Genomic DNA, 112588 nt, shown 5'->3' with positions numbered 1-112588 from the left:
ATGGTGCCGGTGAAGGACCCGTCGGCGACGTCGGCTTCGAGCCGGTCCAGGCCGTCGGTCATGCGGTCGAGCTCGTCGGCCGTCAGCAGACCCGCCTTGGCGAGCACACGGGCGTGGGCCCGGGAGCCGGCGATGTCGTACGGCGCGAGGCGCCAGTCGAAGTGGACCGACGCGGACAGCTTCGCGAGGGCCTCGGCGGGGCCGTCGGCGAAGCGCCCGCCCCAGAGCCGGACGTCACCGTTGTTGCTGCTCACAGCTGCTGCTCCTCAAGACTGCATGACTTTGACTGCCCGTGGGGCCGTGTAGGTGCAACCGCCTGCCCGCCGCGAAGGTAACGGGGAGGGGCCACGGCCGGAAGCGTAGGCATAACTATGCAGTACTCCGTATGTTTCGTCAACGAAAACATCACCGGCCCGCTCTGCGGCCCGGCTATCCTCCGCGAATGCCTCTTCGCCAGTACGCCTGCTTCGCACTGTTCAGCCAGCACATCTCCGCGGCCGAGATGACCGAGCAGCTGGGCATGGCTCCTGACGAAGTGACCGTCCGGGGCAGCCGGTTCACCACACCGGGACCGATTCCGGTCGACCACTCCTGGACGGTCGTCTGCCGTGAACCGGGCCTGTGTGTCGACGAGCAGATCACGCGCGTCCTCGACAGGCTCCAGCCCCACACGGACCGCATCGCCGGCCTCGCGCATCGCCTGGCCGACGACGGCGGCGGAGCGGTGCTTCAGGTCGTGCGCTACTTCAGCGACACCGACCAGGGCCGGCCGGACCCCGCGGACGCCCCCGAGCTCTTCGGCTGGCACCTGGGCCGCAGGGTCCTGGACTTCCTGGCCGCCACCGGCGCCGAGCTCGACGTCGACGAGTACGACCTGACCGGCGACGACGAGGACGCCGGCTGAGCACCCGACACGGCCGCGTCGCGGGCGGCCGTGGGCCTGCTGACCGTCCTCGACCCTGCGCTGCGCGCGCTGGCGGCGGACACGCTCTGGGACTCGCGCGACCCGCACCGGCTGGCCCGGCACTTCGTCCGGCTGGGTCTGGCGGGGTGAACCCGTGCGCGCGCTGAGGCGGCCTGCGCGGTCGGCGGGCACGCGGGCCGTACCGTCTGACGCGTGCTGCGTACCGCTCTCGTCGCCGGGGTGACGATCGTCGTCACCGCCCTCCTGCCGCAGGGCGCCGCCCCCCTGCCCGCCCGGCTCGCCGACACCGGTGGGGGCAGTCAGCTGATCACCGCCGTCGCGCCCGCCCCCGGATCCACCACCGGCCGGCTGACCTGGTGGGACCGGCGGGCCGGGCGCTGGTTCGAGGCCGGGAGCGCGCCCGCCCGCTTCGGGGCGAACGGCCTCACCGAGGGCGCGACCCGCACCCAGGGCACCAACACGACGCCGGCGGGCCTGTACGCGCTTCCGTACGCCTTCGGGATCCGGCGGGCGCCGGCCGGGACCGAGTACGGCTACCGGCGGGTGACCCGCGACTCCTGGTGGTGCCAGGACAACGCGTCCGGGGCCTACAACCGCTGGGTGGAGCCGCTGCCCGCGGACTGCGCGCCCGGCGAGGCCGAGCACCTGGTGACGTACGAGAAGCAGTACGCGCACGCACTGCTCATCGCCTTCAACTACGACCGGCCCGTACGCGGCCGGGGCGCGGGCATCTTCCTGCACGTCAACGGCAAGGGGGCGACGGCCGGTTGCGTGTCCGTGCCCGAGCGGGCCATGCGGGCGGTCCTGCGCTGGGCGGACCCGCGCCGCCGCCCGCACATCGCGATCGGCACCGCGTCGGGGGACCTGGCCGTGACCCGCTACTGAGCGGGCTCAGCCCTCCTTCTGCGCCAGACGCAGGAGGTGGTCCGCGAGGGCCTGCCCGCCCGCCGGGTCGCGGCTGATCAGCATCAGGGTGTCGTCGCCCGCGATGGTGCCGAGGACCGCGTGGAGCTCGGCCTGGTCGATGGCGGAGGCCAGGAACTGGGCCGCGCCCGGCGGGGTGCGCAGGACCACGAGGTTCGCGGAGGCCTCCGCCGAGATCAGCAGTTCCCCGGAGAGGCGCCGCATGCGCTCCTCCTTCGCGGACTCGCCGAGCGGGGCCTGCGGGGTGCGGAAGCCGCCCTCGCTGGGCACCGCGTAGATCAGCTCGCCGCCGGTGTTGCGGATCTTCACCGCGCCCAGTTCGTCGAGGTCGCGCGAGAGCGTCGCCTGGGTGACGCTCAGCCCGTCGTCGGCGAGCAGCTTGGCCAGCTGGCTCTGGGAGCGGACCGGCTGCCGGTTGAGGATGTCCACGATCCGGCGGTGACGCGCGGTGCGGGTCTGCGGGACGGCTTGGCCGCCTTGCTCGTTGTCCTGCGCCTGGCTCATCGTCGTCTCATTCTCCGGATCGGTCCCCGTCGGCTGCGTCGAGGACGCCGGGCAGGGCCCGGAGGAACGCGTCCGCCTCGGCTTCGGTGAGCACGTACGGGGGCATGAGCCGTACGACGTCGGGGGCGGGCGCGTTGACCAGGAAGCCGGCGTCCTGAGCCGCCTTCTGCACCCGGGGTGCGAGGGGCTCGGTCAGCACGATACCCAGGAGCAGGCCGGCGCCCCTGACGTGGGAGACCAGCGGGTGGCCCAAGGCCTCGATTCCGGAGCGCAGCCGCTCCCCGCGCACCTTGACCCGGTCGAGCAGGCCGTCGGCGGCGATGGTGTCGATGACGGCGAGGCCGGCGGCGCAGGCGACCGGGTTCCCGCCGAAGGTGGTGCCGTGCTGGCCGGGCCGGAGCAGGTCGGCCGCGGCGCCGAAGGCGGCCACCGCGCCGATCGGCAGTCCGCCGCCGAGCCCCTTCGCGAGGGTGACCAGGTCGGGCTCGACGCCCTCGTGGGCCTGGTGCTCGAACCACTGGCCACACCGGCCGATGCCGGTCTGCACCTCGTCGAGGACGAGCAGGGTGCCGGTGGCCCGGGTGATCTCGCGGGCGGCCGTGAGGTACCCGGCGGGGGGCACGACGACGCCGTTCTCGCCCTGGATCGGCTCGATGACGACGAGGGCGGTCTCCTCGGTGACGGCGGCCCGCAGGGCTTCGGCGTCGCCGTAGGGGACGTGGGTGACGTCGCCGGGCAGCGGCCGGAAGGGGTCCTGCTTCTTGGGCTGGCCGGTGAGGGCGAGGGCGCCCATGGTCCGGCCGTGGAAGCCGCCGTCGGTGGCGACCATGTGGGTCCGCCCGGTCAGCCGGCCGATCTTGAAGGCGGCTTCGACGGCCTCGGCGCCCGAGTTGCAGAAGAAGACCTTGCCGGGGCGGCCGAACAGCTGGAGCAGCCGCTCGCCGAGGGCGACGACCGGCTCGGAGACGAAGAGGTTGGATACGTGGCCGAGCGTGGAGATCTGGCCGGTCACGGCCGCCACGATCGCCGGGTGGGCGTGGCCGAGGGCGTTGACCGCGATCCCGCCGACGAAGTCGGTGTACTGCTTGCCGTCCGCGTCCCACACCTGGGCGCCCTCGCCGCGCACGAGGGCGATCGCGGGGGTGCCGTAGTTGTCGGTCAGCGCGCCCTGCCAGCGCGCGGCGTACGCCTGGTTGCCGGTGGCCTGCGTCATGCTGCTCCCCCTGACGGTGCGGTGGTCTGCGGGTCGGGCACGACCATCGTGCCGATGCCGGAGTCCGTGAAGATCTCCAGCAGGATCGAGTGCTGGACGCGCCCGTCGAGCACGCGGGCGGTCTTCACGCCGTTGCGCACGGCGTGCAGGCACCCCTCCATCTTGGGCACCATGCCGCTGGACAGCTCCGGCAGCAGCTTCTCCAGCTGGCTGACGGTGAGCCGGCTGATGACCTCGTCGCTGTGCGGCCAGTCCGCGTACAGGCCCTCGACGTCGGTGAGGACCATCAGCGTCTCGGCGCCGAGCGAGGCGGCGAGCGCCGCGGCGGCCGTGTCGGCGTTGACGTTGTAGACGTGGTGGTCGTCGGCGCTGCCGGCGATGGAGGAGATGACCGGGATCCGGCCGTCCGCCAGGAGCGCCTCGATGGCGCCGGTGTCGATGGAGGTGATCTCGCCGACCCGGCCGATGTCGACGGACTCGCCGTCGATCTCCGGGAGGTGCTTGGTCGCGGTGATGGTGCGCGCGTCCTCACCGGTCATGCCGACGGCGAGCGGCCCGTGCTGGTTGAGCAGGCCGACCAGCTCGCGCTGGACGTGGCCCGCCAGGACCATCCGTACGACGTCCATGGCCTCGGGAGTCGTGACGCGCAGACCCGCCTTGAACTCGCTGACCAGGCCCTGCTTGTCGAGCTGGGCGTTGATCTGGGGGCCGCCGCCGTGGACCACGACCGGCTTGAGGCCGGCCTGGCGCAGGAAGACGACGTCCTGGGCGAAGGCCGCCTTCAGGTCCTCGTCGATCATGGCGTTGCCGCCGAACTTGATGACGACGACCTTGCCGTTGTGGCGGGTGAGCCACGGCAGGGCCTCGATGAGGATCTGCGCCTTGGGCAGGGCGGTGTGCTTGCGGGCGGTGCCGGAGGCGCCGGGCTGGCCGGCCTTTTCGTCGCTCATGAGGAGTAGGCGCTGTTCTCGTGGACGTACTCGGCGGTCAGGTCGTTGGCCCAGATCACGGCCGACGCGCTGCCGGTGGCCAGGTCGGCGGTGATGCGTACTTCGCGGTCCTTCATGCTGACCAGGTCGCGGTCCTCGCCCACCTGGCCGTTCTTGCAGACCCAGACGCCGTTGATGGCGACGCCCAGCCGGTCCGGGTCGAAGGCCGCCTTGGTGGTGCCGATCGCGGACAGGACGCGGCCCCAGTTGGGGTCCTCGCCGTGGATGGCGCACTTGAGCAGGTTGTTGCGGGCGATGGAGCGGCCGACCTCGACCGCGTCGTCCTCGTCGGCGGCGCCGACGACCTCGATGCGGATGTCCTTGCTGGCGCCCTCGGCGTCGCCGATCAGCTGGCGGGCGAGGTCGTCGCAGACCGTGCGTACGGCCTCCGCGAACGGCTCGTACGCCGGCACCTGGCCGCTGGCTCCGGAGGCGAGCAGCAGCACGGTGTCGTTGGTGGACATGCAGCCGTCGGAGTCGACCCGGTCGAAGGTGGTGCGGGTGGCGGCGCGCAGGGCCCGGTCGAGGGTGGCGCTGTCCACGTCGGCGTCGGTGGTGAGGACGACGAGCATGGTGGCCAGGCCCGGGGCGAGCATGCCCGCGCCCTTGGCCATGCCTCCGACGGTCCAGCCCTCCTGGGAGACGGCGGCCGTCTTGTGCACGGTGTCGGTGGTCTTGATGGCGATGGCGGCGGCCTCGCCGCCGTCCTCGGAGAGGGCCGCGGCGGCGGCCTCGACGCCCGGGAGCAGTTTGTCCATGGGGAGCAGGACGCCGATCAGGCCCGTGGAGGCGACCGCGATCTCCCCGGCGTTGAACTCCTCGCCCAGGACCTCGGCGGCCTTCTCGGCGGTGGCGTGGGTGTCCTGGAAGCCCTTGGGGCCCGTGCAGGCGTTGGCGCCGCCGGAGTTGAGGACGACCGCGCTGACGGTGGCGCCGCGCAGGACCTGCTCGGACCAGTGCACGGGCGCGGCCTTGACGCGGTTGGAGGTGAAGACGCCCGCGGCGGCCAGGCGCGGTCCGTGGTTGACCACGAGGGCCAGGTCCGGGTTGCCGTTGGCCTTGATCCCGGCGGCGATGCCGGCTGCCGTGAATCCCTGTGCTGCCGTGACGCTCACGGTGCGACTCCGATCGTGGAAAGACCCAGGCTCTCGGGGAGCCCCAGGGCGATGTTCATGCTCTGCACGGCGCCGCCGGCGGTGCCCTTGGTCAGGTTGTCGATGGCGCTGACGGCGATGATCCGCCGGGCGGACTCGTCGTAGGCGACCTGGACGTGGACGGCGTTGGAACCGTGGACGGACTTGGTGGACGGCATCTGGCCCTCGGGCAGCAGGTGCACGAAGGGCTCGTCGGCGTACGCCTTCTCGTAGGCGGCGCGCAGCGACGCCGCGGTGGTGCCGGGGACGGCCTTGGCCGAGCAGGTGGCGAGGATGCCGCGCGACATGGGGACGAGGGTGGGGGTGAAGGAGACGGACACCCGGCTCCCGGCCAGCGGGGAGAGGTTCTGCACCATCTCGGGGGTGTGCCGGTGCCCGCCGCCCACGCCGTACGGGGTCACCGAGCCCATGACCTCGGAGCCCAGCAGGTTCGTCTTGAGCGCCTTGCCGGCGCCGGAGGTCCCGGTGGCGGCGACGATCACGGCCTCCGGTTCGGCGAGCTGCTCCTGGTAGGCGGGGTACAGCGCGAGCGAGACGGCGGTGGGGAAGCAGCCGGGGACGGCGATGCGCTTGGTCCCCGCCAGTGCGGCGCGCCCGCCGGGCAGCTCGGGCAGCCCGTAGGGCCAGGTGCCGGCGTGCGGGGCGCCGTAGAAGGCGTCCCAGTCGGCGGAGTCCTTGAGCCGGTGGTCTGCGCCCATGTCGACGACGAGGACGTCCTCGCCGAGCTGGGCCGCGACGGCGGCGGACTGGCCGTGCGGGAGCGCGAGGAAGACGACGTCGTGACCGGCGAGGACCTCCGCCGTGGTCGCCTCCAGGGTCCGTCCCGCGAGCGGCACGAGGTGCGGCTGCAGGGAGCCGAGGAGCTGTCCGGCGTTGGAATGGCCGGTCAGCGCGCCGATCTCCACTTCGGGGTGTGCGAGCAGCAGGCGCAGGACTTCTCCGCCCGCGTACCCGCTCGCTCCGGCCACCGCTACACGTACCGCCATCGGACCCTCCTTATCGATGGCATGACTATACGTACCGCCGCACGTTTATGCAACGCTCTGGATCTCTGCCACCCGACTCCGGGGAGATGTCTAGCAGGAAAGGACCGGTCCCGCCGGTGTGGTGCGGTCCGGACAATCAATTCCGGGCGCCGGTCGGCGGCGGAGCGTCCTCCGGCCTTACGCCGGGGACTGCAAGGACAGGTGCCAGCGCCCGGACCAGCCCGTCAGGGTGATGGTGGACAACGGCCGGACGTCCACGTTCCAGTAGGTCAGCGGGGGCGCCTGGAGCGCGTAGACCAGGGCCGCCCGGACCACCGAGGGCTCCGCCACGGCGACGATCGCGCCGCCGTCGTCGGCGGGCCGGGTGTCGAGCCAGCCGCCGATCCGGGAGATGAAGGCGAGCAGGGACTCCCCGCCGTGCGGGGCGGCCCGCGGATCGCTGAGCCACAGGTCCACCGCCCCGGGCTCGTGCGCGGTCACCTCGGCCAGGGTCAGGCCGCGCCAGCGACCCATGTCGCACGCGCGCAGCGCGGGCTGCGCGAGGGGCGCGTACCCGAGGGCCTCGCCCGTGGCCCGGCTGCGCGGGGTCGGCGAGCAGTAGCGCAGCTCGGCGGCGCCCAGCGGTACGAGGTCCCGCGCGGCGGACTCCACCGCCCGCCAGCCGGCCCCGTCCAGCGGGCGGTCCTCGTCGAAGCGCTCGGCCAGCAGCGAGGAACTACGGGCTGCGGCGACCAGCGAGACCCGAACATGCATGCGGTGATGGTGAGCCGCGCGCAGCCGGCGGTCAAGCGTCCGGACGGAGACCGCCGCCGAGACCGCCGTCGAGGCCGGCACCGGGCTCGGCACCGTCCCCGCCGTCGAGACCGCCGCCGAGCCCGGCCCGCAGCCTGCGCACCGCCTCCACCAGCTCCTCGGCGCCCGAGACGCCGGCGAAGCTGAGCCGGACGTACGGACCCGGCGGTTCCGCGCAGAAGTAGGGGCGGCCCGGCGCCACCGCGACCCCGGCGCGCAGGGCCGCCTCCGCGAAGGCGGAGTCGTCGCCCCCGCCGGTCCGCAGCCACAACTGGTAGCCGCCGGACGGCAGATGAGGCAGCTCCAACCGCGGCAGCTCCCTGCGCAGCGCGCCCGCGAGCACGTCGCGCCGGTGGCGCAGCTCGGCCGCCACGGCCCGCAGGTGGCGCGGCCACGCGGGCGCGCCGACCAGTTCCAGCGCGGCTTCCTGGAGCGGGCGCGCCACGAAGAAGCTGTCGACGACCTGGATGGCGCGCAGCCGGTCCACGACCGGGCCGCGGGCGGCCAGCGCGCCCACGCGCAGGCTCGGCGAGGTGGCCTTGGTCAGGGACCGCACGTGCACGACCACGCCGTCGGGGTCCTGCGCCGCCAGGGGCGGGGGCAGCGGCCCGGAGTCGTCGTGCCCCAGGGACCGGGCGTAGTCGTCCTCCACCACGAAGGCGCCGGCCGCCCGGGCGATCCGCAGCACCTCGGCCCGCCGCCCGGGAGCCAGTACCGCCCCCGTCGGGTTCTGGAACAGCGGCTGGCATACGAAGACCCGCGCCCCGGTCGCCTCGAAGGCGGCGGCCAGCAGCTCCGGCCGGACCCCCTCGGCGTCCACCGGCACGGGCACGGGCCGGCACCCGGAGGCGCGGGCGATGGCCAGCAGCCCGGGGTAGGTCGGGGACTCCACCAGGATCGGCGCGCCGGGAGGGGCCAGGGCCCGCAGCGCGGTGGTCAGCGCGCTCTGCCCGCCCGCGGTGATCAGTACGTCGGCGGCGGCGACCGTGCCGCCGATCTCCCGGGCGAACCAGTCGCGCAGCTCGGGCAGCCCCTCCACGGGCGGCCGGCTCCACGCCCCCGGCCGCCGCCCGGCCCGGGCCAGCGCGGCGGCCATGGCCCGCTCCGGCTGGATCGAGGGGTGCAGGTAGCCGCTGTTGAGCCCGATCACCCCGGACGCCGGGGCGGCCAGGCAGGCCATCACCCCGGAGGCGTCCACCGAGCGGGGCACGATCTCGCCGCCGCCCTCCGCGCTGAGGGCGACCTCCTGCCAGGAGGTGTCCGCGGCCGCGGCCGGCGCCGTGCGCGGCCGGGCCCGGAAGACCCCGGCGCCGGGCCGGGTGACGACGAGTCCTTCGGCGGCGAGCTGCGCGAGGGCCCGGGAGACCGTGACCGGGCTGACCCGGTACTGCTCGACCAGGGCCCGGCTCGACGGCAGCTTTCCACCGACCGAGTAGCGGTCGAGTCCGGACCGCAGGGCTTCGGCCAGTTCCGCCACACTGCTACGCTCGTACATGACGACACACAATAGCGCTACTCTCCCGGCTCCGATAGCGGTCAAGGGCTTCCCGGGGCGGGGCACCGCCCTCGCCTCGCTCGGCGTCCTCACCTTCTCGCTGACCTTCCCCGCCACGGCCTGGGGACTGGAGAGCTTCGGTCCGTGGTCGCTGGCGGCCCTGCGCAGCGTCCTCGCCGCCGCCCTCGCCGGAGCCTTCCTCCTGGCCCGGCGGGTCCCGCTGCCCGGCCGGGAGCACTGGGCGGGCCTGGCCGTCGTCGCGGCCGGAGTGGTCGTCGGCTTCCCGCTGCTGACCACCCTGGCGCTCCAGACCTCCACCACCTCGCACGCCGCCGTCGTGGTCGGCCTGCTCCCTCTGACCACGGCCGCGCTGTCCGCGGCGCGCACCGGCGTCCGGCCCTCGCGCACGTTCTGGGTCGCCGCCGCGGCCGGGGCCGCGGTCGTGCTCGGCTTCACGCTCGCCCAGAGCGGCGGCTCCCTGTCCGCCGGCGACGCCTACCTGTTCGCGGCCCTGCTGGTGTGCGCCGCCGGGTACACCGAGGGCGGCCGGCTGGCCCGCACCCTGCCCGGCTGGCAGGTGATCGGCTGGGCCCTGGTGCTGTGCCTGCCGCTCAGCCTGACGGGTTCGGTGCTCGGGCTCGCGTACGAGCCCGTGCACCTCGGCGGTCACGGGCTGGCCGGCCTGATCTGGGCGGCGGCCGGCTCCACCTTCCTCGGCCTGTACGTCTGGTACCGCGGCATGGCGGAGATCGGCGCGCCGCGGGCCAGCCAGCTCCAGCTCGCGCAGCCGCTGCTGACCCTGGTCTGGTCGGTGGCGCTGCTGGGCGAGCACCTCACGCCCGCCGCACCCGTGGCCGCCTGCGCCGTACTCGCCTGCATCGTCGTGACCCAACGGGTCAAATAGCAGCGGAACGACCTAAACTGCTAGCACCGGATCGGACCGCCACCGAGGAGGTCAGTTATGCGCGCGACCGAGGGCGACCAGCTGGTGCAGCACGGCAGGATCGTCGGACAGCACGACAAGGTGGGCGAGATCACCCAGGTGCTGGGCGAGAACGGAACCCCCCCGTACCGGGTCCGCTTCCAGGACGGACACGAAGCCCTGATGGCTCCCGGACCCGACTGCGTGGTCCGCCACCCCTCGGAGCCCGAGTCCTGAGTCAGCGCGGGGCCGCCGCCGAACCGTAGTGGTCGGCGACCACCCGGGCCATCGCCCCGTTGGGGTCCGCGGCCACCTGCTTCGCCGAGAAGTAGGCGTGGCCGCGGACCTCCGGGTAATCGCGTGCGAGCCGCAGGTGCTTGGACAGCTCCGCCGGGTCGCGCCAGGCGGCGGTCGGGCTGTCGGCGTCGCAGCGGTACAGCGCCTCGCCGATGTACAGCTCGACGTCCGTGCCCGCGACGGTCCGCGCCCACCACGGGACGAGGGCGGCGTAGTCGGCCGTCGGGTGCCCGATGTGCCAGTAGGCCTGCGGCACGATGTAGTCGATCCAGCCCTCCTTGACCCACTTGCGGGTGTCCGCGTAGAGGTCGTCGTAGGTGGCCAGGCTCTGCGTCCGCGAGCCGAGCGGGTCCCGGTCGGCGTTGCGCCAGATCCCGAACGGGCTGATGCCGAACCGGGCCGCGGGCCGGACCGTCCGCAGCCGCTCGGACATCTCGCGCACCAGGGTGTCGGTGTTGTGGCGGCGCCAGTCGGCCCGGGACTCGAAGGAGCCGCCGTACTCCTCGTAGGCCTCGTCGTCGTCGAAGTACTCCCCGTCCACCGGGTACGGATAGAAGTAGTCGTCCCAGTGCACCGCGTCCACCGGATAGCGCGAGACGGCGTCGAGCATGGCGTCCTGGACGAAGCGCCGCACCTCGGGCAGGCCCGGGTTGTAGTAGAGCTTGCCGCCGTACTCCACCGTCCAGCCGGGATTGCGGCGGGCCGGGTGCGTGGACACCAGCCGGTCGAGGTCGGTGTGGTTCGCCACGCGGTACGGGTTGAACCAGGCGTGCAGCTCCAGCCCGCGCGCGTGCGCCTGCGCGACGGCCGTCCCCAGCGGGTCCCACCCCGGATCGACCCCCTGCTCCCCGGTCAGCCACTGCGACCACGGCTCCAGCTTCGAGGGCCACAGCGCGTCGGCGGCGGGCCGGACCTGGAGGATCACCGCGTTCAGCTTGCGCTCGACGGCGGTGTCGAGGAGGGCGAGGAGCTCGGCGCGCTGGCGGGAGGCGGACAGACCGCTCTCGGAGGGCCAGTCCACATTGACCACGGAGGCGATCCACATGCCCCGGAACTCGATGGCGGCGGCCCGCGCCGCCACCGGGAGCGCGGCGGTCGGCCCCGTCGTGACCGCGGCGGCCACCCCGGCGGCCGCGGCCAGCAGTGCCCGTCGACTCATGTACACCATGTGACAATCCCGTCTCGCTGAGTGACATTGCGTGATGTCCGATCAGCATGCCCGCCCCGGCCCCCCGCCCGGCGCAAGGTCGGGAGTAACGTCGGGGGGCGTGGCGGGCGCCGGAATCGTACGGGGGACCCGCCGAGGATGAGCTGCGAAAGGCACGAAGTGACTGACCTCCCTTCCGACATCACACGAGTCGGCGTAGTGGGCTGTGGCCAGATGGGCGCGGGTATCGCGGAGGTGTGCGCCCGCAGCGGCCTTGAGGTCAAGGTCGCCGAGACCACCGGCGAAGCCCTGGAGATCGGCCGTACCCGGCTGCACAACTCGCTGACCAAGGCCGCCGAACGCGGCAAGATCACCGAGGAGGAGCGGGACGCCACCCTGGCCCGCCTCAGCTTCACCACCGACCTCGGCGAGTTCGCCGACCGTGATCTCGTCATCGAGGCGGTCGTCGAGAACGAGCAGGTCAAGACCGAGATCTTCCAGGTCCTCGACCAGGTGATCACCCGCCCGGACGCCATCTTGGCCTCCAACACCTCCTCGATCCCGCTGGTCAAGCTGGCCGTGGCGACCTCGCGGCCCGACCAGGTCATCGGCATCCACTTCTTCAACCCGGCCCCCGTGCAGAAGCTCGTCGAGCTGATCCCGGCCCTGACGACGGGCGAGGAGACGGTGAAGCGGGCCGAGGCCCTGGTGCGCGACGTGCTGGGCAAGCACGCCGTCCGCGCCCAGGACCGCTCCGGCTTCGTCGTCAACGCGCTCCTCGTCCCGTACCTCCTCTCCGCGATCCGGATGTTCGAGTCGGGCATCGCGAGCCGCGAGGACATCGACAACGGCATGGAGCTGGGCTGCGCCCACCCGATGGGCCCCCTCAAGCTGTCCGACCTGATCGGCCTGGACACCATCGCCTCGATCGCCGACTCCATGTACGCCGAGTACAAGGAGCCGCTGTACGCCGCTCCCCCGCTGCTCCAGCGGATGGTCGACGCGGGCCGCCTGGGCCGCAAGACGGGCGCGGGCTTCTACCCGTACGGCTGACCCGTACGGACGCCTGTACGGCCCGCTCGCACGGCCGGGCTGGACGGCCTACGGGCGGCCGCCGAGCCGGAAATGGTGCAGGAGCAGCAGCCCGGCCGCCATGTTGGCGGCCGGGACCTCGCCGCGCGCGATCATGTCCGGCACCAGCTTGAGCGGGACCCACTCCCGGCGGGAGGACTCGAAGGCGTCCTCGGGAGGGCCGGTGTACGTGGCCCCGTCCGCCCAGTAGAGGTGGTGACGGGCGTCGGTCAGGCCGTTGGACGGCTCGACGGTCATCAGGTGGTGGAGCGGGCCGGGCCGCCAGCCCGACTCCTCCTCCATCTCCCGCGCGGCCGCGCTCTCGACGGACTCGCCGTCCTCGACCACCCCGGCGGGCAGCTCCCAGCCCCAGCTGCCGGTGATGAAGCGGTGGCGCCACAGCAGCAGCACCTCGTCCGCCTCGTTGACCGCCGTGGCCACGGCGACCGGGCGCAGCCGGATCACGAAGTGGTCCAGGTGCCGGCCGTCGGGGAGTTCCACATCGGCGAGGTTCACGTCGAACCAGCGGTTCTTGTACACGGTCTGCTCACTCAGGTTCATCCACTGCACGGTTGTGCCACCTTCCGTTCGAGTAGGTGGCACACATGGCAGCAGCCGGCCGGTCAGAGCGGAACGCGCAACGCCCCGTCGATGAGCTGCGCGGTCTCCTCCGCGTCCGAGAAACCGCTGGTCAGGAGCTGTTCGCGGATCGTCCGCAGCCGGTCGCGCAGTCTGAGCGACTCCATGCCCTTGGCCCGCTCGGCCATCTCCGCCGCGGACGCGGCGGCCCGGTCCGCCTCTCCCTGACGCAGCTGGATCTCGCACAGCATCGCCAGCCGGTGCACCCGGCCGCGGTCGTGTGCGGGGGTGTCCACGGCGGCCGCCGCTTGGACCCGCGCGGCCTCCAGATCACCCAGGCCGAGCAGCGCCTCGGCGACCTGGACGTTGACGAGCCCCGGCTGTACGTAGCCGGTCTCGTCCGGTTCGGCGCCCGGCGAGATCCGCTCGGCGGCCGCCTCGGCCTTGCGGATGCAGGACAACGCGGCCGCCGTGTCGCCGAGTTGGGCATAGGCCTTGGCCTGCATGGCGTACAGGTCGGCGGCCAGCGCCGGGGTGGTGTGCCGGCCGGCGGCGCGCAGCGCGGCCTCGGCGAAGGCCACGGCCTGGCGGTACTCGCGCAGGTGCAGGGACTGGTTGACGAGCAGCGCGATGACGTAGGCCCCGAGGCCGCGGTCCCCGCTCGCCTTGGCCAGGCGCAGCGCCTGGTGGAAGTAGCGCTGGGCGAGGCCGTGGGCGTCCGAGTCGTACGCGCAGATCCCCGCCACAGCCACGAGGGACCCGGTGGCGCGGTGCAGTTGGCGGCCGAGGCCGTCGGGATAGCTCCCGCGGAGCATGGGCGCCGTCTCACTGCCGAGGAAGCGGACGATCCGGTCCCGGGTGGCCACTCCCCCGGCCCGGCGATACATCAGCTCGTAGTGCGCGCGGGCGGCCCTGAGGATCTCGATGTGCTCGGGGCCTATCCGGTTCGGGCCCTCACGGGAGACGTCGGCGTCCTCGGGCGGGTTCTCCCACTCCCAGACCGGGATGACGGCGGGCGTCCCGGTGACCGCCTCGGCGGTCAGCAGCTGGGGCCGGGCCTGGCCGTCCGAGCGCCACAGGGCCGCGGCCCGGTCCACGAACCCGCTGAGCGGCGAGGCGTGCGGGGACAGCGGCAGGTCCGCCGCGCCGAGGCCGATGTCGTCCAGCGCGACGGGCCGCCCCAGGCGGCCGCCGAGCACCTCGCAGATCAGGTCGGGCACCCGGCCCCGCGGGCGCTGTCCCTTCAACCACCGCGACACGGCGGTGTGTTCGTAGCGCAGGGCCAGACCTCGGGTGCGGCCCGCCTGGTTCACGTACGCGGCGAGTCCGGCATGGGACATGCCCGCCTCGGCGAGGAGGGCGTCGAGCAGGACATTGGGCTGCATGGGCCGCTCCAAGGGCTCTTCGGACTCAGGCTAGTGGGTGGGCGGTTCACCCGGGGCGCACTGCCTCCAATTCACACGGGGTGTGAAATGAGTACGCGCATAAATGCGATGCGCACTCTGCCGCACGGGGCCCCCGGCGCGCTTCACTGAAGAGCCTCGCCAAGAGGTAGCCCGGGTCGTCGGCTCCCCCTCGAACAGTGCGACGACCCGTCACCGCGCCGCCCGCCTTGCCGTCTGCCCGACACTCCATGGCAGGCGGGCGGCGCCGGCCCGGCTCCGCCGGTGCCAGGTTGGTCGCCTGGCCCCGGCCGGAGCCGGGCCTTTCTCCGTGGCCGCCGCCCTGCACCACACTCATCCGAACGGGTGAGGGACGTACCCGGAATCCGGATACGCCCCTCACGGCACAGCGGTAACGGCTACGCGCCCCGGAGCACCGCCCCGGTCCGCTCGCCCGCCAGCGCCACGGCCGCGTCGCGCGCCGCCGTGGACTCCTCGGCGGTCAGCGTCCGGTCGGCCGCACGGAAGCGCAGCGCGTACGCCAGGGACTTCTTGCCCTCGCCGACCTGCTCACCGGTGAACACGTCGAACAGCCGCAGCGACTCCAGCAGTTCGCCCGCGCCCTTGCGCAGCGCGGCCTCCACCGACGACGCCGGGACCGACGCGTCCACGATCAGCGCGACGTCCTGGGTGGCCACCGGGAAGCTGGAGATCCGGGGCGCCTGGAGGGCCTCGCCGCCGGCCGCCGCGAGGCGGTCCAGGTCGAGCTCCATCGCGCTCGTACGGGCCGGCAGGCCCATCGCCTTGACCACGCGCGGGTGCAGCTCACCGGCGTGGCCGATGACCGTCTCCACCCCGTCCAGGGTGACGATCAGCTCGGCGCAGCGGCCCGGGTGCCAGGGACCGTACTGGCCCTGGCGGACCACCAGTTCGGCGCCCGCCTCGACGGCGAGGACGCGCGCGGCCTGGACCGCGTCGGCCCAGTCCGCCGGGCGACCCTTGCCCCACCAGCCGGCCTGCTCGCGCGCACCGGCCAGCACGACCGCGGCGTACCGCGGCTGCGCGGGCAGGGCCGCGTTCAGGGTGGCGATCTCCTCGTCCGTGGGACGCCGGTCGACGGGCAGCCGTACGGCGACACCCGGCTGCGCGGCGGCCCGGAAGACCGAACCGGTCTCGAAGAGCGCGAGATCGTGGCTGCCCCGGCTGTCGTTGCGGCGCAGCGCGCCGAGCAGACCCGGCAGCAGCGTGGTGCGCAGCGCCGGCTCCTCGTCGGAGAGCGGGTTGACGAGCTTGACGACCTGGCGGGCGGCGTCGTGCGCCGGCAGCTGGAGCTGGTCGAAGACGCCCTCGCCGATGAACGGGTAGCTCAGCGCCTCGACGTAGCCCGAACCGGCCAGCGCGCGGCCGACCCTGCGGTGCAGCCGCTGCCGGTCGGTCAGACCGCGGCCGGAGGGCACCTGCGGGAGGGTCGAGGGGAGGTTCCCGTAGCCCTCCAGCCGGATGACCTCTTCGGCGAGGTCGTTGGGCGCGGCGAGGTCGGGCCGCCACGACGGGACGGTGACGACGAGCTCGTCCTGGCCGTAGACGTCGCAGCCGACCTCCTGGAGGCGGCGTACGACGGTCTCGCGGCCGTACTCCATGCCCGCGACCCGGTCCGGGTGGTCCGCACGCATCGCGATGGTGCGCGGGGCGCCGGGGGCGGTGACCTCGGTGACACCGGCCTCCGCGGTGCCGCCCGCGAGGAGCACGAGCAGGTCGACGGTGCGCTGCGCGGCCGCGGCGGCGGCCTGCGGGTCGACGCCCCGCTCGAAGCGCTTGGAGGCCTCCGAGGAGAGCTTCAGGCGGCGGGCGGTGCGCGAGATCGACACGGAGTCGAAGTGCGCGGCCTCGATGACGACGTCCGTGGTGCCGGTGACGGCGCCCGTCTCGGGGTCGGTCACGGAGTCGGCGATCTCGGTGTTGGCACCGCCCATGACACCGGCGAGCCCGATCGGCCCGCTGTCGTCGGTGATCACCAGGTCCTCGGAGTCGAGCGTGCGCTTGACCCCGTCGAGGGTGGTGAACTTCTCGCCCTGCTCGGCGCGGCGGACGCCGATGGCACCTTCGATCCGCGTGCGGTCGTAGGCGTGCAGCGGCTGGCCGAGCTCCAGCATCACGTAGTTGGTGACGTCGACGGCGAGCGAGATCGGCCGCATGCCCGCCTTCTGCAGGCGGCGGGTCAGCCAGATCGGGGAGCGCGCGTCGGGGTCGAGGCCGGTCACCGTGCGGGCGGTGAAGCGGTCGCAGCCGGCCGGGTCGTCGATCGTCACGGGGTAGCCGTACGAGTTCGGCGCGGGGACGTCGAGCAGCGCCGGGTCGCGCAGCGGCAGACCGTAGGCGGTGGCCGCCTCGCGGGCGACACCGCGCATGGACATGCAGTAGCCGCGGTCCGGGGTGATGTCGATGTCGAGGACCTCGTCGACGAGCTGGAGCAGCTCGATCGCGTCGGTGCCGACCTCGTGCTCCGGCGGCAGCACGATGATGCCGTGCGTGCCGTCGTCGCCCATGCCCAGCTCGTCGCCGGAGCAGATCATGCCGTGCGAGGTGCGGCCGTACGTCTTGCGCGAGGCGATCGCGAAGTCGCCGGGCAGCACCGCGCCGGGCAGGACCACGACGACCTTGTCGCCCACGGAGAAGTTCCGGGCGCCGCAGACGATCTCCTGCGGTTCACCGGTGCCGTTGGCCTGGCCGACGTCGACCGTGCAGAAACGGATCGGCTTGCGGAAGCCCTCGAGCTCCTCGATGGTCAGCACCTGGCCGACGACGAGGGGGCCCTTGAGGCCTCCGCCGAGCTGCTCGACGGTCTCGACCTCAAGGCCGGCGTCGACGAGCTTGGCGGCCACGTCGCGACCGGTTTCACCCGCGGGGAGGTCGACGTACTCCCGCAGCCAGGAAAGCGGGACGCGCATCAGATCTCACTCCCGAACGGCCGGGTGAAGCGAACGTCACCCTCGACCATGTCTCGCATGTCTTCTACGTTGTGGCGGAACATCAGCATCCGCTCGATGCCGAACCCGAAGGCGAACCCGCTGTACTTCTCCGGGTCCACACCGCAGGCGACGAGCACCTTGGGGTTGACCATGCCGCAGCCGCCGAGCTCGATCCAGCCCTCGCTGGAGCAGGTACGGCACGGACGGTCGGGGTTGCCCACCGACGCGCCGCGGCACACGTAGCACTGCATGTCCATCTCGGCGGACGGCTCGGTGAAGGGGAAGAAGTGCGGGCGCAGGCGCGTGGTCGTGCCCTCGCCGAACAGCTCCTGGACCATGTGGTCCATGGTGCCCTTGAGGTCGGCCATGGTCAGGCCCTCGTCCACGGCGAGCAGCTCGACCTGGTGGAAGACCGGCGTGTGCGTCGCGTCGAGCTCGTCGGTGCGGTACACCCGGCCCGGGCAGACGATGTAGACGGGGGGCTTGCGCTCCAGCAGCGAGCGCGCCTGCACCGGGGAGGTGTGGGTGCGCAGCACGACGCCGGACTCGTCGCCCTCGGTGCCCTCGGGGCCCCGGACGAAGAAGGTGTCCTGCATCTGGCGCGCCGGGTGGTCGGGCGTGAAGTTGAGGGCGTCGAAGTTGAACCACTCCGCCTCGACCTCGGGCCCCTCGGCGACCTCGTACCCCATGGCCACGAAGATGTCCGCGATGCGGTCCATCAGCGTGGTCAGGGGGTGCCGGGCGCCGGCGGGCACGCGGTCGTAGGGCAGCGTGACGTCCACGGCCTCCTCGACCAGCACCCGCTCGTCGCGCTCGGCTTCGAGCTCGACCGTGCGGGCCCCGAAGGCCTTGTTCACGGCCCCACGGGCCTGGCCCACGCGCTTGCCCGCCTCGGCCTTGGCCTGGGGCGGCAGGGCGCCGATCTCGCGGTTGGCGAGCGCCAGGGGCGAGCGGTCGCCCATGTGCGCGGTCTTCGCCTCCCGGAGCGCGTCGAGGTCGCCGGCGGACGCGAAGGCGGCGAGCGCCTCGTCCCGCATGCGCTCGATCTCTTCCGGTTTCAGTGCCTCGACCTCGACAGGGTCGTACGACTTGTTCGGTGCCGACATCTCTTCCCGTACTTCCGATGGCTGGCTGGTGGTCCCCGACGACTCGATCGACCTGATCGGACAAGGACACAAAGGTGCCAAAGGACGAGTCTAAAGGTCGCTGGGGGTGAAGGAGCCCGTGGGCCGCCTGGCGAGACCCTCCGCAGGACTACTGCGTGAGGTACGCCGGGGCGCTCACGGGCAGGATAAATCGGAACTCGGCGCCGCCACCGGGGCCGCGGCCGACGGTGATGGTGCCGCCGTGGGCCTCCACGACACCCTTGACGATGTAGAGGCCCAGGCCGGTGCCGCCGCGCTTGCTCCCCCGCCAGAAGCGGGTGAAGACGCGGCCCATCGACTCCTCGGGGATCCCGGGGCCTTCGTCGGTCACGGTGACGGCGGTTCCCTTCTCATGCGGCGACACGTCGATGGTGACCGTTCCCTCCCCGTGGCGCACCGCATTTTCGAGGAGGTTGCCGAGGATCTGGTCGATCTTGTCGGGGTCGGCCCACAGGTCGGGGAGCGGGCGGCTGACGCGTACGAGGAACCGCTCGGGAGCCTGGCCGTTCGCGGTCAGGGCCTGGACGTGGCGGCCGACGGCGGTGGCGATGTCCACCGGCTGGCGCCGCACCTCCAGGCGCCCGGAGTCGATGCGCGAGATGTCCAGGAGCTCGGCGATGAGGCGGGTGACGCGGTTGGCGTCGGCGTCGACGGTCTCCAGCATCAGCCGCTTCTGGTCGTCGGTGAACCGCTCCCACTTGGCGAGCAGGGTCGCCGTGAACCCCTTGACGGAGGTCAGCGGGGAGCGCAGCTCGTGCGCGACGGTGGCGATCAGCTCGGCGTGGCTGCGCTCGGTGCGGCGGCGGGCCTCGGTGCCGCGCAGGGTGACGACGAGGCGGCGCAGGGGGCCGGTGGGGTGCGTGCGGACGTAGCTGGCGGAGACGAGCACCTCACGGCCGCCGGGCAGCAGGAGGTTGCGCTCGGGCTGCCCGCGGCGGGTGGCGAGGCCCCCGTACGGGTCGGTCAGGGCCCACCAGCGCCGGCCTTCGAGGTCCTCCAGCGGGAGCGCGGCGTCGATGCGGGCGCCGAGCGCCTGGTCCGGCGCCAGTGCGGTGATCCGGGCGGCGGCGGCGTTGAAGCAGATCACCCGGCCGGTGTCGTCGGCGACGACGAGCCCGTCGGGCAGGTCGTCCGGGTCGACGCCGAAGCCCTCGCCCGCCGCGCCGTCCGGCGCCCGCCCGTCCGGCCGCGCCGGTCCGGCGGGGTCCTGGGCCCGCGACGGGGGCACCGCTCGGGGCCGGGGCCCGGCGGCGCGGCCGCGCTGTCCCGAGGGCGCGGTGTCCGCGGCCCCCGGTGAGCTGTTCGTACCGACCGTCATGTCCCCGTACCCCACATCTCCGAGTCGCGCAGTGGGCCCCCGGGCCGCCACATTACTAGCTGGGGGTCACGGAGCGGCACCCTCCGGGCGCCCGCTGTGCACGCGCCGACGCGTAGAGGCACACGGCGGCGGCCGTCGCGAGGTTCAGGCTCTCGGCCTTGCCGTGGATCGGGACGCGCACCACGGCGTCCGCCAGGGCCCGGGTCTCCTCGGGCAGGCCCCAGGCCTCGTTACCGAAGACCCAGGCCGAGGGACCGCCCATGGTGCCCGCGTCCAGCTCGGCGTCGAGGTCGTCCTCGCCCGCCCCGTCGGCGGCCAGGATCCGTACGCCGGCGGCCCGCAGGCCCTCGACGGCCTGCTCCACCGGGACGCCGACCGCGACGGGGAGATGGAAGAGGGAGCCCACGGAGGCGCGCACGGACTTGGGGTTGTACAGGTCCACGGAGGCGTCGGTCAGCACCACCGCGTCGGCGCCGGCGGCGTCCGCGCAGCGCAGCACCGTACCCGCGTTGCCGGGGTCGCGGACGTGCGCGAGCACGGCGACGAGCTTGGGCTCGGCCTTGAGGATCTCCTCGAACGGGGAGTCCAGGAAGTGGCAGACGCCCACGAGGCCCTGGGGGGTGACGGTCTGGGAGACCTCGGCGAGCACCTCGTCGGAGGCGTAGTGCACGCGGGCGCCCGCCGCGAGGGCGGCGTCGACGATCTCGCGATAGCGCTCGGCGGCCTCGACGGTGGCGAACAGCTCGATCAGGGTCGACGCGCCCGAGGCCCCGCGGTGCTCCACGGCCTCGCGGACGGCCTGCGGACCCTCGGCGATGAACCGGCGCTCCTTGGTGCGGAAGTTGCGCCGCGCCAGTCGCCGGGCGGCGGCCACCCGGGGGGATCGGGGGGAGATCAGCTCGTCGGGGTGACCCAGGTCAGCCATGGTCTCTGCGGTTCTCTCTCGGGGTGCGGAGCGCGCGGGGCGCGGGCGGGGCGGGCGCGGGCGGGGCGCAGGCGGTGCGATGCGCGGGCGGGGAAAGCACTCGGACCCGCAGGCGCAGGGCCTGCGGGTCCGAGGGTGCCGACCGCTCATGCGGCCGGCGAAGCCTTACGCGGCAGCCTTGGGGGCGTTCACGTCGGCCGGAAGCGCCTTCTGCGCGACCTCGACGAGCGCGGCGAACGCGTTGGCGTCGTTGACGGCCAGCTCCGCGAGGATCTTGCGGTCCACCTCGATGTTGGCGGCCTTCAGACCCTGGATGAGGCGGTTGTACGTCATGCCGTTCTGGCGGGCAGCGGCGTTGATGCGCTGGATCCACAGCTGACGGAAGTCGCCCTTGCGCTTCTTGCGGTCGTTGAAGTTGTAGACCAGCGAGTGGGTGACCTGCTCCTTGGCCTTGCGGTACAGGCGCGAACGCTGACCGCGGTAGCCGGAGGCCGCCTCGAGGATCGCCCGGCGCTTCTTGTGGGCGTTTACTGCCCGCTTGACGCGTGCCACTTTTTAACTCCTTGTAGCGGGGCCGTGGGTGTCTTCACACGGCCCGAATTCGATGGGGTCCCGGTCTTGACGTCGCCGCTCCCGGCAGGGGGAGCGGAGGACGTCACTTGCCGAGAAGCTTCTTGATCTTCGCGGCGTCGCCGGGGGCCATCTCCGCGGTGCCGGTCAGGCGGCGGGTGACACGGGACGACTTGTGCTCGAGCAGGTGGCGCTTGCCGGCGCGCTCACGGAGCACCTTGCCGGAGCCGGTGATCTTGAAGCGCTTCTTGGAACCGCTGTGCGTCTTGTTCTTCGGCATAGCGCCGTTATCTCCTCGTCGGTGGCACTCCCACCGGTCCCGCTCGGGGACCGGCTTCCGGGAGCGTCATGTTGTATAGGTGACCCGAGGCGGGCTGCCCCGGAATCAGGCCCCGGCGTTGGTCTCGTCGGCCGGCGCCTCGTCGGCGGCGGCCTCGGTGACCTCGGCGGAGGCGACCTCGGTGTCCTCCCCGACCTCGACTGCCGCTTCCTCGGAAGCTGCCTCGTCGTCGGTGTGGGCGACACCCTGGCGCTCGGCCTTGCGGGCGGCCTGCGCCTCGCGGGCTTCGGCCATCGCCTCGGTCTTCTTCTTGTGCGGACCGAGAACCATGATCATGTTTCGGCCGTCCTGCTTCGGGTTCGACTCGATGAACCCGAGGTCCTCGACGTCCGAAGCCAGACGCTGCAGCAGTCGGTAGCCGAGTTCCGGCCGGGACTGCTCGCGACCACGGAACATGATCGTGATCTTGACCTTGTCGCCCTGCTTGAGGAACCGAACGACGTGACCCTTCTTGGTGTCATAGTCGTGCGGGTCGATCTTCGGCCGGAGCTTCATTTCCTTGATGACCGTGTGCGCCTGGTTCTTGCGCGCCTCACGGGCCTTCATGGCCGACTCGTACTTGAACTTGCCGTAGTCCATGAGCTTGCAGACCGGCGGGCGTGCGGACGCCGCGACCTCGACCAGGTCGAGGTCGTACTCCTGCGCGAGCTCGAGCGCCTTGGCAAGCGGCACGATGCCGACCTGCTCGCCGCTGGGACCGACAAGCCGTACCTCGGGAACGCGAATCCGGTCGTTGATGCGGGGCTCGGTGCTGATGGATCCTCCTCGGTAGCACCACACGGCTGCCTGGCAGACAGCCGCTGACGTGTAATTCCGTCAGACCTACCGCGGCGGGAGAATGAAAAAAGCCCCACCGGGCACAGGCAGGGGCTCCAAAACAACCGGAACACCGCCGCATGCACACCGCGGGGCGTAGACTCGGGCAGCTTTCCATCGTCCGTACGGAACGATGGATACCGCCTGACCGGGTGACCCGCCGCCCCGGAGGGCAGTCAGGTGGGAGAACGGAGCCTCCACTTGTGGGCCGGGCACGTGAGTGTCCGGCCGGTCGAAGTACATACTAGCACCCCCGTTGCAAGCCCGCCGCACGGCATATCGTGGGTCGCATGACTGACGCGACACCCTCCACCGACCCCGCTGCCGACGGCGCCCCCGACTACGACGCCATGACCCGCGACATCGCGGACGTCCCCGCCGTCGAGGTGATCACCACGGTGGCCGTGCACCTGCTGAGCGCCGCGGCGGTCAACCTGGGCCTGGACAAGCCGGACTCCGAGCACAAGGACCTCGACGAGGCCCGCAAGCTGATCACGGCCCTCGCGGGCCTGGTCACCGCGAGCGCCACCGAGATCAGCTCCTTCCACGCCGCCCCGCTGCGGGACGGCCTGAAGTCGCTCCAGCTGGCCTTCCGGGAGGCGTCGATCGTCCCGGACGAGCCGGGCCAGGGGCCGGGCGAGAAGTTCACGGGCCCCGTCTACGCCTGATCCGACGAGAAGGCCGCAGGGCCGGGAAAGCCGCAAGGGGCGGGCCCCTCCGTACGTTCACGGAGGGGCCCGCCCCTTTCTGCGGCCTATCGGGTCTTCTTCGGTCCGGCCGGGCGGTTCAGCGGCTGAACAGCGGCTCGCCGGGCGGAGCCGGCGCGTCCGGCGGCAGCAACGCCAGGTCCAGGCCGCGCACCAACCGGGCCCGCAGGGTGGTGTCCGCCGCCAGGGCCTCGGCGACGCGGCGGGCGGCGGCCGCGGGCGCCTGCGCGTCCGCGGCCAGCACGATCGCGAGGGTCCCGTCGGCGTCCGCCCCACCGGGGCCGAGGTGCGCGCGGAGCACGGCCGGCTCCGCGAGGACGGCCGCCCGTACGGCCTCGCGTACGGCGGGATCGGCCAGCGGGCCCGCGTCCGTACGGCCCTCGGCGAGGGCGAGCAGCGCGGAGCCGGTCAGCTGGTAGGTGACCGGGCCGGCGAGGTCCAGGACCACGGTGTCGGCCTTCTCGTGCGCGGCGGCCGCCAGGGCCTGGTGCAGCGGGACGGCCACGGGGCGGGCGGCCGGGTCCCACAGCGCGAGCGAGGCGGTCGAGGTGAAGGCGGGCAGGGCCCGCCGGTCGCCCGCCCGCAGGGTCGGGACGGCCATGTCGCTGGTCTTCTCGCGCCGCAGGCCCGTCTGCGGGTCGGTTTCCGCCTCACCGAGGACGGCGACGACGGGCACCAGGAGGCGGGCGCCCTTGAGGGCGGCCAGCACCTGCGGCTCCTGCGTCCTGTCCTCGGCCCAGGCGGCCAGGGCCGCCGTCAGCCGGGGGTCGGCGGAGCCGTCGTCGTCGGAGAAGCCCGGGTCGGGAATGTTCTTGTTCGCCATGTTCGCCACAGTTACCCGACCCTACTGTGCCGGGGGCGCGTCCCGGCGCGGGGTGCCCCGTCGCGGCCGCCGGGCCAGTACGGCGGCCAGGACGAGCAGCGCCGCCCCCGCGGCCGCGGCCGCCGCGGGACCCAGCCGGGCCCCGCGCTCGGACGGGCGGACCGGTTCGGGGCCGGGGCCGAAGTAGGTGCGCCCGGCCGCGGCCGGCGCGGGCACCGGCGCCTCCGGCCGCATCGCCTCGGCGACCTGGAGGGCGGCGACGGGGTCCACCGTGCCGTAGCCGCGGGCGTCGTCGCGGCCGCCGGCCGGGCTGTCGGCGGCGGTGTCCTCCAGGAGCTTCTTGATCTGGGCCGGGGACAGCTCCGGGTGGGCGGCCCTGACGAGGGCCGCGGCGCCGGAGACGAAGGCCGCGGCGGCGCTGGTGCCCCAGCCCTCGTAGTAGGCGCGGTCGGGGTCGGCGATGACCACGTCGACGCCGGGGGCGCTGACGGTGGCGTACCAGTTGCGGGTGGAGAAGGCGGCCTTCCTGCCGCGGCGGTCGACGGCGGTGACGGCGATGACCCCCGGGTAGGCGGCCGGGTAGGAGACGCGGTCCCCCGACTCGCCGCCGTTGCCGGCGGAGGCGACGACGACCACGCCCTTGGCGAGGGCGTACTGGACGGCCTCGTCCTCCCCGGCCTCGTGGTGGGCGGAGTCGCTGTCGTCGCCGAGCGACAGGTTGATCACGTCGGCGCCGTGGTCCGCGGCCCAGCGGATGCCGTCGGCGAGGGCGCCGCCCTTGCTCGCGCGGGCCTGTGCGCGGCCCGGGTCGCCCTCTTCGAGGATGACGCGCACCGGCAGGATCTTCGCCTGCGGGGCGATGCCGAGGACGCCCTGGCCGCGGCTGGGGCCGTGACCGTGTCCGGCGATGATGCCGGCCATGGCGGTCCCGTGGCGGGCCCAGGCCTTGTCGCCGCGGCCGGCGCCCATGCCGATGAGGTCGGTGCCGTCGAGCACCTGCCCGGCGAGGTCGGGGTGGGAGTCGTCGACGCCGGTGTCGAGGACGGCGACGGTGACCCCGTCGCCGCGGGTGGTGCCCCAGGCCTCCTCGGCGCGCAGTGCCAGCAGGCCCCACTGGCGGTCCCGGATGGTGTCGGCGGCGGCCGGGGACGTGGTGGCGCCCGCGAGGAGCGCGGCGGCGGTCAGGGCGGCGGCGCCCCGGCCGAGCGCGTGTCGGGGGGTCATCGCGCGGCCTCCCGGCGAGTGGGGGCGGAGGGCGCGGCGGGCGACGCGGAGGCGGTGGGCGGCAGGGTCAGGGCCGCCACGCCGTGCCCGATGCGGTCGGCCACCGCCCCGGCCTCGTGGCCGAGGCCCGCCTGGGCGACGGCTCCCGTGGCGTCCTTCTTCATCAGGTCGGCGGCGGGGCGGGGCGCTTCGACGGGCCGGCCGTCGGCGAAGGCGGAGACGGTGTAGACGACGACGGGGGCCTCGCCGACGACGGTCGCGGCCCAGGCGGCGCGCTGGGCGTCGGCGAATCCGTAGGCGGGCGGGGCGGTGAACCGGCCGGTGAGGGCGGTCATGGCGGAGGCGTCGGCGGGGGTGAAGACCATGCCGACGGTGATCAGGGAACTGCGGGTGGCGTCGGTGTAGGTGGCGCGCAGCACCCGGGTGCAGCCGGTGGCGGCCAGCAGGCTCCGCCAGTCGGCGGCGAGCGCGGCCGCGCAGTCGGCGTCGGGGGCGAGCGCGATGCGGGTCCAGGTGCGGTCGGCGCCGCCGGGGCCGGTGGCGGGGCCGTCGAGCACGGGCGGGAAGAGGCTGTCGACGGGCGCGTCCCGCCACAGCGAGCGGGCCTTGCGGTAGGCGGCGTCGGCGGGCAGCGGCCGGTGGGCGGCGCGGTGTTCGGCCCAGGCGGTGAGGCCGGCTCCGGCGACGAGGCCGCCCCCGAGGAGGGCGCAGAGCGCGGCGGCGAGGACCCGTCCGGGGCGGCGTCGCGCTCGTGCGTGCGCGGGCTGGGGGGACGGGAGGGGGCCGGGCTCGCCCAGGAGCGTGGTCCGCGGTGTCGTCGTGGTCATCCGGCGGCTCCGCCCCCCGTTCCGTACGGCTGCCTGTCCGTACTCTACGGGGTCGCCCGCGGGGTCCGGTGCGGTGCCCGGCGGGGCTGCGCCCCACCCGGGGGCGGGGTCGGGCCCGCGCACCCCTACCCACCGGTAGAGACCTCTGGCAAGCTGCCGCCCATGAACTCCCCCGCCGCCGACCGCGCCCGGTACGACCGGGCGACCGCGCACCTGGACGCGCCGCTGGCCGTCGTGGACCTCGACGCCTTCGACGCCAACGCCGACGACCTGGTGCGCCGGGCCGACGGGAAGCCGGTGCGGGTCGCCAGCAAGTCGGTCAGGTGCCGGGCGCTGCTCGAACGGGTGCTGGCCCGGCCCGGGTTCGCCGGGATCATGTCGTACACCCTCGCCGAGTCGCTCTGGCTGGCCCGGTCGGGGTTCGACGACGTCCTGCTGGCCTACCCGTCCGCGGACCGGGGTGGGTTCGGTGAGCTGGCGAGCGACGCCAAGCTGGCCGGCGCCGTCACGGTGATGGTGGACGATCCCGCGCAGCTGGACCTGATCGACGCGGCCCGGGACGGGGGCGCCGAGGTGGTCCGGGTGTGCCTGGAGCTGGACACCGCCCTGCACCTGCTCGGCGGCAGGGTACGGGTCGGGGCGCGGCGCTCCCCCCTGCGCGAGCCGGGGCAGTTGGCCGCGCTGGCCCGTACGGTCGCCGCCCGGCCGGGGTTCCGGGTCGTCGGACTGATGGCGTACGAGGGCCACGTGGCCGGGGTCGGCGACGCGCTGGCCGGCCGGCCGCTGCGCTCGCGGGCCATCCGGCTCATGCAGGGCGCGGCCCGCAGGGAGCTGGCGGCGCGGCGCGCCGAGGTGGTGCGGGCCGTCCGCGCGGTGGTGCCGGACCTGGAGTTCGTCAACGGCGGCGGGACCGGCAGCGTGCAGCACACCGCCGCCGAGGACGCGGTGACGGAGATCGCCGCCGGGTCGGGGCTCTACGTGCCCCGGCTCTTCGACAACTACACCTCGTTCAGCGGGCGTCCGGCGGCCCTGTTCGCGCAGCCGGTCGTGCGCCGGCCGGGGGTGGGCGTGGTGACGGTGCTCGGCGGCGGCTACCCGGCCTCCGGCGCGGCGGGCCCCGACCGGCTGCCGGTCCCCTATCTGCCGCAGGGGCTGCGCTACGACCCCCAGGAGGGCGCGGGCGAGGTGCAGACCCCGCTGCTGGGCGGCCCGGCCGACGATCTGCTGATCGGCGACCGGGTCTGGTTCCGGCACGCGAAGGCGGGCGAACTGTGCGAGCGGTTCGACACCTTGCACTTCATCGAGGGGGACCGGGTCACGGGCACCGCGGCCACGTACCGGGGCGAGGGCCGGACGTTCCTCTAGAAGACGGCGTCGGTCTGGTCGGGGATGACGCTGCCGTCGCCGCGCAGGACCGGGCCCTTGGTGCCGTCGGGGCCGACGTAGCCCGTCGTCGCGCACGGGTAGGGGCCGGTCTTCTGCTTCTTCGGCTCGATGAACATGGGGTTGACGATCCAGCGGCCGTCGCCGTTGTCGTACGCCCGGCACATCAGCTCGTTCTTGTTGCGGTTCACGACGAGCCGCAGCGCGGTCGCGTCGCGCAGGAACGAGACGTCGGTGTCGGAGTCCCCGGCGGCGAAGACCGGTCGGCGGGATGGCGGCTGGACCGTCTCGGCGGCCGCGCCGCGGATCCCGTAGACCTCCTGGTTGATCCAGCAGCGCTTACCGTCGATGTAGGTGGTCATCGTGTCGGCTCCGTCCGGGACGGATCCGCAGCCCTGCAGGTGGGAGGTGAACTTCCCGCCGCGCCCGGTCGTGTTGCGGATGCCGATGACGTGGTCTGCGTCGATGCCGACGCCCTTGGCCCACACCTCGACGACCGGCTGCGGGGAGGCCGAGCTGATCCAGACGTCGAAGCCCGACGTCCGCAGGGTGTTGATGAGGTCCTTCTGCTGGTCGTAGTAGCGGACCCAGCCGGTGGCGGTGCCGCTGCCGACCTGCTGGACGGCGCCGAGGGGCGCGGCGAGGTTCTCGGTGCGGGCGGCGGCGGCGAAGCCGCGGACCTCGCGGGCGCTCCAGCCCTGCATCAGCTGGGGCAGCCAGGCGTACGAGGGCTCCGTGGTGCGGCGGTCCCAGCCGGCGAAGGCGGGGGCGCCGGTGCGGGTGGCGGCGGTGCCGTACACCGCGTTGATCTCGTCGGCGCAGGCGGCGCCCTCGGGGGTCCCGGTGGGCAGCGGGGCGCCGGGGCGGGCGAGCGGGCCGCAGGCGTCGGCCAGGGCGGTCGCGGCGGCCGGGGTCAGGAAGCGGCTGGTGGTGGACCAGTCCCCGGCGGCGGGCTGGCGGATCCTGCCGTTGCGCAGCAGCCAGTACATGGTGGCGTCGCCGACGTCGTTCTTGACGACGGTGTTGTCCCAGTCGAAGACGGCCACGGGCTTGGCCTGCCCGCCGCAGCTGCGGTACCGGTCGACGAGCTGCTGCAGCCGGGCCTGGTTGTCCCCGTACCAGCCGGGTCCGACGGCCGCCCGCCGGCAGGAGGTGTGGTCCGCCTGGGCCGCCTGGGCGGGCGGTGCCAGGAGGAGGGCGGAGCCGGTGGCGGCTATGAGGGCGAGGGTGGCGGTTCGGCTTCTGCGCATGCTGCTCCTCGGGATGCGGGCTCGGGGTCCGGGACGCGGGCTCGGGGTCCCGGGTTCGGGGTCCGGGACGGGAACGGCCGGGCGCCTGGTGGGGCGCCCGGCCGGGCCGGGAGGGGGGCGGGTCTACAGCGGGGTGACGTACGCGCCGGAGATGCCGCCGTCGACGAGGAAGTCGGTGGCGTTGATGAAGGAGGAGTCGTCGCTGGCGAGGAAGGCGACGGCGGCGGCGATCTCGGTGGGCTCGGCGAACCGGCCCAGCGGGATGTGCACCAGGCGGCGGGCCGCGCGCTCGGGGTCCTTGGCGAACAGCTCCTGGAGCAGCGGGGTGTTGACGGGGCCCGGGCACAGGGCGTTGACGCGGATGCCCTCGCGGGCGAACTGCACGCCGAGCTCGCGGGACATGGCGAGGACGCCGCCCTTGGAGGCGGTGTAGGAGATCTGGGAGGTGGCGGCGCCCATGACGGCCACGAAGGAGGCGGTGTTGATGATGGAGCCGCGGCCCTGGCGCTGCATGTAGGGCAGGGCGGCCTTGCAGCAGAGGTAGACGGAGGTGAGGTTGACGTCCTGGACGCGCTTCCAGGCCTCCAGGCCGGTGGTGAGGATGGAGTCGTCGTCGGGGGGCGAGATGCCCGCGTTGTTGAAGGCGACGTCCACGGAACCGTAGGTGTCGAAGGCGGTCTTGAAGAGGGCCTCGACCTCCTCGGGGCTGGTGACGTCGACCTTGACGAAGGTGCCGCCGACCTCTTCGGCGGCGGCCTTGCCGGCGGTCTCGTCGATGTCCCCGCAGACGACGTTGGCGCCCTCGGAGGCCAGTCGGCGGGCGGTGGCGAGGCCGATGCCGCTGCCGGCTCCGGTGATGACGGCGGTGCGGCCGACCAGGCGGCGGCAGACGGTCTCTTCAGTGCTCTGGCTGGTCATGTTCTTCAGGCCTCCGTGCTGATGAAGACGTTCTTGGTCTCGGTGAAAGCGGTGAGGGCGTCGGGTCCGAGCTCGCGGCCGAGGCCGGACTGCTTGTAGCCGCCGAAGGGGGTCCAGTAGCGGACGCTGCTGTGGGAGTTGACGGACAGGTTGCCGGCGGCGACGGCGCGCGAGACGCGCAGGGCGCGGCCGATGTCCCGGGTCCACAGGGAGCCGGAGAGGCCGTACTCGGTCGCGTTGGCCAGGCGTACGGCGTCCTCCTCGTCCTCGAAGGGCAGGACGACGGCGACCGGGCCGAAGACCTCCTCGGCGGCGACGGGCGCGGTGGGGGCGACGTCCGTGACGAGGGTCGGCGGGTACCAGAAGCCGGGGCCCTCGGGGGCGGAGCCGCGGATCGCGGTGAGGTCGTCGGTGACGTAGGACCGCACGCGCTCCAGCTGGGTGCGCGAGATCAGCGGGCCCATCTGGGTCTTCTCGTCGAGCGGGTCGCCCACGCGCACGGATGCGATGCCGGGGGCGACGAGTTCGAGGAACCGGTCGTAGGCGGAGCGCTGTACGAGGATCCGGGTGCGGGCGCAGCAGTCCTGGCCGGTGTTGTCGAGGAAGGCCATGGGGGCGGCGGCCGCGGCGGCTTCGAGGTCGGCGTCGGCGAAGACGATGTTGGGGCTCTTGCCCCCGAGTTCGAGAGTGACGCGCTTCACCCGGTCGGCGCACTTGGCCATGATCTGCTTGCCGACGCGGGTGGAGCCGGTGAAGACGATCTTGGCCACGCCGGGGTGTTCGACGAGCGCGTCGCCCGTGACCGCCCCGTGGCCGGGGAGCACCTGGAAGAGGTGCTCGGGGATCCCGGCTTCGAGGGCGAGTTCGGCGAGGCGCAGCGCGGTCAGCGGGGTGGTCTCGGCGGGCTTGAGGAGGACGGCGTTGCCGGCGGCGAGCGCGGGGGCCAGGCCCCAGGCGGCGATCGGCATGGGGAAGTTCCAGGGCGCGATCACGCCGATGACGCCGAGGGGTTCGAGGAAGGTGACGTCGATGCCGCCCGCGACGGGGATCTGGCGGCCGGAGAGCCGTTCCACTCCCCCGGCGGCGAAGTCGAGGAGGTCGCGTACGTTGCCCGCCTCCCAGCGGGCGTTTCCGATGGTGTGGCCGGCTTCGCGGACCTCCAGCTGCGCGAGTTCCTCGATGTGGCCGTCGACGACCGCGGCGAAGCGGCGCAGCAGCCGGGCGCGGTCGGCGGGGGCGGCCGCCGCCCAGGCACGCTGGGCCGCGGCGGCCCGGGCGACGGCGGCGTCGACGTCGTCCCGTGTGGCGGCCGGGACGATGGCGACGGTTTCCTCGGTGGCCGGATTCAGGACCTCCACGTGGGGAGGGGCCAGCACAGCGGACACGTGGTGCCTCACAGACGTTCGGGGTTCGGGTCGGTCGTCGGTCGTCGGTCGTCGGTCGGGCGCGGTTACAGGCGTTCGAAGGAGCGGCGCAGCTCCCAGTCGGTCACCGCGGAGTCGTAGGCGTCGAGCTCTACGCGGGCCATGTTGCGGTAGTGGGCGACCACGTCGGGGCCGAACGCGGCCTTGGCGATCTCGCTGTTCTCCCAGAGCTCGGCGGCTTCGCGCAGGGTGGCGGGAACGTGCGCGTAGTCGGCGGTGTACGCGTTCCCGGCGCAGGCCTCGGGCAGCTCCAGGCGGTTCTCGACGCCGTAGAGCCCGGCCGCGATGAGGCCGGAGACGGCGAGGTAGGGGTTGACGTCGCCGCCGGGGAGGCGGTTCTCGAAGCGCATGGAGCGGCCGTGGCCGACGACGCGCAGCGCGCAGGTCCGGTTGTCAGCGCCCCAGGCGACGGCGGTCGGCGCGAAGGATCCCGGCCGGAAACGCTTGTACGAATTGATGTTGGGGGCGTAGAGAAGGGAGAAGTCGCGCAGTGCGGCCAGCTGACCGGCCAGGAAGTGCCGCATCACCGGTGACATTCCGCCCGGTCCGTCCCCGGCCATGGCGTTGCGTCCGTCGGCGTCAGCGAGCGAGAGGTGGATGTGACAGGAGTTGCCCTCGCGCTCGTCGTACTTGGCCATGAAGGTGAGCGAGACGCCTTCCTGGGCGGCGATCTCCTTCGCTCCGGTCTTGTAGAGGGAGTGCTGGTCGCAGGTGGTGAGCGCCTCGTCGTAGCGGAAGACGATCTCGTGCTGACCGAGGTTGCACTCCCCCTTCGCCGACTCGACCACCAGGCCCGCGGCCTGCATCTCGTTGCGGATGCGGCGCAGCAGGGGTTCGACGCGGCCGGTCCCGAGGACGGAGTAGTCGATGTTGTACTGGTTGGCGGGGGTCAGGCCGCGGTAGCCCGCGTTCCAGGCCTGTTCGTAGGTGTCCTGGAAGAGCATGAACTCCAGCTCGGTGCCGACCATCGCGGTGTACCCGTGCTCGGCGAGGCGCTCCAGCTGGCGGCGCAGGATCTGCCGGGGTGCGGCGACGACGGGCGAGCCGTCGTTCCAGGCGAGGTCGGCGAGGACGAAGGCGGAGCCGGGGTTCCAGGGGATGCGGCGCAGGGTGGCGAGGTCGGGGTGCATGGCGAAGTCGCCGTAGCCCCGGTCCCAGGAGGACATCTCGTAGCCGTCGACGGTGTTCATGTCGGTGTCGACGGCGAGCAGGTAGTTGCAGCCCTCGGTGCCGTGCGCCAGGACCTCGTCGAGGAAGAACGGTGCGGCGAACCGCTTGCCCTGGAGGCGCCCCTGCATGTCGGGGAAGGCCAGGACGACTGTGTCGATCTCACCGCTGGCGACGAGGGAGCGGAGCTCCTCGGGCGCGAGCGGCGGCTTGCGGTCTACCACTGGAATCTCTCCTTCGGTGAGCCGAGGAGGCCTAAGGTATTGAATAGAACCATTGCTTGGGAAGGGGAGGAGCCGATATGACCGACACGGCGAGCGAAGGTGACGCCGCCCGGCGGCTGAATCCCGTACTGCGGCAGGTGCGGGCGGGCAACGGGTTCGAGGAGGCCCTGGAGCAGATCCTCCAGGTGGTCCGGCTGGGTCTGGTGCCGGGCGGCGAACGCCTGCCGCCCGAGCGGGAGCTGGCGGAGCGCATGGGGATCAGCCGGGTCACCCTGCGCGAGGTGCTGAAGGTCCTGCAGGACCAGGGCCTGGTGGAGGCCCGGCGCGGACGGTACGGAGGAACGTTCGTCCGGCCCCGTCCCGACTTCCCGGCGGGCGGGGCCGAGGAGGAGCTGCGCCGGCGCGTCGCGGGCGTGGACATCGAGGACGTCCTGCGGTTCCGCGAGGTCCTGGAGGTGGGGGCGGCCGGGCTGTGCGCCTCGCAGGGACTGACCGAGGAGGGCACCGAGCGGCTGCTCGCGGCGCTGGGGGCCACCCACGACGCCCCGCTCGCCGAGTACCGCCGCCAGGACACCCTCTTCCACCTCACCCTGTGCGAACTGGCCGGCTCGGCCACCCTGACGGCCCAGTACGCGGCGGTCCGGGCCACGGTCAACGACCTGCTGGACTGCATCCCGCTCCTGGTGCGCAACCTGGAGCACTCCCAGCAGCAGCACACCGCCCTGGTGGAGTCGGTGCTGGAACGGGACGCGGCCGGGGCGCGCGAGACGATGCGCGAGCACTGCTGCGGCACGGCGGCGCTGCTGCGGGGGTTCCTGGCCTGAACCGGGGGGCCGGGCTGGGCGCGGTGGGGGGGGTGGGACCGGGCTGGGCCCGAGAGGCTTTCGTAACTTCTGTTTAACGCAGAGGTCTTGCGCACCCCGCTCCACTACGGCAAAGGTACGGCCCACAACCATTGCCCTGAGGCAGGAGCGCACGATGGCCAACGACATCGAGCCACGGCGGACAGCCGTAGCCGAATCCACCGGGTCCCCCGAGGGCGGCGATGCCTACCTCGAACGCCGCACCCTGCGCCGCGGCAGCGCCGGCTGGCTGCTGCTCACCGCCCTCGGAGTCGCCTACGTCGTCTCCGGGGACTTCGCGGGCTGGAACGTGGGCCTGGAGAAGGGCGGCTTCGGCGGCCTCGCCATCGCCACGGTCCTCATGGGCGCGATGTACGCCTGCCTGGTCTTCTCCCTGGCGGAGCTGTCCAGCATCCTGCCGACGGCGGGCGGCGGCTACGGCTTCGCCCGCCGCGCGCTGGGCCCCTGGGGCGGTTTCCTCACCGGCACCGCCATCCTCATCGAGTACATCCTGGCCCCGGCCGCGATCGTCATCTTCATCGGCGACTACGTCGAATCCCTCGGCCTCTTCGGCCTGACCTCCAGCTGGCCGGTCTACCTCGGCTGCTTCGTGATCTTCATCGGCGTGCACCTGTGGGGCGTGGGCGAAGCCCTGCGCTTCAGCCTGGTCGTGACCGCCGTCGCCGTCGCCGCACTGCTGATCTTCGCGGTGGGGGCCTTCACCGAGTTCGACACCGCCGGCCTGAACGACATCGCTGTGGACGAGACCGCCTTCGGCTCGAACTCCTGGCTGCCGCTGGGCGTGCTGGGCATCTGGGCGGCGTTCCCCTTCGGCATGTGGTTCTTCCTGGGCGTGGAAGGCGTACCGCTGGCGGCCGAGGAGGCCAAGGACCCGGTCCGCTCCATGCCGAAGGCGCTCGCCACCGCCATGGGCGTGCTCGCCCTGCTGGCGCTGATCACCTTCTTCGCCGCGACGGGCGCCCAGGGCGCGGACGCCGTCAAGGCGGGCAACCCGCTGATCATCGCGCTGGAGGGGGACGGCGGCCCCACCGCGCTCAGCCGGTTCGTGAACTACGCGGGCCTGGCCGGCCTGGTGGCGTCCTTCTTCTCCCTCATCTACGCGGGCTCGCGCCAGCTGTTCGCCCTGTCGCGGGCCGGCTACCTGCCCCGCTTCCTGTCCCTCACCTCGAAGCGCAAGGCCCCGTACCTGGGCCTCGTCATCCCCGGCGCGCTCGGTTTCGCCCTCGCCGCGGCCACCGGCAACGGCGAACGCATGCTCAACATCGCGGTGTTCGGCGCCACCATCTCCTACGCGCTGATGGCCCTGTCCCACATCGTGCTGCGGCGCCGGGAGCCGGGCCTGGAGCGCCCGTACCGCACCCCCGGCGGGATCCTGACCTCCTCGGCGGCCTTCGCGCTCGCCCTGTCGGCCCTGGTCGCCACCTTCCTGGTGGACAAGGACGCGGCGTTCATCGCACTGGCCGTGTACGCCGTCGCCCTCGCCTACTTCGCCCTCTACAGTCGCCACCACCTCGTGGCCTCGGCTCCCGAAGAGGAGTTCGCGGCGCTCGCCGAAGCCGAGGCGGAACTGTCCCGCGACTGACACCCTGACCCTGCTGTCCGCTCCCGCTGGAGGTATCGAACGTGCCCAGGCCGCTCATCGGCATCACCACCTACGTGGAGGAATCCACCCGCTACGGGGTGTGGGACGTCCCGACGTCCCTCGTGCCCTCCGGGTACTACGAACTCGTCCAGGCGGCGGGCGGCTCGGCCGTCCTGCTCCCGCCGGACGAGCCGGGGGCGGCGGCGGAGGTGCTGAGCCGGGTGGACGGCCTGGTGGTCGCGGGCGGCCCGGACGTGGACCCGGTCCACTACGGCGCCGCGCGCGACCCCCGTACGGGAGCCCCCGCGACCGTCCGCGACCGGTGGGAGCTGGCCCTGCTCACCGCGGCGCTCGACTCGGACACGCCGGTGCTGGGGATCTGCCGGGGCATGCAGGCCCTGAACGTGGCCCTCGGCGGCACGCTGATCCAGCACATCGACGGCCACGTCGACACCCCGGGCCTCATGTCCTGGCACCCGGTCCACCCGGTCCCGGGCACCCGGTACGCGGCGCTGGTCCCCGAGGCGGCGCAGGTCCCGACCTACCACCACCAGGCCGTCGACCGCCTGGGCCGCGGCCTGGTCGTCTCGGCCCACGCGGCCGACGGCACGGTGGAGGCGATCGAACTGCCCGACCCCGAGCGCTGGGTCCTGGGCGTCCAGTGGCACCCGGAACGCGACAAGGACACCCGCGTGATGTCCTCCCTCATCGCCGCGGCCACGACCCGCACCCCCATCCCAGTGGCCTGACGAATCCAGCCCCGCCGGCGTTTGAGGCGCGGGGTCCGGGGCGGAGCCCCGCTCTTCGACCCCGACGCCTCATCCAAAGGCGGGCCGGTGGTGCGGCGCCGTGGCCGGGGGCGCTGCCCCCGAACCCCCGCGCCTCAAACGCCGGCGGAGCCGGATGCGCGGCGACGCGTCAGCGACAGCAGGTCACGCGCCGGCCCACCCGGCCGCGCCCCCGTCGGCCAGACGGCCCGCAGCTCCCGCCCCAGCCCGGCGCCGCCGACCGGCACCTCCACCAGCCTCCGCGCCGCCAGCTCGTCGACCACCGCCAGCTCCGACAGCACGCACGGCCCCGCACCGCTCAGCGCCGCCGCCTTCACCGCGGTCGTCGACGCCAGCTCCAGCAGCGGCGGCGCCAGGCCCCCGCTCGCGGCCAGCGCCGCGTCCAGCACCTGCCGCGTCCCCGACCCCCGCTCCCGCAGGATCAGGGGGGTCGACGCCAGTTCCGCCGCCTGCACCCCCCGCGCGCGCCCCGCCCAGGGATGCCCCGGCGCCACCGCCACGACGAGCCGGTCCTGCGCGATCACCGCCGAGTCCAGGCCGTCCGGCACGGTCAGCCCCTCCACGAAGCCGAGGTCCGCCTCGTGGGCGAGGACCCGTTCGGCGACCACCGCCGAGTTCCCCGCGTGCAGCGACACCGCCGTGTCCGGCCGCTGCCCGCGCAGCGCGATCAGCCACCCGGGCAGCAGGTACTCCGCGATGGTCATGCTGGCGGCCACCCGCAGCCGCGAGTCCCGCTGCCCGCGCAGGGCCTGTGCGCCCGCGTCGAAGGCCTCCGCGGCCTCGACCACCCGCCGCGCCCAGTCGGTGACCAGCGCGCCCTGCGCCGTCAGCGTCGACCCCCGGGGCGAACGGTCCACCAGCGCCACGCCGAGCCGCGTCTCCATCGCCCGGATCCGGCTGCTCGCCGCGGGCTGGGTGATGCCCAGCCGCCGCGCCGCCCCGCTGAGGCTGCCGTCCCGCGCGACCGCGAGCAGCAGTTCCAGCGAGCCCAGGTCCGGTACCCGGTGGGCCAGCGGAATCCACGTCTCGTCAGTCATAACGTCAGTTTATGACCTCATAGCCAGATGGCCTCTGCCGCCCCGGCCGCCCCCGCGCGAGGCTGGGTCCATGGCCACCACCCTCGTGCGACCCCGCACCCTCACCACCTCCCGACTGCCCCGGGCCCACAAGGCCCTGCGGCACCTCGGCCCCAACTGGTACGCCTCCGTCATGGGCACGGCCATCGTCGCCAACGCCGGCGCGGCCCTCCCGTACCAGATGCCCGGCCAGCGCGTGGCCTGCCAGCTCCTCTGGGCCCTGTCCGCGGTCGCCCTCGCCGCCTTGCTCGCCGCCCGCGCCGGTCACTGGGTCCACCACCGCGACCAGGCCCGCGCGCACCTCCTCGATCCCGCCGTCGCTCCCTTCTACGGCTGTCTCGCGATGGCGCTGATAGCCGTCGGCAGCGGCACCCTCATCGTCGGCAAGGACCTCGTCGGGGCCGGCGCCGCCGTCGCCGCGGACGCCGTGCTCTTCACCGCGGGCACCGTGATCGGCCTGGTCACGGCCGTGGCCGTGCCCTATCTGATGGTGGTGCGGCACAAGGTCGAGGCCCGGCAGGCCACCCCGGTCTGGCTGCTCTCCCTGGTGCCCCCGATGGTCTCCGCCGCAGCCGGGCCCCTGCTGATCCCCCACCTGCCCGCCGGCCAGCCCCGCGAGTCCCTGCTGCTCGCCTGCTACGCGATGTTCGGCGTCAGCCTGCTCGCCGTCCTGCTGATGCTTCCCCTGGTCTTCGGGCGGCTGATCGTGGGCGGTCCCCTCCCCCTGGTCCTCACCCCCACGCTGTTCCTGGTCCTGGGCCCCCTCGGCCAGTCCACCACGGCCGTGAACCAGCTCGCCGACGTGGCTCCCCAGTCGATCGGCGCCCCCTACGCCGGGGCGCTCGGCGCGTTCGCCGTCGTCTACGGGGTCCCCGTGATGGGCTTCGCCCTGCTGTGGCTGGCCCTGTCCGCGGCCATGCTGGTCCGTGCGGTCCGCCACGGCATGGGGTTCGCCATGACCTGGTGGGCCCTGACCTTCCCCGTCGGCACCTGCGTGACCGGCGCCACGGGCCTGGCCCACCACACCGGCCTGACCGCCTTCGCCTGGCTCGCCGCCGTCCTGTTCCTCGGCCTGGTGACGGCCTGGCTGCTGGCCGCCGTCCACACCGTGCGCGGCCTGCTCTCCGGCCGCCTGCTCGCCGCTCCCCGCTAGGCCGTCTCTTCCGGATCTTGCCGGGCCCGCGCCGCCCGGCAAGATCCGGAAGAGACGGCCTAAGCCCTGGAGCTCCGAAGCGGCTCGCGCAGGGCCCGGTCCAGGACCTCCGGGGCCTGCGCGAGCGAGGGTCCGTACCAGGTCAGGTGGCGGCCGCTGACCAGCGCGGCGGGCAGGCCGGGGAAGGCCTCGGGGCCGTCCTCGGCCGTGAAGCGGTACGGCTCGTCCGGGAGGACCACCAGATCGCAGCCGCTCGCCGCCAGCTCCTGCGCCGGGACCCGGGGATAGCGCTCCGGGTGCCCGGCGTACGCGTTGCGCACCCCCAGCCGTGCCAGCAGGTCCCCCGCGAAGGTGTCCCGGCCCAGCACCATCCAGGGCCGGCGCCATACGGGCACGAAGGCGGTGAGCGTGCGGGCCGGCTCCACCCGGGCCCAGGCGGCCTCCGCGTCCGCCAGCCAGCCCGGCCGCGTCAGCCCCAGCGCCCCCACCAGCACCCGGTCCAGCTCGGCCACGGCCTGCGGCAGGTCCCGGATCTCGGTGACGAGCACCTCCACCCCGGCCGCGCGCAGCGCCGCCAGGTCCGGGGCCCGGTTCTCCTCCTCGTTGGCGATCACCAGGTCCGGCCGCAGCTCCGCGATCGCGCGGACGTCGGGGTTCTTCGTCCCGCCGATCCGGACCGCGTCGCCGAGGTCCGCCGGATGGGTGCACCAGTCCGTCACCCCGACGAGCAGGCCCGGGGCGCTCTCGGCCACCGCCTCGGTCAGGGAGGGCACCAGCGAGACGACGCGCCGCACCCCGCTCAGTGCCCCGGCGAGGGGGGCTCGGACGTGGCGTGGATGTGGTCGCCCACCGCGACCACCAGGATCCGGGTGTCCTCCGTGACGGCGCGCCAGCGGTGGCGTACGCCTCCCGACAGGAACAGCGCGTCCCCGTTCTCCAGCCGGTACGCCCGCCCCTCCGCCTCCACCTGGCAGGCGCCCGCGACCACGTACATCAGCTCGTCGTTGCGGTGCTGGTACTCGCGGCCGGCGTCCTGGTCCCCGGTGAACTCCAGGGCGTGCAGCTGGTGGTGCCCGCGCACCAGGGGCCGTACGCCGGGGATCGGGGTGAGCCCGGGTTCGTCACCGGCCCGTACGAGGTCCACCGTGCGCGCGGTGTCGGAGGCGGCCAGCAGTTCCACGGCCGTGGTCTCCAGCGCGTCCGCGACCCGCTCCAGGGACCGCATGCTGGGCCGGGCCCGCTCGTTCTCTATCTGGCTCAGGAAGGGCACCGACAAGCCGCTGCGCGCCGATACGGCGGCCAGCGTGAGGTGGAGCGCGCGGCGCCGCTTGCGTACGGCGACGCCCACGCGGAGCGGCTCCTTGCCGTCCTTGTCCTTGTCCTTGGGCTTGTCGTTCCTGTCGTCCAGCTTGTCGACCAGGCCGTCCGTGCCGTCCCTGCTGTTCATGTCGGGGCTGCCCTCCCCTTGTCCGGCGCACATGGGTGTGCTGTAAGCACCATACGCAGCAACCGGCTCCGGTTTCGCGTGCACGGCCCTTCCCGTACCCCTGTGCTGACCGTCCGCTCACCGTCCGTGGCGAGTGGGGCGGTGCGGCATCATCGACTCCGTGACGACACGACGCCTGATGCTCCTGGACACCGCATCCCTCTACTTCCGCGCCTACTTCGGGGTGCCGGACTCCGTGAAGGCTCCGGACGGCACCCCGGTCAACGCCGTGCGCGGGCTCCTGGACTTCATCGGACGGCTCGTCCAGGACCACCGGCCGGACGACCTGGTGGCCTGCATGGACGCCGACTGGCGCCCGCAGTGGCGGGTGGACCTGATCCCCTCGTACAAGGCCCACCGGGTCGCGAGCGAGACCGAGACGGGCCCCGACGTGGAGGAGGTCCCGGACACGCTCGCCCCGCAGGTGCCGATCATCGAGACGGCGCTGGACGCCTTCGGCATCGCCCGGGTGGGGGTGGCCGGATACGAGGCGGACGACGTGATCGGCACGCTGACCGCGCGCGCGACGGGCCCGGTGGACATCGTCACCGGCGACCGCGACCTGTACCAGCTGGTGGACGACGCCCGGCAGCGCCGCGTGCTGTACCCCCTCAAGGGGGTGGGGACCCTCCAGGTGACCGACGAGGCGTGGCTGCGCGAGAAGTACGGGGTGGACGGCCCCGGATACGCCGACCTTGCGCTGCTGCGCGGCGACCCGAGCGACGGGCTGCCGGGCGTGCCCGGGATCGGCGAGAAGACGGCGGCCAAGCTGCTCGACGCCTACGGCAGTCTGGCCGGGATCATCGCGGCGGTCGACGACCCGAAGTCGAAGCTGACCCCCGCGCAGCGCAAGCGGCTGGACGAGTCGCGGCCGTATCTGGCGGTGGCCCCGAAGGTGGTGCGGGTGGCCGCTGACGTCCCGCTCCCGCCGTTCGACCCGGCCCGGCCGACGGCGCCCGCGCAGCCCGAACTGGTCGACGCGCTAGCCCATCGGTGGGGCCTGGGCGGAGCGGTGACCCGTCTGAGCGCCGCTTTGCGCGCCTGAGGTGTTAACTTAGGTAAGGCTAAGTTTCAGGGGAGTCAGGGGAAGCACCGTGGCAGAAGGACGCGCCCGCAGCGTCGGTACCGCTGTCGTCGTACGCACCGAGCGGCTCTCGCCGCACATGGTGCGGATCGTGCTGGGCGGTGAGGGCCTGGCCGGATTCGGCGCGGGCGAGTTCACCGACCACTACGTCAAGATCCTCTTCCCCGCGGAAGGCGTCAGCTACCCCACGCCGTGGAACCTGGAGCAGATCCGCGCCGACTTCCCGCGCGCGCAGTGGCCGCGCCAGCGCGCGTACACCGTACGGAGCTGGGACGCGGTGCACCGGGAGCTGACGCTCGACTTCGTCGTCCACGGCGACGAGGGCCTGGCCGGCCCGTGGGCGGCCCGCGTCGAGCCGGGAGAGCTCGTGCGCTTCCTCGGCCCGGGCGGCGCCTATGCGCCCGACCCGGCGGCCGGCTGGCACCTCCTGGTGGGCGACGAGAGCGCCCTTCCGGCGATCGCCGCGTCGATGGAGCGGATGCCGGTGGGCGCGCGGGTCCACGCCCTGATCGAGGTCGAGGGGCCGCGGGACGAGCTGAAGTTCGCCACCCCGGACGGCGTCGTCCCGGTCTGGCTCCACCGGGGCGGGCGTCCGGTGGGCGAGGCGCTGGTCGAGGCGGTCACCGCTCTGGAGTTCCCCTCCACGGACGTCCACGCCTTCGTGCACGGCGAGGCGGGCTTCGTCAAGGAGCTGCGCCGCCACCTGCGCCTGGAACGCGGCATCCCCCGCGAACGCCTGTCGATCTCGGGCTACTGGCGCCTGGGCGAGACGGACGAGGGCTGGCGCGCGATCAAGCGCGACTGGAACGCCGCGGTGGAGGCCGAACAGGACCGGGCCACGGCCGCCTAGGCTCCCGCACGACGGCGCCGCCGGGCACCGTCACCCGGCGACCGGGCTGCCCGCATAGCCTGTCCCCGATGAGACGCAGAGCCCAGCCACCCCCCTCGCCCCTCCCGCAGCGGGCCGGAATCGACCCGGTCCGGCTGCGTCTGCCGCCCGACCCGGACGGGCAGTGGCCCGACCTCGGCAGCTACCTCACCGCGCGCTACGCCGGCACCCGCGGCGCGCGGTCCATCGCGCACCTGCTGGCCGCCGGCCGGGTCCTGGGCCCGGGCGGGCGGGTCCTGGACGCGCGGGACCCGTACGAGCCGGGCGGCTACCTGTGGTTCCACCGGGACATGGAACCCGAGCCGCCGGTCCCCTTCGCGGTCCGCGTCGTCCACCGGGACCCGCACCTGCTGGTCGTGGACAAGCCGCACTTCCTGGCGACCACCCCGCGCGGCAGCCACATCACCCAGACCGCCCTGGCCCGGCTCCGCGAGGAGCTGGACCTGCCCGAGCTCAGCCCGGCGCACCGCCTGGACCGGCTGACGGCGGGTCTGGTGATGTTCAGCGTCCGGCCCGAGGACCGCGGCGCGTACCAGCTCCTGTTCCAGCGGCGCGAGGTGCACAAGGAGTACGAGGCCCTCGCACCCCACGATCCGGCGCTCGCCCTGCCGCGCACGGTCCGCAGCCGGATCGAGAAGGCCCGCGGGGTCATCGCGGCGACCGAGGTCCCCGGGGGCGAGCCGAACGCCGAGAGCCTGATCGAACTCGTCGAGGCCCGCGCGGGCCTGGGCCGCTACCGGCTGACCCCGCACACCGGCCGCACCCACCAGCTGCGGGTGCACATGAACGCCCTCGGCGTGCCCATCCTCGGCGACCCGGTCTATCCGCTCGTCACCGATCCGGCCGCGGACGACTACCGCAGGCCCCTGCAACTCCTCGCCCGGGTCCTGGAGTTCACCGACCCGGTCACCGGAGCGGCGCACCGCTTCGAGAGCGGCCTCACCCTGCGGGCCTGGGACGACCGCGCGGGCTGGGAGGCCGGCAGCGCCGAGGAGGAGCAGTGAACCCCCGGGCCCGGCCGATCGCTGCGGGCCGTGAACGGCCCGGCCGCCGCGCGGGGCGGTCCCCGCGCGGCGGCCGGTCACTTCTACGGGGTCAGCCGACCGAGCTGTAGGCCACGACACCGCGCAGCAGCGCGTCCACGGCCTTGCGGGCGTTCTTCGCCACCGTGCTGCCGCCCTCCGAGGACGGGGGCGCGGCCGCCGCGATCTGCCCGAGCACGTCGATGACCTGCTTGCACCAGCGCACGAAGTCACCGGCGGGCATCTCCGCCTCGCGCAGCACCTCGTCCAGGCTCTTGTCGGAGGCCCACTGGTAGGCCGCCCACGCGAAGCCGAGATCCGGCTCGCGCTGGCCCACGCCCTCCGCCTGGTTGATGCGGTGCTCCTCCTCCAGCGCGTCGAGCCGGCCCCAGATGCGGACCATCTCGCCCAGCGCCGCCTTCGCCGCGCCACCGGGCACCTTCGGCGCGACCGCGTCGTCGGACTGCCGCGCCTCGAAGACCAACGCCGAGACGCAGGCCGCCAGTTCGGCCGGGCTCAGACCCTCCCACACCTTGGCGCGCAGGCACTCGGAGGCCAGCAGGTCCAGCTCCCCGTAGAGCCGGGCGAGCCGCTTGCCGTGCACGGTGACCTCGTCCTCGCGCAGGTAGTCCAGCTCGGTGAGCAGCGCGTGGATCCGGTCGAAGGTGCGCGCGATGGTGTTCGTGCGGCCCTCGATCCGCCGCTCCAGCTGGAGGGTGTCCCGCTTGAGCCGGTGGTAGCGCTCCGCCCAGCGGGCGTGGTCCTCCCGCTCGTCGCAGCCGTGGCAGGGGTGCGCCCGCAGCTCGGCGCGCAGCCGGGCGATCTCGCGGTCGTCGGCGGCCGCGGCCCGGCCGCGGGCGCGCCGCTCCGGCGTGATGTGCCCGGCCTTGGTCCGCAGCTGGGACGCCAGGTCGCGGCGGGAGTGCGGCGAGCGCGCGTTGAAGGTCTTGGGGATCCGCATCCGGTCCAGGGCCTCGACCGGCACCGGGAAGTCGATCGCGGCGAGCCGCTTGACCTGCCGCTCGGCGGTGAGGACCAGCGGGCGGGGACCCTCCGCGTACTCGTACCCGCGGTGCCCGTTGACCCGCCCGGCCGGCACGCCCGGGTCCAGGACCAGCGCGAGCCCGGCGAACTTGCCCGTCGGGACGTGGATGATGTCGCCCGGCTTGAGCTTCTCCAGCGAGCTGACCGCCTGCACCCGGCGCTGGGCCGCGCCCTGCTTGGCCAGCTCCGTCTCACGGTCCTTGAGGTCGCGGCGCAGCTGCGCGTACTCCTCGAAGTCGCCCAGGTGACAGGTCATGCCCTCCTGGTAGCCCTCCAGGCCCTCCTCGTTGCGCTGGACCTGCCGGGAGATCCCGACGACCGAGCGGTCGGCCTGGAACTGCGCGAAGGAGGTCTCCAGCAGCTCGCGCGAGCGGTGCCGTCCGAACTGGCTGACCAGGTTCACGGCCATGTTGTACGAGGGCTTGAAGCTGGAGCGCAGCGGATACGTACGGGTACCGGCGAGCCCGGCGAGACCCGCCGGGTCCATGCCCCGCTGCCAGAGCACCACCGCGTGGCCCTCGACGTCGATGCCGCGCCGCCCGGCCCGGCCGGTCAGCTGCGTGTACTCGCCGGGGGTGATGTCGGCGTGCTGCTCGCCGTTCCACTTGACGAGCTTCTCCAGGATCACCGTGCGCGCGGGCATGTTGATGCCCAGCGCCAGGGTCTCGGTGGCGAAGACGGCCTTGACCAGGCCGCGGACGAACAGTTCCTCCACGACCTCCTTGAAGGTGGGCAGCATGCCCGCGTGGTGCGCGGCGATGCCCCGCTCCAGGCCTTCGAGCCACTCGTAGTACCCCAGGACGTGCAGGTCCTCGGTGGGGATGGAGGCGGTCCGCGCCTCGACGAGCTCGCGGACCTTGAGCCGCGCCGGTTCGTCGTTCAGCCGCAGGCCCGCGAACAGGCACTGCTGGACCGCGGCCTCGCAGCCGGCCCGGCTGAAGATGAAGTTGATCGCGGGCAGCAGCCCGTCGCCGTCGAGGCGGGCGATGACCTCGGGCCGGGACGGGGTCCAGATCCGGCCGCGGGAGCGCCGCTCGCGCTCGCGGTCGGCCTCGCGGATCATCTTGCCGCGCCGCCGGTCCTTGGGGATGTAGGTGCGGCTGTTCTCCTCGCGCGCCATGCGCAGCAGGTCGGGATTGACCTCCCGGCGGGCGGAGCCGCGGCCGCCGTGGTCGGACTCCTCCTCGAAGAGGTCGTAGATCTTGCGGCCGGCCATGACGTGCTGCCACAGCGGTACGGGCCGCTCCTCGGAGACGATCACCTCGGTGTCCCCGCGGACGGTGTCCAGCCAGTCGCCGAACTCCTCGGCGTTGGACACGGTCGCCGACAGCGACACCAGGGTCACCGACTCGGGGAGGTGGATGATCACTTCCTCCCAGACGGCTCCGCGGAACCGGTCGGAGAGGTAGTGGACCTCGTCCATGACGACGTAGCCGAGGCCCCGCAGCGCCTGCGAGCCGGCGTACAGCATGTTGCGCAGGACCTCGGTGGTCATCACGATCACCGGCGCATCGCCGTTGACGCTGTTGTCACCGGTCAGCAGGCCGACCTTGGCGGCGCCGTAGCGCTTGACGAGGTCGGCGTACTTCTGGTTGGACAGGGCCTTGATCGGCGTCGTGTAGAAGCACTTGCGCCCCTGCTGGAGGGCCAGGTGCACGGCGAACTCGCCGACGATCGTCTTGCCCGAGCCGGTCGGGGCGGCGACGAGGACGCCCTTGCCCGCCTCCAGTGCCTTGCAGGCCTCGACCTGGTACGGGTCCAGATCGAATTCGTACATCTCGCGGAAGGGAGCCAGGGCGGAGGCTTCTTCGGCGGCGCGGATCCGGGCAGCGGCGTACCGCTCGGCGGGTGAGAGTTCTTCGGTCATCTTGAGATCGAGCCTACCCGTCACCTCTGACAACAGTCGCGGTCATTTAAGCGGGCAGGCGGCACCCTCCCCTAGGTCAGGACGCGGACCGCCCCGGGTACGCACCGCGCGGTCACCGGCAGCGGCCCCAGCGGCTCGCCGTCCGCGTAGGCGGTCAGCCCGGCCGCCTCCAGGGTCACCTTCCGCGCCCGGTGGACGCTCACCTTCGGGTGGCTCAGGTGCGTCCCCTTGTAGACCCGCGGGAAGACCTTGAGCAGCGTGGTCCGGCTGCAGTCACCGACCACCGTGACGTCGAAGAGCCCGTCGTCGGTGACGGCGTCCGCACAGATGCGCATGCCCCCGCCGTAGGTGGAGCCGTTGCCGACGGCCACCAGCGTGGCCTCGGTCTCGATCACCGGGCCGTCGTCCAGGGTGATGCGGTAGGCGACCGGCCGGAAGGCGGCCAGCTCCGCGATCATCGCCAAGTCGTACTTGAAGCGGCCGGCGGGCAGCCGCATCCGGTTGCCCCGGTCGTTGACCCGCGAGTCGAAGCCCGAGGCCAGCACGGTCCCGTACCAAGTGGCCCCGACCCGCCCCAGGTCGACGTCCCGGATGCGGCCCTCCTTCAGGGCGTCGGCGGCCATCCGCCCCGCCCGGGCCGGCTCCCGTACGGGCAGCCCCAGCGCCCGCGCGAAGTCGTTGCCGGTGCCCACCGCGACCACGCCGAGCGGCACCGAGGTCCCCGCCAGGGCCTGCAGGGCCAGCGAGACCACCCCGTCGCCGCCCACCGCGATCACCGCGCCGGTCCCCTCGCGCACCACGGCGCCGAGGCGGGCCAGCGCGTCGGCACCGTCGGTCCCGACGACGGTTCTCACCGAGAAGCCCGCCGCACGCAACGCGGAAGCGGCCGGCTGCGCGGCGTACGCGCCCCGGCCGCGTCCGGCGGTGGGATTGACGAAGAGGGTGATCTCAGAGCTCACCCACCGGAATGTACCTGTCAGGTCGCGTCGTCGTAACCGTTGATCCGCTGGCGCCCGCCGTCGGCCTGCCCGGGCAGCGCCGCCGGCGCCGGGACCGCTTCCATGGCACCGATCGGGGCCGGTGTCAGGTCCAGTACGGAGGCCTCGTCGTCGTCCAGGCCCGCGTCGGGGTCGTTGCGCTTGCGCCTGCGGTCGTTGACCAGGCAGATGCCGAGCGCGATGAAGTAGAGCGCCACGATCGGGACGGCCAGCGACAGCATCGTCAGCGGGTCACCGGTCGGCGTGGCGAACGCGGAGAAGACCGTGATGCCCAGCACCATGCCGCGCCACCAGCCCCCCAGCCGCTTCGCGGTCAGGACGCCGGTGAAGTTCAGCAGGATCAGCAGCAGGGGCAGCTCGAAGGCCAGACCGAAGACGACGACCATGCGCGTGACCAGGTCGAGGTAGTCGTCGACCGGCAGCAGGTTGCGCGCGTGCTCGGGCGTGAAGTCGAGCAGGACCATCGCGGTCTGGGGCAGGATCTTGTACGCGAGCACCGCGCCGGCGCCGAACAGGGGCGCGCCGACCGCGACGAAGCTCATCGCGTACTTCTTCTCGTGGCTGTGCAGGCCGGGGGCGGTGAACGCCCACAGCTGGAAGAGCCACACCGGCGCGGAGAGGACCACGCCGGCGGTGAGCGAGACCTTCAGGGCGATCGAGAACGGCGCGATGAGGCCGTTCACGGTCATGTCGGCGCAGGGCCGGCCGTTGCGCTGCGAGACCACCCCGTCGGTGCAGCCGACGGAGTCCAGCATCGGCTTCAGCATGAAGTCGATGAGGTCCTTGTAGAAGAAGGCGGACACCAGCGTGATCAGCAGGATCGCCAGGACCGACTTCAGCAGACGGTTTCTCAGCTCACGCAGGTGCTCGACAAGAGGCATCCGCCCTTCGGCGTCCTTGTCCGCTTTCCCCTGCTTGCGGGCAGACTTGAGCAACCCACGTCCCTTGTCTCGTTGCAGATGACTGGCGCGTACGGCTGTGTCAGCCCTGGGCGGTGCGGTTCGGCTCGCTCACCGGCCGGGAGCTCGTGACGTCACCGGGCGCCGCCTGGATGGTGCGCGGGGCGACGGGCTGCTGCGCGGAGGCGTCCGCGGCGGGAGCGGCCGCGGCGGCGTCGTCGGCCTCGCCGTCCTTCTTCATGGCCTTGGCCTCGCTCTTGAGGATGCGGGCCGACTTGCCGAGGGAGCGGGCCATGTCCGGCAGCTTCTTCGCGCCGAACAGCAGGATGACGACCCCGAGAATGACGAAGATTTCCCAACCCCTGAGGTTGCCGAACATAGGTATCTTCCTTTGCTGCGAGGTTCACTGCACACCCGACGGGCGCCTGGGACGGTCTCTACCGAGGATCGTAACCCCAGGTGGTGAACGCCCGGCAATCCCCCGGCGTCTTCCGGCTTGCCGCCGCCACCCTTTTCCCCGCCCCGGTCACACCGATTCGTCCCGGTCTAAGGACGCACGTCGCGGCCCGCCCGGGCCAGGTCGGCCGCCGCCCGCTCCAGATCCCCCGAGGCGTCGCCGATCCGGCGACTGGCCTGCCCGACCTGTACGGACAGGCGGCGCACCTCCACGTAGACCCGGCCGGCCAGGACGGCGAGCACGGCGAGGGAGAGGAACCCGAGGGCAATTGCGAACATCGGCCACAGCATGGGGCCGAGCCTAGCCCCTGTCCGAGCGGCTCCCGCGCCCCGCCCGCGCGGCCCCGCGGCCGGACCCGGTCAGACGCTGCGCAGGGTGCTCACCCCGCCGCCGGTCAGTAGCTCCACGATCCGCTCACCGGCCGGCTTGCGCACGACCGCGCCGCACTCGGGGCAGGTGAAGGAGTAGAAGGTGGTCCGCCGGCTGCCGCCTATGACCAGTCGCAGGGCGCCGGCCTCCAGCTCGAAGCGGGCCCGGCAGTCGGGACAGGCCGCCTTGAAGGCGACGGACCCGTAGGCAGACGACATCGACCGCTGCTCCCCTCAGACCTGTTCCCCGTACCCCGCCAAGGCTTCCCGCGCGGCGCTGCGGGCACTCTCCGCGAGCTCGGCGGGAGCCACGATCCGCCCTTCGCGGCCCAGCCGCAGCGCGAGCCGGCGCAGCGAGGCCGGGTCCGGGCTGCGCAGCGTGATCCGCAGTCCCCCCTCGGCCAGCTCCTCCGCACTGTCGTGCGGGTAGTACTCGGCGACCCAGCGGCCGCCCGGCCCCACCTCGACCACGACCTCCGGGTCCTCGGCGGCGGGCTGCACCAGCCCCTCGGACAGGTCGCGCGGCTCGATGGCGGGCGGCTCCGCCCGCTCGTCCAGCAGCCGGATCTCCGCGACCCGGTCCAGGCGGAAGGTGCGCCGGGCCTCGGAGAGGTGGCACCAGCCCTCCATGTACGTGTGCCCCACCGCGAACAGCCGGATCGGATCGACCTTGCGCTCGGTGAGCTCGTCGCGCGCCGGCGAGTAGTAGCGCAGCCACAGCCGTCGGCGCTCCGCGATGGCCCGGTCGACGTCCGCGAAGACCCCGCCCTCCGACTCGAAGGTCACCGACAGCCGCGAGCTGGCCCCGGCCGCCTCGCCCGCGGCCGCCTCCAGCTTGGCGGTGGCCCGCAGCAGGGCGTCCCGGTCGCTCTCGCGCAGACCGGGCAGGGTCGCCACCGCGCGCGCGGCGACCAGCAGCGCGGTCGCCTCGTCGGCGGCCAGCCGCAGCGGCTCGGCGGTGGACTCCCCCGACGCGTCGGGGTTGCGCCACCAGATCCGCTCCCCGTCCGTGTCGATGTCGAGCAGGTCCCCGCCGCGGAAGCTGGTCCCGCACATGGGCAGCACGTCGAGGTCCGAGATCAGCTCGTCCTCGGTGATCCCGAACGCGCGCGCGACGTCCGCGACGTGCGCACCGGGGCGCTCGCGCAGGTACGTCACCAGGGACAGCATCCGGCGGGTCTGGTCGATGGCGTTGGCAGCCATGCTGGTACGTCTCCCCCTCAGGGCACGTCGTGTGGATGTCGCGAATCTCAGGTGGGCGGCCCGCGCGGCCCCCGGACGGTGTGCCGGCCGGCCGCGGGCGCCCCGTCGGACCGTCAGGCCCCGGCGACGGCCCGCAGCCGGTCCACCACGTCGGCCCGCAGATCGGCCGGCCCGACCACCACGACGTCCGGCCCGAACTCCACCAGCCAGGCGTCCAGCCCGTGCCCGTAGGGGATCTCCAGCTCGTCCCAGCCGTCCGCGCCCTCGCTGACCGCCGTGGCCTTGGCCCGCAGCGGATATCCCGCCCCGGCCCGCAGCCGGATCAGCGCGGAACGCTCCGCGCTCTCCCCGGCCCACCGCGCCACGGTCTCCCGTACGGTCACCACGTCGGGCACCTGCGCGGTGTACTTCGCCGCCCGGGAGCGGACCTTGCCGGTGATCCGGGAGAGCCGGAACACCCGCTCCGCCCCGCGGTCGCGGTCGTAGCCCGCCAGGTACCAGTGGCCGCGCCAGCACTCCAGCGCCCACGGCTCCACCTGACGGGTCTCGGGCCGCGCCGCGGTGGACTTGCGGTAGTCGAAGACCACCGGCCTGCGGTCCCGGCAGGCCAGCATCAGCGGCTCGAACGCCGCCTCGTGGACCGGGATGCGCGGCTCGATGGCACTGTGCTGCCCCTGGTACGGGTCCCCCGCCTCCGGCATCCCGCCCGCGCGCAGCTTCTGCAGCGCGCCGCTGGCCGCCCCGGCGAGGCGGGCCTGCTGCCAGACCTTGGCCGCCAGCCCCAGGGCGGCGGCCTCCTCGGCGTCCAGGGAGACGGGCGGCAGCCGGTTGCTGTCCCGGCGGGCCAGATAACCGGTTTCGCCCTCCAGGTTCTCCACCGTCTCGATGACCAGGCCGAGTTCGCGCAGATCGTCCTTGTCCCGCTCGAACATGCGGTTGAAGGACTCGTCGTTGCCGGCCTCCATGTAGGCCTCGATGGAACCGCGCAACTCGCGCTTGCTGAGCGGGCGGCGCGTCCCGAGCAGACACAGCGCCAGATTCATCAGCCGCTCGGCCTTGGCAATCGCCATCGACGCCCTTCCGCCCTTCTCCGCGTACACATCCGTCGGACCGTCACACCACGCGCGGACCGGCGCCTGTGGCGCACGGACCCGTGACCGTGACCGTACCGCCCCGGCGCGCCCGGACAAAAGCGAGGGGCCCCCGCCGGACGGCGGGGGCCCCTCCACTGATCGCGGATGTCCGGATCAGCCGACCTTGACGAGGTCGCAGACGAAGATCAGCGTCTCGCCCGGGGCGATCGCGGCGCCCGCGCCACGGTCCCCGTAGGCGAGGTGGGCGGGGATCGTCAGCTTGCGACGGCCGCCGACCTTCATGCCCTGGACGCCCTGGTCCCAGCCGGCGATGACCTGGCCGACACCGAGCTGGAACTGCAGCGCGGAACCGCGGTTCCAGGAGGCGTCGAACTCCTCACCGGTGGAGAAGGCCACGCCCACGTAGTGGACGGAGACCCTGTCGCCGGCCTTGGCCTCGGCGCCGTCGCCCAGCCAGATGTCCTCCTTGACCAGGTCGGTCGGAACCGGACCCTCGGGGAAGTCGATCTCGGGCTTCTCGAGCTTGTCGCTCACGAAACTGCTCCTCATACGTACGAACCGGTCAACCGGAACAGTCTTACATCACCGCGAGGATGTCGAGGCTGAAGACCAGCGTCGACTTCGCCGGGATCGTCCCCTGCTCCTTGTCACCGAAGCCCTGGTCCGGCGGGATGACCAGCAGGATGCGGCTGCCGGCCTTCTTGCCGACCAGACCGTCCTTCAGGCCCGCCACCGACAGCTCCTTCAGCGGCCAGGTGACCGTCTGGTCGGTGGTGTAGGTGCTCTCGAAGGTCTTGTCGTCCTTCCAGGTCTTCCCGTTGAACTTCACCACGACGGTGTCGGTGTCCTTGACCACCGCCCCGTCACCCTCCAGGACGTAGTTCGAGACCAGCTTGGCCGGCTCGGCGGTGTCCTTCGGGACGCTCACGGAGACTTCCTTGCCGTCCGTGTTCGTACCGACCTTGGGCAGGTCCTTGTTCTCCTGGGCGACTTCCTTGCCCGTGGCCGAGGCCGGGACGGTCGCACCCTTGAGGATGTCCACGACGAAGACCAGCGTGGCGTTCGCCTTGATCTTCGGGGGCGAACCCTGCGCGCCGTAGCCGAGCTCCGGCGGGATCACCAGCTCGACACGGCTGCCGACCTTCTGGCCCTCCAGGCCCTGGTCCCAGCCCTTGATGACGGCGCCGGCGCCGATCGTCAGGTCGAACGGCGCGGGCTTGCCGAAGCTCTGGTCGAACGGCTCCTTGCCGTCCCACACCTGGCCGAGGTAGTTCACCTGCGCGATGTCGTTCTTCTTCAGCACCTGCCCGGTGCCCTCGCTGATGGTCACCACCTTCAGCTCCTTGGGCGGCTCGCCCTTCCCCTTCGACAGGGTGGGCGTCTCCCCGAACTTGGCGCCCTTGGTGATGGCGGGCACCCCGTTCTTCATCTGGGCGGAGTCGGAGCCGCTGTCGTCACCACACGCTGCTGTCGTCAGCAGCAGAAGGGGTACGACCAGCAGGCCGGCAAGTCGGCGCACGTGTTCCTCAGATCTCAGACGGCAAGGCGGTCGCCGCCACTCTAAGGCGTGCGCAGGGCCCCGTACGAGAGACGTACGGGGCCCTGCCGAGAGTGCGATGTCACACCACGGGTCCTACATGCCGGCGATCAGCTTCTCCACCCGGTCGTCCACCGACCGGAACGGGTCCTTGCACAGCACCGTCCGCTGCGCCTGATCATTGAGCTTCAGGTGCACCCAGTCCACCGTGAAGTCCCGCCGCTGCTCCTGCGCCCGGCGGATGAAGTCACCGCGCAACCGCGCCCGCGTCGTCTGCGGGGGCACCGACTTGCCCTCGAAGATCTTCAGGTCGTTGCAGATCCGCGCCGCCTGCCCCTTGCGCTCCAGCAGGTAGTACAGCCCGCGCCGCCGGTGGATGTCGTGATACGCGAGGTCTATCTGAGCCACCCGCGGATTCGACATGGTCATGTTGTGCTTGCCCCGGTACCGCTCGATCAGCTGGTACTTCATCACCCAGTCGATCTCGGTCCCGATCCGGTCCAGGTCCTCAGCGTCGATGGCGTCCAGCGTGCGGCCCCACAGCTCCAGCACCTGGTCCACCACACCGGTACGGATCCCCCGGCGCTCGGCGAAGTCCACCGCCTTGTCGTAGTACTCCCGCTGGATCTCCAGCGCCGAGGCCTCCCGGCCGCTCGCCAGCCGCACCTTGCGCTGACCCGTGATGTCGTGACTGACCTCGCGGATCGCCCGGATCGGGTTCTCCAGGGTCAGGTCCCGCATCACCGTGCCCGCCTCGATCATGCGCAGCACCAGATCGGTGGCCCCGACCTTGAGCAGCATGGTCGTCTCGGACATGTTCGAGTCCCCGACGATCACGTGCAGCCGCCGGTAGCGCTCGGCGTCCGCGTGCGGCTCGTCCCGGGTGTTGATGATCGGCCGCGAACGCGTCGTCGCCGAGCTCACGCCCTCCCAGATGTGCTCCGCCCGCTGGCTCACGCAGTAGACCGCACCCCGGGGGGTCTGCAGCACCTTGCCGGCGCCGCAGATCAACTGCCGCGTGACGAGGAACGGAATGAGAATGTCCGCCAGGCGGGAGAATTCCCCGTGCCGGGCCACCAGGTAGTTCTCGTGGCAGCCGTACGAGTTGCCCGCCGAGTCGGTGTTGTTCTTGAAGAGATAGACGTCGCCCGCGATTCCCTCCTCGTGCAGGCGCCGTTCGGCATCGACGAGCAGACCTTCGAGAATGCGCTCGCCGGCCTTGTCGTGCGTGACCAGTTCGGTCACGTTGTCGCATTCGGGTGTTGCATATTCCGGATGCGAACCCACGTCGAGGTACAGACGGGCACCGTTCCGCAGGAAGACATTGCTGCTGCGGCCCCATGACACAACACGGCGGAAGAGGTAGCGCGCCACTTCGTCAGGAGACAGTCGGCGCTGTCCCCTGAACGTGCACGTGACGCCGTACTCGTTCTCCAGCCCGAAAATGCGGCGGTCCATGACTGAACATTACGCCTTCTGCCCTCTTCTGAAACCGGGATCGGGAGCGCCGTTTCGATCAGTTCCGCGAAACGGCCGGAGAACCGGCCCCCCAGCCCCCGGTTCAGCCCCGGTTCGGCCCGCGGCTCAGCCCGCCGACGAGGCCCCCGACGGCGCCCCGCTCGCCCCGTCCGACACCCCGTCAGCCGAACCCGCCACCGTGCGGCTCCTGCCGCCAGTTGCCATCACCCGCTGAGTGACCATCAGCACCGCCAGCGCCGCACCGCCCGCCACACTCGCCACCCCGAAGCCCGCCGCCGTACCACCGAACTCCACCACCGGACCCGCCACCGCCGTACCGATCGCCGCCCCCACCCCGAAGAACGTCACCAGCCACGAGAACGCCTCCGTCACCGTGCCCGCCGGCGCGTGCCGGTCCACCACGATGAACGCACACGCCAGCGCAGGCGCCAGGAACACACCCGCGAGCGCCGCCAGCGCCGTCATCGCCACCGGACCCGGCGTCAGCGTCAACGGCAGATAACCAGCCGCCAGCAACGCCACCAGCAGCCGCAGCCGCCGCTCCGGCGCACCCGCCCACCGGCGCGCCCCGTAGGCCACACCGCCGACCAGCGCACCCAGACCCACGGCCGCCATCAGCCAGCCGTACACCGCCTGGTCCCCGTGATCGTCCGCATACGCCACACCCGCCACCGTGATCGAACCCAGCGCCGTCCCCACGAAGAAGAACGCACCCAGCAGCGCCAGCAGCCCGCGCGAACGCAGCGCCCCCAGCCAGTGCGCCTCCCGGGGCGCCGAACGCCACCGCCGCGACGGCTCACTGACCACCACCGACAGCGCCCCCAGCACCCCGATCACATTGAGTGCCACCAGCGCCCCCGCCGGCGACCACAGCGCCACGAACAGCGTCACCAGCAGCGGACCGACCGTGAACATGACCTCCTGGGCCACCGCGTCCATCGCGTACGCCGCGTGCACGTTCTCCTCGCGCCCGCCCAGCACGCTCGGCCACAGCGCCCGCAGCCCGCCCTCCAGCGGCGGCGTGAACAGCCCCGCCACCACCACCGCCGCATAGGCCGCCACCACCGACCCGGTACCCGACAGCGCCAGCCACACCATCCCCAGCGCCGACACCACCGCCGCCGGCAGCTGCACCCGCGGCTGCCCGAACAGGTCCACCGCCCGGCCGAGCAACGGCTGACCCACCGCATTGGCCACGCCGTACGCGGCGGCCAGCGCCCCCGCCAGCGTGTAGCTGCCGCCCTCCGCCCGCGTGAACAGCACGATCGCGATCGGCGCCACCGCGTTCGGCAGCCGGCCCACCAACGTGCCCACCAGCAGCCTCGCGGCGTGCCGGGTCCCCAGCAGCTCCGCATACCCCGCGGCCATGACCGCCCCCTTCCTGCCCGGAACCAGCCGGGGTAATACGTATAACGCGACTCGTTATACGTACCATGGCCCCAACCCACCGGTCCACCCGACCAACCCCCCGCACACCCCGCACCGCCGCCCGACCACGCACTCCAGGAGCCCCCTGTGACGAGACCCACCAGCCGCGACGTCGCCACCGCCGCCGGGGTCTCCCAGGCCACCGTCTCCCTCGTCCTCGGCGACAAATGGCCCGGCCGCGTCTCCGAACGCACCGCCACCCACGTCCGCGAAACCGCCGCCCGCCTCGGCTACCGCCCCAACCTCGCCGCCCGCAACCTCCGCCTCGGCTCCACCCGCACCGCCCTCCTCGTCGTCCCCGCCCTCACCAACGAATTCTTCGCCCGCGTCTACACCGGCGCCGCCCGCATCGCCGCCGAACACGGCTTCGGCGTCGTCCTCTACCCCTCCCCCGACGGCACCGGCCCCGCCCGCGACCCCTTCGCCTCCGCCAGCGCCGCCCTCGACGGAGTCATCGCCTCCTCCATGGCCGCCGACGCCCTCCACGCCATCGGCGGCAACACCCTCCCCCTCGTCATGCTCGACAGCGACCCCACCGCCGGCAACGCCGCCGCCCACGTCAACCTCGCCATGGCCGACGGCATGCGCCAGATCACCACCCACCTCCTCACCCTCGGCCACCGCCGCTTCCTCCACCTCGCCTCCGCCATCGACTCCTGGACCTTCGACACCCGCGCCGAAGCCCTCAGAGCCCTCCTGGGCCCCCACACCCAGCTGCGCACCGTACGGTCCCCCCTCACCGTCCACGACGCCCGCACGGCCATGGAAACCACCCTCAGCACCCCCCAGGACCGGCCCACCGCCATCGTCTGCGACGACGACATCCTCGCCGCCGGCGCCTGCAAGGCCGCCCGCCGCCTCGGCCTGCGCGTCCCCGAGGACCTCTCCGTCACCGGCTTCGACGACCTCGCCCTCGCCACCGCCGTCGAACCCGAACTCACCACCGTCCACCTCCCCGCCGAACGCGTCGGCGAACAAGGCATGAACGCCCTCCTCACCGTCCTCGACCAAACCCCCTGGACCGCCCCCGACATCCCCGTCCACCTCGTCGTCCGCGACTCCACCGGCCCCGCCCCCACCCCCTGACACGACGCAGCGCCCCGGCCCAGGCCCCGGACCCCGGACACGACGAAGCCCCGGCCCGCCGCGAACGGCGAACCGGGGCCCCACCACCTCAACCCACGCCCTACTCGGCGTCGTCCTCCGGCGCCTCGTCATTCGACACCGCATCCGCCTGCGCCGCCGCCGGAACATCAGCCTCCAGCAACCGCGCCAACTGCCGGCCCCGAATCCGCTTGAACTTCCGCTGCTGCGCCCGCGTCCGGTCCAGCACCGCGACCTCCAGCCGCTCCGCCGGAATCGCCTTGTCCGTCCCGTTCGCCTGACTCGACAGCGCCTGCACCGCCAGCTTCAACGCCTCGGACAGCGTCATCCCGTCCCGGTGCCGCTGGTCCAGGAACGTACTGATCTGCTCGGCGTTCCCACCGACCGCCACCGAACCGTGCTCGTCGACGATCGACCCGTCGTGCGGAAGCCGGTAGATCTGATCCCCGGCAGCCGTCGCACCCACCTCCGCGACGACCAACTCCACCTCGTACGGCTTCTCACCCGCACTGGAGAAGATCGTGCCGAGCGTCTGCGCGTACACGTTCGCCAGCCCACGGGCCGTCACATCGTCACGGTCATAGGTGTACCCGCGCAGATCCGCGTACCGCACACCACCGATCCGCAGGTTCTCGTACTCGTTGTACTTACCGGCCGCCGCGAAGCCGATCCGGTCATAGATCTCACTGAACTTGTGCAGCGCACGGGACGGGTTCTCACCGACGAACACGATGCCGTCGGCGTACTGCAGCACGACAAGGCTGCGACCGCGGGCGATGCCCTTCCGGGCGTATTCCGCCCGGTCGGCCATGGCCTGCTGGGGTGACACATAGAACGGAGTCGACACCGGTGGTCCGTCCCTTTCTTCTGGGCTCCTACGGAACGGCGGATGGTCAGAGCAGGGCGGCGCGCGGCCCGTCGGGCTGCTCCATGCGCCGCTCCGTGATGGCGCGGGCGAGCTCGGAGGACTCCTCCTCGCTGAGCCTGCGGAAGCCCTCGTCGGTGATGACGGTGACGATCGGGAAGATCCGGCGGTACAGGTCCGGTCCACCGGTCGCCGAGTCATCGTCGGCGGCGTCATAGAGGGCCTGCACGACGAGGGTGGTGGCCTGCTGCTCCGTCAGGTCGTCGCGGTACAACTTCTTCATGGAGCCACGGGCGAAGATCGAACCCGAACCGGTGGCGGCGAAGCCGTGCTCCTCGGAGCGGCCGCCGGTCACGTCGTAGGAGAAGATCCGGCCCTTCTCCTTGGCCTCGTCGTACCCCGCGAACAGCGGCACCACGGCCAGCCCCTGCATCGCCATGCCCAGATTGCTCCGGATCATGGTCGACAGCCGGTTCGCCTTGCCCTCGAGCGAGAGGGTCGTCCCCTCTACCTTCTCGAAGTGCTCCAGCTCCAGCTGGAACAGCTTCACCATCTCCACGGCCAGGCCGGCCGTACCGGCGATGCCCACCGCGGAGTACTCGTCGGCCGGGAACACCTTCTCGATGTCCCGCTGCGCGATCATGTTCCCCATGGTCGCCCGCCGGTCACCGGCGAGCACGACCCCGCCGGGGAAGGTGGCGGCGACGATGGTCGTCCCGTGCGGCGCCTCGACGACACCCTCCGGCAGCTTGCGGTTGCCGGGCAGCATCTCGGGCGAGTGCGCCCCCAGGAAGTCCATGAAGGACGAAGACCCCGGCGTCAGGAAGGCTGCCGGTAGACGCCCTGTGCTACGAGTGTTGGGTTCCACAGGTTTCCTTCCACGTAAGCGGCTGCACGCCGTATGACGTCCGGCCGATCCTTGAACTGCCCCAGGGCTGCGTTACAGCTGAAGCACAGTACGCCTCGGACCTTACCCGTCTGATGATCGTGATCAACGTGCTCCGCCGAAGCTGTTCGACAGAGCAGGCAGGTACCGCCCTGGGCCGCGATCATGGCGTCACGCTCGACTTCGGTGATGCCATAGTGGCGCTTGAAGTACGAAGCGCGGTTCCGCTGCGCCCGGCACTCTCTGCAGTAGCTGGCCCAGCCGTCAGAGCTCGTCTTGTTGCGCTCCCACTCCGAGTGAGGCTTGATCTCCCCGCACTGGGGACATCGCTTATGCCCGGACGGCACGGGAATCTTGACCCGGACCGTCCGCCCCTTCGCCTCTTGCCTCTGCTTGTAATGCTCGGCCTGGCATGCACGGCAATACGCCTGCATTCCGTCCCGCATGGCCCGATTACTCGCGAAGGCCTCGTACGGCTGGACGCGCTTGCATCGCGAGCAGCGTTTCGTGCCCTCAGGCGCCGCTTCGACCACCCCAACCCCCCGACCTTCGCTTCGAAGGTCAAATGGCCCCGGCGGCCTCTACTCGCCACCCTTTTGGACGAACGACCTCACGAAATCCTCGGCATTCTCTTCCAAGACGTCGTCAATCTCGTCGAGTACGGAGTCGACGTCGTCGGAGAGCTTCTCCTGGCGCTCCTTGAGGTCGGTCGATTCCTCGACCGCCGCCTCCTCGACCTCCTCGGTCGAGCGCGTCGCCTTCTGCTGTCCGCCGCCGGTGTCCTTGGTCGCCATGTCTACCTCACCCCGCTCGGTTCGCATGCTCATGTCGAAAGACCCCGGGATTCGGGATCTCTCAAGATCAGACCCTACGCCGGACCCTACAAGCAGGGTCCGACATTCGTCCCCGCACTTTCATAACGTCCGGCTGATTTCATGATTCCCTGACCGGGGCCCTTTCAGGCCCCTTCAGGCCCTCTCACTGACCCGAAAGCACCCGCACCAGGTCCTCCGCCGTACGGCAGCGGTCCAGGAGCTCCTTGACGTGGTTCCGCGTCCCCCGCAGGGGTTCCAGCGTCGGGACCCGCTGGAGCGAGTCGCGGCCGGGGAGGTCGAAGATCACCGAGTCCCAGGAGGCCGCGGCCACGTCGTCCGCGTACTGCTCCAGGCAGCGGCCGCGGAAGTAGGCCCGGGTGTCCTCCGGGGGCTTGCCCACCGCCCGCTCGACCGCCGGCTCGTCCACCAGCCGCTTCATCTTGCCTCGGGCCACCAGGCGGTTGTACAGGCCCTTCTCGGGCCGTACGTCCGCGTACTGGAGGTCCACCAGGTGCAGGCGCGCCGCGTCCCAGCCGAGGCCGTCGCGGCGCCGGTAGCCTTCGAGGATCTCCCGCTTGGCGACCCAGTCCAATTCTCCCGACAGGCTCATCGGGTCGGTCTCCAGCCGGCCGAGGACGTCTTCCCAGCGCGCCAGCACGTCCTTGGTCTGCTCGTCCGCGTCGGTCCCGAAACGTTCGTCGACGTACTTCCTGGCCAGCTCGAAGTACTCCATCTGGAGTTGCACGGCCGTGAGCGTGCGCCCACTGCGCAGCGTGATCAGGTGGTGCAGGTCCGGGTCGTGGGAGACCTGGTGGAGGGTGCGTACGGGCTGGTCGACGGCCAGGTCGACGTTGATGAAGCCGTCCTCGATCATGGACAGGACGAGGGCGGTGGTGCCCAGTTTGAGGTAGGTGGAGATCTCGGAGAGGTTGGCGTCTCCGATGATCACGTGGAGCCGGCGGTACTTCTCGGCGTCGGAGTGCGGTTCGTCGCGGGTGTTGATGATGGGCCGCTTGAGGGTGGTCTCCAGGCCGACCTCGACCTCGAAGTAGTCCGCGCGCTGGCTGATCTGGAAGCCGTGCTCGCGGCCGTCCTGGCCGATGCCCACGCGTCCCGCGCCGGTGAAGACGAGGCGTGAGACGAAGAAGGGGGTCAGGTGGCGCACGATGTCCGAGAAGGGGGTTTCCCGCTTCATCAGGTAGTTCTCGTGCGTGCCGTAGGAGGCGCCCTTGTTGTCGGTGTTGTTTTTGTAGAGGTGGATCGGCTGGGCGCCGGGCAGCTGGGCGGCGCGGACGGCGGCCTCGGCCATGATCCGTTCGCCGGCCTTGTCCCAGAGGACGGCGTCGAGCGGGTTGGTGATCTCGGGCGAGCTGTATTCGGGGTGTGCGTGGTCGACGTAGAGCCGTGCGCCGTTGGTGAGGATGACGTTGGCGAGGCCGATGTCCTCGTCGGTGAGCTGGCTGTTGTCCGCGGCCTCGCGGGCGAGGTCGAAGCCCCGGGCGTCCCGCAGCGGATTCTCCTCCTCGAAGTCCCAGCGGGCGCGGCGCGCCCGGTGCATCGCCGCCGCGTAGGCGTTGACGATCTGGGACGAGGTGAGCATGGCATTGGCGTTCGGGTGGCCCGGGACGGAGATCCCGTACTCCGTCTCGATCCCCATTACTCGCCGTACGGTCATGCGGCCCTCCTTGCCCGGCGGCGCTCCCTGCGGGAGCGGCGCTCAAGTACCGCTGGTGCTCCGGTGCGCGTGTCGTGCCTGTTTTCGGTGCGGTGCCCGTCCCCGCACTGCGCGTCCCGCTGCGGTATGGAAGAGCCTAGAACCACATCGCGCTCGTGGGGAGATCGTTTCTGTCATTGAATTCGTGTGGTGACCGGCTGGATTCTGCCGGTAAAGCAGTCGGCTGCGGATGCCCGGGGAGGGCATCCGCAGCCGCTCCGCAGGGTCAGAGGTACTGACCGGTATTCGCCACCGTGTCGATGGAGCGTCCGGTGTCGGCGCCTTGCTTTCCGGTGACGAGGGTGCGGATGAATACGATCCGTTCGCCCTTCTTGCCGGAGATTCGGGCCCAGTCGTCCGGGTTGGTGGTGTTGGGCAGGTCCTCGTTCTCCTTGAACTCGTCCACGCAAGCCTGGAGGAGGTGGGAGACGCGCAGGCCCTTCTGGTTGTGTTCGAGGAAGGCCTTGATGGCCATCTTCTTCGCGCGGTCCACGATGTTCTGGATCATGGCGCCCGAGTTGAAGTCCTTGAAGTAGAGGACTTCCTTGTCGCCGTTGGCGTACGTGACCTCAAGGAAGCGATTTTCCTCGGTTTCGGCGTACATCTGCTCGACGACGGTCTGGATCATGCTGTGGACGGTGCCGGCCGGGGAGCCCTGGTGTTCGGACAGGTCGTCCGTGTGCAGGGGCAGGGAGGCCTTGAGGTACTTGGCGAAGATGTCCTTGGCGGCCTCGGCGTCCGGGCGCTCGATCTTGATCTTCACGTCGAGGCGGCCGGGGCGCAGGATGGCCGGGTCGATCATGTCCTCGCGGTTGGAGGCGCCGATGACGATGACGTTCTCCAGGCCTTCCACGCCGTCGATCTCGGCGAGGAGCTGGGGGACGATGGTGTTCTCCACGTCCGAGCTGACGCCGGATCCGCGGGTGCGGAAGAGGGATTCCATCTCGTCGAAGAAGACGATGACGGGGGTGCCCTCGCTGGCCTTCTCGCGGGCACGCTGGAAGACGAGGCGGATGTGCCGCTCGGTCTCGCCGACGTACTTGTTGAGGAGCTCGGGTCCCTTGATGTTGAGGAAGTAGGACTTGCCCTGGGCCTGTCCGGTCACCTCGGCGACCTTCTTGGCAAGGGAGTTGGCGACGGCTTTGGCGATGAGCGTCTTGCCGCAGCCGGGGGGGCCGTAGAGCAGGATGCCCTTCGGCGGGCGCAGTTCGTGTTCCTTGAAGAGGTCGGGGTAGAGGTACGGGAGCTCGACCGCGTCGCGGATCAGCTCGATCTGGTCGCCCAGGCCGCCGATCTTGTCGTAGTCGATGTCGGGGACCTCTTCGAGGACGAGGTCCTCGACCTCGCTCTTGGGGACCACTTCGTAGACGTAGCCGGAGCGCGGTTCGAGCAGCAGGGCGTCGCCGGGGCGGATGGTGACGTCCAGGAGCGGCTCGGCGAGCCTCACCACCCTTTCCTCGTCGGTGTGCCCGACCACCAGGGCGCGCTCGCCGTCCTCGAGGATCTCCTTGAGGGTGACGATGTCCCCGGCGCGCTCGTAGGCCATGGCCTCGACCACGTTGAGTGCTTCGTTGAGCATGACCTCCTGGCCGCGCCGGAGGTCTTCCGGTTCGACGCTGGGGCTCACGTTCACGCGGAGCTTTCGGCCTCCGGTGAAGATGTCGACGGTGCCGTCCTCGTTGGCCTGCAGGAAGACACCGAAGCCGGCCGGCGGCTGTGCGAGCCGGTCGACTTCTTCCTTGAGGGCCACGATCTGGTCGCGGGCCTCACGGAGGGTATTCGCGAGTCGTTCGTTCTGTGCGGAGACGCCGGCCAGATTTGTCTGAAGCTCGACGATCCGCTCTTCGAGAATCCTCGTGTGTCGCGGAGAGTCGGCGAGCTTACGTCGCAGGACGGCGATTTCCTGCTCGAGATAGGCAACCTGGCCGGCGGGGTCCTCGGACCCTCGCCCGGGCCGGATGCCGCGGTTGATGTCGTCGTCGTGGGCTGCCACGGTCCTCACCTCCTCCAAGGGGAGCTGGACGCTTCCTGACCCTACCTGGGCTGGTGGTGATTGAAACCCCTAGATCACAAAGACGGTAGGGGTGTGTCCGATCTTCACCCTTGCGTACTCCCTCACCCCAAGGAAATACCCACCCATCAAACTCGGGAAGCGGCCGGTTGTAAGGTCGAAGTGTTCAACACCCGTCGAAGCTCGCGCGACTTGCAGCGGGCGGTGTCCGGGATGGATCACTCAGCGCAGGAAACGGCAGGAGATATGACCGTGCACCAGGAGGCTCCGGCGGGCGTCGTCGGTGAGGCCGGGGAGCCACTCGAGGTCTGGATCGACCAGGACCTCTGTACCGGCGACGGCATCTGCGCGCAGTACGCGCCCGAGGTGTTCGAGCTGGACATCGATGGTCTGGCGTATGTGAAGAGCGGGGACGACGAGCTGCTGACGGAGGCGGGGGCGACGACTCCGGTTCCCTTGACGCTGCTGCAGGACGTGGTCGACTCGGCGAAGGAGTGTCCGGGGGACTGTATTCACGTAAGGCGCGTTTCGGACAGGGTGGAAGTCTTCGGTCCGGACGCGGAGTGACGCTTCAAACACGTGTGGCGGGCGAGTCCGTCAGCTCCTGGCGGAATTTCGCGTCGCTCCAGCGCCACTTGGAGAGCTGTTTTTTGTCCGGGCAGCAACGTGGTATTTGGGGCGTGGAGTAGCCGAGGAGGCTCGCGGTGACGACGTGGTCGCGCACGGTGAGCTCGGTGACGCTCTGGCGTTGCGGGGTGTCGAGCAGGGTGGCGACGACGCGGGGGCGGGAGCCTTCGGCGCGGTCCTGGGTGAGGACGTAGATCGCGTGGGGCGGGGTGCCGGAGCCGGCTTCGCAGCGGACGGCGGCCACCGTCTCGGGGCGTCCGTCGCCGTCGAGGTCGCCGTCGGCGGTGGCGGTGACGGTCTGGGGGGCGCCCTTGCAGTCGAGGGGGTATGTGACCCCCGCGGGGTCGGGAGCGGTGGCCTGGGGGCCGTTCGCGGCGGGTTGCGCCGCGGTGGCGGTGGGGGTGCCGGCGGCGCCGTTGGCCGGCTGGAGGAAGCCCGCGGCGGCTACGACGGCGGCCATGGCGGTGGCCGTGGCGAGCCAGTGCAGGGGCCGGGCGTGGCGGTGCGCCAGGTCGTCCAGCGCCGGGTTCGGCTCGGCGGGGCTGTGCAGCACGCGGGGTGTCTCCTTGTGAAGGGTGACGGGGAGCCAGCATCGTGCCACACCTCACATGCGGGTGGAACGGCCGGGTCCGGCGCGGCTGGTTACGGCGGTGGCCGGGGCCGGACGCAACGAAAAGGCGCTGTGGCGCAGTTCCCGCCGGGTGGGGGGAACTGCGCCGCAGCGCCGTCGTGTTGGGGTGGTCGGGAGGGTTACGCGGAGCGGTCGCTGCCGGGGCCGTCGTAGTCCTCGCCGTAGGCGCCCTTGGCGGGGCGGCGGCGGCGCATGGGTGCTTCGACGCCGTCCGCGAGGCGGCGGGCGGTGACGAGGAAGCCGGTGTGGCCGATCATCCGGTGGTCCGGGCGGACGGCGAGGCCTTCGACGTGCCAGTTGCGGATCATCGACTCCCACGGCTGCGGTTCGGCGAAGCAGCCGATCTCGCGGATGGACTCGACGGTCTTGGACAGCTGGGTGGTGGTGGCCACGTAGCAGCACAGGATGCCGCCGGGGACCAGCGACTTGGAGACCGCGTCGAGGCATTCCCAGGGGGCGAGCATGTCGAGGATCACGCGGTCGACGTCGGTGTCGGACAGGTTGTCCTGGAGGTCGCCCACGGTCAGCTGCCACGCGGGGTGCGGGCCTCCGAAGTAGCGCTCGACGTTGGCGGTGGCGATCTCGGCGAAGTCCGCGCGGCGTTCGTAGCTGTGGAGCATGCCCTGGTCGCCGATGGCGCGCAGCAGGAAGCTGCTCAGGGAGCCGGAGCCCACGCCTGCCTCGACGACGCGGGCGCCGGGGAAGATGTCGGCGAAGGCCAGGATCTGGCCCGCGTCCTTGGGGTAGACCACGGCGGCACCGCGGGGCATGGACAGGACATAGTCGGGGAGCAGGGGGCGCAGCGCGAGGTAGGCGACGTTGCCCGTGGTGCGGACAACGCTGCCCTCGGGTGCACCGATCAGCTCGTCGTGCGGGAAGGAACCCTTGTGGGTGTGGAAATTCTTCCCGGCTTCGAGCGTGAACGTGTAGTGGCGGCCCTTGGGGTCGGTCAGCTGAACCTGGTCCCCGACCTTGAAGGGCCCGCGTCGGCGGGCGGCACCGGTCGGTTCGGACATGTGACCAGTGTATTGGCTTCAGGACTGGGGCCGTGCCATGGCCTTCACGAAGGCTTTTTCGACGTCGAGGGTGGACAGGACGCCGTAGATGGTTCCGCCGGGTGCGAGGGCGAGGTATTCGGTGGCGGGGTGGGTGCGCAGGTGGTCGAGGAGTTCTTCGCCGGTGAGCTCGGCTGAAACCTTCATGCCGTCGGTGAGGTCCTGGGCGAGGGTGCTGACGGCGACCCAGGGGCGGCGGTGTTCGGGGACGGAGGCGATGGCGCTTTCGCGGACGATGGCGGTGGGGTCGCCGTGGCCGTCGACGACGACGAGGGCGCGGGCGCCGGCTTCGTTGGCGCGGCGCAGGGCCTCGGAGAGGGGGGTGGCGTTCTCGACGGGGATGGCGCGCCGGGTGAGGTTGCGTGCCTGGAGCTCGGGGAGGTGTTCGCGCAGGCGGGCCATGCGCAGGCTGTTGCCGGCGCCGGTCCAGATGATGCCGGCGAGGATGGCGGCGAGGAGGGCGTCCATGACGGTGTCCATGCCGCCGATCTCTTCGGTGCGGTTGCCGAGGAGTCCGGTGTGGGTGAGCAGGGGCAGGCCGAGGAGGACGGCGAGGGCGAGGCCGCGTCCGACCCAGGCGGCGGCGACGGTGCCGGCCATGGGTTTGCCGGTGATGCCCCAGATGACTGCGCGGAGCATGCGGCCGCCGTCGAGGGGGAGGCCGGGGAGCAGGTTGAAGGCGGCGACGAGCAGGTTGGAGATCATCAGTCCGGCGAGGAGGACGCCGGGGACGGTGGCGGGGTCGACGGCCTTCATGCCGAGGTAGAAGGCTCCGGCGAGGAGGAGGGAGAGCAGGGGGCCGACGAAGGCGAGGACGAATTCGCGGCCGGGGGTCTCGGATTCCTTCTCGATCTCGGAGACTCCGCCGAAGAACTGGAGCTGGATGCGGCGCACGGGGAGTTTGAAGCGCAGGGCGGCGACGGTGTGGGCGAGCTCGTGGACGAGGACGGAGGCGTAGAAGGCGACGGCGAAGAAGAGGGAGACGAGGTAGCGGACGGCGCCGAGGTCGGGCAGGACGCGGTCGAGCTGGTCGCCGAAGACCCAGGTGATGAGGGCGGCGACGAGGAACCAGCTGGGCGAGACGTAGACGGGTACGCCGAAGGGGCGGCCCATGAGGAGTCCGCCGCCCGGTGCGGAGCGCCGGCCCGGGCGCTCGCCGGTTTCGTCGGTGTCTGCCACGGCTGTCCTTCGTTCGGTGGTGCGGTGCGTGTCGGTGCGGTGTCGTTCGGTGGTGATGTCGGTGTGTGGTCCTCCGATCATGCAGTGCGAGGGGGCTCGTCGTCGATGGTATGCGCGTGCTGTCGGTGGCGGGTCGTAGGGTTTTGTCCATGACGACGAGCCCCGGGGCTGTGCCAGGTGCAGCCGATGCCGACGCGAGCCCGAGCGCTGTGGCGCCGACCTCGCTCTCCCCTTCGCGGGCGAGCGATTTCATGCAGTGCCCGTTGCTGTACCGGTTCCGGGTGATCGACCGGCTGCCGGAGAAGCCGAGTGCGGCGGCGACGCGGGGGACGCTGGTGCACGCGGTGCTGGAGCGGCTCTTCGACCATCCCGCGCAGGAGCGGACGGCGCCGCGGGCGAAGGCGTTGATTCCGGGGCAGTGGGACCGGTTGCTGGAGGCGAGGCCGGAGCTGACGGAGTTGTTTCCGGCGGGTGATGAGGGGGCGGGGCTGGCGCGGTGGCTGACGGAGGCCGAGGCGCTGGTGGAGCGCTGGTTCACGTTGGAGGACCCGACGCGGCTGGAGCCGGTGGAGCGGGAGTTCTTCGTGGAGACGGAGCTGGAGTCGGGGCTGCGGTTGCGGGGGATCATCGACCGGGTGGACGTGGCGCCGACGGGTGAGGTGCGGATCGTCGACTACAAGACGGGCAAGGCGCCGCGGGCGGAGTACGCCGAGGGTGCGCTGTTCCAGATGAAGTTCTACGCGTTGGTGGTGTGGCGGCTGAAGCAGGTGGTGCCGCGGCGTCTTCAGCTGGTGTATCTGGGCAGTGGTGACGTGCTGACGTATGACCCGGTGGTGGCGGATCTGGAGCGGGTGGAGCGCAAGCTGCTGGCGTTGTGGGAGGCGATCCGTGAGGCGACGGAGTCGGGTGAGTGGCGTCCGCGGCCGACGAAGCTGTGCGGCTGGTGTGATCATCAGTCGGTGTGTCCGGAGTTCGGGGGGACTCCCCCGGCCTATCCTCTGATGATCATCCCGAGGCCCGCGGCGGAGTCCGCGGGGCCCGGGGCGGTCGGCCCGGACGGTTCCTGACCGGCCGGTCAGGGCACAATGGGCGCCGTCCGCCGGAGCCGTCCGACGAATTCGAGGGAGACCCCCGTGGCCATCCGTGTCCTTCTGGTCGACGACCAGCCACTGCTGCGCACCGGTTTCCGGATGATCCTGGAGGCGGAGGGCGACCTGGCGGTGGTCGGGGAGGCCGGGGACGGTCTGCAGGCGCTGGACCAGGTGCGGGCGCTGCAGCCCGACGTGGTGCTGATGGACATCCGGATGCCGCGGATGGACGGCGTGGAGGCGACCCGGCAGATCACGGGTCCGGGCCGGGACGGGCCGGCGAAGGTGCTGGTGCTGACCACCTTCGACCTGGACGAGTACGTGGTGGAGGCGCTGCGGGCGGGGGCGAGCGGGTTCCTGCTGAAGGATGCGCCGGCCAATGAGCTGGTGCAGGCGATCCGGGTGGTCGCGGCGGGTGAGGCGATGCTCGCGCCCAGCATCACGCGGCGGCTGCTGGACAAGTACGCGGGGCATCTTCCGTCGGGTGACGAGAGCGTGCCGAACACGCTGGGGACGCTGACGGAGCGGGAGGTCGAGGTGCTGAAGCTGGTGGCCCGGGGCCTGTCGAACGCGGAGATCGCGGCGGATCTGTTCGTGAGCGAGACGACGGTGAAGACGCACGTGGGGCACGTGCTGACGAAGCTGGGGCTGCGCGACCGGGTGCAGGCGGCGGTCTACGCGTACGAGAGCGGCCTGGTGCGTCCCGGCGCCCAGTAGCGGCGGGCGCGTACGCGAGCGGGCCGGCGGTCGCCTGTGCGACGGCCGGCCCGCTCGTGCGTGGGGCCCGGTGGGGGTCAGCCCTTGCTGATCTCCCAGAAGCGGAAGACGGTGGAGGCGTCGAGGGACCACTGGAGGCCGTTGACGTTCTGGCGGGTGACGGCGTACTGCTTGCCCTGCCAGAGCGGGAGGATCGGGACTTCCTCGGCGACGATGTCCTGGAGCCGGTTGTAGTCCGTGTTGGCCGCGGTGCGGTCGGACTTGGCGGAGGTCGACGGGATGATCGTCCCGGTGATCTCCTTGTTGTCGTAGTTGTTCTTCAGGACGTTGCCCGGGCCGAAGAACGGCTGCGTGAAGTTGTCGGCGTCGGGGTAGTCGGGGACCCAGCCCTTGACGTAGACGCCGTACTTGCCGGCCTCGATGTCCTTCTCGTACTGCTCGTACTCGACGGACTTCATGTCGGCCTCGAAGAGGCCGCTGTCGTTGAGCTGCTTGGCGATGACCTCGAACTGCTGGTCGGTGGAGGGGCCGTAGCGGGACGGGGTGGACCACAGGGTCAGCTTGATCTTGCCGTTGATGCCGGCGGCCTTCAGGACGGCCTTGGCCTTGTCCACCTGCGGGCTGCCGCCGTAGCGGTCGAAGAACGGGGTGGTGTGTCCGGCGATGCCGGTGGGGACGATGGAGTAGAGCGGGGTGGCGGTGCCCGCGTACACGTCCTTGACGAGCGCGTCGCGGTCGACGAGGTAGGCGATGGCCTTGCGGACGGGCAGCTTGCCGACGACGGGGTCGTTGACGTTGAAGACCATGTGCTCGACCTCGGCGCCGGTGCCCTGGACGACGTCGACCTTGTTGTCGCCGGTCTTGGTCGAGGCGAGGGCGGCGATGTCCTTGGCGGCGAGGCCGCGGAACGCGAAGTCCACGTCCCCGCGCTCCAGGACCGCCTTGAGGCCGGCCTGGTCGCCGTTGAAGAACTTCAGCGTGACGCCGGTGTTCTTGGCCTTGGCCTTGCCGCTGTAGGACCCGTTGACGGAGAAGGTGGCGCTCTTCTCGCTGATCGCGTCCAGCTTGTAGACGCCGGAGCCGACCGCCTTGTTGTCCGTACGCAGCTTGTCCGCCGGGTACTCGCTGTGGTCGACGATGGAGCCCGCACCCGAGGCGATCTTGCTCGGGAAGGTCGCGTCGGAGGTCTTGAGGCGGAAGACGACGGTCTTGTCGTCGGGGGCGTCGATGCCCGCGATCGACGAGAGCATGACGGCCGGGCCGTTCTCGTCGTTGATCTTCAGGGTGCGCTCGAAGGAGAACTTGACGTCCTTCGAGGTGAGGCTGTGGCCGTTGCTGAACTTCAGGCCCTCCCGCAGGGTGCACTTGTAGACCTTGCTGTCGCCTCCCTCGAAGGCGCAGCTCTGCGCGGCGTCGGGCTCGGGGGTGGTGCCGCCCTTGGGGAAGCTCAGCAGCGACTGGAAGACGTTGTTGAAGAGCAGCCAGGAGCCCGGGTCGTAGCCCGAGGCGGGGTCGGTGGACTTCACCTTGTCGGATATGCCCATGACCACGCCCTTGCCGCTGCCGGCGTTGGAGCCATCGGTCGATCCGCAACCGCTGAGCAGCGCGGCGGCGGTGGCTGCGCCGAGCGGGGCCGCCAGCCACTGGTTACGTCGATTCACGCGAACGTCCTTCACAGTCGAACTGTTTCGTTGCTCCGGCCCGCGACACCCGCTGCCGGTCGTTGCCGCTGTCAGCCGCTTACGCCGCGGCCGAGCTCCCACAGCTGGAGGTCGGAGATGGCGTTGACCGACCACTCCACTCCGGTGATCCCGTCGCGTGCGGCGACGTACTGCTTGCCCTGCCACAGGGGCAGGACGGGTACGTCCTCGGCGACGATGTCCTGTATCTCCGTCAGCGCGGGGACGGCGACGTTGCGGTCGGCCGCCCGCCGGGATTCGGGGATGAGCCTGGTGCGCACCGCGCCGTTGGCGTAGGGCGTGCCCAGGAAGTTGTCCTGCTCCAGGAACGGGGCGAGGAAGTTGTCGGCGTCCGCGTAGTCGGGGAACCAGCCGAGGCCGTAGGCGGCGTGGTCGCCCTTCTTCTGCGCGGGACGGAAGTCGGCCCACTCGCTGCCCTGGACGGTGATGTCGAAGAGCTGGGTGGAGTTGAGCTGGGCCTTGAGGGCCTCGAACTCGGCGGCCGTGCCGTCGCCGTAGTGGTCGCTGGTGTAGTGCAGGGTCAGCTTGACCGGGGTCTTGACGCCGGCTTCCTTCAGCAGGGCGGCGGCCTTGGGCGTGTTGGCCTCGCCGTACTTGTTGTAGAAGGAGTTGACGTGGCCGTTCACGGTGGTGGGGACCAGCGAGTAGAGCGGCTGCGCGGACTTGCCGTAGACCTTGGAGATGAGTGCGCCGCGGTCGACGGCGGCGGCCAGCGCCTGGCGCACGGCCTTCTCCTTGACGACCGGGGCCTCGGTGTTGAATCCGAGGTAGCGGATCTCCAGGCCGGGCATCGGGACCAGCTTGACGCCCTTGGGGGGCTGCGCGGAGAACTCGGTGATCTGGGCGGGCGACAGGGTGCGGGAGACCATGTGGATCCTCCCGGAGGTGAGCGCCTTGCCCATGGCCGCGGAGTCGGCGAAGGTGCGCAGTTCGACCTTGTCGTTCTGCAGCTTGATGTCGCCCTTGTAGTGGGGGTTCTTGCTGAAGACGGCGCGGACGAGCTGGTTGTCCTGGACCTCCGCCTTCATCGTGTAGGGGCCGGAGCCGTCCACGGCGAAGCCCTCGCGGAGCTTGCCGGCGTCGTAGTTCTTGGCGCTGACGATGCCGGCGGCGGGGGTGGAGAGCTTGTACGGGAAGGTCGCGTCCGGGGTCTTCAGCTGGAAGACGACGGTGTCGGCGCCCTTGACCTCGACCTTGTCGAGGGTGGACAGCAGCGAGGACGGGCCGTTCTCGTCCTTGATGGTGCGGACGCGGTCGATGGAGAACTTGACGTCCTGTGCGGTGAGCGGGTCGCCGCTGGCGAACTTCAGCCCGGGGCGCAGGGTGCAGCGGTAGCTCTGGTTGCCGGTGTCGGTGAAGCGGCAGGCGGAGGCCGCTTCGGGGACGGGCTGGCCGCCGCCGCGGGGGGTGTGCATGAGCGTCTGGACGGTCTGGCGCAGGACGTTCCAGGCGCCGGCGTCGTAGGCGTAGGCCGGGTCGAAGGGGGCGGGAGCGAACTCTGCGGCCTCGAACCGGTCGGTGGTTCCGACGACGATCGCTCCGGATCCCGCTCCGCCGCCGCTCGCGGTGCCGCATGCGGCCAGCGTGGGGGTGAGCAGTCCGGCCGCGGCCGTCAGCACCATGGTCTTGCGGTTCATGCTGGAAGTACTCCCTGTAACCGGCACTTGTTCAAAGCGGCGTAGAGGGCACTTCGCGGCGGTCGCCCGTTCAGGGCGGAACGATCGGGCCGGTGGTGTGACGATCGGTCCACGCGCTCCCGGCACAGGGGTGTGTGTCCGGGAGGCTGAGGTGCGGCGCAGTGCCCGCGCTGACACTAGTGGTCCGGGGCGGGATGGCTGGAACTGGCCGGACATGGGAGGTAATCGCACCGTGACGGGAGTGAACCGGCTGTTCACACGACGCTCCGTCCGGATTCGGTCAGGAGCTGATCAATCCGGACACAAGGGAAGGTGTGGGGGCGTCCTGACAGGTCTCCGGGGGCTGTGACGGGTGACCAAGGTCACCTGAGGCAACTCCCACGGGAGGGATGGAATTTCGGCCTCCGGAGGCTGCGGCGGAAGATTCTTCCGCCCAGCCTCCGCCCTGCGGTTGTTCTGTTCGGCACAGAGCGTGTGCCGGTGTGTGCGTTCAGTTCATCGGGGCGATGAGGGAGCGCAGGAACGCGAGGTCCACGTCCTCCAGCGAGCGCACGACCGTACGTCCCGGGGCGGCCTCGATGCGGCCGACGGAGGGGATGGCCACGACCCGGCACCCGGCGGCCTCGGCGGCGGCCACGCCGGTGGCGGTGTCCTCGATGACGGCGCAGCGCGAGGGGTGCGCGCCCAGCGCGGTCGCGGCGAGGAGGTACGGGTCGGGGTGCGGCTTGGTGCGGGCGACCTCGTCCCCGGCGACGGTCATGGTGAAGCGGTCGTGACCCAGCGTGAGCAGGACCCGGTCGATGACGCGGCGGTGGGAGGCGGAGACGAGGGCGGTGGGTACGTTGTGCCGGGCCAGCTCGCTCAGCAGCCGCTCGGCGCCGGGCATGAGCGGGACCCGGTCGGCGATGCGGGCCTCGAAGCGCTCGTTGAGCAGGACGCTGAGCTCGGCGAGGCCGATGGCGGCGCCGGTGGCCTCGATGAGGAAGGTCGCGCTGCGGCTCATGGGGCCGCCGACGACCACGTCCCTCCATGCCTCGTCCAGCCGGTGGCCGAGCTCGTGGAAGATCTCCGCTTCGATCTCCCACCAGAAGCCCTCGGTGTCGACCAGGGTGCCGTCCATGTCGAGCAGCACCGCCTGGAGGGCCGAGCCGTGGGCCGGACGGGCGACGGCGGCGGGAACGGTGCTCGTCATGCGCTTTCCTCTCAGAGGGACGAGAAGGCCGGTCACCTCTTCCCGCGGGGGCGTTCCCCGGGGAACAGGCGACCGGCCTGTTTGGGACCGACAAGTGTACGTCGGCGGAGCTCAGCGCGCGTTGAAATACTTCGCTTCGGGGTGGTGAATCACGATGGCGTCGGTGGACTGCTCCGGGTGGAGCTGGAACTCCTCGGAGAGGTGGACGCCGATCCGCTCCGGCTGGAGGAGGTCGGCGATCTTCGCGCGGTCCTCCAGGTCGGGGCAGGCGCCGTAGCCGAGGGAGAAGCGGGCGCCGCGGTACTTGAGGTCGAACATGTCCTCGACCTTGTCCGGGTCCTCGCCGCCGAATCCGAGCTCGGCGCGGACGCGGGCGTGCCAGTACTCGGCCATGGCCTCGGCGAGCTGGACGGACAGGCCGTGCAGCTCCAGGTACTCGCGGTAGGAGTCGGACTCGAACAGCTTGGCCGTGGCCTCGCCGATCCTGGAGCCGACGGTGACGACCTGGAGGCCGACCACGTCGGTCTCGCCGGACTCCTCGGGGCGGAAGAAGTCGGCGAGGCACAGGCGGCGGCCGCGGCGCTGGCGCGGGAAGGTGAAGCGGGTCCGCTCGTTGCCCTGCTCGTCGAGGATGATCAGGTCCTCGCCCTTGGAGACGCAGGGGAAGTACCCGTAGACGACCGCGGCTTCGAGGAGGTTCTCGGTGTGCAGCTTCTCCAGGAGGCCGCGCAGGCGCGGGCGGCCCTCGCTCTCGACGAGCTCCTCGTACGTGGCTCCGCCGGCGCGGGCCTGCTTGAGGCCCCACTGGCCCTTGAAGAGGGCGCCCTCGTCCAGCCAGGAGGCGTAGTCCTTGAGCGGGATGCCCTTGACCACGCGGGTGCCCCAGAACGGCGGGGTGGGGACCGGGTTGTCGACGGAGACGTCCGAGCGGCCGCCGGGCTCCTGCGGCTCCTCGACGTCCAGGAGCGGAGTGTCCTTCCTGGCGACGCGGCGCTGCTTGAGCTCGGGGAGGGCGGCTCCCGGCACGCCGCGCTTGACGGCGATCAGGGCGTCCATCAGGCGCAGGCCCTCGAAGGCGTCGCGGGCGTAGCGGACCTCGCCCTCGTAGATCTCGTGGAGGTCCTGCTCGACGTAGGCGCGGGTCAGGGCCGCGCCGCCGAGGATCACCGGGTAGTCGGCGGCCAGCTTGCGCTGGTTCAGCTCCTCCAGGTTCTCCTTCATGATCACGGTGGACTTCACGAGGAGACCGGACATGCCGATGACGTCGGCCTTGTGCTCCTGCGCGGCTTCGAGGATCGCGGAGACGGGCTGCTTGATGCCGATGTTGACGACGTTGTAGCCGTTGTTGGTGAGGATGATGTCGACGAGGTTCTTGCCGATGTCGTGGACGTCGCCGCGGACGGTGGCGAGCACGATCGTGCCCTTGCCCTCGTCGTCGGTCTTCTCCATGTGCGGTTCGAGGTAGGCGACGGCCGTCTTCATGACCTCGGCGGACTGCAGGACGAACGGCAGCTGCATCTGGCCGGAGCCGAAGAGCTCGCCGACGACCTTCATGCCCTCCAGGAGGGTGTCGTTGACGATGTCGAGGGCCGGGCGGGTCTGCAGGGCCTCGTCGAGGTCGGCCTCCAGGCCGTTCTTCTCGCCGTCGATGATGCGGCGCTGCAGTCGCTCGTCCAGGGGCAGGGCGAGGAGCTCTTCGGCGCGGCCGGCCTTGAGGGACTTGGTGTTGACGCCCTCGAAGAGGGCCATCAGCTTCTGCAGCGGGTCGTAGCCCTCGGTGCGCCGGTCGTAGATCAGGTCGAGGGCGGTGGTGACCTGCTCCTCGTCGAACCGGGCGATCGGCAGGATCTTGGAGGCGTGGACGATGGCGGAGTCCAGGCCGGCCTTGACGCACTCGTCGAGGAAGACGGAGTTCAGCAGGACCCGGGCGGCCGGGTTCAGGCCGAAGGAGATGTTCGACAGGCCGAGGGTGGTCTGGACGTCCGGGTGGCGGCGCTTGAGCTCGCGGATGGCCTCGATCGTGGCGATGCCGTCCTTGCGGGACTCCTCCTGGCCGGTGCAGATGGTGAAGGTGAGGGTGTCGATGAGGATGTCCGACTCGCGGATCCCCCAGTTGCCCGTCAGGTCCTCGATGAGACGTTCGGCGATGGCGACCTTGTGTTCGACGGTCCGGGCCTGGCCCTGTTCGTCGATGGTCAGCGCGATCAGCGCGGCGCCGTGCTCCTGGGCCAGTCGGGTGACCTTCGCGAAGCGGGACTCCGGGCCGTCGCCGTCCTCGTAGTTCACGGAGTTGATGACGGCGCGGCCGCCGAGCTTCTCCAGGCCCGCCTGGATGACGGGGACCTCGGTGGAGTCCAGGACGATCGGCAGGGTGGAGGCGGTGGCGAAGCGGCCGGCGAGCTCCTGCATGTCGGCGACGCCGTCGCGGCCCACGTAGTCCACGCACAGGTCGAGCATGTGCGCGCCCTCGCGGATCTGGTCGCGGGCCATCTCCACGCAGTCGTCCCAGCGAGCCTCCAGCATGGCCTCGCGGAACTTCTTGGAGCCGTTGGCGTTGGTGCGCTCGCCGATCGCCATGTACGAGGTGTCCTGACGGAACGGGACCGTCTGGTAGAGCGAGGCGGCACCCGGCTCCGGCTGGGGGCTGCGCGCGGTGACGGCCGTGCCCCGGACGCGCTCCACGACCTGGCGCAGGTGCTCGGGGGTCGTACCGCAGCAGCCGCCGACCAGCGAGAGGCCGTACTCGCGGACGAAGGTCTCCTGGGCGTCGGCGAGCTCGGGGGCGCTCAGCGGGTAGTGCGCGCCGTCCTTGGTCAGGACGGGCAGGCCGGCGTTGGGCATGCAGGAGAGCGGGATGCGGGCGTTGCGCGCGAGGTAGCGCAGGTGCTCGCTCATCTCGGCGGGGCCGGTGGCGCAGTTCAGGCCGATCATGTCGATGCCCAGCGGCTCCAGCGCGGTCAGGGCCGCGCCGATCTCCGAGCCGAGCAGCATGGTGCCGGTGGTCTCGACGGTGACCGAGCAGATCAGCGGGACGCTGACGCCCAGGGCCTCCATGGCGCGGCGGGCGCCGATGATGGAGGACTTGGTCTGCAGGAGGTCCTGGGTGGTCTCGACGAGCAGCGCGTCGGCGCCGCCGGAGAGCAGGCCCTCGGCGTTGATCTGGTAGGCGTCGCGGATCTTGGCGTAGGTGATGTGGCCGAGCGTGGGAAGCTTGGTGCCGGGGCCGATGGAGCCCAGGACCCAGCGCTGCTGCCCCGTGGAGGCGGTGAACTCGTCGGCGACCTCGCGGGCGATGCGCGCGCCGGCCTGCGACAGCTCGTAGTTGCGGTCGGCGATGTCGTACTCGGCCAGTGCGGCGAAGTTCGCGCCGAAGGTGTTGGTCTCGACGCAGTCCACGCCTACCGAGAAGTACGCCTCGTGCACGGTGCGCACGATGTCGGGGCGGGTGATGTTGAGCACCTCGTTGCAGCCTTCCAGCTGCTGGAAGTCCTCCATGGTGGGGTCCTGTGCCTGGAGCATCGTTCCCATGGCCCCGTCGGCGACGACCACGCGGGTGGCCAGTGCCTCTCGGAGGGCATCGGCCCGGGTCTGGGGGTCGGCGGACGGGGTGGGCGACGAGGCCATGGTGGAGCTCCCTGGGATGCGACGGCTGTCGGCTTTGCACCCCCGCTGTGTCAAGGGTGCACGCGGCCAGCGTAACCGCGAGGCCCCGGACCCGGTGCGGGTGTCCCACGTGGCGGACTGCATTCTGTGCGGGGGCCCGTCAGGGGTGCTCCGGGCGACGTCGGGGCGAAGAGTTCCCCAACGATGCGCAAGGTCGGCATCGACCGATAGTGTTCAGCATTGTCGAACCGCGTCAAGACGGTCACCATGGACAGCAAGGTCAGCAGGAGGCTGCACGATGGCACGGAACATCCAGTCGCTCGAACGAGCCGCTGCGATGCTGCGACTCCTGGCCGGCGGCGAACGCCGGCTGGGGCTCTCCGACGTGGCCTCCTCCCTGGGCCTGGCCAAGGGCACCGCGCACGGCATCCTGCGCACCCTGCAGGCCGAGGGCTTCGTGGAGCAGGACCCCGCCTCCGGCCGCTACCAGCTGGGCGCGGAGTTGCTGCGCCTGGGCAACAGCTACCTCGACGTGCACGAGCTGCGCGCCCGCGCCCTGGTGTGGACGGACGACCTGGCCCGCGCGAGCGGTGAGAGCACGTACGTGGGCGTGCTGCACAAGAGCGGGGTGCTGATCATGCACCACGTGTTCCGGCCCGACGACAGCCGTCAGGTGCTGGAGGTCGGCGCCATGCAGCCGCTGCACTCGACCGCGCTGGGCAAGGTGCTGTCGGCGTACGACCCGGTCGCGCACACCCAGGCGCTGGAGGTGGAGCGCGAGGCGTTCACCCCCCGTACGGTCACGGACGGCGCCGGCTTCGAGGAGATCCTGAGCCTGACCCGGGCCCGGGGCTGGGCCGCCGACGTCGAGGAGACCTGGGAGGGCATCGCCTCGGTGGCGGCGCCCATCCACGACCGGCGGCGCATGCCGGTCGGCGCGGTCGCGGTGGCGGGCGCCGTGGAACGGGTCTGCGGGGAGTCCGGAGAGCCCCACGCGGCCCTGGTGGCCTCGGTGCGGGACTGTGCGCGCGCGGTTTCACGCGACCTCGGCGCGGGCCGGTTCTGACCTTCCTTTACCACCCCCCAGCCGCCATCTGGCTGCTTTCTGCCCACTTTTCGCCATATCCCGCCCACAGGTTGGCCGGATTTGGGCGATCGTACCTAGTGGTAACGATCCGACACCTTGGCCTGGCGAGCCCTTGACGCATTCTTCACTTGGGCGGAAAACTGCCGTTCACCGGTCGGCATTGTCGAACACCTGACGGCAATACGCGCTAGGATGCGACAAGGCCAAGGACCGGTGCAGCACTCACCGAGTGCGCGGACCCACCGGAGGGACCCGGTGTCCGCCCACCCCTGGACGTACGTAAGGAGTCGCGGGTGTCCAGCTCCGACATCTTCATCGGCGAGACCATCGGTACCGCCCTGCTCACACTGCTCGGCGGTGGCGTCTGCGCCGCAGTGACACTCAAGAGCTCCAAGGCCCGCAACGCAGGCTGGCTCTCCATCACCTTCGGCTGGGGATTCGCCGTACTGATCGCCGCCTACGTGTCCGCGCCGCTCTCCGGTGCGCACCTCAACCCGGCGGTCACGGTCGGCATCGCCGTCAAGACCGGTGAGTGGGGCGACGTGCCCCTCTACTTCGCCGGCCAGCTGCTGGGCGCCATGCTCGGCGCGGTCCTCATGTGGATCACCTACTACGGCCAGTTCCGCGTGCACCTGGCGGACCCGGAGCACATCCGCGACGCCAAGCTCGGTCCCGAGGACCCGCACCCGCACGACATGGCCGGTCCCGTGCTCGGCATCTTCTCCACGGGCCCCGAGATCCGTAACGTCGTCCAGAACCTCGCGACGGAGATCATCGGCACCGCCGTCCTGGTCCTGGCGATCCTGACCCAGGGCCTCCAGGCCGACGGTCAGGGCCTCGGTGTCATCGGTGTCCTGATCACCTCCTTCGTGGTCGTCGGCATCGGCCTCTCCCTGGGCGGCCCGACCGGCTACGCCATCAACCCGGTGCGCGACCTCGGTCCGCGCATCGTGCACGCCCTGCTGCCGCTGCCCAACAAGGGCGGCTCCGACTGGGGATACTCCTGGATCCCGGTGGCCGGCCCGCTCGTCGGTGCGGCCCTCGCCGGTGGTCTGTACAACATCGCGTTCGCCTGATCAGCACCGGCAAGATCGCAAGATCCGTACCGCCCTCCTGATTCCGCCTACTCACCAGACCTGCCAGGAGCAGCCACATGACCAGCAGCACCGGCCCCTTCATCGCCGCGATCGACCAGGGCACCACCTCCTCCCGCTGCATCGTCTTCGACCGCGACGGCCGCATCGTGGCCGTCGACCAGAAGGAGCACGAGCAGATCTTCCCGAAGCCGGGCTGGGTCGAGCACGACGCCACCGAGATCTGGACCAACGTCCAGGAGGTCGTCGCCGGCGCCATCGCCAAGGCCGAGATCACCGCGGCCGACGTCAAGGCCGTCGGCATCACCAACCAGCGCGAGACCACGCTGATGTGGGACAAGAACACCGGCGAGCCGGTCCACAACGCGCTGGTCTGGCAGGACACCCGCACCGACGCCCTGTGCAAGGAGCTCGGACGCAACGTCGGCCAGGACCGCTTCCGCCGCGAGACCGGCCTGCCGCTGGCGAGCTACTTCGCCGGCCCGAAGGTCCGCTGGATGCTCGACAACGTCGAGGGCCTGCGCGAGCGCGCCGAGGCCGGCGACATCCTCTTCGGCACCATGGACTCCTGGGTCATCTGGAACCTCACCGGCGGCGCCCAGGGCGGTGTGCACGTCACCGACGTCACCAACGCCTCGCGCACCATGCTGATGAACCTCCACACCCTGGCCTGGGACGAGAAGATCGCCGAGTCCATGGGCGTCCCGCTCAACGTCCTGCCGGAGATCAGGTCCTCCGCCGAGGTCTACGGCCACGTCAAGGACGGCGTCCTCGCCGGTGTCCCCGTCGCCTCGGCGCTCGGTGACCAGCAGGCCGCCCTGTTCGGCCAGACCTGCTTCGCCGAGGGCGAGGCGAAGTCCACGTACGGCACCGGAACGTTCATGCTGATGAACACCGGCGACAAGATCATCAACTCCTACAGCGGCCTGCTGACCACGGTCGGCTACCAGATCGGCGACCAGAAGCCGGTCTACGCGCTGGAGGGCTCCATCGCCGTCACCGGCTCGCTCGTCCAGTGGATGCGCGACCAGATGGGCCTGATCAAGTCCGCGGCCGAGATCGAGACCCTGGCCTCCTCGGTCGAGGACAACGGCGGCGCCTACTTCGTGCCCGCCTTCTCCGGTCTCTTCGCCCCGTACTGGCGCTCCGACGCCCGCGGTGTGATCGCCGGCCTCACCCGGTACGTCACCAAGGCGCACATCGCCCGTGCCGTCCTGGAGGCCACCGCCTGGCAGACCCGCGAGATCACCGACGCCATGACCAAGGACTCGGGCGTCGAGCTCGCGGCCCTGAAGGTCGACGGCGGCATGACCTCCAACAACCTGCTGATGCAGACGCTCTCGGACTTCCTGGACGCCCCCGTGGTGCGCCCGATGGTCGCCGAGACCACCTGCCTCGGCGCCGCCTACGCCGCCGGCCTGGCCGTCGGCTTCTGGCCCGACACCGACGCCCTGCGCGCCAACTGGCGCCGCGCGGCGGAGTGGACCCCGCGGATGCCCGCCGAGCAGCGGGACCGCGAGTACAAGAGCTGGCTCAAGGCCGTGGAGCGTTCCATGGGCTGGGTCGACGACGAAGACGCCAGCTGACCGCACTCAGCTGAGTCAATCGACGAGGAGCTAAGAGAGATATGAGCAGCCTGCAGAGCGTTCCCGCCCTGGGTACGCACCCGACCGCCGGTTCGAACGCGAGCCGCGCCGAGACCCGTGAGCAGCTGGCGAAGGCCACGTACGACCTGCTGGTCATCGGCGGTGGAATCCTGGGCACCTCGGTGGCCTGGCACGCCGCGCAGTCGGGTCTGCGGGTCGCCATGGTGGACGCCGGCGACTTCGCCGGCGCCACCTCCTCGGCCTCCTCCAAGCTCGTCCACGGTGGCCTGCGCTACCTGCAGACCGGCGCGGTCAAGCTGGTCGCGGAGAACCACCACGAGCGCCGGGTGCTGGCCAAGGACGTGGCCCCGCACCTGGTCAACCCGCTCACCTTCTACCTGCCGGTCTACAAGGGCGGTCCGGTCGGTGCGGCCAAGCTGGGCGCGGGCGTCTTCGCCTACTCCGCCCTCTCGGCCTTCGGCGACGGCATGGGCAAGGTCATATCCCCGGCCCGTGCCGCCGCCGACAACCCCGGTCTGAAGACGGACAACCTCAAGGCCGTCGCCGTCTACTACGACCACCAGATGAACGACTCCCGCGTCGCCGTCATGACGGTCCGCGCGGCCGTCGAGTCCGGCGCGGTCGTCCTCAACCACGCCGAGGTCACCGGGCTGCGCAAGACGCGCGGCCGGGTCAGCGGCGCCGAGCTCAAGGACCGCCTGGACGGCACCGAGTTCGGGATCGACGCCCGCGTCGTGCTCAACGCCACCGGCCCGTGGGTGGACCACCTGCGGCGCATGGAGGACAAGCACTCGATGCCGTCGATCCGCCTGTCCAAGGGCGCGCACATCGTCATGAAGCGCAAGTCGCCGTGGAAGGCCGCCATGGCCACCCCGATCGACAAGTACCGCATCACCTTCGCCCTCCCGTGGGAGGACCAGCTGCTGCTCGGCACCACCGACGAGGTGTACGAGGGCGACCCGGCGGACGTGCGCGCCACCGAGGCCGACATCCAGCAGATCCTGGACGAGGCGGCCTTCTCGGTGAAGGACGCGGACCTCGACCGCTCGCTGATGACCTACGCCTTCGCGGGCCTGCGGGTGCTGCCCGGCGGCCCCGGCGGCGTGGAGAAGGCCAAGCGCGAGACGGTCGTCTCCGAGGGCGCCGGCGGCATGCTGTCGGTGGCCGGCGGCAAGTGGACGACGTACCGCCACATCGGTCGCGTGGTCATGGACAAGCTGGCCAAGCTCCCGGGCAGCCCGCTCACCGAGGACATGGAGCCGGTGAAGTCCCTCGTACGCCGGATCGCGCTGCCCGGTGTCGCCAACCCGAACGCGGTCGCGCACCGGCTGCTGGTGGACCGCGAGCCGGGCAGCCGGATGGACCCGCTGACCGCGCGCCACCTGGCCTCGCACTACGGTTCGCTGGCCTTCGACATCGCGCGCCTGGCGAACGAGGACCCGGCGCTGGCCGAGCGCATCCACCCGGACGGTCCGGAGATCTGGGCGCAGGTCGCCTACGCCCGTGACAACGAGTGGGCCGAGACGGTCGACGACGTGCTGCGCCGGCGCACGACCGTGACGATCCGCGGTCTGGACGACGCGGGCGTGCGCGCCCGGGTCGAGGAGATGCTGGCCCACAAGGCATAGCCGCGACGCAGGCGGGGAAGAGGGGCGGTTCCGGGGGGAACCGCCCCTCTGTCGTGGGCTGTGGCCGGTGTCCCCTCAAGGCTTAGGCTGACCCACGTACGCAAGGAACTTCGGAAGGAGACCTGGGTGATCGAGCTTGAGGGCGTGCCCGAGCTGATCGACCCGGTCATGGTGGCCGCGTTCGAGGGCTGGAACGACGCGGGTGACGCGGCCTCCGGTGCGGTCGCACACCTGGACCGGGAGTGGAAGGGCGAGGTGTTCGCGGCGCTCGACGCCGAGGACTACTACGACTTCCAGGTCAACCGGCCGACGGTGTGGCTGGACAACGGGGTACGGAAGATCACCTGGCCGACGACACGGCTCTCGGTGGTCCGGATCGGCGGCGCCAAGCCGCGGGACCTGGTGCTGGTCCGCGGGATCGAACCGTCCATGCGGTGGCGGTCGTTCTGCAACGAGATCCTCGGCTTCGCGCACGAGCTGGGCGTGGAGATGGTGGTCATCCTGGGGGCGCTGCTCGGTGACACCCCGCACACACGGCCGGTGCCGGTGAGCGGGGTCACCTCGGACGCGGACCTGGCGCGGACGATGGACCTGGAGGAGACCAAGTACGAGGGCCCGACCGGCATCGTCGGCATCCTCCAGGAGGCGTGTACGCACGCGGGCGTCCCGGCGGTGTCCCTGTGGGCGGCGGTGCCGCACTACGTGTCGCAGCCGCCGAACCCCAAGGCCACGCTGGCGCTGCTGAACCGGCTGGAGGACCTGATCGACATCCGGATCCCGCTGGGCGAACTCCCCGAGGACGCGCGGGCGTGGCAGCTGGGGGTGGACCAACTGGCCGCCGAGGACAGCGAGGTGGCGGAGTACGTCCAGACGCTGGAGGAGGCGCGGGACACGGCGGACCTGCCGGAGGCCTCGGGCGACGCGATCGCCCGGGAGTTCGAGCGGTACCTGCGGCGGCGCGACCCTTCCGCGACCGCGGGGGGCGAGCCGGGTGACGGGTCGTACCTGCGGGACACCTCCAGCGGCCTGACCCGCCCGCCGAAGCGCAAGCCGGACCCCTCCGGGGAGGATCCGCAGCCCCCGGCCGAGTCTCCGTCGGAGGAGGACACCCCGCCGGAGGTGTAGCCGGTCCGGGCGCTGCCCCGGACCCCGCGCCTCACACGCCGGCGGGGCTGGAGAATCCAGCCCCGCCGGCGTTTGAGGCGGTCTTTCAGGGGCGCCGCACGTTACAGGGCCACGCCCAGCAGGGCGTCGACCGTGCGGGAGATCAGGCCGGGGGCCGACTCGTCGTCGCCGTCCGAGGCGTTCTGCGCCTCGACCCAGCGGTCGACCGCCGCCAGTGCGGCGGGGGCGTCCAGGTCGTTCGACAGGGCCGCGCGGACCTCCTCGACGACCGCGTCGGCCGGCAGGCCGTCCGGGCGGGACACGGCCGCGCGCCAGCGCTCCAGGCGGGCCACCGCCTCGGCGAGGACCTCGTCCGTCCACTCCCAGTCGGCCCGGTAGTGGTGCGACAGGAGGGCCAGGCGGATCGCCGCCGGGTCCACGCCCGCGCGCCGCAGCGCGGACACGAAGACGAGGTTCCCCTTCGACTTCGACATCTTCTCGCCGTGCAGCGCCACCATGCCGGCGTGCACGTACGCCTTGGCCATCGGGAACTCGCCCGTCAGGACCTGCGCGTGCGAGGCGCCCATCTCGTGGTGCGGGAACGCCAGGTCCGACCCGCCGCCCTGGACGTCGAAGCCCATGCCCAGGTGGTCCAGGGCGATGGCCACGCACTCGATGTGCCAGCCCGGCCGGCCGCGGCCCAGCGAGCCGCCGTCCCAGCTCGGCTCGCCCGGGCGCGCGGCCATCCACAGCATCGGGTCCAGCGGGTTCTTCTTGCCCGGCCGGTCGGGGTCGCCGCCCCGCTCCGCCGAGAGCAGCCGCATCGCCTGCGCGTCGAGGTTCGAGACCCCGCCGAAGTGCGGGTCGGATTCGACCGAGAAGTAGACGTCGCCTTCGAGCTCGTACGCGGCGCCCGCGTCCCGCAGCCGCTCGACGAGCGGCACGATCCCGGGTATGGCCTCGACGGCTCCGATGTAGTGCTGCGGCGGCAGCATCCGCAGGGCCGTCATGTCCTCGCGGAAGAGCGCGGTCTCGCGCTCCGCCAGCTCGGTCCAGTCGTGGCCGTCCCGCAGCGCCCGCTCCAGCAGCGGGTCGTCCACGTCCGTGACGTTCTGGACGTAGTGGACCTGCCGCTTGGTGTCGAGCCACACGCGTTGCACGAGGTCGAACGCGTTGTAGGTCGCCGCGTGACCGATGTGGGTCGCGTCGTACGGGGTGATGCCGCAGACGTAGATACGGGCGACGGGACCGGGGTCGAGGGTGATCGTCCCCTGGGTCGCGGTGTCGTGGATCTTGAGGTCGCGGCCCTTGCCAGGAAGGGCGGGGACCTCAGAAGCGGGCCAGGCATGCATGCCACGAGCCTAACCGGACGGATGTTCCGGAAACGAACCGGACCTGCGGTGTTGTCTTGATCGGCACTCTTGCGGTCTGGCCGGATCTGTGCGTGTGGCCGGTGGCCGGTTCAGACCGGTGGCCAGGGGATCGACGGCCACTGCCCGGACGGCTCGGGGTGGGTGCCGGTGCGCAGCAGGTGCGCCACCCGGTCCCGTACGGCGGCCAGCTCGGCCGGTGTGATCAGTTCGGCCAGCCGGGTGGCGAGGGGGGCTCCCTCGGCCAGCTCGGCGGCCAGCCGGGCCAGTACCTCGCGCGCCTCGTCCGTCAGCGGCTCGCCGGCCCAGCCCCACAGCAGGGTGCGCAGCTTGTCCTCGGCGTGGAAGCTGACGCCGTGGTCGATGCCGTAGAGCCGCCCGTCGGGCGCGGTCAGCAGGTGGCCGCCCTTGCGGTCGCCGTTGTTGATCACGGCGTCGAGCACGGCGAGCCGGCGCAGGTCCGGGTGGTCGGCGTGCACGAGCAGGGCCGTGCGGCCCTCGGCGACCTCGGCGAGCGCGACGGGCTTCCAGCCCTCCCCCGCCTCCTCGCCGTCGACCAGGGCGAGCAGCGGGGGCGGCGCGGACGCCCCGCCGTCCTCCTGCGCCGCCTCGACCCACCACTGGACCATGCCTTCGCCGTAGGGGCCGTCACGCAGCACGGTGGGGGGTACCAGGCCCCATCCGGTGGCCTCGGAGACCAGGTAGGCGGCGACCTCGCGCCGGGCGAGGTTCCCGTCGGGGAAGTCCCACAGCGGCCGCTCCCCCTTGACCGGCTTGTACACGCAGTCGGCGCCGGCGCCCTCGTGCTCGACCCTGCACAGCAGGACGGCGTTGGACGCCTCGCGGATCCGGCCGACGACCGTCAGCTCGCCCTCGGCGAGCAGGTGCTCACGCTCCCCCGTGTCGGTCACGCCTGGCGCCGGTAGCCGTTCTGGCGCGGGCACACGTGTCCCTCCGGGTCCAGCGGCAGGCTGCACAGCGGGCACGGCGGGCGGCCGGCGTTGACCACGTCCAGGGCCCGCTTGGCGAAGGCCCGGGCCTGGGCGCCGGTGAGGCGGACCCGCAGCATCGGCGGGCCGTTCTCCTCGTCCTGGAGCATGCGCTCCTCCGCCTCGGCGAGGTCCTCGTCGGAGTCGGCGTCGAGTTCCACCAGGGCCTGGGCCTCGACGATCATCCGCTGTTCCTCGCCGTCCCAGGCGAGGGCCATGGTGCCGACGCGGAACTCCTCGTCGACGGGGACGTCGAGGGGCGCGGTGTCGGCTGCCTCGGCCGGGGCGACGGCCGGGACCGGGGCGTTGCCGCCCGTCCGCCGTACGACCTCGTCCAGCAGCTCGTCCATCCGCTCGGCCAGCGCCGCTACCTGGGTCTTCTCCAGGGAGACGCTGGTGACCCGGGGGCCCGCGGAGGCCTGCAGGAAGAACGTACGGCGTCCCGGAAGGCCGACCGTGCCGGCCACGAAGCGGTCCGGGGGGTCGTAGAGGAACACCTGACGGGGCACGTCCAGTCTCCAAGTCTCGGTGGCGGGGCAGCTCTGCGCCCGTGTGTGGGCCCGTCCACCCTACTGCGCCGTCCGATCATGCCGCGCCCGAGCCGCCGCCCACGACGGCGTTCCCGGCGGCTTCGGCGTCTTTGTCCGATGCGACGGCCTCCGGCGCGGCCGGGCGCACCACGAGCGAGCCGAAGTCCCCGGTGTCGCCCAGGCGGAACACGAACGGCCGCGTGGGCGTGTAGCGGACGGCGGTCACCGAGCAGGGGTCGACATGGATCCGCTGGAAGAGGTCCAGGTGCATGCCCAGGGCGTCCGCGACGAGGGACTTGATGATGTCGCCGTGCGAGCACATCAGGAAGACCGCCTCGCTCCCGTGCGTCTCCTCGACGCGCGCGTTCCACTCCCGTACGGCTTCGACGGCGCGCGCCTGCATGGCGCGCATCGACTCCCCGCCGGGGAAGGCGGCCGCCGACGGGTGCTGCTGGACGATCTTCATCAGCGGCTCGTCGGAGAGTTCGGCGAGTTTGCGGCCCGACCAGTCGCCGTAGTGGCACTCGCCGATCCGCTCGTCGGTGTGCAGCTCCAGCTCCGGCCTGGCGGCCAGCAGGGGCGCGAGGGTCTCCCGGCAGCGTTGCAGCGGGCTGGTGACGGCGGCGGCGAGCGGCACCCCGGCCAGCCGTCCGGGCAGCGCGGCGGCCTGTTCGGCGCCGCGCTCGTCGAGGGCCACTCCCGGGGTCCATCCGGCGAGCAGCCCAGCGGTGTTGGCGGTGGACCGCCCGTGTCGTACGAGGATCAGCGTGGCCATGGACCAGAGCCTAGTGCGGTGGCCGTGAAGAGCGTCGCGCGGTGTCACGTGCGTGCGGGGGCCGTGGCAGGGAAGAATGCGCCGCGTGATTGTCGACTGCGCGATTTACCGGGACGGCCGCCGTACCGAGGGACCGGAGGACTTCTCCGACGCCCTCGACGAGGCGAGGGCGACCGGTGACGCCTTCATCTGGGTCGGCATGCACGAGCCCTCGTCCGAGGAGTTCGACCACGTCCGCCGGGAGTTCGGTCTGCACCCGCTGGCGGTGGAGGACGCGCTGACCGCCCACCAGCGCCCGAAGCTGGAGGTGTACGACGATTCGCTGTTCGTCGTGCTCAAGCCGGTGCTCTACGACGAGGCTGCCGACCGGGTGAGCGCGGGCGAGCTGATGGTCTTCATAGGCGACTCGTTCGTCGTCACCGTCCGGCACGGCGAGGGGGCCCCGCTGGCCGCCGTGCGCCACCGGCTGGAGCAGGAGCCACAGGTGCTGCGGCACGGCCCGACGGCGGTGCTGTACGCGGTCTGCGACGCGGTGGTGGACCACTACATCGAGGTGGCGGCCGAGCTCCAGGCCGATCTGGAGGAGCTGGAGGCCGAGGTCTTCGCCCCGAACGCCTCGGACACCAAGAACACCGCCGCCCGGATCTACGCGTTCAAGCGCCAGGTGCTGGAGTTCCGCAGGGCGACGAGCCCGCTGCTCCAGCCGATGGACCGGCTCGCCTTCGGGCAGGTGCCCTTCGTCCACGGACACGCCCAGCCGTTCTTCCGCGACGTCGCCGATCACCTGACCAAGGCGAACGAGTACATCGAGGGGCTGGACCGGCTGCTGTCGGACGCCCTGTCCGCGCACCTCGCGCAGATGGGCGTCCGGCAGAACGACGACATGCGCAAGATCTCGGCCTGGGCGGCGATGGCGGCCGTCCCCACCATGGTGGCGGGGATCTACGGGATGAACTTCGACCACATGCCGGAGCTCCGGCACCCCTGGGGCTATCCCGCGGTGCTGGTGGTCATGGTGGCGGCCTGTCTGGGCCTGCACCGGCTGTTCAAGCGCCGGGGCTGGCTCTAGGGGTGCCCGGTGGGGGCTACGCGAATTCGGGCGAGGTGACCGGTGCGCCGCCCAGGGCGTCACGGCGCTCCGGCATCCGCAGGTTCACCATCCGGTGCCAGCCGCTGAAGCGCTCGTAGGCGTACATCGCGCGGATGCCCGCGGCGAGCAGGGCCGCCTTCGGTGCGGGCCAGTGCAGCAGCCGCCCCATGTGGTCCATGACGGCGAGGCTGACGTCGCGGTAGACGGCGATCTCGGTGAGCGCGCTCTCGCGGAGGACCCGCTGGATGGTCCGGCCGTGGCCCGCGCGGGCCAGCCGCAGCAGCTCCTCGTGGCAGTAGGAGAGGTGGTTGTCCTCGTCGTTGCTGATCATGTGGATGGCCTTGCCCACCTCGGGATGGTCGCCGAAGTAGGTGACCAGCATGTCCATCTGGTCGGCGGCGCGCTGCTCGGTGACCCGGCTGTGCGCGAGGTAGACGACGATGTCCTCCTCGGTCAGCGCTTCCTGACGGCGCAGTTTGTCGTGCGCGAGCCCGATGCCGCGGCGTTCCAGCAGCATCGTGTAGTCGGTCTCGGGCGGTACCGGGACGGGCGGCAGGCCGCGCTTGCGCAGGAGGGCGTTGAAGATCCGGCCGTGCTTGTCCTCGTCGGCGCCGTGCCGGATGATCTTGGGGGCGAGGTAGCGCATGCCGTCGGGCACGAGGGCCGCGATACGGGCGTTCTCCCAGCCGCCCTGGGTCTCGCCGCTGGCGGCGATGGAGCAGAACAGCTGGAAGGAGTCGTCGTTGTCGACGATCTCCTGGAACAGGCTGCGGGCAGAGAGCATGCAACGAGTCAAACGCCGCTCACCGGGGCGGGCAACCGATAGGTCGCACTACTCGTCCGAATGAACGAAACGAGGCGATGGCCCACGGCGCGTAACCCCGCGGGCGCCCCGCGCGTTGTTGGCTGTGTCGGCCGTGGCGGGGAAGACCCCCCGAGCCCCCACCACGGCCGCAGACCTCTTCTCCCCACCGCGTGCGCTCAGGCGAGACCGGCCAGCTCCATGGCCTCGGTGCCGGCACGCAGGGCGGCGATCCGCTCGTCCAGGGTGAATCCGGCGGGGGCCAGTGTCAGGGTGGTGACCCCGGCTTCCGCGTAGGCCCGCATGCCGTCCGCGATCCGCGCGACCGGGCCGAGCAGCGTGGTCGAGTCGATCAGCGAGTGGGGGACGGCCTCGGCGGCGCCCGCCTTGTCCCCGGCCAGGTACTTGTCCTGGATCTCGGCCGCTTCCTTCTCGTAGCCCATGCGCTGGGCCAGCTGGTTGTAGAAGTTCTGCTTCCGGCTGCCCATGCCGCCCACGTACAGGGCGGTGTACGGGCGGAACATGTCCGCGAGCGCGTTCACGTCCTCGCCGAGGGCCAGCGGCACGGTCGGGCAGACGTCGAAGCCGTCCATGCTCAGCCCGGCCTTCTCGCGGCCCGCCCGGATGTGGGTGAGCGCGGTGGCCTCCAGGTGCTCGGCGGCCGGGAAGATCAGCAGCGCGCCGTCGGCGATCTCGCCGGTCTGCTCCAGGTTCTTGGGCCCCATGGCGGCGATGTAGAGGGGGATGTGCTCGCGCTCGGGGTGGACGGTCAGCTTGAGCGGCTTGCCCGGGCCGCCCGGCAGCGGCAGGGTCCAGTGCTCGCCCTCGTAGGAGAGGCGCTCGCGGCTCATCGCCTTGCGGACGATCTCCACGTACTCCCGGGTCCGGGCGAGCGGCTTGTCGAACTTGACGCCGTACCAGCCTTCCGACACCTGGGGGCCGGAGACGCCGAGGCCGAGCCGGAAGCGGCCCTTGGTCAGGGAGTCGAGGGTGGCCGCGGTCATGGCGGTCATCGCGGGCTGACGGGCCGGGATCTGGAGGATCGCCGAGCCGACGTCGATGCGCTCGGTCTGGGCGGCGACCCAGGCCAGCACGGTCGGGGCGTCGGAGCCGTAGGCCTCGGCGGCCCAGCAGACGTCGTAGCCGAGACGGTCGGCCTCCTGGGCGACGGCGAGGTTGTCGGCGTCCATGCCCGCACCCCAGTAACCGAGATTGATGCCGAGCCGCATGTGTCGTCCCCTTACCGGTTTACCGATCAGTAACGTGAGTCTGCGGGGACTGTAGCGCGCCAGGGACCTCCGCGTCAGCGCCCCAGTAGTCTCAGCCCTCATGGAGCAGAGGCATCTCGGCCGCACCGGACTGCGCGTCTCCCGGATCGGCCTCGGCACCCTCACCTGGGGCCGTGACACCGGCGAGGAAGCCGCCGCCGAACAGGTGAAGACCTTCTGGGAGGCGGGCGGCACGCTCGTCGACACCGCCGACGTCTACGGGGGCGGTGAGGCGGAGTACCTCCTCGGGCGGCTGATGGACGGGCTCGTCCCGCGCCGGGACCTGGTGATCGCGACCAAGGCGGGCAGCGTCCCGGACCCGGACCGGCGGTTCGACGGCTCGCGCGGACATCTGCTCGCCGCCCTCGACGCCTCGCTGGACCGGCTGGGCACCGACCACGTCGACCTCTGGCAGGTGCACGCCTTCGACCCGTCGACCCCGCTGGAGGAGACCCTGCAGGCGCTGGACCTGGCCGTCAGCAGCGGCCGGGCCCGGTACGCCGGGGTGGCGGGCTTCTGTGGCTGGCAGCTGGCGAAGGCGGCGACCTGGCAGCTCGCGGCGCCCGGCGTACGGACCCGGCTGGCCTCGACGCAGATGGAGTACTCGCTGCTCCAGCGGGGCGTGGAACGGGAGGTGCTGCCGGCCGCGCTGGACCTCGGGATCGGGCTGCTGCCCTCCTCCCCGCTGGGCCGCGGGGTGCTGACGGGCAAGTACCGGGACGGCACCCCGGCGGACTCCCGGGGCGCCTCGGAGTCCCTGGCCGCCCTCGTGGACCCCTACCTCGACGAGGCGGCGGGCCGGATCGTCGACGCGGTGGCGACCGCCGCCCAGGGCTTGGCCGTGACCCCGCTCCAGGTGGCCCTGGCGTGGATCCGGGACCGGCCCGGCGTGGTCGCCCCGATCGTCGGCGCGCGGACGTCCGACCAGCTCGCGGCGGCGTTGTCGGTGGAGGCGCTTAGTCTTCCCGAGGAGATCTGCCGGGCGCTGGACGATGTTTCGGCCCCGGTGCACCGCTATCCCGATCAGGACTGGAGCACGCTGTGAGTACGGACCGCCACGCCGTCGCCGCGGACGATGCGGAGGCAGGGGCCGCCGAGCCCGCCGCCGCGCAGGCCCCGGCGGCCGGGCCCGGCGAGGCCGAAGCCCCCGCTCCCGCCCCCGCTGCCGGGGAGGCAGGGGAAACGGACGGAGCCGGGGACGGGGAGTCGGGGGCCGAAGGCTCCGCCGAGCCCGACGCGGCCGGCGAACCCGACGCGGCGGCCGGGCCGGATGCGGCCGCCGAGGCCGCCGAGCCCGGCGCGGCGGCTCCCGCGCTCAGCGAGGCCCAGGCCGAACTGGCCGCGCAGAAGGTCGAGCGGGAGCGGATCGCCCGGCGCAAGGCCGAGCGCGAGGCGCCCGTCGAGGCCGGGGCCAAGCTCAGCGGGAAGGCCGCCGACCTGCTGGCCGCCGTACGGGCCGTGGAGAGCGGGGCGAAGCCGCCCGCCGTGTACTTCGACGAGGCCCCGGCCTCCCCGCGCCGGGCGGCGCCCGCTCCCGCGCAGCCCCAGCGGCCCGCCCCCGCGCCGCCGGCGCCGGCGCCCGCCGTCGCGGACGTCGGCGCCGTCCGCGAGGTGCTGGCCCGGGGCGGCGCCCCGGAGGCCCTGGCCGGGGCCGCCGCGGCGGCCCTCGGCGAGGGCGCGGCCGAACAGCTCTCCGAGAACCCCTGGCGGCTGCTGGCGCTCCCCGCCGTGCGCCCTGCCCAGGCGGACGGTTTCGCCCGGGCCCTGCTGGGTCCGGGGGCCGGTCCCGGTGACGAACGGCGCACGACGGCCCTGGTGGGCTGGCTGCTGGCCCAGGCCGGGCTCAAGGGGCACACGGCCCTGGAGGCCCCGGTCCTGCAGAAGGCGCTGGCCCAGTACGGCGTACCGGATCCGGTCGAGGCGCTGGAGCAGGCCATCGCCGAGGGCTCGGTGCTGGTCTTCCACGAACCGCTCGGACCGCCCGTCGCGCAGGACGAGGAACAGCCCGTGAGGATCCTCGTGGGCCTGGAGGGCGCCGCGATGGCCGAGGAGAGCCTGGCCGACGGCCTGGCCCGGCTCGCCACCACCTTCGAGGGCCCGGCGGACTGGGACGAGGCCGCCACGGGCGCGGGCGCCGAGCTGATCCGCGCCGCCGCGGGCCACGGCCTGGTCACCCACACCGGCGGCGAGGCGGCCCGCGCCGAGCCGCTCGCGCTGGCCGCGGCCGCCCGGGAGCTGGGCCTGCGCGTCTGCGTGGCCGGCCACGCGCCGCGCGAGGGCGCGGTGACCGTGGCGGGGCTGCTGGCCGGGGCCGAGGGGCCCGGGCGGGACGCGGACGGGCAGTTCGAGCTGGACCTGCTCGTGGTGCTGGACGCCCCGCAGCTGGACGTGGAGAGCGCGGCGGCCCTCGTCGAGTCCGTCCCGGACGGGGCCCGGCTGGTGCTCTCCGGGGACCCGGCCGTGCTCGGGTCCGCGGGGGCCGGCCGGGTGTTCGCCGATGTGCTGGCGGCCCGCACCTGCCCCCAGGTGGTGTCCCGCACCCCCGATCCGGGTCCCCTCGGGGAGCTCGTCTCCGGAGTGGGGATCGGGGAGTTGAACCAGGTCGACGCCCCGGGCAAGGAGGTCGTCATCGTCCCGGTGCAGGACGCCGGGGAGGCCGTGCACCGGGCCGTGCAGCTGGTGGCCGAGTCCGTTCCGCGGGCTTTCCAGATCCCGGCGGACGGCGTGCAGGTGATCACCCCGGGCCACGGCGGCTCCGCGGGGACCCGCGCGCTGAACGCCGCCCTGAAGGAGCGGCTGAACCCCGGTCCCGGCCGGTTCGGCGGCTTCGACCCCGGCGACCGGGTCGTCCACGTGCCGTCCCCCGGGCGGGCGCTGGCGGCCCGGGTGGTGTCGGCCGACGCGCAGGGGCTGCACCTGGACCGCGCGGGCGCGCGGATCGTCGTACCGAAGGACCTGGTCGAGTCGCAGGTGCGCCACGGCTGGGCGGTGACGGCGCATCAGGCCGTGGGCCTGCGCTGGCCGGCGGTGGTCGTCGTCCTGCCGGGTGACGCCGCGCAGTCGCTGTCGCGGGACTGGGTCTACACCGCGTTCGGGCGGGCCGAGCGGCACCTGTCGGTGGTGCACGGCGTCGACCAGGCGCTGGCGCACGCGGTGGCGCAGGTGCCGGCGAAGCCGCGCACGACGCGGCTGACGGGCCTGCTGACGGCCCTGGCGGCGGCGGGCGGGCAGCCGGAGTAGGAGCGGGGGCGGCGCCGTGGCCCCGGCCCTGCGGGGCGGGGGCCACGGCGGCCGGCGCGTGATCAGGCCGTGGTTAGCCCCTGCTCCGCGGCGGTCTCGTCGTCGTCCTCCTCTTCGTCGTCGCCCTCGTCGAAGACGGAGCTGACGTCGAACCGGTGCAGGACGTCCTGCGGATCGACGTGCCCGAAGGGCGTGCTCAGCCACTCCCCCGGTTCCGCCACCTCCTCCGTGGCCGCGATCCAGAGGGTGGAATCGTGCTCCTCCAGCCCGAAGTCCTTGGAGCGGGCGGCGATCTCGTCGGGCTCGTACTCCCCGAACAGGACGCCCAGCGCGTCGGCGGTGCCGCCGTCGTGGACGAATTCGGCGTCCCGGTCGTGCGCGGCGACGCGCTCGGCCTGGGCGATCAGCCGCGGCGGTTCGACCACGGCGTAGTCGCGGCGGATGAGCACGCTGAAGGCGGCGGGCTCGGCGGGGCCGGTGTACGGGACACCGTCCTCCGGCGTGGGGATCTCGAAGGGGGTGACCTCGTCGTAGCGGTCGTAGAGGAGTTCGTCGTACTCCTCGGCCGCGGCGGCGAGTTCGTTGAAGGCGGCGTAGACGTCCGGGTCCTCGTCCCCGGTCCTGCGCTCGACCGCGGCGAGGTGACGGTCGAGCGCGGCCTTGACCGCCTCGGCGGCGGCGCGTACCTCGGCAACAGTGGGCAGAGCGGCATCAGACATAGGGGAGACGCTATCCGTAGCAGGGCTCTGCCCGCACAATAGATGCGATGCCGGAATACGAATTTGTCGACGTGTACGTGCCCCGCGGCGTTCCACGCAAGGAGGCGACCCGCCTGCTGACCGATCATGCCGAGTACGGGAACTGGGAGATCGACCGCCTGAGCCTGCACCGCGACGGCAGCCGCCGCGTGCGACTGCGCCGCCGGATCATCCGGCAGGTCCGCGCGACCTGGTGACGCGGGTCCCGGTGGGGGGCACCTCCCGGCGCCAGCCGGGGAAGGGACCCGCGTCGTGAGCGGCCGTCAGGCGGCGTTGCGGGCGCGCCGGTAGAGCACGGTGCCCGCCAGCAGCAGACCGCCGGCGAGCGGGAGACCGGCGGTCAGCACGTCACCGCTGCCGGTGGCGGCCAGGACCGGTGCACCGGTGGTGCCGGTGGCCGGTGCGGGGTGGGTGACCGGGGTGACGGAACCCGCCCCGGGGCCGATGGGCGTCCCGGGCGTGCCCGGAGTGCCCGTGCCCGGCGTGCCGGGGTGGTGCCCGCCGGGAGTGCCCGGGTGACCGGGAGTGGTCGGGTGCTGCGTGCCCGGCGTTCCGGGGTGACCGGGGTTGCCGGGGTGGTGCCCGCCGGGAGTGCCCGGGTGACCCGGAGTGGTCGGGTTCTCCGTGCCCGGGTGACCGGGGTTGCCGGGGTTGCCGGGGTTGCCGGGGTTGCCGGGGTTGCCGGGGTGGTCCGGACGCCCGGGCCGGGCCGGGCCGTTGGAACACTGGTTCCCGAAGGCCGGGTTGAGCAGCGCGATCACGTTGACCGTGTTCCCGCATACGTTCACCGGCGCTTCCACGGGCGCCTGCACGTTGTTCCCGGACAGCACGCCCGGAGAGTTCACGGCGTGTCCCGTGGCGGCGGAGTCCGCGTGTGCGTATCCCCCGCCCAGGGCCAGAACACCCCCCGCGGCGGCCATGGTGATCAGGGTCTTCCTCGTGGCCTGTGCCTGTCGTCGCATCTGTACTCGTCCCCTGGTGTGTACGTTTCGGCCAGGCTCCCCCGCCTGCTGCGCCGAAGATGAGATTCCGTGCCGGAAAGCCCGGCGGCCCCGGAACGCTGGAATGCGTTCCGGGGCCAGGTCTTCAGACGCGTCAGGCGTTGACGCAGGTGTTGCCGAAGGCCGGGTTCAGCAGCGCGATGACGTTCACCGTGTTGCCGCAGACGTTCACGGGGATGTGAACCGGAACCTGGACGACGTTGCCGGACAGGACACCGGGGGAGCCGATGGCCGCACCCTGGGCACCCGCGTCGGCGACAGCCAGGCCCGCACCCGCGAGAACCAGACCACCGGTGGCAGCCGCAGCAGCAGCAACCTTCTTGAGCATTGTTCCTCCTAGTAGGCAAGTGCGGTCCCAGCCGCGGACCGCACCACCTGTAACGAGGAGGGATCACCGGGGCTACGAGCGTATGAGTGCATTCACTCTTCTCAGTGGAATGCGCACACCTTCGCGATTCTCAGGCGTTGTCGATGAAGCGGTCGAGCACCCGCGCGCCGAACTTCAGCCCTTCCACGGGCACGCGCTCGTCCACGCCGTGGAACATCCCGGCGAAGTCCAGCTCCGGCGGCAGCTGGAGCGGCGCGAAGCCGAAGCAGCGGATGCCGAGGTCGTCGAAGGACTTGGCGTCCGTGCCGCCGGAGAGCATGTACGGGACCGCGCGCGCGATCGGGTCCTCGGCCCTCAGGGCGCTCTGCATGGCGTCCACGAGCCGGCCGTCGAAGTCCGTCTCCAGCGCCTTGTCGGCGTGCACGTCCTCGCGCTTCACGCGCGGGCCCAGGATGCGGTCCAGGTCGGCGAAGAACTCGTCCTCGTAGCCCGGCAGGAAGCGGCCGTCGACGTGGGCGGTCGCCTGGCCGGGGATGACGTTGACCTTGTAGCCGGCGCCGAGCATCGTCGGGGCGGCGGAGTTGCGCAGCGTCGCACCGACCATCTTGGCGATGCCGCCGAGCTTGGCGAGCGTGGCGTCCATGTCGTCGGGATCCAGCGGGGTCCCGAGCGCGTCCGAGAGCTCGTCCAGGAAGTGGCGCACGGTCTTGGTGACCCGCACCGGCCACTGGTGGCGGCCGAGCCGCCCGACGGCCTCGCACAGCTCCGTGATGGCGTTGTCGTTGTTGGTCATGGAGCCGTGGCCCGCGGTGCCCTCCACCGTGAGCCGCATCCAGTGCATGCCCTTCTGGGCGGTCTCCACGAGGTAGAGCCGCAGGTTCTCGTTCACGGTGAAGGAGAAGCCGCCGACCTCGCCGATCGCCTCGGTGACGCCCTCGAACAGGCCCGGGTGCTTGTCGACGAGGTGCCGCGCCCCGTAGACGCCGCCCGCCTCCTCGTCCGCGAGGAAGGCCAGCACGATGTCGCGCGGGGGCTTGCGCCCGCTGCGCATCCGGTCGCGCACGACGGCGAGCGTCATCGCGTCCATGTCCTTCATGTCGACCGCGCCGCGGCCCCACACGCAGCCGTCGGCGATCTCGCCCGCGAAGGGGTCGTAGGTCCAGTCGGCGGCGTTGGCCGGGACCACGTCGGTGTGCCCGTGGATCAGCAGGGCGGGCCGCGAGGGGTCCTCCCCCTCGATCCGCGCCACGGTCGAGGCGCGCCCCTTGTGCGATTCGAAGATCTGCGGCTCCAGCCCGACCTCGGCGAGCTTCTCGGCGACCCACTCCGCCGCCTTGCGCTCTCCGGGGCCCGAGTGGTCTCCGTAATTGCTGGTGTCGATCCGGATGAGGTCCCGGCAGAGGTCGACGACCTCGTCCTCACCGGAGACGGTCCTGCCCGCGCTCGACTCGCTCACGCTGCTTCCTCCCACTGATCGGTACCGAACGCCTCCATCCTCCCGCTCCCGGCCGCTGCGCCCAAGGGCGATCCCCGGCCGACGGGGGGTGTGATCGAGGACCCCGGAATGTTTGGTAATGTTTTCCACGTCGGAACGGCCCGCGAGGGACGCGAGACAGACACCTTGTCCGGGTGGCGGAATGGCAGACGCGCTAGCTTGAGGTGCTAGTGCCCTTTATCGGGCGTGGGGGTTCAAGTCCCCCCTCGGACACAAGAGAAGGACCCCGCTTCGGCGGGGTCCTTTTGCGTGGGCCGGGGGTCGAGGGGCAGGGGTACGTCGCGGGGCCGGGGTACGGAGAAGCCCGTACGGGGCCCCGCGCGCGGGGCTCCGTACGGGCTCGGGGGCGTCAGTCGCGCGCGGCGGCGAGCTCGGCGACCCGGCCGCGCACCAGGTACCAGCCGCCGACGAGGGCGGCGCCGATGACCGGGACGAACATGACCGTGGTGCGGCCCACACCGCCGTCGCACCACATCAGGACCAGCACCGCCACGAGGAAGACCAGCGTGACGACCTGGGTGTACGGGGCCCAGGGCAGCCGGTAGGCGGGGCGCTGGAGGCGGCCCTGCCGGGCGCGGCGCCAGAAGTGGAGCGAGCAGATCATGACCATCGCCCAGGTGCCGAGGATGCCGAGCGAGGCGAAGTTGAGGACGAGCTCGAAGGCCTCGTCCTCCATGAAGTAGTTCAGGCCGACGCCGGCGACGCCGAAGGCGGCGGTGAACAGGACGCCGCCGTAGGGGACCCGGCCCTTGTTCATGCGGGCGGTGAACTTCGGGGCGGAGCCGGAGATGGCCATGGAGCGCAGGATCCGGCCGGTGGAGTAGAGGCCGGAGTTCAGGCTGGAGAGGGCCGCGGTCAGGACGACCAGGTTCATGACGCCCGCGGCGCCGGGGACGCCGAGCTTGTCGAAGACGGTGACGAAGGGGCTCTGGTCGGAGCTGTACTCGGTGTACGGGAGCAGCAGCGCGAGCAGGACCACGGAGCCGACGTAGAAGAGGCCCACGCGCCACATGATCGAGTTGATCGCCTTGGGCATGATCTTCTCGGGGTTCTCGGTCTCGCCGGCGGCGACTCCGCAGAGCTCGACGGAGGCGTACGCGAAGACCACGCCCTGGATCACCAGGAGCATCGGCAGGACGCCGGAGGGGAAGAGTCCGCCGTTGTTGGTGACGGAGGCGAGGCCGGGGGTGTGGCCGCCGATCTCGTGGCTGGTGGCGACGAGCCAGATGCCGACGATCAGGAAGACCACCAGGGCGGCGACCTTGACCAGGGAGAACCAGAACTCCATCTCGCCGAAGTACTTCACCGAGATCAGGTTGGCGGTGAGGACGACGGCGAGGGCGATGAAGGCGAGGACCCACTGGGGGACGTCGGTGAACAGCGACCAGAAGTGGGCGTAGGTCGCGGCGGCGGTGATGTCGGCGACGGTGGTCGTGGACCAGTTCAGGAAGTACAGCCAGCCGGCCGTGTAGGCGCCCTTCTCCCCCATGAACTCACGGGCGTAGGAGACGAAGGCACCGGAGGAGGGGCGGTAGAGGACGAGCTCGCCGAGCGCACGGACGACGAAGAAGGCGAAGACTCCGCACACCGCGTAGGCGATCGCGAGGGAGGGGCCGGCGCCGGCGAGGCGTCCGCCGGCGCCGAGGAACAGGCCGGTGCCTATCGCTCCGCCGATCGCGATCATGTTGATGTGGCGGGACTTGAGGTCCTTGCTGTAGCCCTCGTCACCGGCGTCGACGTGGCGGGTCGGCGCCGGGGCGGGTGCCTCGGTCAAGGTGCGGTCACTCAGGTCACTCAGGTCACTCATGTATGACTTCGCCTTCGTGGGTCGGGCGGGCAGGCCGGACCGGGCGCAGGGGAGCTGGGTGGTGTCCCCTGTGTCATGGTCCGGTGATTTTGTCGCCCCAGGAGACCATGAGGGTCCGCCGCCTGCCAAAATCGCCCCTCGCATGACGAAGCCCCCGATGACCTTGGAAACGGTTGTCGGGGGCTTGGTCTGAGGAGGAATGCGGGGTCAGTCGCCGGGCGTGGTCTCGGCCGCCTGATCGAGGCGGAAGGCCTCGTTCCCCAGGCCGATGCGGGCGTGCACCTCGGGGCGCTCGCGGCGCAGCACCACTCCGTACAGGAGCCCGATCACGACGGCGGCGCCGATGACGCCGGGCAGGAGCCAGCTGAGGGCGGAGCCCTTCTCGGCGCCGACCAGGACGTCGAAGTCCTTGACGGTGTAGGCGGCGATGCCGAGCAGGGCGAGGCCCGCGGCGCCGGCGGCGACGAGCCGCCAGACCTGGGCCGCGGCGGTGCCCCGGCGGACGAAGAAGGCGATGACCGCGAAGGAGGCGGCGGCCATGAGGAGGGTCACACCGAGCGCCCCGACGTTGCCCATCCAGGTGAACAGGTGCAGGACGGGGGTGGTCGGGTCGGGCAGCTGCACCGGCAGGCTGGGGTCGGCGGGCGCCTCGTCGCCGGTGACGGCGAAGGCGATCACGACGAGGGCGGCGATGACGGTCTGGAGCAGGGAGCCCGTGGCGGGGGCGCCGGTGCCGGGGTTGGTGCGGCCGAAGGCGGCCGGGAGCAGGCCCTCGCGGCCCATGGCGAAGGCGTACCGGGCGACCACGTTGTGGAAGCTGAGCATGGCCGCGAACATGCCGGTCACGAAGAGGACGTGCAGGACGTCGGTGAAGGTGGCGCCGAGGCGGGTCTCGGTGAGCTGGAAGAGGAGGCCGGGGCCGGCCTCCCCGGCGGTCTTGACGACCTCGGCGGGGCCGGTGGCGACGGTGAGGGCCCAGGCGCTGAAGGCGAAGAAGAGGGCGACGAAGCCGACGCCGAGGAACATCACGCGGGAGACGACGATGTGCGGCTTGCTGGTCTCCTCGGCGTACACCGGGGACTGCTCGAAGCCGACGAAGGCGGCGATGCAGAAGCACAGGGCGGTGCCGAGGCCCGCTCCGCTGAGCGTCTCGGGGTTGAAGGCGTGGAGCGAGAGGCCTTCGGGGCCGGGCTCGGTGAGGGCGGCGACGTCGAAGACCACGACGAGGGCGCACTCGATGAGGAGGAGGACGCCGAGCACCTTGGCGTTGAGGTCGATCTTGAGCCAGCCGAGCGCTCCGGTGACGGCGACCGCGAGCAGGGCCGGTATCCACCAGGCGAGTTCGATCTCCAGATAGGTGGCGAAGAGGCTGGAGATCTCGAAGCCGAGGATGCCGTAGACGCCGACCTGCATGGCGCTGTACGCGATGAGGGCGACGAGGGAGGCGGCCGCGCCGGCGGTGGGGCCGAGGCCGCGCGCGATGTACGCGTAGAAGGCGCCGGCGTTGTGGACGTGCCGGCTCATCTCGGCGTAGCCGATGCTGAACAGCGCGAGGACGACGCCGAGGATGACGAAGAGCAGCGGCTGGCCGACGATGCCCATGACCCCGAAGGTCGTGGGCATGACACCGGCGACCACCATCAGCGGCGCGCTGGCGGCGAGCACGGAGAGCAGCAGGCCCGCGGTGCCGAGCCGGTCGGCGCGCAGGGCCCGGTCCTGGCCCTTGTAGGTACGGATCTCGGCCGGGTCTTGGAGCGTGGTGGATCTGCCCGTCGGCATGGCGCCGTCCTTTCGGGGGTGGGGTCCTTCGGGGGCTCCGCGGAGCCAGGGGGTCGTCCGGCGCCGCGGAGGAGGGGGTCAGGCGGTGCCGAGCGCGACCCTCCGCGCGGCGAGGAAGGCCTTGTGCGGGTCCCGGTCCGGATAGGACCAGGGGGCCCGGGTGGCGTGGCTGCCGATGCGGTGGAAGAGGGCGGCGGCCTCGGCGGGGCGGCCCTCGCAGAGTTTGGCGTGGGCCAGGAAGTTGAGGTCGACCCGGTTGCGGGGGTGGTCCTCGCGCTCCCACTCCAGCCACCAGTCGAAGGCGGAGCGCAGGACCTGGCGGGCGCGGCGGCCGGCCCAGTGGGCTGCGGCCGCCTCGGGGCCGTGGCCGTACGTGGCGGCGAGCACCCGGTAGCGCTCGGCGTGGGCGACGACGGGGAGCACGGCGAGCGGGGAGTCGGCCGGGGACTCCTCGGCGGCCCAGGACGCGAAGTCGTAGACCTCGTGGAGCGGGTCGTGGCCGGAGGTGAGGGCCCGCTCGGCGAGCCGGGCGACCATCAGGTGGTGGGCGTGGTGGTGCTCGCGGTGGCGGGCCCGGACCTGGTCGAAGTGACGGCTGAACTCCTCCTCGGTCCCGAAGGTGCGGGAGAGGAGCAGCAGTCCGAGCCAGGGCGTGGGGTCGGCGGGCAGCAGGGCGGCGGCCCGGCGGCAGGCCTCCTCGGCGTCGGCCGGCGCGCCCTGCTGGCGCAGGGCGTCGAAGACGGCGGCGCAGGCGAGCAGGGTGGCGGCGTCGGCGCTCTCCGGTTCGGCGAGCAGCCATTCCCGCGCCCAGGCGGTGGCCGCCCGGGTCTGGGCGAGCACGACGACGCGGTGGCCCCGGCGGTCCCAGTCGTCGCCGGTGCCGACGAGGAGGGAGCGGGCACTGGCCCAGCGTCCCTGGTTGAACTGGCTGCGGACGTCGACGAGTTCGGCGTCGCACAGGGCAGGGTCGAACAGCTGGGCGTCCCGCTTGCGGGCGCGGCCGAGGGGCGGAGGCGGGGACATCCGCGGGTATCCCTCCAGGACGCGGGCGGCCGGTGATCACGCACAGCAAAGCGGTACGCACAGCTCCACGTCAAGGTCCAGTCCACTGCGTGGCGGGTTTCAACTGGTCTGGAGGTCGTGTGAGTTGTGTCGGATGCGGCGCTTCGGGGCCTTCGATCGCCCACCGTAGAGTGGGCCGCATGACGGCATCCGACGCTCTGCCCCCGTACCTGCTGGGGTTCCCCGGCCCGTTGCGCGACCGGTTGGTCGCGGCCGCGCTGAGCGGGGCGAAGACCAGTACCACCGGCCTCCTCGCGGAGTACGAGGCCGAGGGCGAGGCCCTGCCGGAGCCGGGAGCCCGCAGCCTGCTGGTGGACTCCGAGGAGCGCGGGGTGGCGGTGGTGGAGGTGACGGGCGTGGAGGTGCTGCGGCTCGGGGACGTCGGGCTGCGGCACGCGCTCGACGAGGGCGAGGGGTACGCGTCGGTGGCCGAATGGCGTCGGGCGCACGAGGAGTTCTGGCACAGCGGGCCGCTGCGCGCGGCGCTCGGTGACCCGGGGTTCACGGTCGACGACGACACGCGGGTCGTCGCGGAGCGGTTCCGGGTCACCGAGCGGCTGTCCGCCTGACGGTCAGGCGGTCGCGCGGGCGGTCAGGCGGTGGCGCGGGCGGTCAGGCGACCGCGTCGGCGGCGGCGCGGCCCGCCGCCCGGCCCGAGAAGATGCACCCGCCGAGGAAGGTGCCCTCCAGGGCCCGGTAGCCGTGGACCCCGCCGCCGCCGAATCCCGCCGCCTCGCCCGCCGCGTAGACGCCGGGCAGCGGTTCGCCCTCGGGGGTCAGGACGCGCGAGGAGAGGTCGGTCTCCAGGCCGCCCAGGGACTTGCGGGTCAGGATCGAGAGCCGTACCGCGATCAGCGGGCCGGCCGCGGGGTCCAGGATGCGGTGCGGGGCGGCCGTGCGGATCAGTTTGTCGCCGAGGTACCTGCGGGCGCCGTGGATGGCCGTCACCTGGAGGTCCTTGGTGAAGGGGTTGGCGATCTCCCGGTCGCGGGCGACGATCTCGCGCCGGACGGCGGCCTCGTCGAGGAGGTCCTCCTTGGTCACCGCGTTCATGCCGCGCACCAGGGCGGACAGGTCCCGTTCGACGACGAAGTCGGCGCCGTTGTCCATGAAGGCCTTGACGGGGCCGGGTACGGCCTGACGGGCGCGGGAGATGACGTCGCGGATCGACCTGCCGGTCAGGTCGGGGTTCTGCTCGGAGCCGGAGAGCGCGAACTCCTTGCCGATGATGCGCTGGTTGAGCACGAACCAGGTGTGGTCGTGGCCGGTCTTCATGATGTGGTCGAGCGTGCCGAGGGTGTCGAAGCCCGGGAAGAGCGGCACGGGCAGCCGCTTGCCGGTCGCGTCCAGCCACAGCGGGGACGGCCCGGGCAGGATGCGGATGCCGTGTCTGGACCAGATCGGGTTCCAGTTCTCGATGCCCTCCGTGTAGTGCCACATCCGGTCCTTGTTGATGTGGCTGGCGCCCGCGGCCTCCGCGACGCCGAGCATCAGGCCGTCCACGTGGGCCGGGACCCCGGAGAGCATCCGCTGGGGCGGGGTGCCGAGCCGGGCGGGCCACTGCGCGCGCACCAGGTCGTGGTTGCCGCCGATGCCGCCGCTGGTCACGATGACGGCCTGGGCCCGCAGGGAGAAGGCCCCGGTGGTCTCGCGGCTGCTCGCGGTGCCCCGTACGGCGCCGGAGGGTTCCAGTATCTCGCCCGTCACCGTGTCGACCGCGCCGGCCGTCGCGCCGAGGCCGGTGACCCGGTGGCGGAACCTCAGCTGGACCAGGCCGCGGGCGACCCCGGCCCGGACGCGCCGCTCGAAGGGTTCCACCAGGCCGGGGCCGGTGCCCCAGGTGATGTGGAAGCGGGGGACGGAGTTCCCGTGGCCGTTGGCGTCGTAGCCCCCGCGCTCCGCCCAGCCGACGACGGGGAAGAAGCGGACGCCCTGCGCGTGCAGCCAGGGGCGCTTCTCCCCGGCCGCGAAGTCGACGTAGGCCTCGGCCCAGCGACGCGGCCAGGCGTCCTCGGCGCGGTCGAATCCGGCCGTGCCCAGCCAGTCCTGGAGGGCGAGGTCGTGACTGTCCTTGATCCGCATCCGGCGCTGCTCGGGCGAGTTCACGAAGAACAGACCGCCGAAGGACCAGTGCGCCTGGCCGCCGATCGACTGCTCCGGCTCCTGGTCGAGCAGGATGACCTTGCGGCCCGCGTCGACGAGCTCGGCGGTGGCCACGAGGCCCGCGAGCCCGGCCCCGATCACGATCACGTCTGCGTCGTACGTCATGCGGTTACCCGTCCTCCGTCGGTGGTGGGGCAGATCCTTGGCTACGGAGCGGTAACCAGTCAACAGCGGTGGTTGGATGACCTGTGTGAGTGCCGCTGATGAAGTACTGGACGTGGTGGACCGGGACGACCGGGTGGTCGGGCAGGCCCCGCGCGGCGAGGTGTACGCGCGCGGGCTGATCCACCGCTGTGTGTTCGTGCAGGCCACGGATGCGCGGGGGCGGGTCTTCGTGCACCGGCGGACCGCCTCGAAGCTCGTCTTCCCCTCGCACTACGACATGTTCGTGGGCGGGGTGGTGGGCGCCGGCGAGAGTTACGCCCGGGCCGCGCTGCGGGAGGCCGAGGAGGAGCTGGGCGTCTCGGGGCTGCCGCAGCCCGTCCCGCTGTTCAAGTTCCTGTACGAGGGCCCGGGCGGGGCCTGGTGGTCCTCCGTGCACGAGGTGCGGTGCGAGCAGGCGGTGGCTCCGCAGGCCTCGGAGGTCGCCTGGCACGCGTACCTCTCGCCGCAGGAGCTGGAGCGGCGGGTCGGGGACGGGCAGTGGCCTTGGGTACCGGACGGGCTGGAGGCGTACCGGCGGCTGCGGGAGTTCCGGGGACTCCGGCAGTAGATTGGGCGGGTGATCGACTTCGTCAAGGACGCGCGCCTCTGGTTCGCACCGTCGCGGCTGAAGGACGAGGGCGAGACCCCCGACTACCGCTTCTCGCTGGCCAACGAGCGGACCTTCCTGGCCTGGATCCGGACCGCGCTGGCGCTGGTGGGCGGCGGTTTCGCCGTCGACCAGTTCCTGCCCGACCTGCGGTGGGGGGTGCGGGTCGGGATGGCCTTCGCGCTGCTCGGGGTGGGCGCGGCCTGTGCGCTGCGCGCCGTGAACCACTGGGTGCGGTGCGAGCGGGCGATGCGGCGGGGCGAGGACCTGCCGGTGTCGCGGTTCCCCGTGGTGCTGAGTCTGGGCGTGGGGCTGGTCGCGGTGACGATGGTGGTGGTCGTGCTGCTGGGCTGGACGAGGGGCCGGTGAGGCCTCCCGGCGGGGGCGGCGTGGGCGCGGCCGGTGAGTTGCGTGATGCCGGGTTGCAGCCGGAGCGGACCCGGCTCGCCTGGCGGCGGACGACCCTGGCCTCCGCGGTGGTGCTGGTGCTGGCGCTGCGGCAGACCTTGCGCGGGTCGGGCACTGCGGAGGAGCTGGTGGGGGCGGCGGTGATCGCGTTGTCCTGGCTGGCGTTCCTGGGGGTGGCGCACCGGCGGATCCGGGCCCTGGCGGCGGGCCGGCCGACGGCTCTGGCGCCGCGGGCGGCCCTGGCCGCGGCGGCGTGCACGGTGGCGCTGGCGGTGTGCGCGATGGCGGTCGTCGTCTGACCCGAAGGTCCGATGATCGGGCTTCTTCCTCCAGCCGGAGCGCCACTCGGACACAACGGGCGATATGCGGCGATCGGCACTAACGTCGGCGCCATGACGACCATGCACCACGAACATCCCACGCATCAGCACACGCACGGCGCGGACTGCGGTCACCGGGCGGTGCCGCACGGTGATCACACCGACTACGCGCACGACGGGCACCTGCACCGGGAGCACTCGGGGCACTGGGACGAGTGCGAGCCCTCGGGGCACATCGCGCACGAGGGCCACGCGCACGCGCATGGCGCGGACTGCGGGCACGACACGGTCCAGCACGGTGACCACGTCGACTATCTGCACGACGGGCACCGGCACGCGGCCCACGACGGGCACTACGACGACCACTGAGTGACGGCCCGTACTGGGGATCAGCCCACACAGGGGATCAGCCGGTACAGGGCACCCCCTCTCCCCCGGCGCCGCGACGGCTGGCAGGATGCTGACCGCCCGTCAAGCGATGTGGGGAGAGCCCGGATGCCCGTCGAAGAGCCGTATCTCGTCCAGCCCGCGCCGGGCGTGTACGCCTACGTCCAGCCGGACGGCGGCTGGTGCCTGAACAACGCCGGTTTCGTGAGCGACGGCGGGCGCACCCTGCTCGTCGACACCGCCGCCACCGAACGCCGCGCCCGGGCGCTGCGTGACGCGGTCGTGGCGGCCGGGGTGCCGCTCCCGCGCACTGTGGTGAACACCCACCACCACGGCGATCACACCTACGGCAACGGCGTGTTCGCCCCCGAGGCGCTGATCCTCGGGCACGACAACGCACGGTCCGAGCAGCTCGCCGCGGGGCACCAGCTGGAGATGATCTGGCCCGCCACCGACTTCGGCGCGATAGACATCACCCCGCCCGACCTCACCTACAGCGACCGGGCGACCCTGCACGTCGGCGGGACGGAGGTGCGGGTGGTGCACCCGGGCGTGGCCCACACCACCGGGGACTCGGTCGTGTGGCTCCCCCGGCAGCAGGTGGTCTTCACCGGGGACCTGGTCTTCGCCGGGGGGACGCCGTTCCTGGCGATGGGCTCCCTCGCCGGCTCCCTGCGGGCGCTGGAGCTGCTGCGCTCGCTGGACGCGGAGACCGTCGTACCGGGGCACGGGCCGCTGACCGATCCGTCGGCCTACGAGGCCACCGAGCGGTACCTGCGGTACGTGGCCGAGCTCGCCCGGGAGGGGCGGGCGAAGGGGCTGACCCCGCTGGAGGTGGCGCGCGAGGCCGATCTCGGCGAGTTCGCCGCCTGGCGGGACAGCGAGCGGCTGGTGGCGAACGTGCACCGGGCGTACGCGGAACTGGCCGGGGAGCCGGAGGGCGCGCCGCTGGACATCCTGGCGGTCCTGAAGGACATGACGGTGATGAACGGCGGGGCGCCGATCCTCTGCCACGCCTGATCCCGCGGACCCCCGTCCACCCGCGCGGCCGGAGGTGTTCCTCCGGCTCGCGCCTCTGGACGGCATACCGACTGGTCGGCATGATGTCTCAGGAACACCCGTGACGTCTCACGGACACCCGTCGTCCACCCCGCACGGAGGTGCACCCCATGAGCCCAGCCTCAGCCCCGGCAGCGGCCGGCCCGCCGGGCCTCGACCTGGAGCGGCTGCGCGGCCATCTCGACCGGGCCCGGCCGGGACTCGTGGCCGGGTCCTTGCGCGGCCGGCTGATCGAGGGCGGCCGGTCGAACCTCACCTACGAGATCACCGACGGGACCGACCGCTGGGTGGTGCGCCGCCCGCCGCTGGGTCACGTCCTGGCCACCGCCCACGACATGCGCCGCGAGCACCGGGTCATCGCCGCGCTGCACGGCACGGCCGTGCCGGTGCCCGAGCCGGTCCTGCTGTGCGAGGACGAGGCCGTGCTCGGGGCGCCGTTCTACGTCATGGAGTACGTGGACGGGGTGCCGTACCGCACGGCCGGCGAGCTCGCCGCGCTCGGCCCGGAGCGCACCCGGCGGGCGGTGCTGGGGCTCGTGGACACCCTGGTCGAGCTGCACGCGGTGGACCCGCGGGCGGTGGGCCTGGGCGACTTCGGCCGGCCCGAGGGCTTCCTGGACCGGCAGTTGCGCCGCTGGGGCAAGCAGCTCGCGGCCTCGCGGGGCCGGGAGCTCCCGGGGATCGACGAGCTGCACGCCGCGCTGGGCCGGGCCGTGCCCGCCTCCCCCGCCCCGACCGTGGTCCACGGGGACTTCCGGCTCGACAACGTCCTGATCGGCGGCCCCGACGACACGATCCGGGCGGTGCTGGACTGGGAGATGTCCACGCTGGGCGATCCGCTGACCGATCTGGGGCTGCTGGTCATGTACAGCTCGGACCTGGGCCTGACCGCGTCTCCCGTCAGCACGACGAGCGGGGCGCCGGGCCACCCGGCCCCCGCCGAGCTCGTCGAGCGGTACGCCGCCCGCTCCGGCCGGGACACGGGCGCCATCGCCTGGTACACGGCCTTCGCCTGGTTCAAGCTCGCCGTGATCCTCGAAGGCATCCACCACCGCTACACCCTCGGGCAGACCGTGGGTGCGGGCTTCGACCGGATCGGCGAGCTGGTCCCGGTCTTCATCGAGCACGGACTGACCACCCTCCAGGAAGGCTGAGGCAGGCACCCATGGACTTCGCATTCGACGCCCGGACCGAGGAACTCCGCGAGCGGCTCCTCGCGTTCATGGAGGAGTACGTCTACCCGGCGGAGCCCGTCGCCGCCGAGCAGCGCGCACGGCTGGCCTCGCCCTGGGACACCCCGGCCGTCTTCGGTGAACTGAAGGCCGAAGCACGCCGCCAGGGATTGTGGAACCTCTTCTACGTCAACCGGCACGGCGCTCCCGAGGACGGGCACGGCGCCGGTCTGACCAACCTGCAGTACGCCCCGCTCGCCGAGATCACCGGCCGCAGCCCGCACCTGGCGCCCATGGCGACGAACTGCGCGGCCCCCGACACCGGCAACATGGAGCTGCTCGCGCACTTCGGCACCGAGGAGCACAAGAAGCAGTGGCTCGAACCCCTGCTGGCCGGGGAGATCCGCTCCGCCTTCGCCATGACCGAGCCCGAGGTGGCCTCCTCGGACGCGACGAACGTCGAGACCCGCATCGAGCGCGACGGGGACGAGTACGTGGTCACCGGGCGCAAGTGGTACATCTCCGGGGCCATGAACCCGGACTGCAGGATCTTCATCGTGATGGGCAAGACCGACCCGCAGGGCGCCGATCCGCGCCGCCAGCAGTCGATGATCCTGGTCCCGCGCGACACCCCGGGGGTGGAGGTGCGCCGGGCGATGACGGTGTACGGGTACCCGGACCACGACCACGGCGGCCACGCCGAGGTGGTCTTCCACGGGGCCCGGGTCCCGGCGGCGAACCTGATCGGTGAGGAGGGCGGCGGCTTCGCCATCGCCCAGGCCCGGCTCGGCCCGGGCCGCATCCACCACTGCATGCGGCTGATCGGCATGGCGGAGCGGGCCATCGAGCTGATGTGCCGGCGCGCGGTGGACCGTACCGCCTTCGGCAAGCCGCTGGCGGCGCAGGGCGTCGTACAGACCTGGATCGCCGACGCCCGGGTCGCGGTGGAGCAGGCGCGGCTGCTCGTGCTGAAGACGGCGTGGCTGATGGACACGGTCGGCAACCGGGGCGCGCACACCGAGATCCAGGCCATCAAGATCGCGACCCCGCGGGCGGTGGTGGGGATCCTGGACCAGGCGGTGCAGCTGCACGGCGCGGGCGGGGTGAGCCAGGACTTCCCGCTGGCCGAGCTGTGGGCGGCGGCGCGGACCCTGCGGCTGGCCGACGGCCCGGACGAGGTGCACCAGCGGTCGCTGGCGCGGCGGGAGCTGAAGCGCTACCAGTAGCGGAGTCGCGGCCGGCGGCGGCCGCTGCGGACGCCGCCGGACGGGAGTCGCAGGCGCCCGCCCCGTTTACGGACGCAGCGCGCGCAGCAGCAGGTCGGCGAGGTGGTCGGCCACCTGCTGCGGCGTGAGCGGGCCGTCCGCCCGGTACCAGGTGGACAGGTGGTGGACGGACCCGAAGTGGTAGTCCACCACCAGGTCCGCGGGAGTGGCGGTGGAGAACACGCCCGTGCGCTGGCCCTCCTCCACCAGGGCCCGGAAGCGCTCGTGGTAGCGCCGGCGCTCCGCCCGGACCTGCTTGAACTTCTCCGGGCTGAGCTGGTGCATCGACCGGAAGAAGATCATCGCGTCGTCGAGGTTCTCGATCGTGGTGACGACCACGTCGGCGGCGGCCGCCCGCAGCCGTTCCTCGACGGGGGCGTCGGATCCGGCCACCGCGTCGAGCCGCTGCTGCTGGAGGCGCAGCATCCGCGCGTACACCTCGTGCAGCAAATCGTCCTTGGACCCGAAGTAGTGGTAGAGCGCGCCCTTGGTGACGCCGGCCGCCTCGACGATCTCCTGGACCGAGGTGCGGTCGTAGCCGCGCTCGGCGAACAGCCTGGTGGCGACGGCCAGCAGCCGCTGCGGTACCGGGGCTTCGTGGGTGCCTTCGGGCTCCGTGCTCTTGGCCGCCATGGTGCTGGCCTTCCCTTCCTCGTTCCTGCCTGGCCGTCGCGACCAGCTGTACGACCATCCGACTGTATTCAGCCGCGCTCGCGCAGTTCCCGTCGCAGGATCTTGCCACTGGTCGTCTTCGGAAGGACAGGCAGGATCTCCACCTGGCGCGGGTATTTGTACGCGGCGATGCGCGCGGCGCAGTGGGCCGAGAGCTCCTCCGGCGCGGCCGAGGTGCCCGGGCGCAGGCTCACGTACGCCTTGACGCTCTCTCCCCGGTACGGGTCGGGGACCCCGACCACGGCGGCCTCGCGGACGGCGGGGTGGGTGTAGAGGACGTCCTCGACCTCGCGCGGCCAGACCTTGAAGCCGGAGGCGTTGATCATGTCCTTCTTGCGGTCGACGACGTAGAGCCAGCCGTCCGGGTCCATGAAGCCGACGTCGCCGGTCCGCAGTTCGCCGTCCGGGAAGGCCTCGGCGGTCTCGGCGGGGAGCCCCCAGTAGCCGGGCACGACCTGGGGGCCGCGCACGGCTATCTCACCCGTCTCGCCGAAGGGGACCTCGGCGCCCTGCTCGTCGAGGACGCGCACGACGGTGTCGGCGCCCGGCAGGCCCACGGAGAGGGTGCCGGTGGCGGGGTCGACGGGGGCTTCGCGGTGCACGGGCACGGAGGCGCAGGCGGCGGTGGTCTCGGTGAGGCCGTAGCCGTTGCGGAGGGAAATGCCGAAGGCGGTGCGCAGGCGGGCGACGAGCGCGGGCGGGAGGGGGGCTCCGCCGCAGGAGACGACCTGGAAGGAGGCGAAGTGGTCCGGGGTGGCGCCGGGATGGGCGGCGAGGGCGATGAAGGCGGTGGCCGGTCCGACGGTGTAGGCGGGGCGGTGTTCGAGGAAGGCGTCGAGGACGACTCCGGCGTCGAAGCGGTGGGCGAGGGCGAGGGTCCCGGCGTTGACGAAGCAGGCGGCGAGCTCGCACACCATGCCGGTGATGTGGAAGAGGGGCGCCAGGGCGAAGTAGGTGGCGCCCTCGGGGAGGGGGTGGCCGGCGACCTGCCGGCCGGCGTTGTGGGTGAGCGCGCCGTGCGGGTTCATCGCGCCCTTGGGGGCGCCGCTGGTGCCGGAGGTGTAGCTGATCAGGGCGGTGTCGGCGGCGGTGGGGGCGGGGGCGTCCGGCGCGGGGTGGCCGCGGCGGGCCACGGTGGCGAAGTCGTCGACGGCGGGGGCGGAGGGGGCGGGGGTCTCGGGCGCGTCAGGCGCCGGGGCCTGGGACGCCGGGGCCTCGGACGCGGGGGTCTCGGACGCCGGGGCCTCGGGTGCCGGGGCCTCGGGTGCCGGGCTGAAGAGCCGCGCGTCGTGGCGCGTCTGGAAGTCCGTGTCGGAGGCGGTCAGGACCGTCCGTACGGCGCTGCCGTCCACGGCCCCGCGCAGGTACGCGCTCCACGCGCGGCCCTCGCAGACCAGTGCGGCCGCCCCGGCGTCGCGGAGGATGTGCCCGACCTCGCCCGCCTTGTACATGGGGTTGAGCGGGACGACCACGGCCCCGGCCTTCCATGCGGCCAGCACGGCGAGCACGAAGTGCGGGGTGTTCTGGAGCATGACCGCGACCCGGTCCCCACGGCGGACGCCCCGCGCGGCGAGGTGGCCGGCGACCGAGTCGGAGAGCGCGTCGGCCTCGGCGTATGCGATCCGGCCGTCGAAATAGGCCAGGGCGGTGCGCCCGGGAGCGCGGGCGGCGGCCGCGCGGAAGGCGTGCAGCACGGTGACCGGCGGCGTGTGGGGCGCCCGCTGGGCCGGGCTGAGCAGGGCGAGCCAGGGTTTGGCGGCGTACGAGGAGGTCACCTGGTCTCCCATTTCTGCTGGAGGTGGCTCATGTTGCTCAGCCAGCGGTCCGGCTCGGTGGCGCGGGCGGCGTAGTAACCGGCGACCTCGGGGTGCGGCAGGATCAAGAAGCGTCCCTTCTCCATGCCGTCGAACAGCGCGTCCGCGACCGCTTCCGGCTCGATCGCGGTCGGCGCGAGGACGAGTTCGCCCGCCGAGCCCGCGGCGGTCAGCATGTCGGTGCGCACCCCCTGCGGGCAGATCGCGTGGACCTGGACGCCGCGGTGGCGGTAGGTCAGCGAGAGCCATTCGGCGAAGGCGAGCGCACCGTGCTTGGTGACACTGTACGGGGCCGCTCCGATCATGGTCAGCAGCCCGGCGGCGGAGACGGTGGACACGAACCGGCCGCTCCCGCGCTCCAGCCAGTCCGGCAGCAGCAGGCGGGCGGCGCGCACGTGCGCCATGACGTTGGTGTCCCAGGCCGCCTCCCAGACGGCCTCGTCGGCGAACGCGTCTCCACCCGAGGCGAGCCCGGCGTTGGCGCAGTAGGAGGTGTCGACCGTGCCGCCGAGCGCCTCGCGGGCCTCGGCCACGATCTCCGACGCGTCCCCGGCGAGCGGGATCGCCCGCGGCCCGATCGCTGCCGCCACGGCGGCGGCCCTGGCCGGGTCGAGGTCGTTGACCACCACGGTGGCGCCCTCGGCCGCGAAGCGGTGGGCGAGGGCGGCGCCGATGCCGCCGCCCGCTCCGGTGACGACGACTCGCTGGTCCTGGTACGCGCTCACGGGGGACACCTCTCGTAGGGCCGGATGCGGATGCCCGGCGGGGGCGTGCCGGGTTCCCGACGTCGAGCAGACTAACCAGTCGGTATGTTCGGGCGGAAGGGGCGCGACTCGTAGCGTGGCCGGATGACGGTGTCACGACGCGGGGTGCTGGGACTGGCGGGGGCCGTGGGCGCGCTGGGGACGGTGGGAGCCGCTGAGCCGGGCCGGACCGCCGGGGCCAGCGGGCCGCGCGGCGGGCGGGTCCGGACCGGTTTCGAGCGTCTGGCCGCGGACGGTTATGGCGTACTGGCCGGTCAGAAGGTCGGGGTGGTCACCAACCCCACCGGGATCACGGCCGACGCCCGGCACCTGGTCGACGTCCTGCACGCGGACGCGCGGGTGCGGCTCGTCGCGGTGTTCGGGCCCGAGCACGGGTTCCGCGGGACGGCGCAGGCGGGCGACGCCGAGGGGGCAGGGCGCGATCCGGCGACCGGGCTGCCGGTGTACGACACGTACGGCCTGAGCGGGCAGCGGCTCGCGGACGTGTTCACGGCGGCCGGGATCGACACGGTCGTCTTCGACATCCAGGACGTCGGGGCGCGCTTCTACACCTACATCTGGACCCTCTACGACTGCATGCGCGCCGCCGCGCTCGCCGGCAAGGCGGTGGTGGTGCTGGACCGGCCCAATCCGGTGGGCGGCCGACGGGCCGCGGGACCGGTGCTGCGACGGCCGTACGCGAGCTTCGTCGGCCGGGAGCCGATCGCGCTGGCGCACGGGATGACGGCGGCCGAGCTGGCCCTGCTGTTCAACGGCGAGTTCCTGGCTGACAAGCCGGTCAGGCTGCGGACGGTGTCGATGTCCGGGTGGCGGCGGGGGTCGTTCTTCGGGGAGACCGGGCTGCCCTGGGTGCCGCCGAGCCCGAACATGCCGACCGCGGACACGGCTCTGGCGTATGCGGGCACCTGCCTGTTCGAGGGGACGAACCTCTCCGAGGGGCGCGGGACGACCACCCCGTTCGAGGTGCTGGGCGCGCCGGGCGTGGACCGGCGGTGGGCCGAGGCGGCGAACGCGCTGGAGCTGCCCGGGGTGTGGTTCCGGGAGGCCTACTTCACCCCGACCTTCTCCCAGCACGTGGGGAAGGTGTGCGGCGGGGTGCGGCTGATCGTCCACGACCGGGCGTCCTTCGACCCCGTGCGGGCCGGGATCGGCCTGCTGGTCACCGCCCGGCGGACGTGGAGCGGCTTCGGCTGGCGCGCGGACCACTGGATCGACCGGCTGACCGGCTCGGACCGGGTGCGGACGATGGTGGACGCGGGGGCCGGGGTGGAGGAGATCGCGGGCGACTGGGCGACGGAGCTGGCACGGTTCGAGGCGGTGCGCCGGCAGTACCTGCTCTACGCGTGAGACGACCGTGCCGGGGGGCTGGCCGGACGGGCACGACAGCAGGATGCTGGCCAGTGCTGCGGCTGAGGCAGGGCGTCGAGGGGGTCGTCATGGCGGGGATC

General features: G+C 72.1%; 107 protein-coding genes and 1 tRNA gene (2 of these 108 running past the window's edge). 38 read left to right on the top strand and 70 right to left on the bottom strand.

All coding sequences use genetic code 11. The features are described from left to right. On the bottom strand, positions 1 to 254 hold the 5' portion of the coding sequence (gene argH / locus ACF059_RS22720; protein WP_366866821.1) for an argininosuccinate lyase. Its footprint begins 1174 nt before the window's first position; the window shows 254 of its 1428 coding nt (coding positions 1-254); the start codon lies at positions 252 to 254; the stop codon falls past the left edge of the window. A 188-nt stretch (positions 255 to 442) separates the two neighbouring features. Here argH and ACF059_RS22715 point away from each other — a divergent pair, with 188 nt between their 5' ends. Continuing rightward, the gene (locus ACF059_RS22715) at positions 443 to 904 is read left to right on the top strand and encodes a DUF4279 domain-containing protein (RefSeq protein ID WP_392059984.1); all 462 of its coding nucleotides are present in this window, start codon (positions 443 to 445) and stop codon (positions 902 to 904) included. Between the two features lie 240 nt (positions 905 to 1144). Continuing rightward, entirely contained in the window at positions 1145 to 1810 is a 666-nt protein-coding gene (locus ACF059_RS22710; RefSeq protein WP_392060343.1) for a L,D-transpeptidase, read from the top strand. Positions 1811 to 1816: 6 nt separating this feature from the next. On the opposite strand, the gene ACF059_RS22705 is transcribed toward ACF059_RS22710, so the two are convergent. From ACF059_RS22705 to ACF059_RS22675, 7 genes are all read right to left on the bottom strand, one after another. Next, positions 1817 to 2353, bottom strand: a complete 537-nt coding sequence (locus tag ACF059_RS22705; protein ID WP_360887447.1) for an arginine repressor — start codon at positions 2351 to 2353, stop codon at positions 1817 to 1819. A gap of 7 nt (positions 2354 to 2360) precedes the next feature. Beyond that, positions 2361 to 3566: an acetylornithine transaminase gene (locus tag ACF059_RS22700; protein ID WP_392059982.1), complete on the bottom strand. Its 1206-nt coding sequence runs from the start codon at positions 3564 to 3566 to the stop codon at positions 2361 to 2363. Then, positions 3563 to 4516 (bottom strand): acetylglutamate kinase, encoded by a 954-nt coding sequence (gene argB, locus ACF059_RS22695; protein WP_392059979.1) that lies wholly within the window; start codon positions 4514 to 4516, stop codon positions 3563 to 3565. The genes ACF059_RS22700 and argB overlap by 4 nt, the downstream gene beginning before the upstream one ends. Continuing rightward, positions 4513 to 5670 carry a bifunctional glutamate N-acetyltransferase/amino-acid acetyltransferase ArgJ gene (gene argJ, locus ACF059_RS22690; RefSeq protein ID WP_392059977.1) on the bottom strand — a complete coding sequence of 386 codons (1158 nt, stop codon included), beginning with the start codon at positions 5668 to 5670 and terminating at the stop codon, positions 4513 to 4515. The genes argB and argJ overlap by 4 nt, the downstream gene beginning before the upstream one ends. Continuing rightward, on the bottom strand, positions 5667 to 6695 hold the full coding sequence (gene argC, locus ACF059_RS22685) for an N-acetyl-gamma-glutamyl-phosphate reductase (protein ID WP_392059974.1): 1029 nt from the start codon (positions 6693 to 6695) through the stop codon (positions 5667 to 5669). The genes argJ and argC overlap by 4 nt, the downstream gene beginning before the upstream one ends. Positions 6696 to 6872: 177 nt before the next feature. Next, positions 6873 to 7448: a histidine phosphatase family protein gene (locus tag ACF059_RS22680; protein WP_361951504.1), complete on the bottom strand. Its 576-nt coding sequence runs from the start codon at positions 7446 to 7448 to the stop codon at positions 6873 to 6875. A gap of 31 nt (positions 7449 to 7479) precedes the next feature. Continuing rightward, on the bottom strand, positions 7480 to 8982 hold the full coding sequence (locus tag ACF059_RS22675; RefSeq protein WP_392059971.1) for a PLP-dependent aminotransferase family protein: 1503 nt from the start codon (positions 8980 to 8982) through the stop codon (positions 7480 to 7482). On the opposite strand from ACF059_RS22675, the gene ACF059_RS22670 reads away from it, so the two are divergent. Continuing rightward, positions 8981 to 9886 carry a DMT family transporter gene (locus ACF059_RS22670; protein ID WP_392059968.1) on the top strand — a complete coding sequence of 302 codons (906 nt, stop codon included), beginning with the start codon at positions 8981 to 8983 and terminating at the stop codon, positions 9884 to 9886. The two genes, ACF059_RS22675 and ACF059_RS22670, sit on opposite strands and share 2 nt — an antisense overlap. Positions 9887 to 9943: 57 nt before the next feature. Then, positions 9944 to 10141 carry a DUF1918 domain-containing protein gene (locus tag ACF059_RS22665; RefSeq protein ID WP_360887470.1) on the top strand — a complete coding sequence of 66 codons (198 nt, stop codon included), beginning with the start codon at positions 9944 to 9946 and terminating at the stop codon, positions 10139 to 10141. A gap of 1 nt (position 10142) precedes the next feature. On the opposite strand, the gene ACF059_RS22660 is transcribed toward ACF059_RS22665, so the two are convergent. Then, positions 10143 to 11369, bottom strand: a complete 1227-nt coding sequence (locus ACF059_RS22660) for a glycoside hydrolase family 10 protein (RefSeq protein WP_392059965.1) — start codon at positions 11367 to 11369, stop codon at positions 10143 to 10145. Positions 11370 to 11507: 138 nt separating this feature from the next. Between ACF059_RS22660 and ACF059_RS22655 the strand changes: the two genes are divergently transcribed. Beyond that, positions 11508 to 12401, top strand: a complete 894-nt coding sequence (locus tag ACF059_RS22655; RefSeq protein WP_366866831.1) for a 3-hydroxybutyryl-CoA dehydrogenase — start codon at positions 11508 to 11510, stop codon at positions 12399 to 12401. A gap of 48 nt (positions 12402 to 12449) precedes the next feature. Here ACF059_RS22655 and ACF059_RS22650 read toward each other — a convergent pair whose 3' ends face one another. From ACF059_RS22650 to infC, 9 genes are all read right to left on the bottom strand, one after another. Next, positions 12450 to 12989, bottom strand: coding sequence for an NUDIX hydrolase (locus tag ACF059_RS22650; RefSeq protein WP_392059962.1), 540 nt, complete (start codon positions 12987 to 12989; stop codon positions 12450 to 12452). 53 nt (positions 12990 to 13042) lie between these two features. Continuing rightward, positions 13043 to 14383 carry a transcriptional regulator gene (locus ACF059_RS22645; RefSeq protein WP_392059959.1) on the bottom strand — a complete coding sequence of 447 codons (1341 nt, stop codon included), beginning with the start codon at positions 14381 to 14383 and terminating at the stop codon, positions 13043 to 13045. Between the two features lie 416 nt (positions 14384 to 14799). Then, the gene (gene pheT / locus ACF059_RS22640; RefSeq protein ID WP_392059956.1) at positions 14800 to 17328 is read right to left on the bottom strand and encodes a phenylalanine--tRNA ligase subunit beta; all 2529 of its coding nucleotides are present in this window, start codon (positions 17326 to 17328) and stop codon (positions 14800 to 14802) included. Then, on the bottom strand, positions 17328 to 18455 hold the full coding sequence (gene pheS, locus ACF059_RS22635) for a phenylalanine--tRNA ligase subunit alpha (RefSeq protein ID WP_360887488.1): 1128 nt from the start codon (positions 18453 to 18455) through the stop codon (positions 17328 to 17330). Before pheS ends, pheT begins: the two co-directional genes overlap by 1 nt. A gap of 148 nt (positions 18456 to 18603) precedes the next feature. Then, a complete protein-coding gene (locus tag ACF059_RS22630) occupies positions 18604 to 19812 on the bottom strand; it encodes a sensor histidine kinase (protein ID WP_392059953.1) in 1209 nt (402 codons plus the stop codon). Between the two features lie 55 nt (positions 19813 to 19867). Beyond that, the gene (locus tag ACF059_RS22625) at positions 19868 to 20728 is read right to left on the bottom strand and encodes an RNA methyltransferase (protein ID WP_361951519.1); all 861 of its coding nucleotides are present in this window, start codon (positions 20726 to 20728) and stop codon (positions 19868 to 19870) included. Between the two features lie 174 nt (positions 20729 to 20902). After that, positions 20903 to 21289 (bottom strand): 50S ribosomal protein L20, encoded by a 387-nt coding sequence (gene rplT / locus ACF059_RS22620; RefSeq protein WP_007263143.1) that lies wholly within the window; start codon positions 21287 to 21289, stop codon positions 20903 to 20905. Positions 21290 to 21392: 103 nt separating this feature from the next. Next, the gene (gene rpmI, locus ACF059_RS22615) at positions 21393 to 21587 is read right to left on the bottom strand and encodes a 50S ribosomal protein L35 (RefSeq protein WP_030387121.1); all 195 of its coding nucleotides are present in this window, start codon (positions 21585 to 21587) and stop codon (positions 21393 to 21395) included. Positions 21588 to 21692: 105 nt separating this feature from the next. Then, on the bottom strand, positions 21693 to 22427 hold the full coding sequence (gene infC, locus ACF059_RS22610; protein ID WP_361951475.1) for a translation initiation factor IF-3: 735 nt from the start codon (positions 22425 to 22427) through the stop codon (positions 21693 to 21695). A gap of 326 nt (positions 22428 to 22753) precedes the next feature. Here infC and ACF059_RS22605 point away from each other — a divergent pair, with 326 nt between their 5' ends. Continuing rightward, on the top strand, positions 22754 to 23131 hold the full coding sequence (locus ACF059_RS22605; RefSeq protein ID WP_360887497.1) for a DUF1844 domain-containing protein: 378 nt from the start codon (positions 22754 to 22756) through the stop codon (positions 23129 to 23131). Positions 23132 to 23249: 118 nt separating this feature from the next. Here the strand turns inward: ACF059_RS22605 and ACF059_RS22600 are convergent, their stop codons facing one another. Genes ACF059_RS22600 through ACF059_RS22590 form a run of 3 tightly spaced genes read right to left on the bottom strand, consistent with a single transcriptional unit; the run spans position 23250 to position 26044 of the window. Further along, entirely contained in the window at positions 23250 to 23993 is a 744-nt protein-coding gene (locus ACF059_RS22600) for an SseB family protein (protein ID WP_392059947.1), read from the bottom strand. A gap of 21 nt (positions 23994 to 24014) precedes the next feature. Continuing rightward, a complete protein-coding gene (gene mycP, locus ACF059_RS22595; RefSeq protein WP_392059944.1) occupies positions 24015 to 25217 on the bottom strand; it encodes a type VII secretion-associated serine protease mycosin in 1203 nt (400 codons plus the stop codon). After that, positions 25214 to 26044 (bottom strand): hypothetical protein, encoded by an 831-nt coding sequence (locus ACF059_RS22590; RefSeq protein ID WP_392059941.1) that lies wholly within the window; start codon positions 26042 to 26044, stop codon positions 25214 to 25216. The genes mycP and ACF059_RS22590 overlap by 4 nt, the downstream gene beginning before the upstream one ends. 162 nt (positions 26045 to 26206) lie before the next feature. On the opposite strand from ACF059_RS22590, the gene ACF059_RS22585 reads away from it, so the two are divergent. After that, positions 26207 to 27409, top strand: coding sequence for an amino acid deaminase/aldolase (locus ACF059_RS22585; protein ID WP_392059938.1), 1203 nt, complete (start codon positions 26207 to 26209; stop codon positions 27407 to 27409). On the opposite strand, the gene ACF059_RS22580 is transcribed toward ACF059_RS22585, so the two are convergent. From ACF059_RS22580 to ACF059_RS22565, 4 genes are all read right to left on the bottom strand, one after another. Next, the gene (locus ACF059_RS22580; protein WP_392059935.1) at positions 27406 to 28677 is read right to left on the bottom strand and encodes a haloacid dehalogenase-like hydrolase; all 1272 of its coding nucleotides are present in this window, start codon (positions 28675 to 28677) and stop codon (positions 27406 to 27408) included. The two genes, ACF059_RS22585 and ACF059_RS22580, sit on opposite strands and share 4 nt — an antisense overlap. A gap of 123 nt (positions 28678 to 28800) precedes the next feature. Further along, a complete protein-coding gene (locus tag ACF059_RS22575; protein ID WP_360887514.1) occupies positions 28801 to 29595 on the bottom strand; it encodes a 3-oxoacyl-ACP reductase in 795 nt (264 codons plus the stop codon). 5 nt (positions 29596 to 29600) lie between these two features. Continuing rightward, the gene (locus ACF059_RS22570; RefSeq protein ID WP_392059932.1) at positions 29601 to 30980 is read right to left on the bottom strand and encodes an aldehyde dehydrogenase family protein; all 1380 of its coding nucleotides are present in this window, start codon (positions 30978 to 30980) and stop codon (positions 29601 to 29603) included. Positions 30981 to 31045: 65 nt separating this feature from the next. After that, the gene (locus ACF059_RS22565; protein ID WP_392059929.1) at positions 31046 to 32410 is read right to left on the bottom strand and encodes a glutamine synthetase family protein; all 1365 of its coding nucleotides are present in this window, start codon (positions 32408 to 32410) and stop codon (positions 31046 to 31048) included. 77 nt (positions 32411 to 32487) lie between these two features. Between ACF059_RS22565 and ACF059_RS22560 the strand changes: the two genes are divergently transcribed. The 3 genes from ACF059_RS22560 (at position 32488) to ACF059_RS22550 (ending at position 35604) form a co-directional block, all read left to right on the top strand. Continuing rightward, a complete protein-coding gene (locus tag ACF059_RS22560) occupies positions 32488 to 33234 on the top strand; it encodes an FCD domain-containing protein (protein WP_360887523.1) in 747 nt (248 codons plus the stop codon). Positions 33235 to 33388: 154 nt separating this feature from the next. Then, positions 33389 to 34855 (top strand): ethanolamine permease, encoded by a 1467-nt coding sequence (gene eat, locus ACF059_RS22555; RefSeq protein ID WP_392059926.1) that lies wholly within the window; start codon positions 33389 to 33391, stop codon positions 34853 to 34855. A gap of 41 nt (positions 34856 to 34896) precedes the next feature. Further along, positions 34897 to 35604: a gamma-glutamyl-gamma-aminobutyrate hydrolase family protein gene (locus ACF059_RS22550; protein ID WP_392059923.1), complete on the top strand. Its 708-nt coding sequence runs from the start codon at positions 34897 to 34899 to the stop codon at positions 35602 to 35604. A gap of 134 nt (positions 35605 to 35738) precedes the next feature. Here ACF059_RS22550 and ACF059_RS22545 read toward each other — a convergent pair whose 3' ends face one another. Continuing rightward, the gene (locus tag ACF059_RS22545) at positions 35739 to 36680 is read right to left on the bottom strand and encodes a LysR family transcriptional regulator (RefSeq protein ID WP_392059920.1); all 942 of its coding nucleotides are present in this window, start codon (positions 36678 to 36680) and stop codon (positions 35739 to 35741) included. A gap of 70 nt (positions 36681 to 36750) precedes the next feature. Here ACF059_RS22545 and ACF059_RS22540 point away from each other — a divergent pair, with 70 nt between their 5' ends. Then, complete coding sequence (locus tag ACF059_RS22540; protein ID WP_392059917.1) at positions 36751 to 37872, top strand: TDT family transporter; 1122 nt, start codon at positions 36751 to 36753, stop codon at positions 37870 to 37872. Between the two features lie 59 nt (positions 37873 to 37931). Here the strand turns inward: ACF059_RS22540 and ACF059_RS22535 are convergent, their stop codons facing one another. Beyond that, complete coding sequence (locus tag ACF059_RS22535; protein WP_392060340.1) at positions 37932 to 38675, bottom strand: helical backbone metal receptor; 744 nt, start codon at positions 38673 to 38675, stop codon at positions 37932 to 37934. Then, positions 38672 to 39220: an XRE family transcriptional regulator gene (locus ACF059_RS22530; RefSeq protein ID WP_360887990.1), complete on the bottom strand. Its 549-nt coding sequence runs from the start codon at positions 39218 to 39220 to the stop codon at positions 38672 to 38674. Before ACF059_RS22530 ends, ACF059_RS22535 begins: the two co-directional genes overlap by 4 nt. 277 nt (positions 39221 to 39497) lie before the next feature. On the opposite strand from ACF059_RS22530, the gene ACF059_RS22525 reads away from it, so the two are divergent. From ACF059_RS22525 to ACF059_RS22515, 3 genes are all read left to right on the top strand, one after another. Continuing rightward, positions 39498 to 40403 carry a 5'-3' exonuclease gene (locus ACF059_RS22525; protein ID WP_366867840.1) on the top strand — a complete coding sequence of 302 codons (906 nt, stop codon included), beginning with the start codon at positions 39498 to 39500 and terminating at the stop codon, positions 40401 to 40403. Positions 40404 to 40452: 49 nt separating this feature from the next. Next, on the top strand, positions 40453 to 41292 hold the full coding sequence (locus ACF059_RS22520) for a siderophore-interacting protein (RefSeq protein ID WP_392059914.1): 840 nt from the start codon (positions 40453 to 40455) through the stop codon (positions 41290 to 41292). A gap of 68 nt (positions 41293 to 41360) precedes the next feature. Beyond that, entirely contained in the window at positions 41361 to 42335 is a 975-nt protein-coding gene (locus ACF059_RS22515; protein ID WP_392059911.1) for an RluA family pseudouridine synthase, read from the top strand. A 91-nt stretch (positions 42336 to 42426) separates the two neighbouring features. Here ACF059_RS22515 and ACF059_RS22510 read toward each other — a convergent pair whose 3' ends face one another. The 12 genes from ACF059_RS22510 to ACF059_RS22455 form a co-directional block, all read right to left on the bottom strand. Next, a complete protein-coding gene (locus tag ACF059_RS22510; RefSeq protein WP_392059908.1) occupies positions 42427 to 45264 on the bottom strand; it encodes a DEAD/DEAH box helicase in 2838 nt (945 codons plus the stop codon). A gap of 71 nt (positions 45265 to 45335) precedes the next feature. Beyond that, positions 45336 to 46223 carry a diacylglycerol kinase gene (locus ACF059_RS22505; protein WP_392059905.1) on the bottom strand — a complete coding sequence of 296 codons (888 nt, stop codon included), beginning with the start codon at positions 46221 to 46223 and terminating at the stop codon, positions 45336 to 45338. Between the two features lie 17 nt (positions 46224 to 46240). After that, positions 46241 to 47197, bottom strand: coding sequence for a twin-arginine translocase subunit TatC (gene tatC, locus ACF059_RS22500; protein ID WP_361947803.1), 957 nt, complete (start codon positions 47195 to 47197; stop codon positions 46241 to 46243). A gap of 46 nt (positions 47198 to 47243) precedes the next feature. After that, positions 47244 to 47540, bottom strand: a complete 297-nt coding sequence (gene tatA / locus ACF059_RS22495) for a Sec-independent protein translocase subunit TatA (RefSeq protein ID WP_361947800.1) — start codon at positions 47538 to 47540, stop codon at positions 47244 to 47246. A gap of 167 nt (positions 47541 to 47707) precedes the next feature. Continuing rightward, positions 47708 to 47908 (bottom strand): hypothetical protein, encoded by a 201-nt coding sequence (locus ACF059_RS22490; RefSeq protein WP_392059902.1) that lies wholly within the window; start codon positions 47906 to 47908, stop codon positions 47708 to 47710. Positions 47909 to 47977: 69 nt separating this feature from the next. Further along, the gene (locus ACF059_RS22485; RefSeq protein WP_360887569.1) at positions 47978 to 48205 is read right to left on the bottom strand and encodes a hypothetical protein; all 228 of its coding nucleotides are present in this window, start codon (positions 48203 to 48205) and stop codon (positions 47978 to 47980) included. Between the two features lie 15 nt (positions 48206 to 48220). Then, positions 48221 to 49189 (bottom strand): WYL domain-containing protein, encoded by a 969-nt coding sequence (locus tag ACF059_RS22480; RefSeq protein WP_361947794.1) that lies wholly within the window; start codon positions 49187 to 49189, stop codon positions 48221 to 48223. Positions 49190 to 49302: 113 nt separating this feature from the next. Further along, positions 49303 to 50259, bottom strand: a complete 957-nt coding sequence (locus tag ACF059_RS22475; protein WP_361947791.1) for a WYL domain-containing protein — start codon at positions 50257 to 50259, stop codon at positions 49303 to 49305. Positions 50260 to 50436: 177 nt separating this feature from the next. Beyond that, a complete protein-coding gene (locus ACF059_RS22470; protein ID WP_392059898.1) occupies positions 50437 to 50832 on the bottom strand; it encodes an FKBP-type peptidyl-prolyl cis-trans isomerase in 396 nt (131 codons plus the stop codon). Between the two features lie 28 nt (positions 50833 to 50860). Continuing rightward, positions 50861 to 51802 carry an FKBP-type peptidyl-prolyl cis-trans isomerase gene (locus ACF059_RS22465; RefSeq protein WP_392059895.1) on the bottom strand — a complete coding sequence of 314 codons (942 nt, stop codon included), beginning with the start codon at positions 51800 to 51802 and terminating at the stop codon, positions 50861 to 50863. A 114-nt stretch (positions 51803 to 51916) separates the two neighbouring features. Beyond that, positions 51917 to 53278 (bottom strand): Pup--protein ligase, encoded by a 1362-nt coding sequence (gene pafA, locus ACF059_RS22460; RefSeq protein WP_031153848.1) that lies wholly within the window; start codon positions 53276 to 53278, stop codon positions 51917 to 51919. Between the two features lie 126 nt (positions 53279 to 53404). Then, entirely contained in the window at positions 53405 to 54667 is a 1263-nt protein-coding gene (locus tag ACF059_RS22455; protein WP_392059892.1) for an MFS transporter, read from the bottom strand. A 147-nt stretch (positions 54668 to 54814) separates the two neighbouring features. Between ACF059_RS22455 and ACF059_RS22450 the strand changes: the two genes are divergently transcribed. Beyond that, positions 54815 to 55813: a LacI family DNA-binding transcriptional regulator gene (locus tag ACF059_RS22450; RefSeq protein ID WP_392059889.1), complete on the top strand. Its 999-nt coding sequence runs from the start codon at positions 54815 to 54817 to the stop codon at positions 55811 to 55813. Between the two features lie 100 nt (positions 55814 to 55913). On the opposite strand, the gene prcA is transcribed toward ACF059_RS22450, so the two are convergent. From prcA to arc, 6 genes are all read right to left on the bottom strand, one after another. Continuing rightward, complete coding sequence (gene prcA, locus ACF059_RS22445) at positions 55914 to 56678, bottom strand: proteasome subunit alpha (RefSeq protein WP_360887590.1); 765 nt, start codon at positions 56676 to 56678, stop codon at positions 55914 to 55916. A 46-nt stretch (positions 56679 to 56724) separates the two neighbouring features. After that, positions 56725 to 57564, bottom strand: coding sequence for a proteasome subunit beta (gene prcB, locus ACF059_RS22440; protein WP_361947773.1), 840 nt, complete (start codon positions 57562 to 57564; stop codon positions 56725 to 56727). Next, positions 57516 to 58016 carry an endonuclease VII domain-containing protein gene (locus tag ACF059_RS22435; RefSeq protein ID WP_392060337.1) on the bottom strand — a complete coding sequence of 167 codons (501 nt, stop codon included), beginning with the start codon at positions 58014 to 58016 and terminating at the stop codon, positions 57516 to 57518. The genes prcB and ACF059_RS22435 overlap by 49 nt, the downstream gene beginning before the upstream one ends. 147 nt (positions 58017 to 58163) lie before the next feature. Further along, positions 58164 to 58376, bottom strand: coding sequence for a ubiquitin-like protein Pup (locus ACF059_RS22430; protein WP_030233608.1), 213 nt, complete (start codon positions 58374 to 58376; stop codon positions 58164 to 58166). A 184-nt stretch (positions 58377 to 58560) separates the two neighbouring features. After that, positions 58561 to 60072: a depupylase/deamidase Dop gene (gene dop / locus ACF059_RS22425; protein ID WP_392059884.1), complete on the bottom strand. Its 1512-nt coding sequence runs from the start codon at positions 60070 to 60072 to the stop codon at positions 58561 to 58563. Between the two features lie 265 nt (positions 60073 to 60337). Then, positions 60338 to 62104 carry a proteasome ATPase gene (gene arc, locus ACF059_RS22420; protein WP_360887604.1) on the bottom strand — a complete coding sequence of 589 codons (1767 nt, stop codon included), beginning with the start codon at positions 62102 to 62104 and terminating at the stop codon, positions 60338 to 60340. A 264-nt stretch (positions 62105 to 62368) separates the two neighbouring features. On the opposite strand from arc, the gene ACF059_RS22415 reads away from it, so the two are divergent. After that, the gene (locus ACF059_RS22415; RefSeq protein ID WP_392059880.1) at positions 62369 to 62689 is read left to right on the top strand and encodes a ferredoxin; all 321 of its coding nucleotides are present in this window, start codon (positions 62369 to 62371) and stop codon (positions 62687 to 62689) included. 4 nt (positions 62690 to 62693) lie between these two features. On the opposite strand, the gene ACF059_RS22410 is transcribed toward ACF059_RS22415, so the two are convergent. From ACF059_RS22410 to ACF059_RS22400, 3 genes are all read right to left on the bottom strand, one after another. Then, positions 62694 to 63302, bottom strand: a complete 609-nt coding sequence (locus ACF059_RS22410) for a hypothetical protein (RefSeq protein WP_392059877.1) — start codon at positions 63300 to 63302, stop codon at positions 62694 to 62696. Between the two features lie 197 nt (positions 63303 to 63499). Then, positions 63500 to 64396: a tRNA (adenine-N1)-methyltransferase gene (locus ACF059_RS22405; RefSeq protein WP_360887613.1), complete on the bottom strand. Its 897-nt coding sequence runs from the start codon at positions 64394 to 64396 to the stop codon at positions 63500 to 63502. A gap of 18 nt (positions 64397 to 64414) precedes the next feature. Beyond that, positions 64415 to 65695, bottom strand: coding sequence for a site-2 protease family protein (locus tag ACF059_RS22400; protein ID WP_392059874.1), 1281 nt, complete (start codon positions 65693 to 65695; stop codon positions 64415 to 64417). Positions 65696 to 65763: 68 nt separating this feature from the next. Here ACF059_RS22400 and ACF059_RS22395 point away from each other — a divergent pair, with 68 nt between their 5' ends. Both ACF059_RS22395 and ACF059_RS22390 read left to right on the top strand, forming a co-directional pair. Then, complete coding sequence (locus tag ACF059_RS22395) at positions 65764 to 66681, top strand: RecB family exonuclease (protein WP_392060335.1); 918 nt, start codon at positions 65764 to 65766, stop codon at positions 66679 to 66681. A 66-nt stretch (positions 66682 to 66747) separates the two neighbouring features. After that, positions 66748 to 67419 (top strand): response regulator transcription factor, encoded by a 672-nt coding sequence (locus ACF059_RS22390; protein ID WP_360887622.1) that lies wholly within the window; start codon positions 66748 to 66750, stop codon positions 67417 to 67419. A 77-nt stretch (positions 67420 to 67496) separates the two neighbouring features. On the opposite strand, the gene ACF059_RS22385 is transcribed toward ACF059_RS22390, so the two are convergent. From ACF059_RS22385 to metH, 4 genes are all read right to left on the bottom strand, one after another. Continuing rightward, positions 67497 to 69080, bottom strand: a complete 1584-nt coding sequence (locus ACF059_RS22385; protein ID WP_392059871.1) for an ABC transporter substrate-binding protein — start codon at positions 69078 to 69080, stop codon at positions 67497 to 67499. A 71-nt stretch (positions 69081 to 69151) separates the two neighbouring features. Beyond that, entirely contained in the window at positions 69152 to 70756 is a 1605-nt protein-coding gene (locus tag ACF059_RS22380; protein WP_392059867.1) for an ABC transporter substrate-binding protein, read from the bottom strand. Positions 70757 to 71246: 490 nt separating this feature from the next. Next, the gene (locus tag ACF059_RS22375; protein WP_361947751.1) at positions 71247 to 71948 is read right to left on the bottom strand and encodes an HAD family phosphatase; all 702 of its coding nucleotides are present in this window, start codon (positions 71946 to 71948) and stop codon (positions 71247 to 71249) included. 111 nt (positions 71949 to 72059) lie between these two features. Then, the gene (gene metH / locus ACF059_RS22370; protein WP_392059864.1) at positions 72060 to 75572 is read right to left on the bottom strand and encodes a methionine synthase; all 3513 of its coding nucleotides are present in this window, start codon (positions 75570 to 75572) and stop codon (positions 72060 to 72062) included. A 277-nt stretch (positions 75573 to 75849) separates the two neighbouring features. Between metH and ACF059_RS22365 the strand changes: the two genes are divergently transcribed. The 5 genes from ACF059_RS22365 (at position 75850) to ACF059_RS22345 (ending at position 82092) form a co-directional block, all read left to right on the top strand. Continuing rightward, entirely contained in the window at positions 75850 to 76617 is a 768-nt protein-coding gene (locus ACF059_RS22365) for an IclR family transcriptional regulator (protein ID WP_360887636.1), read from the top strand. A 314-nt stretch (positions 76618 to 76931) separates the two neighbouring features. After that, the gene (locus ACF059_RS22360) at positions 76932 to 77714 is read left to right on the top strand and encodes an MIP/aquaporin family protein (RefSeq protein WP_392059861.1); all 783 of its coding nucleotides are present in this window, start codon (positions 76932 to 76934) and stop codon (positions 77712 to 77714) included. A 77-nt stretch (positions 77715 to 77791) separates the two neighbouring features. After that, positions 77792 to 79318: a glycerol kinase GlpK gene (gene glpK / locus ACF059_RS22355; RefSeq protein WP_361947741.1), complete on the top strand. Its 1527-nt coding sequence runs from the start codon at positions 77792 to 77794 to the stop codon at positions 79316 to 79318. 41 nt (positions 79319 to 79359) lie between these two features. Next, positions 79360 to 80967, top strand: a complete 1608-nt coding sequence (locus tag ACF059_RS22350; protein WP_392059857.1) for an FAD-dependent oxidoreductase — start codon at positions 79360 to 79362, stop codon at positions 80965 to 80967. A gap of 126 nt (positions 80968 to 81093) precedes the next feature. Then, positions 81094 to 82092, top strand: coding sequence for a PAC2 family protein (locus ACF059_RS22345; RefSeq protein WP_392059853.1), 999 nt, complete (start codon positions 81094 to 81096; stop codon positions 82090 to 82092). Positions 82093 to 82193: 101 nt separating this feature from the next. On the opposite strand, the gene mshC is transcribed toward ACF059_RS22345, so the two are convergent. From mshC to ACF059_RS22325, 4 genes are all read right to left on the bottom strand, one after another. Continuing rightward, positions 82194 to 83423: a cysteine--1-D-myo-inosityl 2-amino-2-deoxy-alpha-D-glucopyranoside ligase gene (mshC, locus tag ACF059_RS22340; protein ID WP_361950240.1), complete on the bottom strand. Its 1230-nt coding sequence runs from the start codon at positions 83421 to 83423 to the stop codon at positions 82194 to 82196. A gap of 110 nt (positions 83424 to 83533) precedes the next feature. Beyond that, positions 83534 to 84385 carry an SCO1664 family protein gene (locus ACF059_RS22335; protein WP_392059850.1) on the bottom strand — a complete coding sequence of 284 codons (852 nt, stop codon included), beginning with the start codon at positions 84383 to 84385 and terminating at the stop codon, positions 83534 to 83536. Continuing rightward, a complete protein-coding gene (locus ACF059_RS22330; protein WP_360887657.1) occupies positions 84349 to 84939 on the bottom strand; it encodes a DUF3090 domain-containing protein in 591 nt (196 codons plus the stop codon). Before ACF059_RS22330 ends, ACF059_RS22335 begins: the two co-directional genes overlap by 37 nt. Positions 84940 to 85015: 76 nt before the next feature. Beyond that, positions 85016 to 85735 carry a histidine phosphatase family protein gene (locus ACF059_RS22325; protein ID WP_392059847.1) on the bottom strand — a complete coding sequence of 240 codons (720 nt, stop codon included), beginning with the start codon at positions 85733 to 85735 and terminating at the stop codon, positions 85016 to 85018. Positions 85736 to 85811: 76 nt separating this feature from the next. Between ACF059_RS22325 and corA the strand changes: the two genes are divergently transcribed. Then, on the top strand, positions 85812 to 86804 hold the full coding sequence (gene corA, locus ACF059_RS22320; RefSeq protein WP_392059844.1) for a magnesium/cobalt transporter CorA: 993 nt from the start codon (positions 85812 to 85814) through the stop codon (positions 86802 to 86804). Between the two features lie 16 nt (positions 86805 to 86820). Here the strand turns inward: corA and ACF059_RS22315 are convergent, their stop codons facing one another. Beyond that, entirely contained in the window at positions 86821 to 87609 is a 789-nt protein-coding gene (locus ACF059_RS22315) for a ferritin-like domain-containing protein (RefSeq protein WP_366867221.1), read from the bottom strand. 197 nt (positions 87610 to 87806) lie between these two features. Continuing rightward, entirely contained in the window at positions 87807 to 88856 is a 1050-nt protein-coding gene (locus tag ACF059_RS22310; protein ID WP_392059841.1) for an LLM class F420-dependent oxidoreductase, read from the bottom strand. A 100-nt stretch (positions 88857 to 88956) separates the two neighbouring features. Here ACF059_RS22310 and ACF059_RS22305 point away from each other — a divergent pair, with 100 nt between their 5' ends. Then, the gene (locus ACF059_RS22305) at positions 88957 to 89940 is read left to right on the top strand and encodes an aldo/keto reductase (RefSeq protein WP_366867223.1); all 984 of its coding nucleotides are present in this window, start codon (positions 88957 to 88959) and stop codon (positions 89938 to 89940) included. After that, positions 89937 to 92135, top strand: a complete 2199-nt coding sequence (locus ACF059_RS22300; protein WP_392059838.1) for an ATP-binding domain-containing protein — start codon at positions 89937 to 89939, stop codon at positions 92133 to 92135. The genes ACF059_RS22305 and ACF059_RS22300 overlap by 4 nt, the downstream gene beginning before the upstream one ends. 62 nt (positions 92136 to 92197) lie before the next feature. Here the strand turns inward: ACF059_RS22300 and ACF059_RS22295 are convergent, their stop codons facing one another. After that, on the bottom strand, positions 92198 to 92854 hold the full coding sequence (locus ACF059_RS22295; RefSeq protein ID WP_392059835.1) for a hypothetical protein: 657 nt from the start codon (positions 92852 to 92854) through the stop codon (positions 92198 to 92200). A gap of 47 nt (positions 92855 to 92901) precedes the next feature. Here ACF059_RS22295 and ACF059_RS22290 point away from each other — a divergent pair, with 47 nt between their 5' ends. Beyond that, on the top strand, positions 92902 to 93090 hold the full coding sequence (locus ACF059_RS22290) for a DUF5703 family protein (RefSeq protein WP_030037337.1): 189 nt from the start codon (positions 92902 to 92904) through the stop codon (positions 93088 to 93090). A 66-nt stretch (positions 93091 to 93156) separates the two neighbouring features. Here the strand turns inward: ACF059_RS22290 and ACF059_RS22285 are convergent, their stop codons facing one another. From ACF059_RS22285 to ACF059_RS22275, 3 genes are all read right to left on the bottom strand, one after another. After that, positions 93157 to 93855, bottom strand: coding sequence for a chaplin (locus tag ACF059_RS22285; protein ID WP_392059832.1), 699 nt, complete (start codon positions 93853 to 93855; stop codon positions 93157 to 93159). Positions 93856 to 93988: 133 nt separating this feature from the next. Further along, the gene (gene chpH, locus ACF059_RS22280; RefSeq protein WP_360887686.1) at positions 93989 to 94222 is read right to left on the bottom strand and encodes a chaplin ChpH; all 234 of its coding nucleotides are present in this window, start codon (positions 94220 to 94222) and stop codon (positions 93989 to 93991) included. 130 nt (positions 94223 to 94352) lie between these two features. Further along, positions 94353 to 95678, bottom strand: a complete 1326-nt coding sequence (locus ACF059_RS22275; protein WP_392059829.1) for a M20/M25/M40 family metallo-hydrolase — start codon at positions 95676 to 95678, stop codon at positions 94353 to 94355. A gap of 167 nt (positions 95679 to 95845) precedes the next feature. On the opposite strand from ACF059_RS22275, the gene ACF059_RS22270 reads away from it, so the two are divergent. Continuing rightward, a tRNA-Leu gene (locus ACF059_RS22270) sits at positions 95846 to 95930 on the top strand. A gap of 136 nt (positions 95931 to 96066) precedes the next feature. On the opposite strand, the gene ACF059_RS22265 is transcribed toward ACF059_RS22270, so the two are convergent. The 3 genes from ACF059_RS22265 to ACF059_RS22255 form a co-directional block, all read right to left on the bottom strand. Continuing rightward, positions 96067 to 97524: an amino acid permease gene (locus ACF059_RS22265; protein ID WP_392059826.1), complete on the bottom strand. Its 1458-nt coding sequence runs from the start codon at positions 97522 to 97524 to the stop codon at positions 96067 to 96069. Positions 97525 to 97731: 207 nt separating this feature from the next. After that, complete coding sequence (locus tag ACF059_RS22260) at positions 97732 to 99303, bottom strand: APC family permease (RefSeq protein ID WP_392059823.1); 1572 nt, start codon at positions 99301 to 99303, stop codon at positions 97732 to 97734. 78 nt (positions 99304 to 99381) lie between these two features. Then, entirely contained in the window at positions 99382 to 100326 is a 945-nt protein-coding gene (locus tag ACF059_RS22255) for a hypothetical protein (protein WP_392059820.1), read from the bottom strand. A gap of 179 nt (positions 100327 to 100505) precedes the next feature. Between ACF059_RS22255 and ACF059_RS22250 the strand changes: the two genes are divergently transcribed. Beyond that, on the top strand, positions 100506 to 100934 hold the full coding sequence (locus ACF059_RS22250) for an ASCH domain-containing protein (protein ID WP_392059817.1): 429 nt from the start codon (positions 100506 to 100508) through the stop codon (positions 100932 to 100934). A gap of 43 nt (positions 100935 to 100977) precedes the next feature. On the opposite strand, the gene ACF059_RS22245 is transcribed toward ACF059_RS22250, so the two are convergent. Further along, positions 100978 to 102633: an FAD-binding dehydrogenase gene (locus ACF059_RS22245; RefSeq protein ID WP_392059814.1), complete on the bottom strand. Its 1656-nt coding sequence runs from the start codon at positions 102631 to 102633 to the stop codon at positions 100978 to 100980. Positions 102634 to 102709: 76 nt separating this feature from the next. Between ACF059_RS22245 and ACF059_RS22240 the strand changes: the two genes are divergently transcribed. From ACF059_RS22240 to ACF059_RS22210, 7 genes are all read left to right on the top strand, one after another. Further along, on the top strand, positions 102710 to 103240 hold the full coding sequence (locus ACF059_RS22240; protein WP_392059810.1) for an NUDIX hydrolase: 531 nt from the start codon (positions 102710 to 102712) through the stop codon (positions 103238 to 103240). Positions 103241 to 103249: 9 nt separating this feature from the next. After that, positions 103250 to 103648 (top strand): DUF202 domain-containing protein, encoded by a 399-nt coding sequence (locus tag ACF059_RS22235; protein ID WP_360887710.1) that lies wholly within the window; start codon positions 103250 to 103252, stop codon positions 103646 to 103648. After that, positions 103645 to 103986 (top strand): DUF202 domain-containing protein, encoded by a 342-nt coding sequence (locus tag ACF059_RS22230; protein ID WP_392059807.1) that lies wholly within the window; start codon positions 103645 to 103647, stop codon positions 103984 to 103986. The genes ACF059_RS22235 and ACF059_RS22230 overlap by 4 nt, the downstream gene beginning before the upstream one ends. Before the next feature lie 93 nt (positions 103987 to 104079). After that, positions 104080 to 104376: a hypothetical protein gene (locus ACF059_RS22225; RefSeq protein ID WP_392059804.1), complete on the top strand. Its 297-nt coding sequence runs from the start codon at positions 104080 to 104082 to the stop codon at positions 104374 to 104376. A 126-nt stretch (positions 104377 to 104502) separates the two neighbouring features. Then, positions 104503 to 105414 carry an MBL fold metallo-hydrolase gene (locus ACF059_RS22220; protein ID WP_392059801.1) on the top strand — a complete coding sequence of 304 codons (912 nt, stop codon included), beginning with the start codon at positions 104503 to 104505 and terminating at the stop codon, positions 105412 to 105414. 149 nt (positions 105415 to 105563) lie between these two features. Further along, positions 105564 to 106607, top strand: a complete 1044-nt coding sequence (locus ACF059_RS22215; RefSeq protein WP_392059798.1) for a phosphotransferase family protein — start codon at positions 105564 to 105566, stop codon at positions 106605 to 106607. An 11-nt stretch (positions 106608 to 106618) separates the two neighbouring features. Then, complete coding sequence (locus ACF059_RS22210) at positions 106619 to 107851, top strand: acyl-CoA dehydrogenase family protein (protein WP_392059795.1); 1233 nt, start codon at positions 106619 to 106621, stop codon at positions 107849 to 107851. 66 nt (positions 107852 to 107917) lie between these two features. Here ACF059_RS22210 and ACF059_RS22205 read toward each other — a convergent pair whose 3' ends face one another. From ACF059_RS22205 to ACF059_RS22195, 3 genes are all read right to left on the bottom strand, one after another. Next, complete coding sequence (locus ACF059_RS22205) at positions 107918 to 108523, bottom strand: TetR/AcrR family transcriptional regulator (protein WP_361950306.1); 606 nt, start codon at positions 108521 to 108523, stop codon at positions 107918 to 107920. Positions 108524 to 108591: 68 nt separating this feature from the next. Beyond that, positions 108592 to 110349, bottom strand: coding sequence for a class I adenylate-forming enzyme family protein (locus ACF059_RS22200; protein ID WP_392059792.1), 1758 nt, complete (start codon positions 110347 to 110349; stop codon positions 108592 to 108594). After that, entirely contained in the window at positions 110334 to 111110 is a 777-nt protein-coding gene (locus ACF059_RS22195) for an SDR family oxidoreductase (protein WP_392059789.1), read from the bottom strand. Before ACF059_RS22195 ends, ACF059_RS22200 begins: the two co-directional genes overlap by 16 nt. Before the next feature lie 114 nt (positions 111111 to 111224). On the opposite strand from ACF059_RS22195, the gene ACF059_RS22190 reads away from it, so the two are divergent. Both ACF059_RS22190 and ACF059_RS22185 read left to right on the top strand, forming a co-directional pair. Next, the gene (locus tag ACF059_RS22190) at positions 111225 to 112487 is read left to right on the top strand and encodes an exo-beta-N-acetylmuramidase NamZ domain-containing protein (RefSeq protein ID WP_392059785.1); all 1263 of its coding nucleotides are present in this window, start codon (positions 111225 to 111227) and stop codon (positions 112485 to 112487) included. Between the two features lie 53 nt (positions 112488 to 112540). Further along, a protein-coding gene (locus ACF059_RS22185) for a serine-threonine protein kinase (RefSeq protein WP_392059782.1) crosses the window boundary here: on the top strand, positions 112541 to 112588 show its beginning. It continues 1326 nt past the right edge of the window; the window shows 48 of its 1374 coding nt (coding positions 1-48); its start codon is at positions 112541 to 112543; its stop codon lies beyond the right edge, outside the window.

The organism is Streptomyces sp. NPDC016562 (assembly GCF_043076955.1).
GTDB lineage: Bacteria > Actinomycetota > Actinomycetes > Streptomycetales > Streptomycetaceae > Streptomyces.
The sequence above is the reverse complement of the archived record's forward strand: the minus strand, read 5'-3'. Positions and strand labels throughout refer to the sequence as shown.

Bases quoted from the DNA above. Each gene is read 5' to 3' on its own strand.
- ACF059_RS22515 (WP_392059911.1), top strand. From the start codon at position 41,361: ATGAGACGCAGAGCCCAGCCACCCCCCTCGCCCCTCCCGCAGCGGGCC.
- ACF059_RS22455 (WP_392059892.1), bottom strand. From the start codon at position 54,667: ATGGCCGCGGGGTATGCGGAGCTGCTGGGGACCCGGCACGCCGCGAGG.
- metH (WP_392059864.1), bottom strand. From the start codon at position 75,572: ATGGCCTCGTCGCCCACCCCGTCCGCCGACCCCCAGACCCGGGCCGAT.
- ACF059_RS22585 (WP_392059938.1), top strand. From the start codon at position 26,207: ATGAACTCCCCCGCCGCCGACCGCGCCCGGTACGACCGGGCGACCGCG.
- ACF059_RS22700 (WP_392059982.1), bottom strand. From the start codon at position 3,566: ATGACGCAGGCCACCGGCAACCAGGCGTACGCCGCGCGCTGGCAGGGC.
- ACF059_RS22215 (WP_392059798.1), top strand. From the start codon at position 105,564: ATGAGCCCAGCCTCAGCCCCGGCAGCGGCCGGCCCGCCGGGCCTCGAC.
- ACF059_RS22630 (WP_392059953.1), bottom strand. From the start codon at position 19,812: ATGACGGTCGGTACGAACAGCTCACCGGGGGCCGCGGACACCGCGCCC.
- ACF059_RS22315 (WP_366867221.1), bottom strand. From the start codon at position 87,609: ATGCTCTCTGCCCGCAGCCTGTTCCAGGAGATCGTCGACAACGACGAC.
- ACF059_RS22380 (WP_392059867.1), bottom strand. From the start codon at position 70,756: ATGAACCGCAAGACCATGGTGCTGACGGCCGCGGCCGGACTGCTCACC.
- argB (WP_392059979.1), bottom strand. From the start codon at position 4,516: ATGAGCGACGAAAAGGCCGGCCAGCCCGGCGCCTCCGGCACCGCCCGC.
- ACF059_RS22250 (WP_392059817.1), top strand. From the start codon at position 100,506: ATGACGGCATCCGACGCTCTGCCCCCGTACCTGCTGGGGTTCCCCGGC.
- ACF059_RS22480 (WP_361947794.1), bottom strand. From the start codon at position 49,189: ATGGCTGCCAACGCCATCGACCAGACCCGCCGGATGCTGTCCCTGGTG.
- ACF059_RS22655 (WP_366866831.1), top strand. From the start codon at position 11,508: ATGAGCTGCGAAAGGCACGAAGTGACTGACCTCCCTTCCGACATCACA.
- ACF059_RS22510 (WP_392059908.1), bottom strand. From the start codon at position 45,264: ATGACCGAAGAACTCTCACCCGCCGAGCGGTACGCCGCTGCCCGGATC.
- chpH (WP_360887686.1), bottom strand. From the start codon at position 94,222: ATGCTCAAGAAGGTTGCTGCTGCTGCGGCTGCCACCGGTGGTCTGGTT.
- ACF059_RS22605 (WP_360887497.1), top strand. From the start codon at position 22,754: ATGACTGACGCGACACCCTCCACCGACCCCGCTGCCGACGGCGCCCCC.
- ACF059_RS22590 (WP_392059941.1), bottom strand. From the start codon at position 26,044: ATGACCACGACGACACCGCGGACCACGCTCCTGGGCGAGCCCGGCCCC.
- ACF059_RS22660 (WP_392059965.1), bottom strand. From the start codon at position 11,369: ATGGTGTACATGAGTCGACGGGCACTGCTGGCCGCGGCCGCCGGGGTG.
- ACF059_RS22295 (WP_392059835.1), bottom strand. From the start codon at position 92,854: ATGTCTGATGCCGCTCTGCCCACTGTTGCCGAGGTACGCGCCGCCGCC.
- ACF059_RS22395 (WP_392060335.1), top strand. From the start codon at position 65,764: ATGACGACGAGCCCCGGGGCTGTGCCAGGTGCAGCCGATGCCGACGCG.
- dop (WP_392059884.1), bottom strand. From the start codon at position 60,072: ATGACCGTACGGCGAGTAATGGGGATCGAGACGGAGTACGGGATCTCC.
- ACF059_RS22490 (WP_392059902.1), bottom strand. From the start codon at position 47,908: ATGCTGTGGCCGATGTTCGCAATTGCCCTCGGGTTCCTCTCCCTCGCC.
- ACF059_RS22350 (WP_392059857.1), top strand. From the start codon at position 79,360: ATGAGCAGCCTGCAGAGCGTTCCCGCCCTGGGTACGCACCCGACCGCC.
- ACF059_RS22580 (WP_392059935.1), bottom strand. From the start codon at position 28,677: ATGCGCAGAAGCCGAACCGCCACCCTCGCCCTCATAGCCGCCACCGGC.
- pheT (WP_392059956.1), bottom strand. From the start codon at position 17,328: ATGCGCGTCCCGCTTTCCTGGCTGCGGGAGTACGTCGACCTCCCCGCG.
- ACF059_RS22475 (WP_361947791.1), bottom strand. From the start codon at position 50,259: ATGGCGATTGCCAAGGCCGAGCGGCTGATGAATCTGGCGCTGTGTCTG.
- mycP (WP_392059944.1), bottom strand. From the start codon at position 25,217: ATGACCCCCCGACACGCGCTCGGCCGGGGCGCCGCCGCCCTGACCGCC.
- ACF059_RS22525 (WP_366867840.1), top strand. From the start codon at position 39,498: ATGCTCCTGGACACCGCATCCCTCTACTTCCGCGCCTACTTCGGGGTG.
- ACF059_RS22375 (WP_361947751.1), bottom strand. From the start codon at position 71,948: ATGACGAGCACCGTTCCCGCCGCCGTCGCCCGTCCGGCCCACGGCTCG.
- ACF059_RS22290 (WP_030037337.1), top strand. From the start codon at position 92,902: ATGCCGGAATACGAATTTGTCGACGTGTACGTGCCCCGCGGCGTTCCA.
- ACF059_RS22705 (WP_360887447.1), bottom strand. From the start codon at position 2,353: ATGAGCCAGGCGCAGGACAACGAGCAAGGCGGCCAAGCCGTCCCGCAG.
- ACF059_RS22600 (WP_392059947.1), bottom strand. From the start codon at position 23,993: ATGGCGAACAAGAACATTCCCGACCCGGGCTTCTCCGACGACGACGGC.
- pheS (WP_360887488.1), bottom strand. From the start codon at position 18,455: ATGTCGGCACCGAACAAGTCGTACGACCCTGTCGAGGTCGAGGCACTG.
- ACF059_RS22210 (WP_392059795.1), top strand. From the start codon at position 106,619: ATGGACTTCGCATTCGACGCCCGGACCGAGGAACTCCGCGAGCGGCTC.
- ACF059_RS22285 (WP_392059832.1), bottom strand. From the start codon at position 93,855: ATGCGACGACAGGCACAGGCCACGAGGAAGACCCTGATCACCATGGCC.
- ACF059_RS22265 (WP_392059826.1), bottom strand. From the start codon at position 97,524: ATGAGTGACCTGAGTGACCTGAGTGACCGCACCTTGACCGAGGCACCC.
- ACF059_RS22405 (WP_360887613.1), bottom strand. From the start codon at position 64,396: ATGTCCGAACCGACCGGTGCCGCCCGCCGACGCGGGCCCTTCAAGGTC.
- ACF059_RS22305 (WP_366867223.1), top strand. From the start codon at position 88,957: ATGGAGCAGAGGCATCTCGGCCGCACCGGACTGCGCGTCTCCCGGATC.
- ACF059_RS22415 (WP_392059880.1), top strand. From the start codon at position 62,369: ATGACCGTGCACCAGGAGGCTCCGGCGGGCGTCGTCGGTGAGGCCGGG.
- ACF059_RS22560 (WP_360887523.1), top strand. From the start codon at position 32,488: ATGACCGACACGGCGAGCGAAGGTGACGCCGCCCGGCGGCTGAATCCC.
- ACF059_RS22485 (WP_360887569.1), bottom strand. From the start codon at position 48,205: ATGTCGTCTGCCTACGGGTCCGTCGCCTTCAAGGCGGCCTGTCCCGAC.
- argC (WP_392059974.1), bottom strand. From the start codon at position 6,695: ATGGCGGTACGTGTAGCGGTGGCCGGAGCGAGCGGGTACGCGGGCGGA.
- ACF059_RS22665 (WP_360887470.1), top strand. From the start codon at position 9,944: ATGCGCGCGACCGAGGGCGACCAGCTGGTGCAGCACGGCAGGATCGTC.
- ACF059_RS22310 (WP_392059841.1), bottom strand. From the start codon at position 88,856: ATGCGGCTCGGCATCAATCTCGGTTACTGGGGTGCGGGCATGGACGCC.
- ACF059_RS22325 (WP_392059847.1), bottom strand. From the start codon at position 85,735: ATGGCCACGCTGATCCTCGTACGACACGGGCGGTCCACCGCCAACACC.
- ACF059_RS22470 (WP_392059898.1), bottom strand. From the start codon at position 50,832: ATGAGGAGCAGTTTCGTGAGCGACAAGCTCGAGAAGCCCGAGATCGAC.
- ACF059_RS22680 (WP_361951504.1), bottom strand. From the start codon at position 7,448: ATGCATGTTCGGGTCTCGCTGGTCGCCGCAGCCCGTAGTTCCTCGCTG.
- ACF059_RS22205 (WP_361950306.1), bottom strand. From the start codon at position 108,523: ATGGCGGCCAAGAGCACGGAGCCCGAAGGCACCCACGAAGCCCCGGTA.
- ACF059_RS22200 (WP_392059792.1), bottom strand. From the start codon at position 110,349: ATGGGAGACCAGGTGACCTCCTCGTACGCCGCCAAACCCTGGCTCGCC.
- eat (WP_392059926.1), top strand. From the start codon at position 33,389: ATGGCCAACGACATCGAGCCACGGCGGACAGCCGTAGCCGAATCCACC.
- ACF059_RS22255 (WP_392059820.1), bottom strand. From the start codon at position 100,326: ATGTCCCCGCCTCCGCCCCTCGGCCGCGCCCGCAAGCGGGACGCCCAG.
- ACF059_RS22260 (WP_392059823.1), bottom strand. From the start codon at position 99,303: ATGCCGACGGGCAGATCCACCACGCTCCAAGACCCGGCCGAGATCCGT.
- ACF059_RS22190 (WP_392059785.1), top strand. From the start codon at position 111,225: ATGACGGTGTCACGACGCGGGGTGCTGGGACTGGCGGGGGCCGTGGGC.
- ACF059_RS22430 (WP_030233608.1), bottom strand. From the start codon at position 58,376: ATGGCGACCAAGGACACCGGCGGCGGACAGCAGAAGGCGACGCGCTCG.
- rpmI (WP_030387121.1), bottom strand. From the start codon at position 21,587: ATGCCGAAGAACAAGACGCACAGCGGTTCCAAGAAGCGCTTCAAGATC.
- glpK (WP_361947741.1), top strand. From the start codon at position 77,792: ATGACCAGCAGCACCGGCCCCTTCATCGCCGCGATCGACCAGGGCACC.
- ACF059_RS22220 (WP_392059801.1), top strand. From the start codon at position 104,503: ATGCCCGTCGAAGAGCCGTATCTCGTCCAGCCCGCGCCGGGCGTGTAC.
- corA (WP_392059844.1), top strand. From the start codon at position 85,812: ATGCGCCGCGTGATTGTCGACTGCGCGATTTACCGGGACGGCCGCCGT.
- ACF059_RS22715 (WP_392059984.1), top strand. From the start codon at position 443: ATGCCTCTTCGCCAGTACGCCTGCTTCGCACTGTTCAGCCAGCACATC.
- ACF059_RS22365 (WP_360887636.1), top strand. From the start codon at position 75,850: ATGGCACGGAACATCCAGTCGCTCGAACGAGCCGCTGCGATGCTGCGA.
- ACF059_RS22675 (WP_392059971.1), bottom strand. From the start codon at position 8,982: ATGTACGAGCGTAGCAGTGTGGCGGAACTGGCCGAAGCCCTGCGGTCC.
- ACF059_RS22225 (WP_392059804.1), top strand. From the start codon at position 104,080: ATGACGACCATGCACCACGAACATCCCACGCATCAGCACACGCACGGC.
- ACF059_RS22575 (WP_360887514.1), bottom strand. From the start codon at position 29,595: ATGACCAGCCAGAGCACTGAAGAGACCGTCTGCCGCCGCCTGGTCGGC.
- ACF059_RS22540 (WP_392059917.1), top strand. From the start codon at position 36,751: ATGGCCACCACCCTCGTGCGACCCCGCACCCTCACCACCTCCCGACTG.
- ACF059_RS22400 (WP_392059874.1), bottom strand. From the start codon at position 65,695: ATGATCGGAGGACCACACACCGACATCACCACCGAACGACACCGCACC.
- tatA (WP_361947800.1), bottom strand. From the start codon at position 47,540: ATGTTCGGCAACCTCAGGGGTTGGGAAATCTTCGTCATTCTCGGGGTC.
- pafA (WP_031153848.1), bottom strand. From the start codon at position 53,278: ATGGACCGCCGCATTTTCGGGCTGGAGAACGAGTACGGCGTCACGTGC.
- ACF059_RS22545 (WP_392059920.1), bottom strand. From the start codon at position 36,680: ATGACTGACGAGACGTGGATTCCGCTGGCCCACCGGGTACCGGACCTG.
- ACF059_RS22240 (WP_392059810.1), top strand. From the start codon at position 102,710: ATGACCTGTGTGAGTGCCGCTGATGAAGTACTGGACGTGGTGGACCGG.
- ACF059_RS22645 (WP_392059959.1), bottom strand. From the start codon at position 14,383: ATGCAGCCCAATGTCCTGCTCGACGCCCTCCTCGCCGAGGCGGGCATG.
- ACF059_RS22245 (WP_392059814.1), bottom strand. From the start codon at position 102,633: ATGACGTACGACGCAGACGTGATCGTGATCGGGGCCGGGCTCGCGGGC.
- ACF059_RS22670 (WP_392059968.1), top strand. From the start codon at position 8,981: ATGACGACACACAATAGCGCTACTCTCCCGGCTCCGATAGCGGTCAAG.
- mshC (WP_361950240.1), bottom strand. From the start codon at position 83,423: ATGCATGCCTGGCCCGCTTCTGAGGTCCCCGCCCTTCCTGGCAAGGGC.
- ACF059_RS22435 (WP_392060337.1), bottom strand. From the start codon at position 58,016: ATGCAGGCGTATTGCCGTGCATGCCAGGCCGAGCATTACAAGCAGAGG.